The sequence below is a fragment of the Mesorhizobium sp. B2-7-3 genome (assembly GCF_006440715.1).
Lineage (GTDB): Bacteria > Pseudomonadota > Alphaproteobacteria > Rhizobiales > Rhizobiaceae > Mesorhizobium > Mesorhizobium australicum.
Genome location: NZ_VFTY01000002.1, coordinates 165,385 through 276,682, shown reverse-complemented (window position 1 = coordinate 276,682; position 111,298 = coordinate 165,385). Strand labels below are relative to the sequence as shown.

Here is a 111,298-nt window from a genome sequence, read left to right as displayed (position 1 = left end):
AGCCGAACAGGTGGCGCTTGAGCGGGAACTGGAAAAACGCTGGGGCCTCAACGCCGCCGTCGTCATCCCGACACCTTCGGTTCACGACCATCTGGAGAAGGCCATCGGCCACGCCGTGGCGGCCTATCTCGGCGAGCAGATGCAGGATAGCATGACGCTGGCGATCGGCGGTGGCGCCACGCTGCACGCCAGCCTGGGTTTCCTCGCCCGCCGGCACTTGAAGCGCGCCTCGGTGGTGGCGCTTGTCGGCAGCCTGCCGCATTCGCAATGGATCAACCCGTCGATCGTGGCCGCCAAGGTCGCCGATGTGTTCGAGGTGGACAGCTATCAGATCACGGCGCCGGTGATGGTGGACGACCCCTCGCTGCGCGATCTCCTGTGGGCGCAGCCGACGCTGCAGGATGTGCGCCGGCGCGCCGCGGCGGCCGACATCGCATTGCTCACCGTCGGCGACATGTCGCCCGATGCCACCATCTTCCGGCATGGCATCGTGCCGTCATCGCTGATTACACCCTTGAAGGCAAAAGGCGCGGTCGCCAACATGCTATGCTATTTCGTCGATGCCGCCGGCAGGCTCGTCGATCACGAAGTCAACCGGCGCGTCATGGCGATCGACCTCGATGTTGTCGCCCATGTGCCGAATGTCGTGCTGGCCGCCGGCGGAAAGCGCAAGGTGGCGGCAATCCTCGCCGCGCTCAAGGCTGTCAGCACCAATGTGCTGATCACCGACAGCGACACCGCTATGGCGCTGCTGGCCAAGGCCGGCTGAGATGCCTGGGTTTAAATCAACCCGCGCTCGCGCAAAAAATCCTCGACGCCGACATGGGTCATGGATTCGAATTCGGCGATCGCTTCGGCCACGCGTCTGCGCTGCCCCGCCAGCAGGGTGAACACCTGCTTCATCTCGCCCGAAACGCCAAAACGGCTCCAGCGCTCGGCGATATGCGCGGGCAGGCCGATATCACTGCAGAACGCATCGAGGCTGTCATAGCCGAGGCTGACGACAAGCTGCCTTGTCTCTTCCGCCGACATGCGTGGCTCGAAAGCATGATCGTGCAGGCGCTGCGCCACCAGCTTGATGTCGGAAGGCGACGCGCCCATGACCCTGCCGAACAAGGTTTTGACGTCAGACGGGTCGAATGCAGGCATGTTGGCCTCCCTTGGTCGCGATCACCAGAGAACATGGGTCAAGGTTCGGTGCCTGACAAGTCGTTTCATCATAAGCCGGCGCATCATTGGCGCCGGCTTACGGCAGGAGACTAGACCAGCATGCCCATCGGATTCTCGATCAGCTTCTTGAAGGCGACCAGCAGTTCGGCCCCCAGCGCGCCATCAACCGCACGATGGTCGGTCGACAGCGTCACCGACATCACGGTGGCGATCTTGATCTCACCATTCTTGACCACCGCCCGCTCCTCGCCCGCGCCGACCGCCAGGATCGTCGCATGCGGCGGGTTGATGACGGCGGCAAAGTCCTTGATGCCGAACATGCCGAGATTGGAGACGGCGGTCGTGCCGCCTTGATATTCCTCCGGCTTCAACTTGCGGCTGCGGGCGCGGCTGGCCAGGTCCTTCATCTCGTTGGAGATGACCGACAGCGTCTTTTCATCGGCATGCCGGATGATCGGCGTGATCAGGCCACCGGGAATGGACACAGCGACGCCGACATCGGCATGCCTGTGCTTGACCATGGCGCTCTCGGTCCATGACGCATTGGCATCCGGCACGGCCTTCAGCGCCATCGCCATCGCCTTGATGACCATGTCGTTGACCGACAGCTTGTAGACGGGCGCCTCACCCTTGTCGGTCTTTTTCACCGGTGCCGCGGCATTGAGCTGAGTGCGTAAAGCCAGCAGCGCGTCGAGTTCACAGTCGAGCGTCAGATAGAAATGCGGGATGGTGGTTTTTGCTTCGACCAGGCGCCGCGCGATGGTCTTGCGCATATTGTCGTGCGGGACGAGGTCATAAGAGCCTTCCTCGAACAGTTTCAGCACGTCCCCTTCTCCCTTGAGGGGAGGGTGGCCGGCCGAAGGCCGGTCGGGTGGGGTCGCTTCGACGGGGCTCGGCGCAAAAGCGGTGCCTCCTGAGGCGACCCCCTCCGTCCGCTTCGCGGACACCTCCCTCTCGGAGAGGGAGGAGAGTACCGCATCGATATCCGCCTTTACGACGCGGCCATGTGGGCCTGTCCCTGATATGCCGGAGAGATTCAGTCCTGCTTCACGAGCCAATCGACGCGCCAAGGGTGTAGCGCGGGTTTTCCCCTCCCCCTCGAGGGGAGGGTGGTCGGCCAAACGCCGGTCGGGTGGGGTCGGTTCGACCGGACTCAGCGCGAGGGCGGTGCCTTCTGAGGCAACCCCCTCTGTCGACTTCGTCGACATCTCCCCCTCAAGGGGTGAGATTGGCGCCTTGTCCTTATAAGCCTCGCCGTCAGCATAAATCCAAGCCACCGCCGATCCGACCGCGATATCGACTCCTTCCTTGCCGGTCACGTCGCGCAACACACCGCTGGCCGGAGCGTCGATCTCCATCGCGGCCTTGTCGGTCTCGATCTCGAACAGCACGTCGCCCTTCTTGACCGTGGCGCCTTCCTCGGCGAACCAGCGCGAAATCTGTCCGGTCGCCATATCCATGTCGACCTTGGGAAGAATGACTTCGGTCGGCATGGATCAGCGAACCCCTTTGACGAGGTCGCGCGCGGCGGTGACGATGTCGGGAACCTGCGGCACCGTCGCTTTTTCCAGCTCCGGATTGTAGGGGATCGGCGTTTCCGCACCGCCCAGCCGCACGATCGGCGCATCGAGATAGTCGAACGCCTCGCTTTCGGCGATCATGGCGCTGACCTCGGCGCCGATGCCCAGCGTCTTGACCGCTTCATAGACGCATATCAGCCGCGAGGTCTTCTTGACGCTGTCGATAACGGTCTGCTTGTCCATCGGCCGGATGGTCCGGAGGTCCACGACTTCGACGTCGATGCCTTCGGCCTCCAGCGCGGCAGCGGCGTCGAGCGCCTTCTGCACCATGATCGAGGTGGCGACGATGGTGAGATCACGGCCCTCGCGGCGGATATCTGCCTTGCCGATCGGCACGGTGTAATAGCCTTCGGGCACCGGGCCCTTCATCTTGTAGAGCAGCTTGTGCTCGAAGATCATCACCGGATCGGGATCGGCGACCGCAGCCAGAAGCATGCCCTTGGCATCATGGGGCGTCGCCGGCTGGATAACCTTCAGGCCCGGCACGTGGCCAAGCCAAGCTTCCAGGCTCTGGCTGTGCTGCGCGGCGGCACCGGTACCGGAGCCGGCGGGAAAGCGCATCACGACGGGCACCGAAACCTCGCCGCCCAGCATGAAGCGCATCTTGGCAGCCTGGTTGACGATCTGCTCCATCGCCAGCGTGGCGAAATCGGAGAACTGGAATTCGAAGATCGGCCGCATGCCGGTCAGCGCGGCGCCGACAGCGACCCCCGCACCGCCCAGTTCGGAAATCGGCGTGTCCAGCACCCGGTCCGCGCCGTAACGATCGACGAGGTCGCCGGTCACCTGGAAGGCACCGCCATAGACGCCGATGTCCTCGCCCATCAGGAAGACGCGCTCGTCCATGTCCATGGCGATCGCCATGGCTTCCTGGATCGCCTGGGCGTAGCTCAGTTCACGCACCATCGCGTCCATCACGCCTGCTCCGTATACACGTAATTGCCGGTCTCGCTGACGTCAGGCGACGGGCTCGCCTTGGCGAACTCGATGCCGTCGGCGATCTCCCGCGCCACCACCTCGCGGATGGCTTCGATGCCCTTGTCGTCGATGAATCCGAATTCCCGCAATTCGTTCTCGAACAGCGTGATCGGATCGCGGTTCGACATCCAGTCCTCTATTTCTTCCTTGGTCCGGTAGCGGTTGCGGTCGCTCTTGGAATGGCCGCGATGGCGATAGGTCTTGGACTCGATCAGCGTCGGCCCCTCACCCGCCCGTGCCCGCTCGACCGCCTTGTACGAAGCCTCGGCGACCTCGGAGAAGATGTTGCCGTTGACGATGACGCCCGGCATCGAATAGGCGGCGGCGCGGTCGGCGATGTTCTTGACCGCGGTGGACCGGGCAGTCGACGTCGACATGCCGTAGCCATTGTTCTCGCAGACGAAAATAACGGGCAGTTTCCAGACCGCCGCCATGTTGAGCGCCTCGTGGAAGGCGCCTTCATTGTTGGCTCCGTCGCCGAAGAAGGAGACGACAACCTTGCCGGTCTTCATCATCTTGGCGGAGAGCGCGGCGCCGACGGCGATCGGAATGCCGCCGCCGACGATGCCATTGGCGCCGAGATTTCCCTTGGCGACATCGGCGATGTGCATCGAACCGCCGCGGCCCTTGCAATAGCCGGTGGTCTTGCCGAAGAATTCCGCGAACATGCGCTTCACCTCGGCGCCCTTGGCGATGCAGTGGCCGTGGCCGCGATGGGTCGAGGTGATCTGGTCGTCCTCGCCAAGCGGCATGCAGATGCCCATGGCGCTGGCCTCCTGGCCGATCGACAGATGCATGGTGCCGTGGATGAGGCCGCGCGTGTAGCTTTCCTCCGCGCCTTCCTCGAAGCGGCGGATGAGGTACATCTTGTAGAGCACCTGCTTCAGCTGCTCGGCGCTGTACTGGCGATAGACGAAGGGCAGGTTGGCGCGGCTGTCCGCGACGGCTTTGCTGGCTCCGGCCATGGTTACGCCTCCACGGTTCCGTAGACGAGCTTGTCCTGGCGGGCGCGCAGTTCGGCGATCTTGGAGCCCGCTGCCGGGGCGGCATTGGCGTAGGTGATGAGCTCACCCTTCTTGATCGGCGCCGTCACCGACCCGCCCTGCAGCAAGCCGCATGGAATGGCCCTCGCGGCATGCGCTTCCGGTGCAGTCATGATCCAGGCGCGGTAGCAATATTCGCCGATCGCATCGAGCTTCTCGCCGGGCTGCATGTCCTTCTTGGCCACGGCGGCCACTTCGGCTACCGGCTTGGCCAGCGGCACCATGTCGGCCTTGCCGTAGAGCACGACGCGGGCGCAGGTCAGCGGCACTTCGAGCGAGGTCAGGTGATAGGGGCGATGGAAGGTGAAGTACGGACCCTTGCCCATCTTCAAATCTTCCATGCGCTCCGAGATACGCGGATGCGACATGTCGGCGACGACGAAGACACCGGGTGCGACACCCTTGCCGATCGAATAGTCGACGACACCGACCCTCGACAGCACGCCGCCATCCTTCTGCGGCACCAGCACCTTGTTCAATTCGCCGAGCGTCGCGGCCGGGCCGTGCATGCCGGCCTTGTCGGGCACCAGCCCGGTGGCGTTGGCGATCGCCGCCATCTCGACCATGGTCTTGGAGCCGTCGACGAACTCGACCAGCATGCGCACATTCATGTGCCGGCGCTTGGCTTCCTCTTCGTAGTCGGGCGGCGTGGCGTCGATGTTGAGCGGATTGTTCTTGCCCTTGCCGGCTGCGACGATCGGATGGCCCATCGCCGAGACGAACTCGATCAGCTCCATGCAGGAGGACGGCTCGTCGCCGGCGCCCAGCGAATAGGTGACGCCGAGCCGGTCGGCCTCGCTCTTCAGATAGGCGCCGATGGTGACGTCGGCCTCGACATTCATCATCACAAGGTGCTTGCCATGCTCCATGGCGCGCAAGCCGATTTCGGCGCCGACGGCGGGAACGCCGGTGGCATCGATGACGACGTCGATGAGATCGTTGTTGATAACCAGGCTGGCGTCGTTGGTCACCGCCACCTTGCCGGCTTCCATGGCGGCCGTCATCGCCGAGGCGTTCGATACCTCGCGCGCATGGCCGGTTTCCTGGAAGGCGATATCCACCGCCTTGCTGGCGGCGGGCAGGTTCAGCTCGGAGATCGCGCCGATCTCTATGCCCGACATATGGGCGACGCGGGTGACGATGTCGGTTCCCATTTCGCCCGAGCCGATCAGCCCGATGCGGATCGGCTTGCCCGATTTGCCGCGTTCCTCGAGATCGCGGGCAAGGCCCGTCAACGAAACATTGGACGCCATACCGCTCATTCCTCCCATAATGCAGGCTTGTTCAATTGCCTGACGGGTATTGAACATCTGTATTTCTGTCAAGACTAATGTCCAAATCTGCGTGCTTTTGCAACACTTACACAACTGGACAAAAGGCCGTTGCGGAGCCGGCAAATCGCGACTTTCCGCGTTGCCGTGGCGAGACAAGCACGCCAGCGGCGGCTCGACGCGCGGCGCACAGGACACTTGTTAGGGGCTCTCACCCTGCGTAAAAGCGTTAGCAGTGAACATCCGTCGGTTAGGGGCTTTTCCGATGAACGTCCAACAACGGGTTAGACCTGTGCCACCGCCGGGCGATGGACCGGCCCATGCGATTGCCGGCATCTTCGCCGCGGAATTGAAGGTGCCGGCCGTCGGCTTCGACGACAATTTCTTCGATCTCGGCGGCGATTCGCTGATGGCGGAGACTCTAGTGCTTGCCGTGCAGAAGCGGTTCGGCGTGAGATTGCAGACTTCCATCCTGCTCGAAGCGCAGACACCGCGGGAATTCGGCCGGTTGATCGCATCGCTGGTGCCGGAGCATCCGGCCCGTGAGCTGATCGTGCCGGTGTCCGGCAGCGTCGGCCAGGAGCCGATCGCGATGATCCATGGCATCACCGGCTCGGCCTTGTTCGCCAATCGCTTCAGCAGGCGTCTGAAAGAGAAATACGCGATCATGGCGGTGCGCGGCATGGGCACGGAACCCGGCGAGACGCCCTATTCCACCATGGCCGAAATTGGCACCAACTATTTTGAAGCCTTCACCTCGGTAACAGGCAGGCACCCCGAAGTCATCGGCGGCATATGCGTGGGTGGCCTGCTCGCGATCGAGGTCGGCCGGCTGAGCCATGAGGCGACGGGCAAGCGGCCGGCGATCGTGCTCATCGATCCGCCGTCGCCAGGTTCGGCCTGGCTGAAGCCGATGCCCGACGATCGCCTCACGGAGAGGAGGCGGCGCGATATCGTGCGCAAGGTGGTTTACTGGCGCCTGTTGCGGGACACGCTGAAGGCGGTCGGTCTCGGACAGACACGCCTGGGGCGCCATCTGCGCAAGAAGGCATACAAGAGCGCGCTGCTGCAGGCCGCAGCCGGTTTTGTGCCCTCGTCCTACCCCTGCGACATCCTCATCCTCGCCAGTTCCGAATGGGGAGCCACTACCGTGAAGGACTACAAGGGCTGGGCGTCTAACGAGGCCAGCGTGAAAACGGTCGTCATGCCGGGTACGCACAACAAATTCCGCAAGGCCAACATGGACGCGATCGACGCGGAGATCTTGACGTTCCTCTCCGCCCGAAGCGAGGCCCCACGCGAAAACCCGCATCGTCAATGAGTTTTGGTTGGCAGATACTGGAGGCCTTCGCTGCCCATGGCGACAAGGTCGCGATGGTCAGCGGCCGGTCTGATATCACCTATTCCCAGGCCCTGACGCAGAGCGGACATCTTGCAGCCAATTTCGGCGCATCGGGCATCCGACCGGGCGACCGCGTCGGCCTCGCCATGCTCGACAACATCGACGTGATCCTTTCGATCCTCGCCTGCTGGAAAATCGGCGCGACCCCTGTTGTCGTCGACTTTCGAACGCCCAGGAGTCAGCGAGCCAGGCAGGCCCGCGACTTCGATCTGAGAATGGTTTTTGAAAGCCGCGCCATGCCGGGCGATGAGGTCTATCCGAACGCCCTTTTCGAGGCTGGCTGGAAATCGGCTTCGGCGCCGGGATCCGACGTCCGCCCCCCGGCGAGCGATGCCGTCCCGGCCTTTTTGATCTTTTCGTCCGGCACGACGGGCGATCCAAAGGCCTACACCCAGTCGCATGAGGCACTCGCCAGGCGCATCGCGGCGCGCCGCGGCGTGGTGGAGGGAACCGCCAAACGATTCCTGACGCCGATGGCCCTGTCATACTCGGCAATGCGTCACCAGGTCTTCGGCTATCTGCTTTACGGGGGAATCGTTCGGTTCTTTCCTCCCTTGTTCACCCCCTCGGAGCTCATCGAGGCGCTGCTCTCGTTCCAGGCAAGCGGCACGGCGCTGGCGCCATCAGTCATTGCCCGGATGGTCAAGGAGGTGGGCGAACGCGCAACCCACCTGCTTCCCCAACTTTCCGTTCTCTACAGCGTAGGCGGACCGGCCAGAGGCGAAGACAAGATCGCTGCCTACCGCTATCTCTCCTCTGGATACCGGATAAGCTACTCATCGAGCCTTACCGGCATCATATCCTCGCTATGGGGTGAGGATATTCTGGGAAAGCCCGAAAGCGCAGGCCGTCCGGTCGCCGGCGCACAGGTCGAAATCCTCGGTGCCGATGGCCGCGTGTTGCCGCAAGGTGAGCGCGGGCTGATCAAGGCATGGACGCCGACCATGGCATCCGCGGTCCTGATGCCCGGCAACCGCCTGTTCGTCGATCCGCAGATCATGAGCTCCGACTGGGGCATCCCCGGTGATATCGGATTTCTGGACGCCGACGGATTTATCACGATCGTCGATCGGGAGGCCGATATGATCGTTCGCGGCGGCGTCAGTGTCGCGCCGCAGGAGCTTGAAAAACTGATCCGCACCCATGCCAAGGTGCAGGACGTCGCCGTGGCCGGCTTTCCAGATGAGACCATGGGGCAGGAAATCGCCGCCTTCATCGTCTCCGATCGCGGAACCGTCGAGGAATTCCAGGCTTTCATGCGCACCAACATCGCGCCCGACCGGCGGCCGCGCGAGATCAGGCTGGTCGCCTCGTTGCCTTACAGCGGCAACGGCAAGCTGCTACGCCGCCAACTGGTCGAAACGCTGGCGCCGCATAAGGGTTCTTAGAAAATTCCGCTAATGCCTGTGAGCCACGGAGTCGGCCAGGGCTGGGATGCCAGCATGTCGAAGACCGAATAGACGAAGGCCGTCGCGGCGGCAGCGATCACCAGGGATGACCGCCTCGACTTCGTCCCAAGCACCATGATGCTGCCGGCAACGAAGATGAAGGTCGCTGCCAGGTGACCGACCAACAGGATGGGAAAGGCGAGGGCCAGACAAAGGCCGATGATTGCGAGATTGCCTTTCATGGTGGGTTCCGAAACCGGAGACCATTCGCCTGGTATCGCGGCAGGCACGGATAGGACAGGCGTGGCCCGCCTGCGCCATCGCAGCGACGCCTGCACTGTGGTCACCAGCGAAAACACCAACAGGAATCCAGCCGTGATGACCGGGAAAATGGCGGCCTCGAAGGGAAAGCCGGTCACGGCCGTCCCCAACGCCGCGAACGCCAGCAATGTCATGGTGGCGCCTGCGACAATGTCGGGCAGCGCGGGGGGCAGCGGCCCGCCGGGATTTCTGGCCCTGATCCACGACAGCGTCTGCCTGACGAGACCGACCACGGCCAGTCCAAGCAGGATGAGCACCAGCGGCTGGGCAAGCCACGACCAGCCGGAAATCTGATAGGCGAGAAAGAAATAGTTCTCGAGGCTCGGGCCGAGCACGAATCCCAATGAAAAGGCCGAGCGCGGCCAGTTGAGTTCCTTCATCGCCATGCCGACGGCGCCGACGCCGATGACCAGCGCGAAATCGAAGGCGCTCATATTGGTCTGGTATGCACCAACCACGATGAAGGTGACCACCAGCGGCACCAGGATGGCGGCCGGAACCTGCGCGACGCGCGCCAGAGGCCGGGTCAGCACAAGGCAGGTCACCGCGCCTACGATATTTGCCACGGCGATGCTGAACACCATCGACATGGTGAGCGCGGCATTCTTGCCCAGCATTTCGGGGCCGGGAACGAGCCCATGGACGACAAAGGCGCCGAGCAGGATGCTCATCGAGGCCGAACCCGGCACGCCGAAGGCGATGGTCGGGATGAGCGAGCCGCCTTCCTTGGCATTGTTGGCGCTCTCGGGCGCGATGACGCCCCTGACATTGCCTTCGCCGAATTTCGGTCCCTCGCCAGGCCGCCGTGACGCATGGCCATAGGCGATCCAGTCCAGCACCGCGATGCCGACACCGGGAACTGCGCCCAGCAGCGAACCGATGCTGCTGCATCGCAGCACCAGCGGCCACTCCCGCAGCGTGTCCCTGATGCCTTGCCACATGCCCGCATAAGTCGGTCGCTCCGCATTGCCCTGGATGGAACCTCGCAACAGGAGCGAAGCCAGCTCCGGTAGGCCGAACAGGCCGAGAAACACCAGGGCCACCGGCAGACCGTCCCAGAGATAGATTTCACCAAAGGTCCACCGGTCGATGCCGGCGATCTTATCGATGCCGACAAACGAGGCGAGCATGCCGAACATGGCCGCGGCCAGCCCCTTCAGCGGCTGGCTCCCGGCCAGCATCGCGACGATGGAGAGCCCGAAGGCGCAGATGGCGAAGAAGTCCGGCGTCTTTAGATAGAGGACAAGCGGTCGCATGATGGGAATAGCCGCGGCAAGCACCAGAGCGCCAAACACGCCGCCAATCATCGACGCCGAATAGGAGGCGCCGAAGGCGCGCGCGGCTTCGCCTTTCTTGGCCATGGCATGGCCGTCGAGCACCGTCGCCGCCGCTCCGACCGAGCCCGGAACCCCAAACAGGATGGCCGGGATCGTATCGGAGGTGGTATTGACCGATCCCATACCGAGCAGGAGCGCGAAGGCGGCATAGGCGTCCATGTTGTAGGTCATCGGGATGAGCAGGGCCGTCGCGAACAGCCCGCCAATGCCCGGGACAACGCCGACGACGAGGCCGACGAAAACGCCGGTCACCAGCATCAGCATGCGAAACGGCTGGGCCATCTCGACGACGGCGGTGAGGATCAGATCCACCGTTGAGCCTCGCCGGGAATCTACTTCACCAGATTTCTGGCGGTCTCGAACACATCCGGATCCACCTTCAACTGCTCCGAGACAAGCCGGCTTATGTCTTCGCCGCTGGTGGCGTTGACGGTCATTTCGCTAAGCTTGCCGATGTCGGCCAGGAACGCCTTATCCCTGACCATCTCCATATATCCCTTGCGCAGCGTTTCGACCGTCTCCTTGGGCGTGCCCGGCGGGACAACCAACGGATGATGGAACTGCAAAGCCGTCTCGATCAGCGCGGCCGCTTCCCGGACCTTCGGGTCGTCGATCCTAGCAGTGAACTTCTCCTGGCCTGCAACGATGCCTTGGCCGAAGGTACCAATGAGGTTGAGCGCGTCGCGGTTTTCGGAGATGTTGTAACTGGAGACTCCGCACATTCCGGCGATCTCGCCTCGCTGCATCGCCAGTTCGATATCGGCTGTGCCTTCAAAGCCGGTGACGACCTTGAACTTTGCCTTCAAGCCGTTCTTGACCAGCGCCGCGAAAATGTAGGTCACGCTGCTCTTGCCGGTCGCCCCAATCAGGAAATCGGACTGCAGGAACTTGTCCATCGTGTCGATGCCGGAACTCTTGGCCGTCAGGCAATAGGCCGGCTCGTTGACGAGCGAGCCAATCCATTGCAGGGCAAGCGGATCGAAATTGGCGTTCTGGGGATCGAGCACCGGCGCATATGACATGGCTTCGCTGACGGAAGCGATGACGCTGCCGTCGGCCGGCTCGCTGCGCAACACCATCTTGGTGAGCTTCAGGCTGCCGCCCCCGGGCACATTCTGGACGACTATATCCGGATTGCCGGGAAGGAACCGGCCGAAGTGGCGGGCGATCAGCCGCGATGTCTGGTCATAGCCCCCGCCGGGGCCATAGCCGACCTTGATCGTGATTGTCTTGAATTCGACCGCTTGCGCCCGGGCGCCCGTGGCAAAGACAATGCTGGCGGCAACGAACGGAATGGCGCGCAATGCGCGGAAGATCGCAACCAACATATCAACCCCGTGCAGAACCCGGATGGCGTTTTAGCGCTACGATGTCGCGATTGATAGCGCCCGCGACCAGATCAGGTTGAAATACAGCATGCGTGTACGACAAGCCGGTGGTCGCAAAAATTCTCGCGGCTCCAGGCCGGGGTTGTGGGAAGATGAGCTTCGCCTTATGGGAGCATGCATCCGATTTGGAGCAATGGCGAAGTTTGTAATGAGCTGGAAGCCGGCCAAGGGCCTTGTTGATCTGCTGAACCACAACTGGCCTGTCAGAAAGGCCAAGGCTTTTCGCAACGCCTTGATTGAGCGTGATTTTCGCGGGCGCGGCGTTCCCGAAGGCCTGAAATTCACCGAGGAGCTGCTGCAAACCGGTTCCCGGCGCTTCTGCTTTGTCATTGCCTTCAACACGCCCTGGGTCATCGATGCGCTCACCCGAGCCTGGCAATTGTATTCCTCTGGGATGACGCTGGTGGTCATAGACAATTCATCCGATCGATCGGCAAGGGTGCGTATCGCGGACATCTGCCGGGCGCGAAAAACCGCTTATTTCGGTTTGCCCCGGAACCGGGAAAGCCATCCCAACCGGTCGCACGGGATATCCATGAACTGGATCTTCCACAACATCGTTCGGCCTTTGCGGCCGGAGCTTTTCGGATTTCTGGATCACGACTGCTTTCCGACCGTCCCCGTGGACATCGCCGCGACGATGGAGGGAAAAATCGTCCACGGCTCAAAGCGCCCAGCGCAAGCGGACCCCGAGGCCTGGTTCATGTGGGCTGGGTTCTGCTTCTTCCGCTTCAGCGCCGTGCAAGGACTGGACCTGGACTTCACACCGCGTTTTGTCAGCGGAATGGACACCGGCGGCGGAAACTGGAGCCTGCTGTATCGCGGACTTGGCGAGAACGATGTTTCCGATGCGCAAAAGACGGCAGCCGATCTCGATGTTGATGGGATGGAAGCGGACCATCGGATGCTGGGCGGCGCCTTTTTCCACGTCGGCGGCGCCTCGCACAGAAAATTGGTCATGACCCCACAGTATCGGCGGCTGATCTCCGATTACGTATGGGAGACCCATCTTGGCGGCGGCGAAAGCCGCCTCGTCAAGGATCCTTGACCGGCTCGGGCCGGCCCGTCTCAAAATCGTGGAAATGGACGACCACTCCATCCGCATCGATGAAGATGACGGCATAGGCAGGCGGCTCGTGGCCCAGCCGCCAGCTGTCCGAAAAATCGAGGGCGCTCTGATGATTGGTGCTGCGCAGCGTGCTGACCGGTATGCCGCGCCAGCTGCCGGCGATCAGCCTGTGGACATGGCCGGCAAAGATGTGGCCGACATTGCCGTGGCGCCGGAGAATGTCATGGAAGGCATCGGCGTCGGCGAGCCTGACCTCGTCGAGCACCGGCATGTGAATGCGGAACGGCGGGTGGTGCATGAAGAGGAAGACCGGCCTGTCGCGCGCTTCGTGCAGCTTCTCGTCCAGCCAGTCGAGACGGGCCGCGCACAGCCTGCCCTCGACATGTCCGCTGTCCAGCGTGTCGAGCAGGATCAGGCGGCCATCGCCGCCATCGAAAACGCTCTGGACAAACCCGCGCTCGGCCGGCGCTTCCGGGAACATTTCGAGAAAAAGCGCCCTGTCGTCGTGGTTGCCGAGCATCAGCCGGCAAGGCGGCACGAACCGCGCCAGCGCCCCTCGCAACGCCGCATAGGCCGCGCGCTCGCCATCATTGCTCAGGTCGCCTGATATCACCACCAGGTCGGCATCGGCATGGTTCCTGCCGATATCCGCCAGGCAGGCTTCCAGCCGCGCGAGCGGATCGGAACCGTAGAGAAGGCCACCCGGCGCCATCAGATGCGGATCGGAGAGCTGGATTATTTTCATTGGCCGCGCACTGCCTTCCTGCCGGCGCCCTGGCGTTGGCCTGAAGGCGGCATGTTTCGACCAATTTACTGTGCCGTCCAGCCGCCATCCATCGGTAACGTCGTGCCGGTGATCTGCCTGGCCGCATCCGAGCACAGGAACAATGCCAGTGCCGCAAGCTCTTCGACAGTAACGAATTCCTTGGTCGGCTGCGCCGCCAGCAGCACGTCGTGCTTGACCTGTTCCTCGGTCATGCCGCGCGCCTTCATCGTGTCGGGGATCTGCTTTTCGACCAGCGGCGTCCAGACATAGCCAGGCGCGATCGCGTTCACGGTGATGCCGTCCTGCGCGACTTCCAGCGCCACCGTCTTGGTCAGGCCTGCTATGCCGTGCTTGGCCGAGACATAGGCCGACTTGAACGGCGAGGCGACCAGCGCGTGCGCGGAAGCCGTGTTGATGATGCGGCCCCATTTGCGTGCCTTCATGCCGGGCACCACCGCCTTGATGGCGTAGAAGGCGGCCAAAAGGTTGATGCGGATGATGGCTTCCCATTTGTCGTCGGGAAACTCCTCGATCGGCGCCACATGCTGGATGCCCGCATTGTTGACCAGTATGTCGAGGCTGCCGAGCGCCTCTTCCGCGTCATGGATCATGGCGGTGACCGCGGCGCCATCCATCATGTTGGCATCGGAATAGCGGCACTTGACGCCGAAATCCTTCTCGATGCCGGCGCGCTCCCGCTCGATGGCGGCAGCATCGCCAAGACCGTTGATGGTAACGTTGGCGCCCTCGGCGGCAAAGGCGCGGGCGATTGCCAGGCCGATACCGCTGGTCGAGCCGGTGACGAGGGCATTCTTCGAAGACAGGGAACCCATGGGAAATCTCGCGCGAGGTGGGAGGGAACATGACGATATAATTGTGCGTCGCAGCATGACAATGGCAGAGCCATGTGTCGATGCGATTACAGCCAGACGACAACGCCTGCTTGTCCTCGCCCGGTTCGGAAACCATGGTCGTTAGGCTGACACGGCACTGTCATGGTGCCGTGCAACATAACCGTTGCGCATTCGCGCGGTCCTTCCTGAATGAATTCGTCCGACAGAACCTTGGGGCACCAGCATGGAAATCGCCGATGTCGTGAAGCGCGCCTATGCGATGCCGCTCACCAATCCCTCATTCCCGCCGGGTCCCTATCGCTTCTTCGACCGCGAATACATCATCATCACCTATCGCACGACACGCGAGGCGCTCGAGGCCGTCGTGCCGGCGCCGCTTGAAATCGACGAGCCGCTGGTCAAGTACGAATTCATCCGCATGCCGGACTCCACCGGCTTCGGCGACTACACCGAGACCGGCCAGGTCATCCCGGTGCGCTACAAGGGCCAGCATGGCGGCTACGTCCATTCGATGTATCTCGACGATGACGCGCCGATCGCCGGCGGCCGCGAGTTGTGGGGGTTTCCAAAGAAGCTCGCCAATCCCAAGATCGTCCATGAAGGCGAGGTAATCGTCGGCACGCTGCACTATGGCAGCGTTCTGTGCGCCACCGGCACGATGGGCTACAAGCATCGTGAGGCCGATCATGACCAGGTACTCGCCTCGCTCGCCGCCCCCAATTTCCTCATCAAGATCATCCCCCATGTCGACGGCACGCCGCGCATCTGCGAGCTGGTCCGCTACTACCTCACCGATATCACGCTGAAGGAAGCCTGGACGGCGCCCGCCGCGCTCGACCTGCGGCCCCATGTCATGGCCGACGTGGCGAAGCTGCCCGTGCTCGACATCGTGTCGGCGGTTCACTTCAAGGCCGATCTGACGCTCGGCCTGGGCGAAGTCGTGCATGATTACCTCGCTGACCACAGCCGATCCGCTGCCAGCGCAACCCAGCTGGAGAAAGTCAGTGCTTGATCGTAACCGCAACAAGGCAGCCGTCGCCACCATCGAGGAAATCACGGCGCAGTATGACCGTATCGCGCTGGTCTTTCAGGGCGGCGGCGCGCTCGGCGCCTATCAGGCCGGGGTCTATCAGGCGCTGGCCGATGCCGGCTGCGAGCCGACCTGGCTATCCGGCGTCTCCATCGGCGCCATCAATGCCGCGATCATCGCAGGCAACGAGCCGAGCCGCCGGCTGCAGCGGCTGGAACAGTTCTGGCAGACGATTTCCGGCCGCAAGATCTGGTCCTATACGCCCGAAGGCGACATCTACCGCGATATCCGCAACCAGACCTCGTCGTTGATGACGATGACGATGGGCCAGCCCGGCTTCTTCAAGCCGCGCAATCCCAATCCCTGGTTCCAGCTGTCGGGCGCCGAAGGCGCCACCAGCTTCTACGACACCGCCGAATTGAAGGACACGCTGGAGAGCCTGATCGACTTCGACGTGCTGAACGACGGCAAGAAGCGGCTGAGCGTCGGCGCGGTCAATGTCAGGACCGGTAACTTCGTCTATTTCGACACCGAGAAGGTGCGTATCGAGCCGGAGCACATCATGGCCAGCGGCGCGCTGCCGCCGGCCTTTCCTTCGATCCGTATCGAGGGCGAGTACTATTGGGATGGTGGCATCGTCTCCAACACGCCGCTGCAATACCTGCTCGACCAGGAAGAGGACCGTTCCTCGCTGGTCTTCCAGGTCGATCTGTTCAGCGCCCGCGGCGTGCTGCCGCGCGGCATGGCCGACGTGCTGTCGCGCCACAAGGACATCATGTATTCGAGCCGCACGCGGCAGAACACCGACAATTTCGAGCGCATCCATGCGCTGAAGATGAAGCTGCTCGATGCGCTGAAGCGCGTGCCGTCGGAGCAGCTAAGGGAAGGCGAGCAGGAGTTGATCGCCGACTATTCCAACGCCGGCGTCGTCAACATCGTCCACCTGATCTACCAGCACAAAGGCTATGAGGGCCACGCCAAGGACTATGAGTTTTCGGGCACCTCGATGCGCGAGCATTGGGAGATGGGCCTCGAGGACACCGAGCGCACGCTGCGTCACAAGAAATGGCTGATGCTGCCGACCAATGCCGACGGCGTCACCATCCACGACCTGCATCGCGAAGATCCGACCTGAGCGACCCAAGAGCGGTTCTCCGTTTCCTCGGAACGCAGAGCCGCTCTAGCTGTCTATTTTGGCTCAGAACCTAAGATTGGCGCCGGCTCTCAGCAGGAGCCAGTAGAACAGGCCGGTCGCGCCCCCCGCGATCAACAGCGCCAGTTCGAATCCGCCCGGCGTTTGCGTAAGCGGCAGCCCGGCGGTGTTCATGCCGAACATGCCGACAATCAGCGAGCCCGGCAGAAGCAGCGCGCTCATCACAGCCAGCGCCTTAAGGCTGCGGTTGGATTCGTCCGCGAGCTCGGCGGCGACCTCCTCCTGCAACAGCCGTGCACGGTCGTTGACCATGACGACTTCGCGGTCGAGCCTTTCCAGTCGCGTGGTAAGCCGGCGCAGGATCTCGTGCGCCCCCGCCGACAGCTTCCAGTCCGAGCGGTCCTCGTCCTGGAAAAGTGCCGCCAGCGCCGAGATCGGGCGGTGCAGGGAGACCGCCAGACGGCGAACATCTTTCAGCCGCCGCCTTTCGTCGGCAAGCCGCTCGGTCACCAAATGATCTTCCACTTCGTCGAGCCGCTTGGTGGCGGCAGCGAGCCGCAGGCTGGTGCTGCTGCAGAACGCCAGCACGATCGCCTCGAAAAGTTCGAAGGCGGTGGCGGGCCGCAGCCCCGCGGCCAGTGCCTTGTGCACCTCCTCGACCGCTGCCAGCGAATGGCGGCGGCCGGTCACCAGCAGCCGCTCCGAAACCGCGAAGCGCAACCTGCCTATGGTCGTCGACTGACGCGCGATTTCGCTGTGCAGGTCGGCGGAAATGCCATGGACGACACCATCGTCATGAGCCAGCGCAGGGCTGTCCTCATGGCCTTCGAGGATTGCATGGGCAGAGGCCGGCAAGGCGCAGGCGTGGCTGACCCAGGAATGGGCGCGCTGATCGACGAGATCGACATGCAGCCAGACCCAGCCAGGCATCGCCAGTGCCGCGCCGATATCGCGCGGAGCAAGCGCCACCGGGGTTTTGCCTGGCAAGCGGTGATAAGCCCAGACCAGGCCAGGCGCCGGATGCTGGTCGTCGACGGCAAGCAAGGCCAGATGCGATGCGTCGTTCATGACTGCCGCCCGAAATGGTCGCGAACCTGTCGCCGGAAAACGAGACGGCGCCATTGTGGCGCCGTCGGTAGTGTTGTCGCTTCGCCCGCTCAGAACACCTGGCGGAAGATGATGAACAGCACGAAGGCCAGCGTGATCGAGCACGGCAGGGTCAGCACCCAGGCGAGCAGCAGGTTGCGCACCGTCGACCATTGCAGGCCCGAGCCGTTGGCCGCCATGGTTCCGGCGACGCCGGACGACAGCACATGGGTCGTCGACACCGGCAGACCCAGACGGTCGGCCATGCCGATGGTGACCATCGCCACGAGTTCGGCGGCAGCGCCCTGGCCATAGGTCAGGTGGCTCTTGCCGATCTTCTCGCCGACCGTGACGACGATGCGTTTCCAGCCGACCATGGTGCCCAGGCCAAGCGCCAGGGCCACCGCGACCTTCACCCAGATCGGGATGAACTTCGTCGCGTTGTCGACGGCCTTGTGATAGTCGGTGACCGCCTTGAGATCGGCGGCCTCCATCGGCAGCAACTGCTTCTTGTCGATCAGTTTCAGCGCCTCGCCGATCAGATAGATGTCGTTGCGGGCGTTGCTGACCAGATCGGTCGGCACGGTGTCGACCGAAGCGTAAGGCTGCAGCTCGGCCGTCGTGTTGTGGATGTAGCTCTGCAGAGCGACGGTCGTCTTGTCGCTCCAGCTCCGGGTGCGCACGGCATCCTGCACGGCAGCCTTGGCATCCTTCGCATCGGCGACGGTGACACCGGGCTTCACATATTTGCCCAGCGCGGTCTCCACGCTGACCGAGGCCGACTTGTAGGCTTCGAGATAGTTGATGTCGGGCGTGCGGTTGAGCGCGTAGGCCGTCGGCACCACGCCGATCAGGATCAGCATGATCAGGCCCATGCCCTTCTGGCCGTCATTGGAGCCATGCGCAAAGCTGACGCCGGTACAGGTGAAGATCAGCAGCGCGCGGATCCACCAGGGCGGCGGGGCATTGCCTTTGGGCGCCTCGTAGAGCGCCGGATTGCGGACGAGAAGCTTCATCGCGTAGAGCAGGATCGCCGCGGCGAAGAAGCCGATGATCGGAGACACCAGCAGGGTTACGCCGACATTGGTCGCCTGCGACCAGTCGACGCCGCTGGTGGCGCTGCCGGCAGGTGCCATGAACTGGTTGGCGAGGCCGACGCCTATGATCGAACCGACCATCGTGTGCGAGCTCGACGCCGGCAGGCCGAGGAACCAGGTGCCGAGGTTCCACAGGATGGCGGCTACGAGCAGTGCGAACACCATGGCAAAGCCGGAGGAAGAACCGACCTGCAGGATCAGCTCGACCGGCAGCAGCGACAGGATGCCGAAGGCGACCGCGCCGCTGGAAGTGAGAACCCCGAGGAAATTGAAGGCGCCCGACCACATGACGGCGAACTCCGCCGGCAGCGAGCGTGTGTAGATGACGGTCGCCACCGCATTGGCGGTGTCATGGAACCCGTTGACGAATTCGAAGCCGAGCGCGATCAGCAAGGCGATGCCGAGCAGGATCCACGGCACCGTCTTGGCCACCGCCAGGTCCTGGCTAAGCGCGTAGCCGACATAGGCCACGCCGACCAGCACCAGCACACCGAAGACCGGCAGGAACCACTTCGCGCCACCCGAACTATCCAGCGGATGATCCGGCCTTGGAATGCCCGCCTCACTAGAAACTATGTCCACCATGTCCCACTCCTATTGCATTGCAGCAAAGAACTGGAAAAGACGCTATGTCCGGACGATGAACCCTGTGTGACGCCGGGAGAGGCTTGGCCTTACGCGCGGTCGCCTTCAGGCGGGACCGGAGCGTGTCTTCAGGATCGCCGAGAACAGCGGATCGAAGGCGCGGCTGATCGGCGCCGCCGCGGCTCCCAGCGCGATCGACCAGGGATCGGTGGTGCCGAGCTGCAGGCGTGGCAAGGGCCGGCCTGGCCGGTCGGCGATCGACGAAAGCAGCGGATGCATGGCCTCGACGAGCCGGCGCGCCAGCGCTTCCGGCGCGCCGCTGGTCAGGATTACTGTCTGCGGGTCGAAGATGGTTTCGATGAGATGCACGCTCCAGCGCAGATCATGGGCCGCGCCCTCGATCCAGCGCATGATCTTCACATCACCCGCCGCGGCCAGCGCGCCGATCTTTCCGTAGAGGTCCTCGTCGGCGGGATCGAGGCCAAGATGCTGGTAGAGCGAGGCGAGCGACGCGCGATGTTCGAGCGGTGTCGAGCCGGGACCGGCCGGCGACAGCAAGGCCATGCCGATTTCGCCGGCATTGCCATGGCCGCCGCTGTACAGTTCGCCGTTGAGGATCAGTCCGGCGCCAATGCCATAGCCGACATAAAGACACACTGCGTGGTCGACGCCGTGCGCGGCGCCGACGATGCGCTCGGCCGTCGCACAGGCGGCGGCATCGTTCTGCAGGCCGACATTCAGTCCCGTGCCCTTGGCCAGCATGTCCAGCAGCGGAAACTTCTGCCAGGCCGGCATCATCCATTTGTCATCCGAATTTTTCAGGCCGAACGGTCCGGGCATGGCGACACCCAGACCGACGAGGCGTTTTTCCGACTGCGACGAGATACCGGCCAGTTCGCGCCGGACGCCATCGATCAGGCCGAGGATCACCTCGACGCCCCTGGAGGGCTCATCGAAAGGCAGGTTCGCCTCGGCCCGCGCCAGCACGCGGCCCATCAGGTCGACCGCGACCGCCCGCGTCAGGTGACGGTCGATCTGAAGGCCGATGGCGAAAGCGCCTTCAGGCACCAGCCTGTAGGGGGTCGACGGTTGCCCCCTGCCCTTGCGCACCGCATCGAGCGCAACGACCAGGCCGTCGCGTTCCAGGTCCTCGATGATGTTGGAAACCGCCTGCTTGGTGAGCTGCGTCGCCCGCGCCAGATCGGCCCGCGACAGCGCGCCGTTGAGACGCAGCGCCTCGACCATGACACGGCGGTTATGCGCGCTCGTGCCTTCCTGGTTGGTGCCGCTCTTGGCACGAATTGGGCTGATGTCGTCCACCGGCGTTTCCCCTCTTGACACCATTAGAATATTGATCGACTAATTAAGTCAAGCGACTTGACTTAATGTGAACCGACCACCGCAAAACAAGATGGCCAAGGCTTCCGCCTGCCGCCACTGGTCAGCCGGCACCATCAGGTCACGCGACATGGATCCGGGAAGACGATGCCAAACATCTGGCAGCGCCGGCCCGTCAACGCTGCAATGGGAGAAGAAAATGCTTAAGACGATCCCCAAGACACTGGTCGGCGCGGTTTTTGCCGGAGGACTGTTCGTCCCCCAAGCTTTCGCCGAGACGACGCTCAACGCGCTTTTCATGGCGCAGGCCGCCTACAGCGAGGCTGACGTGCGTGCGATGACGGACGCCTTCACCAAGGCCAATCCGGACGTCAAGGTCAATCTCGAATTCGTCCCCTATGAGGGCCTGCACGACAAGACCGTGCTCGCCCAGGGGTCGGGCGGAGGCTATGACGTCGTCCTCTTCGACGTCATCTGGCCGGCCGAATACGCCACCAACAAGGTTCTGGTCGATGTGTCTTCCAAGATCACCGACGACATGAAGAAGGGCGTGTTGCCCGGCGCCTGGACCACGGTACAGTATGACGGCAAGTCCTATGGCATGCCGTGGATTCTCGACACCAAATACCTGTTTTACAACAAGGATATCCTGGAAAAGGCCGGCATCAAGGCCCCGCCGAAGACCTGGGAAGAACTCGGCGCACAGGCCAAGATCATCCAGGACAAGGGCCTGCTGAAGACGCCGATCGCGTGGAGCTGGTCGCAGGCGGAAGCGGCCATCTGCGACTATACCACGCTGGTCAGCGCCTATGGCGGCGACTTCCTCAAGGACGGCAAGCCGGACTTCCAGAATGGCGGCGGCCTGCTGGCCCTGAAATACATAGTCGACAGCTACAAGTCGGGTCTCACCAATCCCAATTCCAAGGAATTCCTCGAAGAGGACGTGCGCAAGGTTTTCGAAAACGGCGATGCCGCCTTCGCGCTGAACTGGACCTACATGTACAACATGGCCAACGACCCGAAGGACTCGAAGGTGGCCGGCAAGGTCGGCGTCGTGCCGGCGCCGGGCGTTGCCGGCACCAGCGAGGTGTCGGCCGTCAACGGTTCGATGGGTCTCGGCGTCACCGCGGTCTCGAAGCATCCCGACGAAGCCTGGAAGTACATCACCTTCATGACCTCGCAGGCGACGCAGAACCAGTACGCCAAGCTCTCGCTGCCGATCTGGGCCTCGTCCTATGACGACCCTACGGTCACCAAGGGCCAGGAAGAACTGATCGCCGCCGCCAAGCTCGGCCTGGCCGCCATGTATCCGCGTCCGACCACGCCGAAATACCAGGAGCTGTCGACCGCGCTGCAGCAGGCAATCCAGGAATCGCTGCTTGGTACGTCTTCTCCGGAAGACGCTCTGAAGACCGCCGCGCAGAACAGCGGCCTCTGAGACAAGCCAGTCGTTCGATACGGGCGGCACTACAGCGTTGCGTCCCTTATGACGCGCAAAAAACGCTGTAGCACTTTCTATCTTGCGCATGATCCTTTCCGGAAATCGGCCTCCGATTTCCGGGGTCATGCACGAGTGCCGCCCGTGCTATGTCCAGATCACAGATGAGAAAAGAGAGGCTGCTCTGATGTCGAGCACCTGGATGACGACCCGCGCATGGCTTTTGATGCTGCCTTTGCTCGTGGTCATGGTCGCCGTCATCGGCTGGCCGCTGGTCGATACGGTCGGGCTCTCCTTCACCGATGCCAAGCTGGTCGGCACGGCTGGCAATTTTGTCGGCTTCGACAATTATTCCAACATGCTGTCGAGCACCAACTTCTCGCGCACACTGATCACCACGACCCTGTTCGCGATCATTTCGGTTGCCGCCGAAATGGTGATCGGCGTCCTCGCCGCCCTGCTGCTCAACCAGGAGTTTCGCGGCCGCGCAATCCTGCGCGCCCTGATGATCCTGCCCTGGGCATTGCCCACGGTGGTCAACGCCACGCTGTGGCGGCTGATCTACAATCCCGAATATGGCGCGCTGAATGCCGCCTTGACGCAGTTGCACCTCATCGACGCCTATCGGTCCTGGCTCGGTGAGCCGGGAACGGCGCTGGCTGCCCTCATCGTTGCGGACTGCTGGAAGAACTTTCCGCTGGTGGCGCTGATCGCGCTCGCCGCCCTCCAAGCGGTGCCGCGTGACATCACCGCCGCCTCGCTGGTTGATGGAGCAGGACCGTTCAACCGTTTCCGCTTCGTCATCCTGCCCTATCTTGCCGGCCCGCTGATGGTGGCGCTGGTGCTGCGCACCATCGAGGCCTTCAAGGTCTTCGATATCATTTGGGTGATGACACGCGGCGGTCCTGCAAACACCACGCGAACACTCTCGATCCTCGTCTACCAGGAAGCGTTCTCCTTCCAGCGCGCCGGTTCGGGCGCGTCGCTGGCGCTGATCGTCACCTTGCTCGTCACGCTGCTCGCCGTCGCCTACGCCGCCCTGGTGCGAAAGACCGCCGGGAGCGCCGCCTGATGGAGCGCAAGAGCCTCGCCTTCACCGTCTTCATTTATGCCTGCGCGCTGCTGCTTGCCGCGATCATCCTGGCGCCTATCGCCTGGCTGTTCATCATGAGCATTTCGCCGGCCGCCGATCTCGCCGCCAAGCCGCTGCGCTGGTGGCCGCAGGCAGCCGACTTCTCCCGCTACCAGCAATTGCTGTCGACGGCCGAAAACAGCGCCGGCGCCGCCTTCACCTCGTCGCTGCGCAACAGTCTTGAGATCGCCGCCATGGCGACGCTGGCGGCACTCGCCTTGGCCATCCCCGCCGGCTGGGCGGTTTCGCGCACACCGTCGATCGGCTGGTCGCTGTCGATGGTCATCGCCACCTACATGCTGCCGCCGGTGGCGCTCGCCGTGCCGCTCTATATGGGCCTGTCGCATCTTGGCCTGCTCAACAATGTCTTCGGCCTGACGCTTGTGTATCTCACCATACTGGCGCCCTTCACCACCTGGCTGATGAAATCCGGCTTCGATTCCATCCCGCGCGAGATCGAGGCGGCGGCGATGATCGACGGCGCCGGCCTATTCCAGACACTGCGCATCATCACATTGCCGCTGGCCGCGCCCGTGATGGCGACATCGGCGTTGTTCGCCGTGCTGCTGGCCTGGGACGAATTCTTCTACGCGCTGCTGTTTACCTCCGACCAGCGCGCCAAGACGCTCACCGTCGCCATCGCCGATTTGGCCGGCGGCCGTGTTTCCGACTATGGATTGATCGCCACGGCCGGCGTGCTGGCCGCCTTGCCGCCGGTGCTGATCGGTCTCGTCATGCAGCGGGCACTGATCTCGGGCCTGACCAGCGGCGGTGTGAAAGGATGACCATGACTGTAACAGGAACTCGGCCGGCCGGACTGACCGCCATCGACCGCGAAATGGCGCGCCAGCACGCCGATGCGCGTGCTTCGTTCGAGAACAACGCTGCCATGGCGGCAGACGTCGCCGCTTCGATCAGGAAGAGCGGCCGCCTGCTTCTGCTTGGCATGGGCGGCTCGCACGCCGTCGGCCGTGCCGTCGAGCCGCTCTATCGTGCACTCGGCATCGATGCGCTGGCGCTGCCACTGTCCGAGCAGCTCGGCCAGCCATTGCCGCTGGCGGACCGGACGGTGCTTGTGACTTCGCAATCCGGCGAGAGCGCCGAAGTCGTCAGATGGTTTGCGCAGGCCGGCGGCAGCTCGGACGTTTTCGGCCTGACGCTCGAAGGCGGTTCATTTCTCGCCCGCACCGCGCCTTGCCTGGTCGGCGCCGGCGGCACGGAGCTGGCTTTCGCCGCGACCCGCAGCCTGACCGTGACCCTGGCCCTGCACCTGGCCATCCTCGCGGCTCTGGGCGAGGATCCGGCTCCTGCCCTTGCCATGCTCGAGGCTCCGCAGGATTGCGATATCGCCCAAGCACTCGTCGCGCTTGGCAAGGTGGCCACGATCGTCACCTCCGGCCGCCGCCTGCAGGGCGTGGCCGAAGCCCTGGCGCTTGGCTTGACCGAACTGTCGCGGCTGCCCTGCTTTTCGCTCGAGGGCGGCCAGTTGCGGCACGGGCCGATGGAGATGCTTGGCCCGCAGATCGGTGTTGTCCTGTTTCGCGGCGCCGACCCGACTTCGGAGCTGGTGACCGCGATGGCACTTTCGGTGGTCGAAACCGGCGCGCCGCTGGTCATCTTCGACGCGTCCGGACAAGCGCCGGTCGCCGGGGCCGTCACGCTCACGTTCAAACCAGCCGCGGGGATGGCCGCTATCCTCGCAATGCTGCCGGTGGCACAGCGCCTGATGATCGCCTTCGCGGACGGTCGCGTCGACAATGCGGGCACGCCGGTGCGCACCACCAAGATCACCAGGAGCGAGTGATGCGCCCGCTGGCGGTGATCGGCAACGTCAATGTCGACCTGATCGTCGGCCCGGTCGCGCCATGGCCGAAGGCGGGAACCGAGACCGTCGTCGACCATGACGAATTGCGCGTCGGCGGCCAGGCCGGCAACACCGGGCTCGCCTGGCAAGCGCTGGGCGTCGACTTTGCGATTGCCGCCAATGTCGGTGACGACCAGTTCGGCCGCTGGCTTGGTGAGGCTTTTGGCGTCCGCGCCGCGAAATGGGCTATCCGGCCCGAAGGCACGACATTGTCGGTCGGGATGACCCACCCCGATGGCGAACGGACCTTCTTCACCACACGCGGGCACTTGCCACGCTTCGGCCTCGCCGATGTCTTGTCGGTTCTCGACGGCCCCGTACTCTCCGGTGGCTACGCCCTGCTCTGCGGCTCCTTCCTGACGGAAGACCTCACGCGCGACTACAATGCTTTTTTCGACTGGGCCGACAGCCACGGCGTTGCCGTGGCACTCGATACAGGCTGGCCGATCGATGGCTGGACCGCGGCCAATTGCGCCGCGACGAGGACGTGGCTGTCGCGCTGCGCGCTGGCGCTGTTCAACGAGGTTGAGACGGTGACCCTGGCGGGGTTGCCAAGTCCGGCGGAAGCGGCGCGTGAAATCCGATCCAGCATGAGGCAAGGCGCGACCTTCGTCGTCAAGCGCGGGCCACGCGGCGCCATCGCCATCGGCCCGGACGGCACTCTCGTCGAAGCCGCCGCGCCCGACGTCAGGGTGGTCGACACGATCGGTGCCGGCGACGTCTTCAATGCCGCCTTCCTGGCCGCATTGGCACAGGAACGGCCGCTGTCCGCTTGCCTCCGCGCCGCTACGCACGTCGCCTCGCGCGCCATTTCCACCTTGCCCCGCAACTATGGCGGGCCGATGCAGTTTGAGGGTCCCATGCATGAGCGCGCTTGAAATCCATGGCATCCGCAAGAGCTACGGCAGCGTCGAGACGCTGAAAGGCATCGACATCGCGCTGCAGAGCGGTGAATTCCTGGTGCTGCTCGGCTCGTCGGGCTGCGGAAAATCGACGCTGCTCAACATCATCGCCGGCCTTGCCGAGGCGACCAGCGGCGACGTCCTGATCGGTGGCCGCTCGATCCTCGGCGTGCACCCCAAGAACCGCGATATCGCCATGGTCTTCCAGTCTTACGCGCTCTATCCGAACCTGACCGTGCGCCGCAACATCGGCTTTGGACTGGAGATGCGCGGCGTCGCGGCCGACGAGCGCGACAGGGCGGTGAACGAAGCGGCAAGGCTGCTGCAGATCGAGGCTCTGCTCGATCGCAAGCCGAGTCAGCTTTCCGGCGGCCAGCGCCAGCGCGTCGCCATCGGCAGGGCCCTGGTGCGCAAGCCGCAGGTCTTCCTGTTCGACGAGCCGCTGTCCAATCTCGACGCCAAACTGCGCCTGGAAATGCGCACGGAATTGAAGCGCCTGCACCAAATGCTGCGGACGACCGTCGTCTACGTCACCCATGACCAGATCGAGGCGATGACGCTGGCCAGCCGCATCGCCGTCATGCGCGACGGCCGGATCGAGCAGCTCGGCACCCCCGAGGAGATCTACAACGACCCGGCGACACTGTACGTCGCCGGCTTTGTCGGCGCGCCGTCGATGAACATGCTGCAGGCCACCGTCACCGACGGCAAGCTGGCCATTGCCGGATCCGATGTACGGATCCCAGTGCCGGCACGCTATGCGAATGCGGCACGCGAGGGCGCACAAATGGTCGTCGGCATCAGGCCGGAAGCGCTGCGTGCGGCGACCGGAGCCGCCGCGGAGCCGTCACTGCCCGTGGAGATCGAGGTCGTCGAACTGACCGGGCCCGAGCTGGTCACCACGGCGCGGATCGGCACGCAACGGCTGACGGCTAGCCTGCCGCCGCGGGCCCAATTCGCCAAGGGCGAACAGCGCAACCTCGCCTTCGACGAGGCCGCGCTTCGCTTGTTCGATCCTTCGACGGGCAAGGCCCTGTAAGCGCCGTCGATTGAACGATCGCGGCAGCGTCGTCCTCCTCGCGCGCAGGCAAGCCTATTTGGCGATATCGAGAAGTGACGATACCAGCAGGTCCCGTTCGTCCTTTGACAGCACGTCGGAATCGAACAGGTTCATGCTGCGCAGTCCTTCAATGGCGAGATAGCAGACCAGAAGGGATTTGAGGTCCGGCGCCTCGCCCTTCAGGCGCTCGAAAAGCTGCCGCTTGAATGTCTTGATCGGCATCATGAAATCGGGATCCTCGGCGATCGCCGAGAATATCCAGGACGCCGATGGCTGCTTCTCCTCGCAATCCTCGGCTGACAGCTTGATATAGACGGCGAGGGGATTTTTGCCCTTGTCGTTGCTGTTGGCGGATTCCAGCGCTTGCTCGAAATCGCGCAGATAGCCTTCGACCAGGCCTTGCATCAATTTCGCCTTGGTGGGGAAGTTGTAGAGCAGCCCGCCCTTCGACACGCCGGCGCGGTTGGCGACGGCATCGAGCGACAGGCTGCCGGGCCCGGATTCCCGGGCAACATCAGCCGCCGCGGCGAGAATCTTCTCGCGCGAGTTCGGTCGTTGGGCTCTCATGGCGCCTCCCATCGCAAGCTTAGGCCCAATTGACAAGACCGTCCAGACGGTACAGTAAGACCGCCACTATTTGAAATCGGGACCCGCAGTCGATATGTGTCCCGATGTCCGCGCTTCGCGCCGGATTTTCGACTGAGGGGACTTCCTTGTTCAAGCGCATACTCCGTGTCTTTATCGTTATTGTGGTCCTTGCCGTGCTCGTCATCGTGGTCGGCGGGATCGTCGGTTTCAACTTCCTGCGCGACAACGGCATCAAGCAGTATTTCGCCACCATGAAGCCGCCGGCGGCGACCGTGTCGACAACCATCGCCAAGCCGTCGAACTGGACACCGGGCGTCGAGGCCATCGGTACGGTGCGGGCCGTGCGCGGTGTCGACCTGACGGTCGAGACCGCCGGCATCGTCAAGGAAATCCCCTTCCATGCCAACCAGAAGGTGGCGGCCAACGCGGTGCTGCTGCAACTCGACGACGCCGTCGAGCGCGCCGATCTCGATGCGCAGAAGGCGCAGGCGGCACTCGATCAGACCACGCTGACCCGCGCCGTCGAACTGACAAGGCGTGGCGTCGGCTCCGACTCGACGCTGGACACGGCGCGTGCGGCGGCGTCCGCTTCGGCGTCCCAGGTCACTAGGCTGCAGGCCGTGCTCGACCAGAAGCAGCTTACCGCACCTTTCGCCGGCACGGTCGGCATTCCGAGGATCGACCTCGGCCAGTATCTGGCACCCGGCACCGCGGTGGTGACGCTGCAGGACCTCGACACGATGCGGGTCGACTTCTCGGTTCCCGAACAGCAGCTGCCGCTGCTCAAGATTGGCCAGACGGTCCGCCTGGGCCTTGGCGGCAGCGACGACATGCCCTTTGCCGGCGCCATTCGCGGCATCGACCCCAAGATCGACCCCTCCAGCCGGCTGGTGAACATCCGGGCGGAAGTTGCCAATCCCGAAGGCAAATTGACCCCAGGTCAGTTCGTGCAGGTGCGTGTCGAACTGCCCGAGGAGCAGAACGTGCTGTCACTGCCGCAGACGGCACTGACCACCAGCCTCTATGGCGACTACATATTCGTGGTGCAGCCGGCGAAGCCCGCCGGGGCAGCCCCGGCGCAGCCAGCCAAGCCGGACGAAAAGCCGGCGGCGGCCACCGACAAGCCCGCGGATGCCAAGGCGGCAGACGCCAAGCCGGCAGACGCCATGAAACCCGCCGCCGATGCCATGAAGCCGGCCGCTGACGCAGCCAAGCCAGCGGACAAGGCCGCTGCCGATGCCGCCAAGCCAGCGGCGGCCGATCCGGCCAAGCCGGCGGCGGAAGGCGACAAACCGGCGCTTGTGCTGTCACAGGTCTTCGTCAAGCCCGGCCGCCGCAATCAAGGCATGGTCGAGATCGTCGAAGGGCTGAAGGCCGGCGACGAGGTCGTCACCGCGGGCCAGAACCGCCTCTTCAACGGCATGACCGTCAACGTCGACAACACGATCGACCCGACCAAATCGGCGAACAAGCAGGCCGACCAGCAATGAGCTTTTCCGATCTCTTCATCCGCCGGCCCGTCCTTTCGACGGTTCTTGCCTGCATGATCCTGCTGCTCGGTTTCCAGGGCATCTTCAACCTGTCGATCCGGCAGTATCCGAAGGTCGACGAGACCGCGATCACAATCACGACAGCCTATCCGGGCGCCAGCGCCGACCTGATCCAGGGCTTCATTTCCGCCCCGATCGCGCGCGCCGTCGCCTCGACCGAGAACATCGACTACGTAACCTCGTCCAGCCGTCCCTCCTCCAGCACCGTGACGGTGCAGATGAAGCTCGGTTCCAACCCAGACGTCGCGTTGACCGAAGTGCTGTCCAAGGTCCAGGGCGTGCGCGGCACCTTGCCGGACGCCTCCAAGGACCCGGTCATCGTCAAGGGTACGGGTCAGCAGTTCGCGATGATGTACATCTCGATGCAGAATCCGAACATGACCAAGGAGCAGCTGACCGAGTATATCGAGCGCGTCATCAGGCCCCGCATGTCAACGGTCGAAGGCGTCGCCGACGTGCAGATCTTCGGCGCCCAGGAATACTCGATGCGCGTCTGGATCGACCCGGTCAGGCTTGCCGCGCGCGGCGTGACGGCGGCCGAAGTACTGACAGCGATCAACAATTCCAACTTCCTGTCGGCGCCCGGCAACACCCAGAACGAATATGTCGTCTCGTCGATCACCGTGCGCTCGACGCTGCAGACACCGGAAGCCTTCGCCGCGCTGCCATTGCGCTCGACCGACGGCAATGTCGTGCGCCTGCGCGACGTGGCCCGCGTCGAACTGGCCGCCGCGAACACCGACACCAGGGTTTCCTTCAACGGCAAGCCCGGCACCTTCCTCGCCATCTTCCCGACCCCGGCAGCCAATCCGCTGACCACGGCGGCGGCACTCACCAAGCTCGTCCCGCAGATTCAGGAGACGCTGCCGAAGGGCATGACGATCGAAGTCGTCTACGACGCGACCGGACAGATCAGCGCCTCGATCGACGAGGTGTTCAAGACCATCGGCGAGGCGGTCGCCATCGTCGTCGTCGTCATCCTCCTCTTCCTCGGTTCGTTCCGCTCGGTGCTGATGCCGATCATCACCATCCCGCTGTCGCTGATCGGCGTCTGCTTCCTTTTGTTCGCGGTAGGCTATTCGATCAACCTTCTGTCGCTGCTGGCCATGGTGCTGGCGATCGGCCTTGTGGTCGACGACGCCATCGTGGTGGTGGAAAATATCCACCGTCACATGGAAGAGGATCACATGCCGCCCATGCAGGCAGCCTTCAGCGGCATGCGCGAGATCGCGTCGGCCATCGTCGCCATGACCATGACGCTGGCCGCCGTGTTCGCGCCGCTGGCCTTCACCGGCGGCCTGACCGGCGCCCTGTTCCGCGAATTCGCGGTGACGCTCGCCGGATCGGTGGTGCTGTCTGGCATCATTGCTATCACCATCACGCCGATGATGTCGGCGCGCCTCCTGAAGCCCGGCAATGCCGGCCGTTTCCAGCGCATCGTCGACGGCACCTTCGCGCGCGTCGAGCATGTCTACGAGCGCGCCGTCACCGGATCTCTTAACTATCGCCCGCTGACGCTGCTCATCGTGCTGGCGCTTGTCGGTGTGACCGGCTTCATGTTCACCAAGACCTCGACGGAACTGGCGCCGGAAGAGGATCAGGGCTTCCTGCTCTCGCTGGTGACGGGGCCGCGCTATGCGACCTCCGATTATACCGAGACGTACGTCAATCAGATCCTGGGCCTGGTGAAGGACATTCCCGAAACGCGGGCGCAATTCTCGGCCGTCGCCTTCGGTGGTACGACCAACAGCGCCTTCGTCGGTTTTGCCTTCAAGGATTGGGCGGAGCGGAAGCGCAATTCGAAGGAGCTGCAGGCCGACATTACGGCTCGTATCGCCAAGGTGGCGGGTGTCCAGGCCTTCGTCTTCGCGCCGCCGACTCTGCCGGGCTCTGGCGGCGGCTTGCCGATTTCCATGGTGGTGCGCTCGACCGGCGATTCCGCTCAGGTCTACGAGGAAGCCGAGAAAATCAAGAACAAGGCGCAGGCCTCGGGCCGCTTCATCGTCGTGCAGAATTCGATGGCCTATGACGCACCGCAGGTGACGGTGACCATCGATCGCGACCGCGCCGCCGCCCTCAACCTGCCGATCGCCGATATCGGCCGGACGCTGACGCTGCTGGTCGGCGGTGCCGAAGTGGCGCAATTCGACCGCGACTCCAACTCCTATGACATCATCCCGCAGGTGCCGCAGGAATTCCGCGACAACCCTGAAAAGCTCGGCGAATACTTCGTGCGCAGCGTGACGGGAGAGATGGTGCCGTTGTCGGCCGTGGTGACGATTTCGAACAATGCGTCGCCGGCGGCGATCGAGCAGTTCAACCAGCTGAATTCGTCGACGATCTCGGCGCTGCCGCTGCCCGGCGTCACCACGGGCGACGGTTTGAAAGTGCTCGAGGACATCGCCAGGGAGAGCCTGCCCGACACTTTCTTCATCGATTATTCCGGCCAGTCCCGGCAGGAGAAGGAACAGGGCAACACGATCCTGATCGCTTTCGGCGCGGCCGTCATCGTCATCTACCTGGTGCTGGCGGCGCAGTTCGAAAGCTTCCGCGATCCGCTGATCATCATGATGGCGGTGCCACTGTCGATCTTCGGCGCGATCGTGCCGCTCAATCTGGGCCTCGGCACGCTCAACATCTATACCCAGGTCGGACTGATCACGCTGATCGGCCTGATCACCAAGCACGGCATCCTGCTGGTCGAATTCGCCAACCAGCAGCGAGAACTGCATGGCATGCGGCGGCGTGACGCCATCATCGCCTCGGCCAAGGTGCGCCTGCGGCCGATCCTGATGACGACGGCGGCGATGGCGCTGGGCGTGGTGCCGCTGATCGTTTCCAGCGGCGCCGGTGCCGCGGCCCGCTATTCGATGGGCCTGGTCATCTTCACCGGCATCCTGGTCGGCACCATGTTCACACTGTTCGTCGTACCGATGTTCTATACCTTCATCGCCAGCAAGGACCTGCCGCATCTGGCGGAAAAGCCGGATCCCAAGCTGATGCCGGCGCTGCCGAGCTGAGGCACGGGGCGCAAGACACAAAAAGAGGCCGGGATTTCTCCGGCCTTTTTTTGGCGATCGCTCCAGCAACTCCGGCATAATGGCCGAATGCGGCAACCTGCCTGCTACTTGACGATGACGATGCTGGTGTTGGCCGCTCCGAACGTCTCGACGAGCTGGTAGAAATCGGCGGCGTTGTCCGGGTGCAGCCGTACGCAGCCATGCGATGCGGGCTGGCCGAGGCGCTTGATGGCATAGGTGGCGTGGACCGCGTAGCCGCCGCTGAAAAACACCGAATGTGGCATCGGCGCGTTGTCGTATTTCTTCGAGTACCACATCTCATGCATGCGCGTCGGCTTGAACGAGCCGGTCGGCGTCACGTGCGCCCTGTCGCCAGTGGAAACCTTCCAGGCGAAAGTCGGCCGGCCGTCGACCGAGACTTCCATGACCTGCTGCGACAGCGAAACGCGGGCAACGATGCTGTTGGCGGCATGGGCGGCGTTGGCGCCGAACAGAAGTGCACTGCCCATGAGCGTGGCGGCGGTGATGTTGATCAACTTTGCGGAAATGGTGGTGTGCATGATGTCCCCTCTCTCTGCCGGCCCGGCCGGCTCCAATTTGATGACGCGGCTTATCCCAGCGGCATGTTTCGAAAGGACTTCGCTAAATGCTCGTTTGTGTTTCGAATCTGTTTCCGCTGATTAACAGGACAATCACCCTGTTTGATGGCGCTCCATTCCGGACACGGGGCCAAGGATGAAGGAGTCAGGCATTCACTCTGAAACGAAAGTTCGAGTTGTCTCCTACATGAAAGAGTTTGTCTCAATCCGAAACCAATCTGCAACAAAGTGCGGTTTTGGGCGGCATGATCCGGATACCGACCGGATGCAAAAGTTGACGCAACGAAAGCAGACGGCAACGACCAAGGGAACGAAAACGAACATACGCTCCTGGCTCTTCAGGATCAGCATCACGGCGGCGGCTGTCGGCGGCGGCACCATTGCCGGCGGCCCCGTGCGCGGCTGGCGGCGATGAGTTCGAGCGGCATTTCGACCCTGCACGTCGCCCTGTTTGCGCCACGGTCTGGATCGTTTCCAGCCTGCGCATCGCCCAGTTGAAGGCCCTCTGGCGGGTTGGCCTTCGGCTGCTGGCATTGCGCGGCCCCTCCGGCAACTTGCTGCCGAGAGGACCGAAGGCCCGCGCCGCGACGGGGGGCTCCGTGGGCGGCGCGGGCACTTCGGGAGTTCCTGAAGCGACCCGCTACACAGTCATCTTTTTGGGGAATTCAGATCATGAAGACAAAATTCGCGGCTTCCGTGCTTTCCGCACTGCTCTATGCGCAGGGCCTGCTCGGCTTTGCCGCACTCGCCAGCGTGCTGCTCAAGGAACGCGCTCACGCAAGCGAGTTCGCCGTCGGCGGCGAAATGGCCTCGGGCCCGTCATTGCTGGTAGTGCGCTGAACCTCGCGGGCATCGGCGCGGGAAAATGGAAAGTCCGATGCTCATCCGGCGAACCAGCAGGAAAACACAGCCGTCAGTCGGCGAATTGCCGTGGCGGATCGAACCTGTAGCCGGCGCCGCGTATGGTGGTGATGGTCTCGGTGTCGAGCTTGCGGCGCAGTCGCACGATGCGCGAGTCGATCGAGCGATCGAAGGCGTCGGCATTCTCGGCCGGCGCGGCTGCGATAATGTCGTCCCGCGTCAGTACCTTGCGCGGGCTCGCCAGGAACAGCCTGAGGAGCGCCACCTGGCCGGGCGAGAGCTGCTCCTGCGTACCGGAGCGATGCATGACCATCGCCGATCTCAGGTCGACGGTTGCGTTCTCCAGCACGATCAGCTCCTGGGTACCCCTGCCGCGCCGCGAAAGCAGGCCACCGACACGCGCGGCGAGTTCCCTGACATTGAGCGGACTTTCGACGACGTCGGCGGCGCCGAGCTCGAGCGCCAACACCTTGTCGAGGAGATCGGCCGGCCGGCATATCAGGATGAAATCCGGTCCATGCTCCCCACCCCCAGCTTGGCCGCCAAAACGCCTGAGCAGATCCCGCCCTTCCGCCTGGCTGAGACTGTCCCCGACAACGACAACGTCGATGCCGCCGCCCGACAGCAGCGATTCCGCCTCCCAGGGCTGCCGCGCCCGGCGCACGTCGTGGCCCCGCCGCTCGAGATGGTCGGCAAGCTCGCTCGCGACGACCTCGGCGACGGAAACAAGCGCGATGACGGCTCGTGCGGCCATGTTTTCCAACCGTTCCCTGGCAACCGGATATGAGTGCTGGACATCATGTTTATACCCAATCTACTTTCCACTGAAAGTGGGAGCGAGAGCATCGTGCGGGCAAGAATTGTCATCGTCGAGGATGAGCCCGACCTCAGGGACGCGGTCGCCGAATATCTCGGCGCCGCCGGCTATGATGTTTCGACCGCTGAAACCGCGGCCGCCGCGCGCGGCCTGATCGAGACGCAGTCCTTCCATCTGGCTATCCTCGACATCGCCATGCCGGGCGAGGATGGCTTGTCGCTCGGCCGCTGGCTGCGCTCGAAAATGCCGATCGGCATCATCTATGCGACCGCTGCCGGCACCGCGCTCGACCGCATCGTCGGACTGGAACTCGGCGCCGACGACTATATCGTCAAGCCGTATGAACTGCGCGAGGTGCTGGCCAGGGTGCGCAGCGTGCTGCGCCGTGTTCCCCAGCCGACGGAGCCGCAGGACAGGAAGGCCAGCACGGATCGCCGCTCCGTCGCTTTCGGCCCCTTCCAGGCCGATCTCGACGGCAGGATGGTCACCGGCGCCAACGGCACGGTGATCGACATGGCCAAGAGCGAATTCGACGTGCTGGAGGTTTTCCTGACCCGCGCCAACCGGCTGCTGACCAGGGCCGCGATCTCCGAGGCGATCGGCTTCACCGAGGATCCGGAATCGTCGCGCGCCGTCGATATCCGCATCATGCGCCTGCGCAAGAAGATCGAGACGGACCCGGCCAACCCGAAATTCCTGCGCACGGTGCGTGGCGAAGGCTATATTTTCTCGCTGCCGGCCGGCGACGGCAGCTGAGCGTCAGACCGAGGAAGTCCGCTCCGCAGCCGTTGCCAGCCGATCGATTGGCGTGACTCTGGACTAATGGCTGACAATGATGGGCGACACGGCAAGCACGGACATGCAGGGTTTCAGGCAGGGCGCGGCGATGGCCGCCGTGCGTGTCGTGCGCCGGCTGCGCGAGGCCGGCGACTGGCAGCGCGAAATGGACGGCATACTGGAGACGCTGTGCCACGCCATGGAGTGCCAGCGCGGCATCCTGTTCCGCCTGCGCGAATTGCCCGGCCAGGGTTTCGCCCAGTCGGTCGCTGCCTACTGGATCGATCCTGACTTCGGCGGCGAACTGGCCTCACCGACCGTCATCATGCAGTCGATCGTCAATTCGGATCCGCTGCTTGAGCGGCTGGCCGAGGATGAGCGGCAGGGCAAGATTTTCGCTGGCCATACGCGCGATCTCGAAGGATTCCTGAGGGCCGATTTCGAGAAGCAGAACATCAAGTCGTTCCTGTCGGTCTCGGTCTTCGCGCACGGCCATCTGTGGGGCACGCTGGCCGTCAATGACTGCGTCGAAGAGCGGGAATGGACCGACGAGGAGGAGGCGACGCTGCACATCGTCGCCCTCGCCATCGGCGACGCTATCGAACACTCGCCCTCGGACGCCCATGCCAGCGAAGTGATCCGCCGCACCATGCTGCAGGCCTCGCTCGACGCCATTATCGTCATCGACGAGGCCGGGTCGATCATCGAATTCAATCCGGCCGCCGAGAAGATGTTCGGCTTCCTGCGCAGCGATATCCTCGGCAAGGACCTGCTCGACACGGTCGTTCCTGAATATTACCGCAAGGGCTATGCCTCGGGGGCCGACTACATGTCCGGCCGCGGCGCCCCGATGGTCGGCCAGCGGCTCGAGACCGTGACGCAGAATGCCGCCGGCGAGGTGTTTCCGATCGAACTGACGGCGACCGAGATGCGGGTCGCCGACCGCCGCCTAATCTTTGGCTCGATCCGCGACCTGCGCGACAGGCTGCGCGCCGAGGAAGAGATCAACCGGCAGCGCGAGAAGTTGCACCAGAACGAGAAGATGGCGGCGATGGGCTCGCTGCTTGCCGGCGTCTCGCACGAACTCAACAATCCGCTGGCCGTCGTCGTGGCCCAGTCGACGCTGCTGCATGAATTCGCCTCGGATCCGCAGACCAAGGTCCGGGCCGAAAAGGTTCGTGCCGCCGCCGAGCGCTGCGGGCGCATCGTCAAAAGCTTCCTGTCGATGGTCCGCCTCCATCCGGCGGCACAGGCCGAGACCGATCTCAACCAGGTGATCCGCGCCGCTCTCGAAGTGACCGCCTACGGCGCGCGCTCGAGCGGCATCGTCATCGATACCGATTTCGCGCCAGGTCCGCTGCTCGCCATGGCCGATGCCGACCACGTGACACAGGTGGCGGCCAATTTCCTCATCAACAGCCAGCATGCCCTAGCCGGCGTCGCCGGCGACCGCCTGATCAAGGTGCGGAGCTTCCGCAGCGATCGGGGCAATCCCGGTTTCTCGGTCGAGGACAACGGGCCCGGCATTCCCGAAGCCATCCGTTCGCGCATTTTCGAATCCTATTTCACCACCAAGCCGGTCGGCGTCGGCACCGGCATTGGCCTGTCGATCTCGAAATCGATCATCGAACGGCACAACGGCAATGTCTGGTTCGAGGAGGTGTTGCCGAGAGGCGCGCGTTTCGTCGTCCAGTTGCCGGCGATCTCTGCGGGCATCGCCGCCGGCGGCGAAAGCCAGCCACGATCGAGCGGCCTGCGCCATGCGCTGATCATCGATGACGAGCCTGACGTCGCCGGTTCCCTGTCCGATATTCTCGAACTGATGGGCATCAAGTCGCGGATCGCGCCGCTCTGGGAATCGGGCGCCGCCACCTTGGGTGGCCACATGCCCCCCGATATCGTCTTTTCGGATCTGCGCATGCCCGGCATATCAGGCATTTCGATCTACCGCGAACTGCTCGCCGAACGGCCCGACCTGGCGCGGCGTTTCGTGCTCGTCACCGGCGACCTGATCGGCGCGAAGGCGGAAGTCGAAGCCTTGCCGTCGCAGCAGCGGCCACAGATCCTCGAAAAACCGTTCAGCACGCTGGATGTACGCAGTGTGCTTTCGACCATCGCCGAGCAGGCCGCGTTGAAAGCATAAAAAAGGCTCCCGGCCGACATCGCGGCGGGAGCCGAAGCGAGCGCGAGAAGCGCTCGGGGAGGTAGGGCATGATCCCCAAACGGGAACCGGTTTCGGGATCATGCCCCGGCAGAAACGCAGAGGCAGAAATCAGAAGATGTTGGGCGTGCTGGTCAGCGGCGCGGCGTTGGCGATCATGCGGATCGCGCGGGTCTTGTGCGTTCCGGACTCCTCGGCAATGGCGCGCAGGCAATCCACGCTCTCGGCGCCCCAGGCCTGCCCCCTGCAGGCGAAATCGATTGTCGGCATAGGCAGGCGGGCGGTCGTGGTCGTGGTCGGCGCGCCTTCGATGACGTTGGCGGGCGGGTTCAACGAAGCGAAGGCTGGGCCGACCGTCGGCGTGAACGCCATGCCGGCGAAGGCGCAAGCAGCCAGCGCCATGAACATTCCCATCGGGTGGTCGCTGGCGCGCTGGCGAAGGGCCAGCTTCGGGCGGCGGCCAGCGCGCTCTGGAGCTTGAAAGCGGTTGCCGCTGGTGATCTGGACTTTCGCATGCATCATCATCCCCTTCGTTGATTTTCTTTTTGCGATTAAACGAATTTAATCGCGCCTTGTAACGGTGCAAAGGTGACGAGAGCTTGGCAATGTAACCGGATTGAAACATCGATACGGGCAAAACCGGGCAGGGTCGGTCATTGGCTGTTTTGGCCCGGGGGGTGGCGGTTGCAAGACGTGCACGACCGGTAGCCGCGTGAACGATTGGCGGCGCGAGCCAGCGATCGGGGGCAGTTACGGAACTCTGGCTAAGATCCGGATTTTCCGGGGTTTTCGAAGCCCGCAACGGCGCGGGATTCCCATGGAACCAGCGCCGACATTTTCGCTGCGGAACAGTCACATTTCCACAAGCCATTGCATTTCAATGCAAAATATGATTATATTGAATGCATATTCAATAAAAGAAGAGACGTTTTATGAACCCGCACCTCCGTGACGTGGCAATCCCGAACGATTGGGACCGGCGGGGACTGCCGGGCTGGAGCTACCATTCCGACGCCCTTCTCGAACTGGAGAAAGAGCATGTGTTCCGCAATCATTGGCAGATCGTCGGGCATGTCTGCGACATCCCGGACGCCGGCGACTACCTCACCATGGATGTCATTGGCGAACGCGCCCTGATCGTGCGCGGCAAGGACGGCGTGGTGCGCGGTTTCAACAACATGTGCCGCCACCGCGGCAGCCGCGTCGTGGCCGACAGCCAGGGCAATTGCAAGAACGCGCTGGTCTGTCCGTTCCACGGCTGGGTCTACAATCTCGACGGCACGCTGCGCGGTGCCGCCCGCCCGCGCTCCTTCCCCGACCTCGACAAGACCGAGTTCGGCCTGATGCCGCTCGACCTCGAAATCTGGATGGGCTTCATCTTCATCCGCTTCCGCAATGGCGGGCCACAACCCTCCGTCGCCGAGCTGCTGAGGCCGATCGAACCCGAATTCGCGCATTACAAGGCCGCCGACATGGTGCCTTCCTGGGGCATCTGGACCCAGAAGACGCCGGTCAACTGGAAGTCGGTGCGCGACGTCGACAATGAAGGCTATCATGTCGCCATGGCGCATCCGGCCTTGCAGGATCTCTACGGCGCCACCTATTTCGACGAGCCCTTCGTCAATGGCGTGTCGCGCTCCTTCGCCACCTACAACCCGCATGCCGGCCGCCGCTGGAGCGTGAAGAACTACGTCAAGATCGCGCCGGAGCCGACGCATCTGCCTGACCATCTCAGGAAGGCCTGGGTCTATTACGGCATCTTCCCCAACGCCGTTCTGTCGGTGATGCCGGAATCAGTGCAGTTCTATCAGGAGTTCCCGCTGTCGACGGGTGAGACGCTGCTGCGCGGCGCCATCTATCGCTACCGCGACGAGAGCCGAGAGCAGGCCGCCGCCCGCTACCTCTCCTTCCGCATCGATCGCGACACCATGTCGGAAGATGTGCAGCTCTCGGTCTGGTCGAACGAATCCATGCTGTCCGAGGCTTTCGATGGCTTTTATCTCTCCGACCTCGAATATGGCGTGCGCACCCACCACGACCACCTGCGCAAGCAGGTTCCGGTGCTCGGCCTGGAAACAGCGCCGGAAGAAAAGGACATGTGGAATTTGAACGACGCGCTGCGGAGCCGGGCGTAACAACCCTGCTGATTGGCGAAGCCGCCGATGACAGCGCCCCTCTCCCCATCAGCGCTGCTCCTCATCCGCCTTCGAGCACCTTCTCCCCGTAAAAACGGGGAGAAGGAAGAAACTCACCCCTGCCACACACCCTCTTTCCTGAGATCTTCCATCGTGCGTGAAATACCCTCGCGCAGGATGCCGACCATGTCGTCGATCTGCTCGCGCGTAATGACGAGCGGCGGCGACATAACGCACATGTTGATCAGCGGCCGCACCAGCAGGCCAAGCTCGTGGCAGTGGGCGTCGATGCGTTTGCCGACATCCTTGTCGAGCTGCAGCGGATCCTTGCTTTCGCGATCGGCGACGCATTCGACACAGCCCATCAGCCCGACGCCGCGCACTTCGCCGACCAGCGGCAGCTCTTCCAGCGTCTTCAATTGCGCCTGGAAATAGGGCGCGACCGCCTGCGTGTGAGCAAGCACGCTCTCTTCCAGCAGGTCGAGATTCTTCAAGGCCACGGCACAGCCGACCGGATGGCTGGTGTAGGTCAGGCCATGGCCGAACATCGCGTCGGGATGGTTGGAACGGCGTAATTCCTCCAGCAACCGCTCCGAGATGATGACGCCGCCAAGCGGGAAATAACCCGAGGTGACGCCCTTTGCGAAAGTGATCATGTCGGGGTCGATGCCGAACACGTCGCCCGAGGCAAAGACATGGCCCAGACGTCCGAAGCCCGTCACCACCTCGTCGGAGATATAAAGAATATCCTTGGCGCGGCAGATCTCGCGGATGCGCCTGAGGTAGCCGTCCGGCGGAATGATGACGCCACCGGACGCCTGTATGGGTTCGCCGACGAACGCGCCTATTCTGTCGGCACCGACACGCGCGACCGTATCGCGGAACTGGTCGACAAGGAAATCGGTGAAAGCGGCGATGCTCATGCCTTTCGGCCGGCGGAACGGGTCGGGGGAGGCGAGCTTGACCACCAGATCGTCGGCGCCATCCATCCAGTCGCGGTCGCGCGGGCGGCCGTTGAGCGAGGCCGAGAGATAGGTTGAGCCATGATAGGCGCCGCCACGGCTTAGGATCAGCTTCTTTTCCGGCCGGCCGCGCACATTGTTGTAAAACTGCATGAAGCGCAGCGCCGTCTCGACCGCCGAGGAACCGCCCGTGGTGTAGAAGACGTGGCTGAGGTCGCCTGGGGCATGGCCGGCGATGCGCTTGGCAAGCTCCGCCGACGGCGCGTTCATCGTGTACCAGGGCGTGTTGTAGGACAGCGCCATCGCCTGGTCGTACATCACCTTGGCGAGTTCCTCGCGACGATGCCCGACATTGACGCACCACATGCCGGCCGGGCCGTCGATCAGCCGCTTGCCGGTGCTGTCGGTAATGTAGATGCCATCGCCCTCGCCGATCAGCGCGCGCGCCTCCGAACCGACGGAGCCGGCGTAGGGCCAGGGCTGGATGAGATGACGCCTGGCCAGCTCGACCGCATCGTCGCCGCCAGAACCAGCCGTTTCGCGTGCCTTCAGATCCCTCACAGCCGCCATTATCGCCTCCACATCATCCCCGAATTTTCCGGGCATCAATCCGGTTCGCCACGGCCGAAATCGCCGCCCCGCTCGCATGATTTTGAATGTCCGTTCAATCAATATTGCAGAATTAGCGCTTGATTTCAATCCGCGGATGCGCGCATGATGAAAGAAAGCCGGCAAGGGGAACAATAGCCGGCGCCAGCCCAATGGGATGCCGTATGGCGGGACAGTCCAGGCCAGCAATCGAGATCACACCCGGAGCCCGTCCCCCCGGAGTCTGGCAATGACGGTGGCTGCGGAAGGGTCGCCCCCGTTGGGCCTGACGCGGGCCAGACGAAATGCCCTTCTGCAATCCGAGCCTGTACAAGGCTTTGCCCTGATCAGCCCGACCTTTCTCTACGCTCTCATCCTTCTGGTCCTGCCGATCCTGGTGGTCATCGCCCATTCCTTCTGGACGCAGCACTACCTGACCATCGACCGCACCTTCACGCTGGAAAACTATCGCGTCGCACTGACCGAGCCGATCTACCGCGATCTGTTGTGGCGCTCGCTCTACATCTCGCTGACGGTCAGCCTGTTCACCGTCGTCCTCGCCTACCCGATCGCCTATTTCATTTCCTTCCATGGCGGCCGTCACAAGAGCCTGTGGCTGTTCCTCATAACCATCCCGTTCTGGACCAGCTATCTCTTGCGCGTGATGTCGTGGAAGGTCATCCTGGGCTATAACGGCGTCTTGAATTCCGGCCTGATGGGTCTGGGCATCATCGACGAACCGTCGACCGCCCTGCTCTACAATTCGAGCGCCGTCATCATCACGCTCACCCATGCCTGGGCGGCCTTCGCCATCCTGCCGATTTTCGTGTCCCTGGAGAAGGTCGACCGCACGCTGGTCGAAGCGGCCACCGACCTTGGCGATGGACCCTTCCGGTCGTTCCTGCGCGTGACCTTGCCGCTGTCGGCGCCAGGCATCATTTCCGCGGCGCTGATCGTCATGATCCCGACTGTCGGCGACTATGTCACGCCAAAGCTCGTCGGCGGCAAGGATGGCGTCATGATCGCCAATGCCATCCAAGCGCAGTTCGGCAAAGCCGCCAACTGGCCGCTCGGTGCCGCACTTTCCGTCACCACCATGCTGATCGTCTCTCTGATGGCCGGCGGCACGGTGCTGATCATCCGCGGCTTGCAAAGGATGGCGCGATGAAGGCGCGGCGCTTCCTGCCGGGCGGCTGGCTGTCGGCCTATGCGTTCCTCTATATCGTCTTCCTCTATCTGCCCGTCATCTTCCTGCCGATCTTCTCGGTCAACACGGCGGCGACGCCGAAATTCCCGCTGACCGGCTTCACCCTGCAATGGTACGAAGACCTGCCGCGCACGCCGGCGCTGCTCGATGCCGCCTGGAACAGCCTGATCGTCGGCGTCTCGGCAGCCATCCTCTCCACCGTACTCGGCATCCTCGCCGCCCGCTCGATCACCCGCTACCGCTATCCCGGCCGCCGCGCCATCAACGGTCTGATCATGGCCCCGCTTGTGCTGCCCGAAGTGATCGTCGCCATCTCGATGCTGCTGGTGATGCTGCAGTTGGGCCTCGGTCTTTCGCTGTTCACTGTCGTGCTCGGCCACGTCCTGGTCTGCATTCCCTATTCGATGACGGTGCTGACTTCCGGCTTCGAGGGTTTCGACCGCAGCCTCGAGGAAGCCTCCGCCGATCTCGGCGAAAGCGCCTTCGGCACTTTCCGGCGTGTAACGCTGCCGATGGTGGCGCCGGCGATCATTTCCAGCCTTCTGGTCTGCTTCACCATCTCGCTGGACGAATTCATCATCGCCTTCTTCCTCACCGGCACCGAGGCGACGCTGCCGATCTACATCTGGGGCCAGTTGCGTTTCGCCTCGAAACTGCCCGGCGTGCTGGCGCTGGGCACGCTGCTTTTGGTTGCCTCTTTCCTGTTGATGACAATTGCTGAAATCCTGCGTCGCCGCGCGGCCAGACGCACCCAGAACGAGGGAGGCCTCTATGCCTGAGCAGCCGCGGATCGAGCGCCCTCACGCGGACAGGATCCAATCCGAAAGATCGATGATCGAGATCCGCAATGTCACCCGCAGCTATGGGGCGTTCAAGGCGCTGGACGACGCCTCCCTGACCATCAGGGAAGGCGAGTTCTTCTCGCTGCTCGGCCCGTCGGGCTGCGGCAAGACCACGCTTTTGCGCATGATCGCCGGCTTCGACAATCCGACCAGCGGTTCGATCGCGGTTGGCGGCCAGCCCATGGAAGGCATACCGGCTAACCGCCGGCCGACCAACATGGTGTTCCAGAGCTACGCGATCTTCCCGCACCTCAATGTCGAGCAGAACGTCGCCTACGGGCTGAAGCGGTTGAAGCTGCAGGGTGACGAAGAGAAGCGCCGGGTCGAGGAGGCGCTGGCGCAGGTCTCGCTCACCGGCCTCGGCAAGCGGCTTGCCACGGAGCTTTCCGGCGGCCAGCGGCAGCGCGTCGCGCTCGCCCGCGCCCTGGTGATGCGACCTAAGGTGCTTTTGCTCGACGAGCCGCTGTCGGCGCTCGACAAGAAGCTGCGCGAGCAGATGCAGGTCGAACTGCGCCGCCTGCAGCAGGCCGTCGGCATTACCTTCGTCCTGGTCACCCACGATCAGTATGAAGCGCTCGCAATGTCCGATCGCATCGCCGTGATGTTCGGCGGCAAGATCGCGCAGGTCGCCTCCCCGAAGGAAATCTACCAGCGCCCGGTAAACCGCCAGGTCGCCGACTTCCTTGGCGGCATGAATTTCGTCAAGGCCGAGATCGTCGAGGAGAACGGCGCCTCGCTGATCGTCGACACGCTGGGTTTCGGCCGTATCAAGACCGACAAGCCGAAGGCTTTCGTGCGCAATGGCGGCGGCGCGACGCTCGGCATCCGACCGGAGCGCCTGCGCGTGCTGTGGGACAACGCGACAGCCAAGTTCGAGGTCGCCGGCAAGGTGGTGGAACGCCACTATTTCGGCGAGATCACCCATCTGATCGTCGAAATCCCTGGCCTGGAGAAGCCGCTCTCGGTGACCGAGACCAACGATTTCGGCGCCGATGACATTCCAGTCGGCACCTCGATCCGCCTCGCCTATGATCCGGAAGCGCTGGTCGCGATGGCCGACTGAACTCCGGCGATGGTCCTGCGCGCCGCGATACGCCCGGCCACGATCGCGCCCTCGACATAGCCCGGGAATGACGGCGACAATTCCGACGACGCGAAATGCATCGGCGGTGCGCCGGCAAGGATGGCGCGCTCGGCATCCCTCGCCGACACATCGACGATCAGGTCGCTATAGGCACCGCCGCTCCAGCGATCATGCGTCCAGTCACGGCGGTTGAAATCGAGAACATCCGCCGCCTCCGGACCGAGCGCCTCCACAAGCTCCGTCGTCACCTGCGTCCGCAGATCCGACTCGCCGAGTTCGTGCCAGCGCAGCGCCAGCGGTCCGCCAACGAAGACGACAAGCGCCGCATGATCGGGATCCCTGCTGGCGTCGCAGGCAAACAGCCCCGGCAGATCGCGCCACATCACCATCCCGCTCAAATCCCGCTCGCGCCAGAACGGCTTGGGATAGCGCACCAGGACCTTGATCACCGCGCCGCTTTCCCAGGCGCCGAGCGCCGCTTCCAGGGCTGCCGGCAAGGCGGGCGTAAAATCGAGCTTCGCGGCTGTCGCCGGCGGCACGGCGACCAGAACTTCTCGCGCTTCGATCACGCTATTGCTCGAGACGACACGAACCCCTGGCGGACCGTATTCGATGCGGGTGACAGGTTCACCGAGCCTCACCCGGTCGCCGAGGTCCTCCGCCAGATCATCGGCCAACGACTGCATGGTCTCGCGCAGGGAATATTGCAGCTCCGGCACCTCATTGGTGATACGCCGGTCATTGTCGATCAGATACCAGAGCGGCACCTTCTCCAATGCCAGGCACCACAGGCCCTCGATCATCGACCGGAAGGCCGCCTTGGCCTCGCCCACGTCATCCTGCTGCTCCAGCCACTCGGCAACGGTCAATCCCGCAATGGCGGGATAGTTGGGCTCGATGCTGTTCATGCGTTCGCGGATAGCCATCGAGGCGTGATAGGTCCGCTCGGCCCGACCGACCGACATTGATGGGCAAGTGATGAAATCGCCCTCAACATAAGTCTCGACGAAGGTCTTGCCGCGAGCCTGGGCCAGTTCCATCAGCTGCGGCATGTCCTCGCACAGGAACTGGCCGCCGCTATCGATGCGCTCGCCAAGCCCGTTCCACATGGCCTCGACCCGCCCGCCGACGCGGTCGCGTGCCTCGAGCAGCAGGAAGCCGACGCCGGCCCTCTTCAGCTCGAGCGCCGCCGACAGCCCGGTGAAGCCGGCGCCGACGATGACGACGTCGGTTCTTTCTGTCTTGTCGTTCAATAGCCAGCCTTGATCTTCTCGAACTCGGCGATCATCTTGAGCTTGAGATCTGACGGGAGCGGCTGCTGGAACAGCGTCTTGTCGACGAATTTCTGCACGTCGTCATAGCCCTTTTCCTTCAGGATGGCCTGATCGACGCCGGCCATGCCCTTGGCGTTGGCCTGGCCGTAGCCCCAGTCCTTGACCAGCACCTTGGCGGTCTCCGGATCGTTGACCGCGTTGAGATAGTCATAAGCCTTGTTGGTATTGCCGGGCGCATCCTTGAACAGCACGTAGCCGCACACCCAGGTCGAGATGCCTTCCGCCGTGTCCTTCTTAGACTTGATCGGCACGCCGGCAGCGACCGACTGCACGGTCGCATCGTTCCAGGCCCAGGCGAGATCGACCTCGCCGCCGCTCAGAAGCTGGACGACGTCGGTGGTATCGGTCCAGTAGGAGCGCACGTTCTTGTGCACCTGGCGCAGGAAGTCGGAGGCCTGCTTGAACTGGTCGTCGGTCATCTTGGTCCAGTCCTTCAGGCCGATGGCGAGGCTCGCCAGCGCATAGGCATCGTCGACATTGTCGCCGATCGAAACCCGGCCCTTGAACTTCGGATCGGCGAACGCCTTCAGCGACTGCACGTCCTTCTCGTCGATCTTGGAGGAGTTGTAGGTGAGCTGCGTGTTGCCCCAGTCCCAAGGCATGAACCAGGCTTTCCCGTCCTCGGTCGTGGCGAGATTTTTCATCGCCATAATGCCGGGATTGAGGTCCTTCCAGCCCGTGATCTTCGAGGTATCGAGCGGTTGCAGCAGGCCCGCCTCGCGCCACTTCGTCACGCTCTGCGAGCAGGGATGGCCAAGGTCGGCTTTGAAGCCGGAACGGACCTTTTCGAACGCCTCGTCCTCATCGCCGAAGAAGGCAAAGGTCGGCGAATCGCCGTTTTTCTCGACATATTTCGGGTGGAAGCTCGGATCCTCATAGCCTGACCAGTCGAACACGATCAGATCCTTGTCGGCCGCGATCGCCAGCGCCGCGGCCGAAGCCGCCAGTGTTCCCGCCAGCGCGAGCGTCAGCGTCAGGCGCCTTGTCAGTGTCTTCATTGCTGTTCCATCCTCTGCGGTTTCTTATGGTTTCGTCTCTTCTTATGATCTCGTTGGGCTGGCGGCCTTCAGCGGGTAGTGTTTCGGAAAAGCCGCCGACAGGAATTCATTGGCCGCCTGCAAGGAGGTCTCCCGCGTGGTGTCCTCGGTTCCCATCATCAACCGCAGCCACAAGCCTTCCAGCATGGCGCTGAGCGCCAGCGCCATGACCTGCGGCTCATAGGCGTAGCCGCCGCTCTGTTTCAGAGCCGCGCACAGGTCGATGAATATATTCTGGTAAACGGCATCCCGCGCGCTGCTCAGCGCCTGGTAGGTCGGCCGCGACTTGGCCTCTCCCCAGAAGGCGCACCATGCGGCAAGCTTGCGCTTGTTGCAGATGGAGCGGTCGAAATCGGCCGCGACGAGAACCTGGAGTTGACGCGCGGGATCGTCTCCTGCCTTTTGCAAGGCATTGCGCCAGTGCGCGGAATACTCGTCGTACATATATTGCAGCGTCGCGACGAGCAGCTTTTCCTTGCTCTCGAAATGGAAATTGACAATGCCGCGCGACAGGCCGGCGCCGTCGGCGACATCGGCCATCGTCGTTTCCGAATAGCCGCGCTTGGCGAGCGAATCGATCGTCGCCTCGATGAGCTGAAGCTGCCTGACCTCCTTCGAGGCCTTGCGCCCGCGCTTCTCGGATTCGGCTTTCCGCGCCGGTTCAAGAAGCGCGTCCCTGGCGTCTGCCGTTTTCATGCGTGTGATGGTCTCCAGCATCGCCGGCTATCCCTTTGCATCCGGCTTCCACCCGCGAAGATGAGTGGGACGGTGCTCGCACTGTCAAGCACCTTCTGCATGGCCTCCCAGCTCATGATGGCGGCCTCGTCATATTCCGGGGTGGCGTCTGCCATTCAAATCATCAGCCTCGGTTCCCAATAGACGGATTACTGGGTTCGAACGTCGGCAAAGCGTAACTCATGTCCGGAAAAACGCAACATCATTTGTTGAACATTCATTCAGAATGGCTGGACACAATGGCTGGTGCCGTGCCAAATTCCACGCATTAGGGGACAGATCACGCAGAAAATGAAGAGCGGGACGCAGATGAGCACTGGGCCACAATGAAAGCTTGGGATGCGATCATCATCGGCGGCGGACACAATGGCCTGGTCAACGCCTGTTACCTGCAGCGCGCCGGCCTCGACGTGCTGGTTGCGGAGAAGAACGACTGGGTCGGAGGCGCCGCCACAAGCAGGGAACTGACGCCGGGCTTCCTCTACTCCAACTGCTCCTACGTCTGCTCGCTGTTCCGACCCGAGATCATGCGCGATCTGGAGCTCCCCCGCTTCGGCCTGCAAGTCATCTCCTATGAGGGCGGCGCGGTGTTCACCCGGGATGGCGACTATCTCGCCAATTATCGCGACCACGACGCGCACCGGCGGGAATTCGCTCGTTTCTCCAAAAGGGATGCCGAGGCCTATGACCGCTACGCCCGCGACGTGACGCGGCAGTGCCGCTTCATCCAGCCGCTGTTGATGCGCACCGCGCCGGATCCGACCAGTCTGCGCCCGCGCGACCTCGGCGAACTGCTCTATCTCGGCAAGAAATTCGCGGGTCTCTCCGCCGAGGAAATGGCACTGACGCTGCGCTTCTGGACCATGTCTATCTCTGAGTTCCTCGACGAATATTTTGAGACCGACGTCATCAAGGCGAACTTCGCCCTGTCTGGCATCATCGGCACGGCACTCGGGCCGATGTCGCCCGGCACCGCTTACGTGCTGCTGCACCACTATATGGGCGAGGTCGACGGATCGGTCGGCGCCTGGGGCTATGCGCGCGGCGGCATGGGCGCCGTGACCAAGGCGCTGGCCGCCTCGTTCAAGGCCTCGGGTGGAACCATACGCACCGGCGCCGAGGTCGACCATGTGCTGGTGAGCCGTGGCAAGGCCAGGGGCGTCGTGCTGGCCGGCGGCGAGGAGGTTTACGGCAAGCTGGTCGTCTCCAATGCCGACGTGAAGCGCACCTTCCTGAAGCTGGTCGAGGAGAAGGAACTGCCCGACATCTTCCTGCGCCGGGTGAAGAACTTCAAGATTCGCGGATCCTCCGGAAAGGTCAACATAGCACTCGATTCGCTGCCGGAATTCCCGGCGCTGCCGAAGGATTCGCCGGTCTATCGCGGCGACATGCATTTCACCGACTCGATGGAGCGCATGGAGCGCGCATATGACGACTGGAAGGCCGGCCGCTGGTCCGCCGATCCGTTCCTCGACATGGTCATCCCGACGACGCTCGACCCGACCATGGCGCCGCCAGGGAAGCATTTCATGAGCTGCTTCGTTCAGTACGCTCCGCCCAAGATCGCTGGTCGCGAGTGGACGGACGCCGATCGTGACGGTTTTGCTGAAAGCGTGATTGCGCAGATATCGGATTATTCACCCGGGTTCCGCGACCGCATCGTCCATATGGAGGTGCGCACGCCACGCGAGATCGAGGCCGAGGTCGGCCTCACCGAAGGCAACATCTTTCAGGGCGAGCTGACCTTCGACCAGTTGCTGTTCAACCGTCCGGTGCCCGGTTATGCACAATATCGGTCGCCGGTCGGCGGCCTCTATATGTGCGGCTCCTCGACCCATCCCGGCGGCGGCGTCATGGGTGCGCCCGGCCGCAACGCAGCCGCCGAAATCCTGCGCGATCTCGCAAAATCCACCTCGCATATGAGCCCGGCCCATGACGTCATCTGATGCCATCGTCATCGGCGGCGGCCACAACGGGCTTGTCGCTGCCGCCACGCTGGCGAAGGCCGGCCGCAAGGTGCTGGTGCTGGAAGCAGGAGCCGAACCCGGCGGCGCCGCGCGGACCGAGGAATTTGCGCCCGGTTTTCGCGCTTCGTCCATCGCGCATGTGTTGAACCGGCTGCATCCCGATGTGGTGAAAACGCTGGAGCTGGAAAAGCACGGGCTGCAGATCGCTCGCGCCGACTTCCTGCCGTCGGTCGCACTATCGGTAGATGGACCGCCGCTTGTCCTGCATGGCGCTTATGGCGAGGTGCTGACCGGCGCCAGTTCGTCGGAACAGTCCGCCTGGAAGGAATTGCGCGCACAACTGCTGCGCTATGCCGGCATCCTGAAACCCTTCCTGTCGCACCGACCGCCCGATCTCGGCGGCATGTCGCTGCTGGAGGCCGCTTCGCTCGGCCATACCGCAGTGGCGTTGAAGAAACTTGGCAAGGAAGACATGCGCGACTTTCTGCGCGTGCTTTTGATGAATGTTGCCGACCTGCTTGACGAACAGCTCGCCGATATCAGGCTGAAGGGGCTGCTCGCCTTCGACGCCACGCTCGGCAGCCATCTCGGCCCGCGCTCGCCGACCTCGCTGCTCGGCCTCTATTATCGTCTGAGCGGAGAGAGCGGCGGTGTTGCCGGAGCGCAATGGCTGCCAAAGGGCGGCATGGGCGCGGTGGTCGCCGCCATCCGCACGGCTGCCGAAAAGGCTGGCGTCATGATCCGCGCATCGATGCCCGTCGCCAGGATCATTGTCGAGAAAGGCCGCGCCGTCGGCGTTGCCCTCGACAATGGCGAGGAGCTTCGCGCCCGAACGATCGTCTCGGCCATCAATCCGACGACCACCTTCCTCGATCTCGTCGGACCGCGCGAGATCGACACCGGCTTCGTGCGCAAAGTGAAAAACATCCGCATGAGGGGCGATGCCGCCAAGCTCCATCTGGCGCTCGACCGGCCGCCGCGGTTTGCCGGTGTCGACGCCGCCGGCCATAAGGGCCGACTGGTGATCGCGTCCTCTCCCGACCACGTCGAACGTGCCTTCAATCCATCCAAATATGGCGAGTTCTCGCCCGAGCCGGTGATGGAAATCACGCTGCCCAGTCTCGCCGATCCGTCGCTCGCGCCCGACGGCGCCTGCGTGCTGTCCGCCGTAGTGCAATACGCGCCCTATCGGTTGAAAGAGAGCTGGGATGCCGGCAAGCCGAAATTCCTCGAGGCAATCATGGCCCAGTTGGAAGCCTATGCGCCTGGCATCGGCAAGACGGTGATTCATGCCGAACTGCTCACCCCTGCGGACATCGAGAAGCGCTACCGCATGCCGGGTGGCCACTGGCACCACGGTGAATTGCAGGCCGATCAGATGCTGATCTCGCGTCCCGTGTCCGGCTGGTCGGGCTACGACACGCCGCTCGACGGGCTGTTCCTGGCCGGCGCGGGTTCGCATCCTGGTGGTGGTGTTTCGGGTACGCCAGGATTGAATGCCGCGCGGCGCATCATTGCGATGAAGGGGTGACTTGATGTCTCAACTGGCCGACGCTGCACTCCATGGCGCCATCATGACCCATCAAGCCTCCATTCCGTTGACAGCCCGCGTCGCAGCCCAATCTCACTTCCGCACGCTGCGCCTCGGCACGCCGTTCCAGCCGCGCCTCGATGCGCTGGCCAAGACCCAGGACTGGTACAATTGGGCCGGCTACCGCGCGCCGCATTCGCTTTGGGACGAGGAGCTCGAATACTTCGCCATCCGCAGCCAGGCAGCACTCTTCGACATCTCGCCGATGACCAAATACCGGATCGAAGGACCGGATGCCCAGGCCTTCCTCGACCGCGTCACCTTGCGCGATGTCACCAAGCTCAGGACCGACCGCGTTCATTACACCGCTTGGTGTGACGACGAGGGTTTTGTGCTGGACGACGGGACGCTGTTCCGACTTTCGCCGACCCGCTTCCGGCTGTGTTCGCAGGAGCGGCATCTGCCGTGGCTGCTGGACAGCGCCCTTGGTTTCGACGTCATCGTCGAGGAAGAGACCGAGGCCGTCGCCGGGCTCGCCTTGCAGGGGCCTACATCCTTCGCTGTGCTGCGCGACGCCGGTTTTGCCGGTGTCGAGAGGCTGAAAATATTCGACCTTGCCGAATTTCCGCACGACGGCGGCACGGCCATAATTTCACGCACCGGCTTTACCGGCGATCTCGGTTACGAACTGTTCGTTCCGGCCGAAAAGGCGCTGAGCCTGTGGGACCGGCTGATGACAGCTGGGGAACTGCGCGGCATCAGGGCGATCGGCTACACCGCCCTCAACCGTGCCCGTCTCGAGGCTGGGCTGATCGTCGCCAATGCCGATTTCACCACAGCCGAACATGCCATCCGCGCCGACCGCTCGCGCATGCCCGACGAGATCGGGCTCGGCTTCATGGTCGATCTGGAGAAGGGCCATTTCAATGGCCGCCGCGCCATCCTCGAGGCTCGCGCCAAACGCAAGCTTCGGCATGTCCTCGTCGGACTGGAGATCGAAGGCAACATCCCGGCCGAACACGCGATCGTCTATCACAGGAAGAGCCAGGAGGTCGGCCTGGTCAGCGCCGCCATGTGGTCGCCGATGGCCAAGCGCAACATCGCCATCGCCTCGCTGGCGCGGCCCTATGGCGATACCGTCGTGGAAGACCTCTGGGTCGAGATCTACGCCATGCGCGAGCTGCAGTACCAGAAGCTGATGAAACGGGCCAAGGTGGTGGCGCGACCCTTCATCAAGCTCGATCGCCGTACCGCCAATCCGCCGGCGGATTTCTGACCATGACCGAGGAAGCGGGCAAGCAACAGGAAGAAGGTGAAGCCGCCGAACAGTGGGAGCTGGTCAACACGCCGCTCGGCGAGAAATGGTCTGGCCGCACGCGCTATGCCGCCGCCATGTTCTTCTATAAGCGTGGCGAGATGAGCGCCGAGACGCTGGAGGTCTATCGCATTTGCGCTCGGATCGATGCGGAAAACCCGCTGCCGATCATTCGCGATCGCGGCGTCGGCAAGGACTGGCTGAAGCGCATGGGCTTCGAATAAGGCGCCCTAACCTATCGTTCTTTCCAGCATGCTTAGCCAGTTGCGGTAGGCAATCTTTTCGATCAGCGCGCGGCCAAAACCGCGCGCCGCCAGCGCATCGATGAGTTTCGGCAGGCCGGCAACGTCGCCGATGACCGCCGGGATCATGGCGCCGTCGAAATCCGAACCGAGACCGACGCCATCCTCACCCAAAGCCTGCAGCAGGGAATCGATATGACGCACCATGATGTCGAGGCTGGTGTCGGCATTCATGCGGCCGTCCTCGCGCAGGAAGCCGGTGGCGAAGTTCAACCCGACCATGCCGCCGGAGTCGCGGATCGCGCCGAGCTGCCAGTCGGTGAGGTTGCGCGAATGGCCGCAGATCGCATGCACGTTGGAATGGGTGGCGACCAGCGGCGCATCGCTAAGCGCCGCGACGTCGCGAAAACCCTTCTCGTTGAGATGCGAGAGATCGATCATGATCCTCAGTTCATTGCAGGCCTTGACCAGCGCCTTGCCGGCATCGGTCAGGCCCGGACCGGTGTCCGGCGAGGACGGAAAGCGAAACGGCACGCCGTGACCGAACGCATTGGGCCGGCTCCAGACGATGCCGAGCGAGCGCAGGCCCGCGGCATGCAGCACGTCGAGCATGGTGAGTTCGGGATCGATGGCCTCGACGCCTTCGATGTGGAACACCGCGGCAATCGTGCCTTGCGCCATGGCATTGCGCACATCGCCGGCGCTGCGGCAGATCGCCAATGCACCGGCACGCTCCAGCCGGAACAGGATGGACGCCATCGCGATCGTCGAGTTGAGCGCATCGGCGCGCGGCACCTCGGGCGGCAGCGGTTCGCTGTCGCTCGGCGCCGAAGGCACGGCGCTGCGCCGCGCTTTCTCGACCGGCGGCGGGAAGATGGCGAACATGCCGCCGGCGAATCCGCCGGCCCTGGCGCGCGGCAAGTCGATATGGCCGCCCGATTTCCCTTCGATGAACAGCTTTTCGACGTCCGCGTCTTTCGCCTGGTGCAAACGCAGCAGCGTGTCGTTGTGGCCGTCAAAGACGGGGACGAGGTCTGTTTCGGTCATATGGGGGATCATTCGGTCTGTTTGTCGGCAGGGCGATATATCATATCTAGGCAAGATGTGCCGCCGGGGCAAATTACAAAGCCAACGGGACGGCAATGACCGCCCGTTTAGCTCTGTTCCTGCACATCCGCTTTGTGCTTGCGGACCCTACTGCTTCAGCACATCCGCCCATTCCGGGTGACGGCTGAACTGGGCGTTGGCGAACGGGCAGAGCGGGATGATCTTCTTGCCTGCCGCCCGTGCGTCCTCGACGGCACGGGTGACGAGCCGAAGCCCGGCGCCCTGGCCGCGAAAGGCGTCCGGCACTTCGGTGTGATCGATGATCAGCTGGTGCTCGCCGATCTTGGTGAAGGTCATCTCCGCCTCGGCACCGCCGGCGCCGCGCAGGACGTAGCGACCCTTGGAGCCGCGATCTTCAAGTTCGATCTCTGGCAATTGATCGGGCATCTCTACACTCCTTGGGCGATGGTGGCGAAAAGCCGCCGCGCCGCTTCGATTTCGTTTGGCCGCACCTCGTGCCCGCCTTCGTGCCACTCCACTGTGACATCGGCTCCGTCGGCGCGCAAATAGGCTTCGAGCCGCGCCGTCAGGTTCGGCGGGCAGATCGGATCGCGCCTGCCGGCGGTCACCAGGATGTGACGACCGGCAAGGCTGCCCTTCACCTGCGGCTCGAACGGGATCAGCGGATGCATCAGCACCGTGGCGTCGAACAGGTCAGGGGTTTCGAACACCAGCGAAGCCAGGACGTTGGCGCCATTGGAATAGCCGAGGCCCAGCACGGCCGATGGCTTCGCCGCCTCGACATGGGCCTGGACGAAGCCCGCCATCTTGGCCGTGGCCCGCGCCAGGTCGTCCATGTCATAGACGCCCTCGCCGGTGCGGCGGAAGAAGCGCGCGGCACCTTGCTCCGACACATCGCCCCGCGGCGAGACAATGGTGGCCTGGGGCGCGAGATCGCGCCCCAGCGAGACAAGCTGGCTCTCGTCGCCGCCAGTGCCATGGAAAACGAAAAGCAGCGGACCACCCGGCGAACCAGGCAGCACCTTGTGGGCGTAAGCGTCCTTGCTCATCGTCTCAACCCTCCAGCTTCTGCAGATGCTGTTCGAGATACGGCCGCAGATGCTGATGCTGCGTCGGCAGCTTCAGCGCCTCGCCGAGATGGGCGGTGTCCTCGTCCTTGTCGAAACCCGGCTCATTGGTGGCGACTTCGAACAGCACGCCGCCCGGCGTGCGGAAATAGATCGCCCAGAAATAATCGCGGTCGATCACCGGCGTCACCCCATAGCCCGTATCCATCAGCGCCTTGCGCACTTCGAGCTGCTTGGCGCGATTCTCGACGGCGAAGGCGACATGATGAACGGAGCCGGCGCCGAGATCGGCGAAGGGTGCGGTCGGCAGCGTTTCGATATCGACGAAATCGGCGCCATTGCCGTTCTTGACGGCGAGCCGCCTGACATTGCCTGACTTGTCGACCTCCTCGTAACCCATGAACTTCAACAGCTCCTCGGTGGCGCCGCCATCCTTCAGCCTCAGCGAAACCGAGTGAAAGCCGCGGATCGCCTCGTCCGCGGCAATACCGCCCTTCACCCAGGGCGCTCTGCCGTCGGCCTTGTCCTCGACCAGTGCAAAGCCATCGCCGTCCGGGCCGGCAAATGCGAGCCGCTTCTCGCCAAAGCTTTCCTCGCGGGCGACATTGGTTACGCCTTCGTCGGTGAAGCGTTTTTCCCAAGAGGCGAGCGTGCCTTCCGGCACGGAATAGACCGTGGTGCCGACTTCGCCGACACCAGGACGGCCCTTGCCGATGTTGGGAAACGGGAAATAGGTCATCACCGAACCGGGTGTGCCGGCCTCGTCGCCATAATAGAGATGGTAGACGTCGGGCGCGTCGAAATTGACGGTCTTCTTGACCCGGCGCAGGCCGAGCTTGTGGGTGAAGAAATCATTGTTCTGCCGTGCATCCCTGGCCATCGAGGTGACGTGATGCAGGCCCTTGATCTGGTCGAGCATGGTCTCTGCTCCTTCCCTTGGTGTTTGTGCGGCCCTCGCCGCTCTCCACGCCAATATGAGGATACGAGCGAGTATGGCAAAGGCGGCAAACACAGGATGGACTGTGCCTTAAAAGTGAACAATCGAAAGATCCTTGTTCACCGTTTAGCAAACAGCCCTGGTCTTGCGCGGTGGATGGAATCGGTTCCATGTGCGCATTCGACGTGCTGGAGAGGGGTAAGCGCAAGTGACTGGAAAAGGCAGGCGGCCAAATGTCCTTCTCATCACTTGCGACCAGTGGCGCGGCGATTGCCTGTCGGCTGTCGGCCATCCCCAGGTGAAGACGCCGAATGCCGATGCGCTGGCCGCCGACGGCGTGCTGTTCAAGCGCCATTACGGCGGCGCGGCGCCTTGCTCACCGGCCCGTGCCTGCCTCTACACCGGCCTCTATCAGATGAACAATCGTGTCTGCCGCAACGGCACGCCGCTCGACGCCCGCCATGGCAATATTGCGCTCGCCGCGCGCAGCGTCGGTTACGATCCGACCTTGTTCGGCTATACCGATGTGTCGCTCGATCCGCGCCAGCTTGCACCGGCCGATCCGCGGTTGCACAGCTATGAGGGTGTTCTGCCCGGCTTCACGGCGCGCCAATTGCTGCCCGAACATCAGAAGCAGTGGCTGTCCTGGCTGAAGCAGCAAGGCATCGATGCCGGCGCTGGAAGTCCTGACATTCATCGTCCGGTGGGCGAGGTCGACGGTGCGGTGACCGAAGCGCCACCCGTCTACTCCAGGGACCAGACGCCGACGGCCTTCCTTGCCGGCGAGTTCATCCGCTGGCTGGGCGAGCAGGACGAGGCCACGCCGTGGTTTGCGCATCTTTCCTTTATCAGCCCGCATCCGCCCTTCATCGTACCGGAACCGTACAACACTCAATACGATCCCGCGGACGGCCCCGCTTTTCACCGCGCGGAAAGTTGGCGTGCCGAATCTCAGGGCCACCCCTACGTCGCCTATGATCTCGATCGCCAAAAACGAGCGAAGTTCCGCCCCGGCGCCACGGGGAAAGTGCACGACTGGAGCGAGGATGATTTCCGCCGCATCCGAGCGATCTATTACGGCATGATCTCGGAGGTGGACGCGCAGCTCGGCCGCCTGTGGCAAGCGCTGAAGACCGAAGCCGCGTGGGACAACACCATCATCGTGCTCACCTCCGACCATGCCGAAATGATGGGCGACCACTTCATGCTGGGCAAGGGCGGCTATTTCGACGGCAGCTACCATATCCCGCTGATCATCCGCGATCCACGCCACCGCAAGGCTGCCGGCAGCGCTGTCGATCGCTTCACCGAAGCGGTGGATATTTTGCCTACGCTCATCGACCTGCTCGGCGTGGCTCCCGAACCGCACCTTGACGGATGCTCGCTGAAACCCTTCCTGAGCGGTGGAACGCCCGCCATTTGGCGCGACGCCGCGCACTGGGAGTTCGACTTTCGCTCGATCGCGGGCGGTGAAGCCGAACGGCACTTCGGCATCACCTCGCGCCAGTGCAACCTCGCTGTCATCCGCGCGAAGAAATTCAAATACGTGCATTTTGGCGGCGGCCTGCCGCCGCTGCTTTTCGATATGGAGGAAGACCCCGGCGAATTGAAGAACCTCGCCGGCAGCCCGGTACATCGGTCGACCCGGCTGGAATTCGCCGAAAGGCTGCTCGCCTGGCGGGCCGAACACCTCGACCAGTCGCTTGCCCTCTTGGAACTGACGGAAAACGGAGTGGCTGGATATTCCAGGTCGCAAACAGGGCGGTAGGGATTACCCTACCGCCCTGTATCCTTGCCTATCGGAGTATCCTTCCCTATCGAAGTATCCTTGCCTACCGAACGATCAGACGCTGCTCGTCGCGCTTCTGGGCGTAGGAGCCTTTATCGTAAGCCGCTTGCTTCTCGAGCTGCTCCTTGGTGAAGGTCGTATAAAGGTACTTCTTGCCGTCCTTGTCGGTCATGAACTTCAAATTATCCATGCCGACCGCGACCTCCTTCTCGCCAATGCCGAGGAAGCCGCCGACATCGACGATCACGGCGTCGGGTTTCTTGTCGGGGGTCAGCACCACATCGCCGATCTCACCGACCTTGGCGTCATTGGCGCCATAGACCGTCGTGCCCTTCAGGTCGTCGCCCCTGATCTCTCCAACCGGCATCTCGGTAAGCTTGGACTTGTCGATGGCCGCGGTCTGTGTCTGGTCAGGAGCCGTGGCGTCAGCCGGCGCAGCCGCGGTCTTGTCCGCCGGAGCGGCGGCGGGAGCTGTCGCGGCGGGCGCGGTTGGCGCCGGTTCATTGGATGCCGTCGTTGCCGGTGCCGGATCATAGGCCTTGCGGTTGAAATCCGGCTGCGCCTGCAGCTCTTCCTTGGTGGTCTGCGCCACCAGCCAGCGGTCGCCGTTCTTCTGTGCCCACTGCGCCTTGGCGAAATCATAAGCCACGTTCTTTTCGCCCATGCCCAGGAACCCGCCGACGCCGATAATCAGCGACTGCGCCTTGCCTTCCTTGGTCAGCACGATGTCGTTCACATCGCCGATCTTCTGGGCGTCATCGCCGGTGCCGTTGTAGACATTTTCACCGATGATGTTTGTGGCCAGGTTGCCATCAGCCTGTTTGACCGGCTCGGCGTTCGTGGACTGCTGTGCGGTGTCGGTCGATGTGGCCGGCGCCTGTGCGGTCGTCGCTGGGGCCGGGGCCGGCGCGTAAGCCTTACTGTCGAACTCCGGATGCGCCTTCAGTTCGTCCTTGGTGGTCTGCGCCACCAGCCAGCGATCGCCGTTCTTCTCGGCCCATTGCAGCTTGTCGTAGTCGAAGGCGACATTCTTGGTTCCCACGCCAAGGAAACCGCCGACGCCGATGACGACGGATTTCGCCATGCCGTCCTTGTCGAAGACCACGTCAGTGACCTTGCCGATATTCTCGGCATTGTCGCCAGTGCCATTGTAGACGGTTTCGCCGATGATGTTGGTGACGATGCTGCCTTCAGCGCGCGGCACCGGCGCCGTCGCGGCCGGCTCCTGGGCGGCGGGCTGGTTCGCTGGGGCTGGGGTTGCAGCGCTCTGCGCGAAGGCGCCGGTTGCAACCATTGTCGCAAGGGCGGTCGTCGCTAAAAGGGTGCGGATCATGATGGTCTCTCCTCGTGCCTGATTTCGTACATGCCGCGCCCGGTTGAACCCCTCGCTGGGGATCGGACGCGACATCTCTGCAGGTTCACAACGTCGTGACCATGCCGTTGTTCCGACAAAAACCGCGATGGCCGAAGCCAAAACCCAAGAAGCGGATCTGACTGCCCATTGCCGAAAACCTGGGTCTGGCCGGAGTTTCCGCCCTGCCGGAACTATTCCTGGTTTGACGCGTTTCAGCCGCTGGCTGGGGTACCCCGGTCGGGTTTGAAGTGATCAGCGGAGCGGGGCATGAAATTCGCGGCGGTGCTGAACCGGGACGGCGGCACCTTGCGCACCACCGATCTCGCCGCCTTTTCGGACCGGATGCGTCAGACGCTGGAATCGGCGGGCCACTCTCTCAGCATCGACATCGTTGCCGGCAAGGACGTCGTGGACACTCTCGACAGCGCTGCGTCGCGCCACACCGTCGACGTCGTGCTCGCCGGAGGCGGTGACGGCACCATCTCGGCCGCGGCCGCCAGGCTGATGGGCAGGAAAAAGGCGCTCGCCATATTGCCGGCCGGCACCATGAACCTGTTCGCGCGCGGCCTTGGTATTCCGCAGTCGCTCGATGCGGCGCTGAAATCCTTCGCCGACGGCGAAATCATCGCAGTCGACATGGCTACGGCCAATGGCCAGCCTTTCGTTCATCAGTTCTCGATCGGCATGCATGCCAAGATGGTGCAGCTGCGCCAGGGCATGGAATTCGGCTCACGCCTGGGCAAGATCGGCGCTTCCGCCAAGGCAGCCTGGGCAACGATCAAGAACCCGCCGGCAATGAAGGTCACGCTCGGCATCGGTGAAGCGGAGATGACTGCCCGCATATCCGGCCTCGGCGTGACCAACAATCTCTTCGGCGAAGGTCACCTGCCCTATGCCGACAATCCGGCCGGTGGCGTGCTCGGCATTTACGTCACGGTAGCGCAGCAGCGCGCCGAACTGGTCAAGTTTTTGTTCAACGTGGCGCGCGGCAAGTGGCGTGACAACGAACATGTCGAAATCCACCAGGCCGACAGGGTGACCCTCAAAATCCATTCCGGCGGCAGGAAATTCCGCGCCGTCATGGACGGCGAACTGGTCAGGCTCGATCGTGAGACGACGATCGAAATCAAACCTGCAGCGCTCAATGTGCTGGTGCCGGCCAGCGTCGCCCAGGTGAAGGCCGCCTGATGCTGTATGAAGCCATCAGGGTGCTGACTTCAGCCGGAGGGCGCCGGACCGGTGCTCGGCGGCGTGGGGACATGTTGCTCGTCGCTGTTCGGCGCCTTGATCAACACGCCGTAGATCTCGGCGACGCCCCAGGCGACGAGCACCAGGAGCAGTCCGGCGATCAGGATTCGGAACCCATGCCAGCCCCACCGCCCCTGACGCGCTTTGTTTTCGGGAATGTTCCTGGCCATGGCGGGTCCTCGTCTGGTTTCGCGTCGGCTGACGCGATCGGCAAATCACGCTCGGGTAACGGTCCCTCGCAAGGATGGTTCCGGCTGCAGGGCTGTCCCGGGCCGGCGACGGCAAGGACATCAAGACAAGTCACGGGAACTTGGTTTGAATAGCAGGGTGGAAACAGCAGCCGGTCTGCCGGCCGAGGTTGCGCGCGCCGTGCAGGACGAGCACCGGCTGGCCGTGTTGCACTGGCTTGAGATGCTTGATACGGCGCCCGACCCGGATTTCGACCGCATCGGCGGCTTTGCCGCCGCCGTGATGCGCGCGCCGATCGCGCTGGTCACACTTGTCGACCTCGATCGGCAATGGTTCAAATCCTGTTCTGGCATGGAAGAAACACAGATTACGACAGCCATCTCCTTCTGTGCGCACGCCATCGCCGCTGGCGATGAGCCGATGGTGGTGACGGATGCAGCAGCCGACCAGCGTTTCCATGCCAATCCGCTGGTGACCGGCAAGCATCATGTGCGCTTCTATGCCGGCGTCCCGATCATTGTCGCGGGAGCGCGGATCGGAACCCTTTGCGTCATGCACCGCAAGCCGGGTGCCCACCCGTCCCGCTCCAGGCTCGACCAGTTGAAAACGCTCGCCGGCCTCGCCGGCAGCCTGTTCACCCTGAAGCACGCGACCCGCACCGGCGCTGTCGCCGAAGCCGCGCTCGCGCGCGAGGAAAAGCGGCGCGCCGTCGCCCTCGATGCTGCTTCGCTGGCAAGTTGGGCCTGGGACGTCCGCACCGACGTCATCGACTGCGACGTCCGATTGCCGGAATTGTTCAACCTGCCGCGCTCGACAAGGTTGCGGGCCCGCGATGTTCTGACAGCCATCGATCCACGCGACGTCCACCAGACCGAAACCAGCTTTCGTGATGCCTTGACCGGCAGTGACGACTATTTTGGCGAATACCGGGTGAATGGCTTCCATCCACCGCGATGGGTGGCCACGCGCGGCCGTGTCATCGAGCGCGATGGCGAAGGCAAGCCGACGCTGATTTTCGGCGTCAACTACGACATTTCGGAACGCAAGCTCGGTGACGAACGGCAACGGCTCCTGCTGCGTGAACTCAACCACCGGGTCAAGAACACGCTGGCGACGGTCCAGGCGCTGGCGACGCAGACCGTGCGCCATGCCCGCCAGCCAAGCGAATTCCTCAAAGCCTTCAGCGCGCGGCTTCAAGCCCTGGGTATCGCCCATGGCCTGCTGTCCGACCGCGAGTGGCGCGGTATCGGCATCCGCGAACTCGTCCAGATCGAGATCAGGCCTTTCGACAACGCCGCCCAGCCGCGGCTGGCAATCTCGGGCGCCGATCTGCTGCTGTCGCCCGATCAGGCCGTCGGCCTCGGGCTGATTTTGCACGAACTGGCCAGCAACGCGCTGCAGTAGCAGTATGGGTCACTGTCGGTTGCGTCAGGCAAGGTTGATCTCGACTGGAAAGCGCAAGGCAAGAATGGTGACAGGCGCCTGGTGTTCACCTGGCGCGAAAGCGGCGGTCCTGAAGTAGCGCCGCCCGAGCGGCAAGGCTTCGGCTCGATCCTCATCCGGCGCAGCCTGGCCAAGGTCATTTCGAGCGAAGTAACCCATGAATTCCGGCGCGATGGGGTCTTCGCCGAAATATCGATGCCGCTGGAAGATCTGTCGAGATGACGTGAGCATGGCCGCCGGCGCGACTATCCCTCGCCGGCATCCGGGTGGTGGTCGGTGTCGGACTTCACATTCTCGCGGTAGATGGCATAGGCCGCGAGTGCCACGGCCGGACCAAGAATAATCCCGAGCCCACCTTTTCCCTTGAGCCCACCTTTGAGCCCACCTTTGAGCAATGCCGGCAGCACAGCGAGCGCGGCCGTAATGCCGATCGCTTTCATGTCGGTCTTGCGCCGCCTAGCCTCGCGGCGCATCCGCGTGCCCGACATCAGCCGATGGGTCAAAAGAACAAGGCCTGCGATGACCAGAAAGCCGACACCGAAACTAAGCGCCGCGGCCAGCGATCCATAGCGGGCCGATGCCCAGATATAGGCCGCGCCGACCAGGAAGCCGATACCGCAAAACACCGCCAGCGCGGCAAGCATATAGACGATGGCCGCCGTCCGTGCTCGACGTATGGCGGCCACGGTTTCGCCCGAGGCGAAACCCGAGAGCAACGATGCCAGCAGTCCCATCTCGGCGGAACTAACGACGCGTGAGCAGCGCGAACAGGAAGCCGACGCCGGCGGCGATAGCCAGCGACGTCACCGGCTTTTCGCGTACGCTTGCCACCATCTGCGCCTCGATATCCCTGGCATTACCGCGCAAGCTGTCGAAGGCGGCCTCCCCTTGGGCGCGCAACTGTTCGACGCCTTCGGCCGCCGCGCGCCGCGCAGTGCCGTAGCCGTGTTCACCGGTCTTGGCCAATTGCTTGGTGAGCTTGTCGATATCGGCCTTCAACTGCCTGATGTCGGCTTCCAGATCCGGATTCGTCCGCGCTTCGTTGGCTGTCTTCCCTGCGACGGTGGCCATTGCTTAACTCCTTGTGATTGCTCGATTTCAAACGCGCCTTGCGTCTCAAGGTTCCGATGTCGGGACAAACTACCCGAAAACCCCCGTCACGCGCACCCGATCCGCCCCGGCAAGGTGTCGGTCAGATCAGCGGCCGGCGGCCCTCGGCCAGCCCCTCCCAGCCGGCGAGCTGTTTCAGACCTTCAATATTGACGACGCCGCAACCGCCGTCGCGCCAGACGATCAGCTGACGGTCCATCAGCTTGCGGATCGTCTTGTTGGTGTGAACCAACGACAGGCCAAGCGTATCGGCGATGTGCTGCTGCGTGATCGGTATCTGGATGGACTGCGTGCCGTTCAGGCCCACGACCTTGGCGCGGCTGGCGATGAAGGCGACAAGATAGGCGGCGCGTTCGATTGCGCTGCGGCGGCCGACACTGAGCAGGTTCTCGTCCAGCATCCGCTCTTCACGCGAAGCGATCCAGGTGATGTCGTAGGCGAGGCCCGGATGGTTGCGGTAGATCTCGAGCAGATTGTCGCGTTCGAACACGCAAAGCAGCATTGGCGACAGCGCCTCGACGGAATGCTGCATTTCCCCCATGACGCTGCCTTGCAGACCGATGAGATCGCCGGGCATGAGGTAATTGAGGATCTGCCGGCGGCCGTCCTGCAGCAGCTTGTAGCGGAACGCCCAGCCGGACAGCACCGTGTAGAGATGCGCGCTGTGGCTTCCTTCCACGAGGACCGTGGCACCCTTGTCGACCGCGAGTTCTCCCTTCTTGAACTTGCTGATGAAGGCAAGCTCCGGCTTCTCGAACTCCCGGAACACCGGCAGGGCCCGCAACGGGCGTTGCTCGCAGGGGTATTGACGGCTTGAGGAAGAGCGCCCGGTCTGGCTCGGCATTTCGACCCCTTGCGAATGCCTGCCGTGAGCAGGTCTGTTTTTGCGCGTTGCCGAGATCGGCCTGTCGGCGGATGTCTTTTTTAAATGACAACACACCAAATTACGATCATGACTCCCGGCGTTTCAAGGAGCAATTGCCTGTGCCCCAATTACTTGATGGATTGCGCATTCTTGTCCTGGAGGATGAATTCCTCATCGCCATGGATGTCGAGCAACTCTGCCGTGACCACGGTGCAGGCGAGGTGGTGGTTGCCCGCGATTTGGCCGAAGTCGATGGCCGGAAGGTCGCGAAGGATTTCGACGCGGCCATTGTCGACCTGATGCTGGGTGGCGCCTCGACGCTCGAATTTGCCGCGGGCCTTCGTGAGACCGGCGTCCCGTTCGTGTTTGCGTCCGGTTATTCGGATGCGGATGAGATCAAGGCGTCCTTCCCGGGGGTGAGGCTGGTCACCAAGCCCTATTCGGGCGAAGACCTCGTCGAGGCCGTGGCGCTGGCCTATGGTCGCGGCTCCCCTGGCTGAGACTGACGCGACAACGTCCGAATCGCCGTTATGCGGCCCCGCATTTCAATGCGCGGCCGTCCCCGTGACCTGAGCCGAGATCGCGTCGGGGCCATACTCGTCCTCACCTGAGATTTTCAGGATTTCCTGCAGGCGCGTGCGGGCCCTGCTGACGCGGCTTTTGATCGTACCGACCGCGCAACCGCAGATTTCGGCGGCCTCCTCGTAGGAGAAGCCCGATGCACCGATCAGGATGATGGCTTCGCGCTGGTCCTCCGGCAATTGCTCGAGTGCACCCCGAAAATCCTTGAGGTCGAGCTGGCCGTGCTGGGCCGGGTGCACTGCAAGCCGGGCCGTCATGATGCCGTCGCTGTCCTGCACCTCGCGGCCGCGCTTGCGCATTTGCGAATAGAATTCATTGCGCAGGATCGTGAAAAGCCATGCCTTGAGGTTGGTGCCGGGCTGGAAGCTTTCATGTTTATCCCAGGCCTTGACCAACGTCTCCTGAACGAGGTCATCGGCCTTGTCGGCATTCTGCGTCAGCGACACGGCAAAGGCCCGCAAGCTCGGGATTGCCCCAAGCAGATCGGTCTTGAAGCCTTGGGAGACCGCTGCCATGTCCTAGTCCTTCTTCTGTGCGGGTTCGGCCTGTTCCAGTTGGCTGAGCAACTGGGCGAAGCGATCCGGCACATTGTCGGAGACCAGCTCGTCGTAATATTGTTTGAGTTTGCGTCCGATTTCGGAATTCGGCCCTAACGGATCGCCGTCGCCGTTCCGGCGCCTGCCCGTGACGCCAGCCAGAATATCTTTGGTCATGTCCTTCATTTCGCCCTTTATTTCCCAGAACTCAAGCCGCTCACAACACAACACAAGGCAAGCGGCACCCTCGTCTGGTTGCCCATCCCGGCACTAAAACGCCATTGCCGGTGATTCGTTCCATATCGGCGGAACTTTTTCAGAAAAGCGGCGTTGTTTCCCACGGGGCTTGCAATCGGCATAGCCTGGAATCCGTTCAACGCGTCATCTGAGGGAGACGTCTATTATGAGCTTGTCCGCCACCATCGCTCCGCATCTGCCGTTCCTGCGGCGCTTTTCGCGTGCCGTCTCGGGATCGCAGGAGAGCGGCGACGCGCTGGTCGCCGCGATGCTTGAGGCGATCATTGCCGATGTCGACATCTTCCCCGAGGCGTCGAGTGACCGGATCGCACTATACAAGGTTTTCGCCAAGCTCTTCACATCGGTTGCCATCCGCGTTCCGCAAGAGCAGACACAGGCGGGCTGGGAACAGCGCGCGGCCGCCAATCTCAATGCGATCGCGCCGCTTCCCCGCCAGGCCTTCCTGCTGGTTGCCGTCGAAGGTTTCAGCGAGGACGAGGCGGCCGAGATCCTCGATGTCGGCGACCAGCAGTTCTCCGAGCTGCTTGCCCAGGCAAGCAACGAGATTTCCCGTCAGGTGGCGACCGACGTGCTGATCATCGAGGATGAGCCGCTCATTGCCATGGATATAGAGGAGATGGTCGAGAGCCTCGGCCATCGGGTGGTGGGCACGGCGCGCACCCATGCCGAAGCGGTGACGATGTTCGGCAAGACCCGACCGAAGATGGTGCTGGCCGACATCCAGCTCGCCGACGGCAGCTCGGGCATCGAGGCGGTGAACGAAATCCTCTCGTCGACATCGGTGCCGGTAATCTTCATCACCGCTTTTCCCGAGCGTCTGCTGACCGGAGAGCGTCCGGAGCCTGCTTTCCTCGTGACCAAGCCGTTCAATCCCGACATGGTGAAGGCGCTGATCAGCCAGGCGCTCTTCTTCGACCGGCAGGCCAAGGCCGCTGCATAAATCGCGGCCTCCGCGAGCCGGACAAGGACATAAAAGGCCACTGGCTGCGACGCATTCGGTGGCCTTCTTGACAAGCCGGATCGGCCGCCAGCGAATTTCCAGCCCGCGCTGCCTGGAACGGTTTGCAAGCATCGGCTTTTTCGGCGAATGGTGGAACAAACCGCATTTACCCACGTTTTCACCGTATCATTGGAAGGAGATGAACCATGCTTTACTGGGCGCTCGTATTTCTCGTCGTGGCGATTATTGCCGGCGCGCTTGGTTTCGGCGGCATCGCCGGCACATCCGCCGGTATCGCGCAGATATTGTTCTTCATCTTCCTCGCATTCCTGGTCATTTCGCTTTTGGCCGGCCTTTTCAGACGGGCGTGAGCCTGGCGACTGAATAGAGGAACACTGGAAGCCGCACCCCTCAAACGGTTTCCAGCCACCGCCGGGCGGCGTCCTTTACTGGACGCCGTCCGGCGGACCGCTTTAGGAAGGGTGGTTATCCCGATTCATTTGGAACCGATGTGGCAGGTGAGCGGTTCAGTCTGAGTTGGGGTGGACAGGTTGACCGATGCGCTCGAGGACTTCAGATAGAGAGGAAGGCGCACGGGGCGATGAAGTGATCGCCTTGCATCCCGCGGAGAGCGGCATGCAGCTTGGCCGGGCTCTTCTCCACGCGCTCCACAATGCCGGCATTTCCGTCCTCTATCAGGATCGCGAGATGAAGACCGTGTGGGCCCGCAACATGCGCGCCCCGTGGGCCTCCGACGATGTCGATGGCAACGGCATTTTGCCGACGGCGCAGACCGACCGCATCGGCGCCGCCAAGCGCGATGTGATCGCGACCGGCAATCCCCAGCGCCTTGAAATCAGTGTCCCGGTCGAGAATGGCGTTCGCTGGTTTCAGATTTGGGTCGACGCGGACCGAGGCGACGATGGCGATGTACAGGGCGTCGTCACCACCATGGTCGAGACGACCGAGCAAAAGCGGCGTGAACAGACGTTGACGACGCTGCTGCGGGAAGTCAGCCATCGCTCGAAGAACCTCCTGGCGATCATCCAGAGCATCGCGACCCAGACCGGTCGCTATTCCGACGGCATCGGCGATTTCCTGACGCGCTTCCGCGGCCGGCTGCAGTCGCTGGCCTCCTCCCAGGATCTGGTGACATCCTCCAATTGGCGAGGGGCAGCCCTTCATGAACTGGTGGCGGGCCAGGTCGGCCGCTATGGCGCGAACCCGTCGCACAGCCTCCGTTTTCGTGGCGCCAATCCTTACCTCAATCCCAACGCCGCACTGCATATCGGGCTGGCGATGCATGAACTTGCCGTCAACTCGTTGAGCTACGGCGCCCTGTCCCGGCCGGATGGCTTCGTCGAGGTCACCGCCCAACTCGACGCTGCTGCCACGGGGGAGGTTGCGCTGTCGCTGACATGGGCCGAAACGATAGAAGTCAATCGCGGTGGTGGCGGTCAACGGCGATTCGGCAGCGTCGCGTTGGAGCGGGTGGTGCCGGCATCCCTGAACGGAACCGCGAACCTGGATATCGGCGAGGGCCACCTCGAATATCGCCTTGTCGTGCCGCACAGCAATTTCGAGACGCAGTGAGAGCCTGGCAAACAACAATCCTTAACCGGCTGTTCACCATAAGCGCGGATGCTGTTTTTCCCAGATACCGTCGGAACCTGCCCCGCCTTCGGAGATTGTTGGCAGGCTCGAAGCACGGTACGGGAGGAATGTCTTGACGATTGCCGACATGAACAGATTGGAACAAGCCGCCCGTATTTCGATGGGCGAATTTCTGGAATCCGAACCCTCCATGGAGGCACTCCCTGAAGCAGGTAGGGGGTTGATGAAGGGGATCGTTCTTGCCGCGGCCGCGATCATGGTGCTGGCCATTTTCTGGCAGTTGACCTGACTAAATCTGCTCTCCTCTCCGTCGCGCCAATTGAAGTCGCCGGGCAGGCCAACGCCGCGGCGTGAGGAGCCGCGGTTTTCTCCGAACTATTCGCGTAACGCTGTTGGAATGACAGGAACTTTTTGACGATGCCGGCCGTTAATGCGGCCAGAGGAACATCTGTCATGGAACACATAGCCGCGTTGCTGCTGGTGATCGGTTGCTCGAACACGATGGCCGAATGTCGGGAATTGCAGGTCCCTGTCAGTGTTTTTGCGACTGCTGACGAATGCACCGCTGAGCGCCCCTTCGCGATGGGCGACGTGCAGGGGCAGGCGCAGCATGTCGTCGCCAAATGCCTCGCGGTCGATCCCGCCCTGGAGGACGACTACGATCAGATTGTCTGGAAGGTGCGGCCAGATGGTAGTCTTGACGCTTCGTTGGCCGTATCCAACGTCGTCATGGCATCGAACACGAACCGCCCAGAAAAAGACGACCTTAGCCAACAATAAATTGCAGCAGCAAAGGCCGTCGTTTCGTGCTAAATGGCGGTTGGAGCTTACCAAAGTGTGGACACAAGTGAGGAGTGACTCTATGCGGAAAATACTTATTGCCATGGTTGCGGTGGTTGCCGTCAGCGGCTGTACCTCGACCGAGCAGGACGTCGTCGGCGGCGGCTTGATCGGCGCGGGCGTGGGTGGGTTGGTCGGCGGCGGCAAGGGTGCCCTGATCGGCGCGGCCGTCGGTGCCGGCTCCGGCCTGCTGGTTCGCAACCTGCGCAACGGCTACTGCCAGTATCGCGACCATCGCGGCCGGATCTACACGGCCCGCTGCAACTGATTCAGCGATAACAAGTCAAAATCCGGAGGCCCAGGGGCCTCCGGATTTTCGTGGCTGGGAGTCGGCCGCTAGGGCCGCTGACGGGTGGGTTTCAGCCGGCCAGTGGAATTTTGATTTCCACCTTGAGGCCATCGGCCTGAAAATCGCGTCTGATCGTGCCGCGCAGCTCGCGCGTGACATTGAGATCGATCAGCTTGGTGCCGAATCCCGTCCGCGATGGCGCCTCTACCCTCTTCTTCCCCGCCTCCCGCCAGTTCAGCGCCAGCGTCCGCTCGCGCCCCCGCCCTTCCAGCGACCAGTTCACCTTGAGAGCGCCAACGAAATTGCCGGCTTCGCCGTATTTCAGCGCGTTGGTGGCGAGTTCATGAAAGGTCAGCCCAAGCGCCTGCGTCGTTGTTTCATCGAGCAGCACCTCCGGGCCTGACAGGAGCCCGTCCGGCAGTTCCTTGCCGAACACCTGGCCAAGCTCGATGCGCAGCAGATCGGCAAGGTCGGCTTTCTGCCAGCGCGAGCGCGTCAACATGTCCTGCGAGGCGGCCATCGCCTGCAGCCTGGCCGAGAAGGAAGCGGAAAACTCATTGACGTCGGTTGCCCGCGAAGCCGTCTGCCGCGCGATCGCCAGCACCCTGGTGATGGAGTTCTTGATGCGATGCTTCATCTCCTGCAGCATCAGGTCCTTTTCGAGCAGGCTTTTTTCCGTCGTCTCGTGCAAGGCCGACACTGCGTCATAGGCTCGCTCCTGATAGCGCGCCACCAGCGCGATGGCGCCTGCCAGGAGCAGGCCGAACAGCCCCAGCATCACGGGGATGGCGCGCGAAGAGGGTTGCGAGAAGGCGCTGGTTGGCCTGAACAATACCGTCCAAGGGCGTCCCGCCACGGTCATCTTGCGGGTGACCAGCAGCCGGTCTCCCAGGGATGAGGCCGGTGGCGTCTCCGAGCGGAACAACAGGTTGTCGCCGTTCACCGCTCCATCATAGATCTCGGTGTTGACCGGCAGCAGCGGCGCACGGCTGAGCGCGATCTGGAACAGGTCCCGGGCCCGAAAGGCCGCATAGAGAAAGCCGGCGGTCGAGGACCGCGATGCGTTGATGACCTCCGGTGCGGTTTCCACATTGAGCCGCACATAGACCAGGAAGCCCGTGAAAGTCTGCGCCACGCCCGTGCCCTGGCCGAGTTGCACCAGCCCGCTCGCATGCTGCTGGTCGTCGGCCATGGCTTTTTCGATCGCCGCACGCCGCACCGGCTCGCTGAACATGTCGTAGCCGATGATGGTCTGGTTGGACGGATCGAGCGGCTCGAAAAGCGCGATCGGCGTGCGCCAGGCCTGCGTCGTATCCGGATAGACCGGATGACTGGCGCCGAAATCGTGGAGGGTGTCGCGTTCCACCGCTGCCTCGTCGCCCGTCCTGACCAGCCGCAGGAAGCCGATGCCTCGCAGGCCGGCGAAATTGTTGTCGACATCCAGCGCCTTGAAGAATGCCTTGAACTCGTTCTGGGAAATATCGCCGTTGCGTGCGTCGAACAGGGCCTGTGTCGAGCGCAGCAGCGACAGGTGCAGGTCGATGCGGCTCTCGATCCGGTTGAGGGCGTCATCGGCCGCCCCTTCGAACTTGATGCGGGCGGCTTCCTGCGTCGCGAAATAAGCGAACCCCGCCATGGTCATGCTGATCAGTGCAACGGCAATGAACGCGACGATTGGAAAAAGCTTCTTCAACGGATGATGCGGTCCATGAGCAAAACAGGACCTTTTATGGGCAAGTCGCCGGGCCAACACAATGGTCAGGCCACACCATCGTGATCACTGGCATATCACGTGACCGGCAACGGGGCGTGCCCGAAGCGGCCTGACCGGCCTCAGGCGGCGATCTTCAGCGCGCCCGGCCCCGGTATGGCACCTGGAGGACATTTGCCCAGGATGATCATCCCAAGCACCTCGTCCTGCGTGACGTCAGTCGTGCGGGCGGTACCGACCACCTGGCCATTCTTCATCACGCAGACACGGTCGGCCAGCTCGAACACGTCGTGGATGTCGTGGCTGATCAGGAAGATGCCGATGCCATCGGATTTGAGCTGCCTGACCAACTCGCCGACCTGGGCGGTTTCCTGGGGCCCAAGTGCCGCCGTCGGCTCGTCCATGATCAGGATGCGGGCATTGAACAGGATCGCGCGGGCGATCGCCACCGATTGCCGCTGACCGCCCGATAGCTTGATCACCGGCTCCTTGAAGCGCTGGAAGCGGGGATTGAGCCGCCCCATCACCTTGCGCGCCTCGGCCTCCATGGCGACGTCGTCGAGCGTGCCCCAGGCGGTCATCAGTTCGCGGCCGAGGAACAGGTTGGCGGCGGCATCGACATTGTCGGCCAGCGCCAGCGTCTGGTAGATCGTCTCGATACCGTATTTCTTGGCGTCGCGCGGGTTGGAAATCGCTGCCTCCTCGCCATTGACGAAGATCTGGCCCGCATCGCGTTTGTAGGCGCCGGACAGGATCTTGATCAGCGTCGACTTGCCGGCGCCGTTGTGGCCGAGCAGTGCCACGACCTCGCCGGGGAAAAGATCGATCGAGGCGTCGTCGACGGCGCGGATGCCGCCGAAGGCGATCGAGATGTTGCGCATGTCGACCAGCGGCGTGCCAGTGGGCGCAGTTGTGAGGGCCCTTACGGGAGCGGTTTTGTCAGCCATGGTCGTATCCCTAAACCCGCTTGCGATAGACGGTGTCGAGCCAGACGGCGATGACCAGCACGGCGCCGACGACGATGCTCTGCAACGGCGAATCGACACCGAGCAGCACCATGCCCGACTGCAGCGACTGCATCAGCAATGCACCGAGCATGGCGCCGATGATGGTTCCCGAGCCGCCGGCAAGCGAGGTGCCGCCGATGACGGCCGCGGCAATGACCAGCAGCTCATCCAATGTTCCCAGCACATTGGTGGACGAGTTCTGCCGGGCCGACGAAATGGCGGCGGCGATCGTGGCCAGCACGCCCATGATCATGAACACCTTCATGGTGATCCAGCGCGTGTTGATGCCGGCGAGATTGGCCGCTTCCGGATTGCCGCCGATAGCAAAGACATAACGGCCGAAACGGGTGCGGTTGGTGATGAAGGTCATGACCAGACCGACGGCGACCGCCATCAGCACCGGTATGGCGATGCCGTGGGCGATGAACAGCCCGCCCTCCGGCACGGTGATGTTGTTGGCGGCCGCGTACCGGTTCACGATCCCGATCGGCCATGGATAGGAGTTGGCTAGCCAGACCGCGCCCATGATGACGGCGCAGGTGACGACGCCGAGCAGCGTCTCGGCCCAGATCGGCCGCAGGGGGAAGCGGAAGCGCTTGCGCTGGACCCGCCCGTTGAACAGCGCGAACACGACGGCCAGGCAGGCGACGATGCCGACGACCCAGCTCCAGGTGGCGCCGATCGATCCGGCCGGTCCGCCGCCCATAAGCTGGAACGTGGCGTCGAGCGGTGCCACCGTCTGGCCTGACGTGACCCACCAGGCGGCGCCGCGCCAGACCAGCAGGCCACCCAGCGTGACGATGAAGGCCGGCACTTCGAGATAGGCGATGACGAAGCCCTGGAAGGCGCCGATCAAAAGCCCGAGCGCCAGACCGATGACCAGTGCCAGGACCCAGATCCATGGGTTGCCGAGTTCAAGTCCTACGAACCGAACCAGGAAATGTACCTGCGCAAAGCCCATGACCATGCCGATCAAGCCCTCGGCGGAACCGACGGACAGGTCGATGTTGCGCATGACGATGACCAGCACCATGCCGCAGGCCATGATGGCGACCGCGGACGTCTGCACCGACAGGTTCCACAGATTGCGTGGCGTGAGGAACGTGCGGCTGTCGAAATCGAGCGGATTGACACCAAGACGCAGGCTCGAAATCACATGCAGCGCGACCCAGATCAGCAGCAGCGCGCCGATCATGCCGAGCATGCGGGTATCGATCTCGGTCGCCTTCAGGAAACGCGCGACCGCGCCGAGTTCCGACGCACGCGCCGTATCGGCCTGCGAGGTTGAGGTCGTGTCGGTCATGATGTCCTCCCAGCGGCTTGCCGTCTGACGCGGAGCCGGACCAGAGCCCAGAAGTTAGCCGCCAGCGGCGGAAACACAAATCTTGTCGGGAAAACGCCGCGGCTTGGAAGCAATTCCAGGAAAAGTGCGTAAGGGTTTTTGTCCGGAATTGCGAAGACAAGGAAATTGGAACGGCCAGTGTTCAGAACACTGACCGTTCCACGCCGCGGCGTTTCCGACTTTTCAGGCGATCAAGCTCAGTTGCAGGCCGCGACGCTGCCCGCGGCAACGCCCGTGCAGACTTCGTCCTTCTTGATCCAGCCGGCGTCGATGACGAGGTTGAGATTGTCCTTGGTGATGGCCACCGGGGTCAGGAACAGCGACTTGACGGTGTTGCCGCCAGGCGTCGTGAAGTCCTTCACGCCGGCGATGTCGGTCATCTTCTTGCCGTCGGCGAGTTGCGAGGCGATCTCGGCGGCGTTCTTGCCGAGTTCGCGCGCGTCCTTCCACACCGACACGGTCTGGGTGCCGAGCGCGATGCGGTTGAGCGCGGCGTGGTCGCCGTCCTGGCCGGAGACCGGCACGGTGCCGGCGAGCCCCTGCGCCGTCAGCGCCGCGACGACGCCGCCGGCGGTGCCGTCATTGGCGGCGACCACGGCGTCGACCTTGTTGTCGTTGGCGGTGAGGAACTGTTCCATGTTCTTCTGGGCGTTGGCGGGCAGCCAGCCGTCCGTATAGGCTTCGCCGACATTCTTGATCTTGCCGCTGTCTATGGCCGCCTTCAGCACTTCCATCGAGCCCGAGAACAGGAAGTCGGCATTCGGATCGGCGCCGGAGCCCTTGATGAAGACGTAATTGCCCTCAGGCTTCACCTTGAACACTTCGCGGGCCTGCATGCGGCCAACTTCCTTGTTGTCGAAGGTCAGGTAGAAGACGTCCTTGTTCTCGATCAGGCGGTCATAGCCGACGACCGGAATGCCCTCGTCGAGCGCCTTCTGTACCGCCGGGCCGATGGCCGACGCGTCCTGCGCCAGGATGATCAGCGAATTGGCACCCTGCGAAATCAGGCTCTCGACATCGGTCAGCTGCTTGCCAGGATTGGACTGCGCATCGGCGGAAATGTACTTGTCGCCCGCGGCCTCGATCGCCTTCTTCATGGCGGCCTCGTCGGTCTTCCAGCGCTCCTCCTGGAAGTTGGACCACGACACGCCGATAACCTTGCCCTTCGCCTGCGCGACCGACGCCAGCGTCAGCGACATGGCGACACCCGCCAGAATGGCGACTGTGAATCTCTTCATGATATCCTCCCTGCGCCGCGTGTGGCGCGACCAAACTGGCCCTAAGGCCGGCACAAAGGCCCTAATTTTTTCGAGCCTCGAAAAAACACTGGTCCATCGCCGGAACACTGTCAACATCGATTCTGACGGATTTTGAGGTGCCGGAAGCCTTTTTTCGAGCCCCGCAATAAATAAATGACAGCCCCAGCCGCTTCTGCCAGTATTCGACCCGTTGCCGGAGGTGTTCGAGGGGGCGTCAAGAACCGCGGCGACGGGGAGGGAAATCATGTCGGTCGGAATCCGCCACGACGATCTGCGCCGGCGCAACCGCGCAATGGTGATTGGAGCCGTGCGCCGGGGTGGCCAGCCCTCGCGCACTGAGATCGCCGCCACCACCGCCCTGAGCCACTCGACCATATCGGCGATATCAGCCGACCTGATCGGCGAAGGTATCCTGAGCGAAGGCAAGCCGAACGAGGCCGGCTCACTGAAACGCGGCCGGCCGCAGGTGGGCCTTTGTCTCAACCCCGAGGCCGCGGCGGTCATGACCGTGGTGCTGTCGCTGAATTTCCTCTCCGTCGCCGTCATCGACTACGCCGGCCAGGTGATATCGGAGGAGCAGCGCCGGCTGGACACGCTGACCATGTCGCGCGAGGCGCTGATCGGCGAATGCGTGGCCATCGTCCGGCGCCGCCTCGAGGATCCCGACCTCGATGTCGCCAGCATTGCCCGCATCGCGCTGGCGATCCAGGGCATCACCGACACCGAGGCGCGCGCCATGCTGTGGTCGCCGATCACGCCGCAGACGGACATTGCCTTCGCCGATATACTCGAAGCCGAATTCGGCATCCCCGCCACCATGGAGAACGACTGCAACATGATGGCTGTGGCGCTGCGCTGGCGCGACCCCGAGCGCTACCGCGACGACTTCATCGCCATCCTGCTCTCGCACGGCATCGGCATGGGCCTGGTGCTGAAGGGCGAGCTGTTCACCGGCACCCATTCCTCGGGCGGCGAGTTCGGCCACATGATCCATCGCCCCGGCGGCGCGCTCTGCCGCTGCGGGCGGCGCGGCTGCGTCGAGGCCTATGCCGGCAACTATGCCATCTGGCGTAATGCAGGACAGATGGGTGAGGACGCCAAACCGGTCGACGTCAGCGACGCCGACATGCGCGCATTGGCGGCCACGGCGCGCGAAAGAGACGGACCGGAGCGCGAGGCCTATCGCAAGGCCGGCGAGGCGCTGGGCTATGGCCTTGGCAGCTTGTTCGCGCTGATCGATCCGGCGCCGGTTGCGATGGTCGGCGTCAGCGCCGCCGCCTTCGATCTGATCGAGCCGGCCTTGCGTGAGGCCATCGCCCAGACCGCCGGCGGCCAGCATTCGACGTCGATTTCCTTCGATACAGAGCCGAACGAATTGCCGCTGATCCGCGAGGGCTGCGCCATGCGCGCGCTCACCTTCGTCGACCAGGAGATCTTCGCGCCGGGCGTGCAGGTGAGATCCGGCAAGAACGTGGCCTGATCTCAATCCTCGCGGATTGCGTAGCCCGCGCCACGGATGGTGCGTATCACATCGGGCATGCGGCCATTGTTGACCGCCTTGCGCAGGCGGCCGACATGCACATCCACGGTGCGCTCGTCGATGTAGATCGTCTCGCCCCAGACATTGTCGAGCAACTGGCTGCGCGAGAACACGCGGCCGGGATGGCGCATCATGAATTCGAGCAGCCTGAACTCGGTCGGTCCGAGCCGGATCTCGCTCTTCTTGCGATAGACCCGGTGCGATTCGCGGTCGAGCACGATGTCGCCGACCTTGAGCACGCTGGACAGCACTTCCGGTTTGGCGCGGCGCAGCAGCGCCTTGACCCGGGCCATGAATTCCGGCGTCGAGAACGGCTTGACCAGATAGTCGTCGGCGCCGGTCGAGAGGCCGCGCACGCGATCGCTCTCCTCGCCGCGCGCCGTCAGCATGATGATCGGCAATCGCTCCGTCTCGGGCCGCATGCGCAGGCGCCGACAGAGTTCGATGCCGGAAACCGCCGGCACCATCCAGTCGAGCACCAGCAGGTCGGGCACGTTTTCCTGGAGGCGTATCTCGGCTTCGTCGCCGCGTGTCACCACCTCGACCTGGTAACCCTCGGACTCCAGGTTGTAGCGGAGGAGCACGCCCAGCGGCTCCTCGTCCTCCACCACCATGATGCGTGGCGCGATCATCGATCGATCATCCCTGCCGTCAAGCCGCCGGCACCGACATCGCCGTCTCGTCCTGCTTCGGACGGTTGGCGGGCAGTTGCGTGCCGGTCAGCACATAATACGCATTCTCGGCGATGTTGGTCACATGGTCGCCGATGCGTTCGAGATTCTTGGCGCAGAACAAAAGATGCGTGCAAGCCGTGATGTTGCGGGGATCCTCCATCATGTAAGTCAGGAGTTCGCGGAAGACCGAAGTGTATTTGACGTCGATGCGTTCGTCGTCATTCCTGAGCTTGGCGAGGGCGGCGGCATCGCCGGCCGCATATTCCTCGACGACGCCCTGCACCTGGATCAGCACCAGCTGCGCCATGGAGTCGATGGAATGCGACAAGTCGCGCGGCGTGGCGGTGAGGCCGACCGAGCCGACGCGCTTGGCGATGTTCTTGGCAAGGTCGCCGATGCGTTCGAGATCGCCCGCCATGCGGATCGAGCCGACGACATGACGCAGATCGTCGGCCATCGGCTGGCGCTTGGCGATTAGGGTGATGGCGCGATCATCGAGTTCGCGCTGGCGCGCGTCCATGATGGCGTCGTCGGAGACGACGCGCTGTGCCAGCGCATTGTCGGAATTCAGCAGCGCCTTGGTGGCGCCGCCGACCATCGTGCCGGCGAGATCGCCCATGTCGCTGATCAGCCTGCTGATCTGCCCGAGATCCTCGTCGAAGGCTGCGACTGTGTGTTCGGCCATGATCCTGGTCCTCGTATGCGTGAGATCAGCCGAAGCGGCCGGTGATATAGTCCTGCGTGCGCTTCTCGCGAGGCGACGTGAAGATCTTCTCGGTCTTGTCGAATTCGACCAGCTCGCCCAGATACATGAAAGCCGTCTGCTTCGAGACGCGCGCGGCCTGCTGCATGTTGTGGGTGACGATGACGATCGTGTAGTCGGCCTGCAACTCGTCGATCAATTCCTCGATCTTGGCGGTCGACAATGGGTCGAGCGCCGAGGCCGGCTCGTCGAGCAGGATGACCTCCGGCTTGACCGCCACGGTGCGGGCGATGCAAAGCCGCTGCTGCTGGCCGCCCGACAGGCTGAGGCCGCTGGCGTTGAGCTTGTCCTTGACCTCGTTCCACAGCGCGGCGCGTTTCAACGCCTGCTCGACACGGCCGTCCATCTCGGCCTTGCCGATCTTCTCATAGAGCCTGACGCCGAAGGCGATATTCTCATAGATCGACATCGGGAACGGCGTCGGCTTCTGGAACACCATGCCGATCTTGGTGCGCAACAGGTTGAGGTCCTGCGAGCGGTCGAGAACGTTCTGGCCGTCGAGCAGCACCTGACCCTCGGCGGTCTGCTTGGGGTAGAGCTCGTAGATGCGGTTGAAGACGCGCAGCAGCGTCGACTTTCCGCAACCCGACGGTCCGATGAAGGCCGTCACGCTGCGCTCGGGCAGCGACAAGGTGATGTCTTTCAGCGCCTTCGACTGGCCGTAGTAGAAATTGAGGTTCTTGACCTCGATCTTCGCCTTGGCGGCTGCCTCTGTCGCAATCGTCATGTCTGGAGACAACATCTGGCTCATTTGTCCTCTCTGCGTCCGGTCAGGCTGCGCGCAAAGATGCTGAGCGCGAGAACCGTCAATGTGATTATGAGTGCGCCGGTCCACGCCAGTTGCTGCCACTCCTCGTAAGGGCTGAGAGCGAACTGGAAGATGGTCACCGGCAGGCTGGCCATCGGCGCATTGAGATTGCTCGACCAGAACTGGTTGTTGAGCGCTGTGAAGAGTAGCGGCGCCGTCTCGCCGGAAATGCGGGCAATGGCCAACAATATGCCGGTGACGATGCCGGACATCGCCGCGCGGTAGGCCACCGAACGGATCACCACCCAGCGCGGCGCGCCAATCGCCGTGCCGGCCTCGCGCAAAGCGTTCGGCACAAGGTTGAGCATGTCCTCGGTGGTACGCACCACGACGGGAATGACCAGGATGGCCAGTGCCACGGCACCGGCGATGGCCGAGAAATGCCCCATCGGCCGTACCATCAATTCGTAGACGAACAGGCCGATGATGATTGAGGGCGCCGACAGCAGGATGTCGTTGATAAAGCGCACCACGGTGGTGAGCTTCGAAAAGCGGCCATATTCGGCCATGTAGGTGCCGGCCAGCACGCCGATCGGCGTGCCGACGACGATGCCGATAATGGTCATCACGATGCTGCCGTAGATGGCGTTGAGCAGGCCACCGGCATCACCGGGCGGCGGGGTCATTTCCGTGAACACTGAGAGCGAAACGCCCGACAGGCCCTTATAGAGCAGCGCGCCGAGGATCAGCGCCAGCCAGGCAAGGCCGATGCCGGCGGCGATGACGCAGAGCGTCATCATCACGCCGTTCTTGCGCTTGCGGCTCTGGTGAAGCGATGCGGCTGTCGACATCGGTCAGACTCCGGTACGGGCATCGATGCGCATCAGCATGTAGCGGGCGATGGCAAGGATGAGGAAGGTGATGACGAACAGGATCAGACCGAGCGCCACCAACGAGGAGGTGTAGAGATCGCCGACGGCTTCGGTGAATTCGTTGGCGATGGTTGCCGAGATCGTCGTTGCCGGCGCGAACAGCGAGGCGCTGATCCGGTGGGCGTTGCCGATGACGAAGGTGACCGCCATGGTTTCACCGAGTGCACGGCCGAGCGCAAGCATGACGCCGCCCATGATGCCGATGCGGGTGTAGGGGACGACGACCCGGCGTGTTACCTCCCAGGTCGTGCAGCCAATGCCGTAGGCGGACTCCTTCAGCACCGGCGGCACCGTATCGAACACATCCTTGGTGATCGAGGTGATGAAAGGCAGGATCATGATGGCCAGGATCATCGCCGAGGTCAGCAGGCCGATGCCATAAGGAGGCCCGGCAAACAGGCTGTTAAGGCCGGGAATGCCGTGGAACACGTTGATGATGAAAGGTTGCACTGTCGTCTGCAGGAACGGTGCCAGCACGAACAGGCCCCAGATGCCGTAGATGATCGAGGGGATGCCGGCCAGCAGTTCCACGGCCATGCCGATCGGGCGCCGGAGCGGACGCGGGCAAAGCTCGGTGAGAAAAATGGCGATGCCGATACCGAGCGGCACAGCGATCAGAATGGCGATGGCCGAAGTGATGATGGTGCCATAGATCGGCGCCAGGGCGCCGAATTTCTCGGTGACGGGATTCCAGCTCTCGGTGGTCAGAAAGGAGAAGCCGAAGGTCGACAGTGCCTGCCAGGAACCGGCGAACAGCGAGATGGCGACGCCGCCGAGCAGCACCAGCACGAGAATGGCGGCGGCGCGGGTCAGCCCATGGAAGATCGAATCGGTCAACGCGAACCGTCTGACGGTGGCGTCGCGTGAACCTCGAATGGCTGGCAAGGCTTCGTGGGCAGCGCTCATGTCAAGCTCGGCTCTTTGTGTTGATTGAAAAGGAGCGCCGCGGGGCGGCGCTCCTCCAGAAAGATATTACTCGCCGGCGTAGACGGGCTTGCCGTCGGCCTTGATGTCGGCCTTCCACGAAGCCTTGATCAGGTCGACGACGCTATCGGGGATCGACACATAGTCGAGCGCCTTGGCGGTTTCCTTGCCGTCCTTGTAGGCCCAGGCAAAGAACTTGAGCGCTTCGCCGGTGGCCGCGGCATCGTCCGGGGTCTTGTGGATCAGCACCCAGGTCGAGGCAGCGATCGGCCAGGTGGCGTCGCCCCGCTCGTTGGTGATGATGACGTTGAAGTTCTTGGCGCCCTTGAAGTCGGCGTTCGAAGCAGCCGCGCCGAAGGATTCGAGCGACGGCTCGACGACCTTGCCGGCGGCGTTCAGCATCTTGGAGTAGGAGAGATTGTTCTGCTTGGCATAGGCATATTCGACATAGCCGATGCCGCCGTCGGTCTGCTTGACGGTGTTGGCAACGCCTTCGCTGCCCTTGGCGCCGACGCCGGTCGGCCATTCGACGGCCGTATCCGAGCCGACCTTGTCCTTCCAGTCGGGCGAGAGCTTCACGAGGTAGTCAGTGAAGTTGAAGGTCGTGCCCGAGCCGTCCGAACGATGAACGACGGCGATAGCGGTCGACGGCAGCTTAAGGTCCGGGTTCAGGGCCTTGATCGCGGCATCGTCCCAGGTGGTGATCGCGCCGAGATAGATCTGGGCCAGCGTCTTGCCGTCGAGGACGAGTTCGCCCGGCTTGATGCCCGTGAGGTTGACGATCGGCACGATGCCGCCCATCACCATCGGGAACTGCACGAGGCCGTTCTTTTCCAGATCGGCGTCGGACATCGGCTTGTCGGTGGCGCCGAAGGTCACGGTCTTGGCGATGACCTGCTTGATGCCGCCGCCCGAGCCGATCGACTGATAGTTGAGGCCGATGCCAGTATCCTTCTTGTAGGTGTCGGCCCATTTGGCGAACACCGGATAGATGAAGGTCGAGCCGGCGCCGGAAAGGTCAGCTGCCATTGCTGCGGAAAGGGTGAGGGTGGACGCCGCAGCCATTGCAATCGCAACGGCCGCCGAGCGGATGAAATGTCTCATGTGGCCTGCTCCTGTTCGGAAGATGGTCTCTCGGCGCCACTTCTTGCCGGCGCCGCTGAGGCCAATAGCCTTCGATTATAACAGTCGCATGACAGTTTCATGTCAGCCCGGTAACGCGTTGCCGGCAACGCGAAAGACGCTGATCTCGGGCGCTCGCGGCGCGGTCCGAGTTTGCCGCCGGAATCAGGGGCTTGAGCCGTCCGACGGCTGGAATCACCACGGACTCGACCAGGCTTTTCCCAAATGAAGAAAATCCGGACGGGAGCGCGTTGCTCGCAGCCAGAGCGTGTCATGGCCGGGCCATCGCCAAAAACAGGTCCGTTGGGGTAGAGTGACACTGTTTCTTGCAGGCGGTCGCTGCTCCCGCCCGTAACTGAGAAGAGCGGAATTCGATTTCGCTATTGTTCCGGCTGGACGCCGCCTTTGATATGGCGCGATCGCACCATAGTCATTGCACGCAGCGGCAGCAGCGAATCTCCCGCTGATTCCTTGATTGCCTCGCCGGATCCCGCAATTCAGGCGACGCGGGCTCTATCCCGCGTTGCGGTGGACCTGACGGCCGGCGCCGACCCAGCGCTCTACCTTCTCGAGCAGGGCCCTGGGACTGATCGGCTTGGGCAGATAGTCGTCCATGCCCGCCTCCAGGCAGCGCTCGCGGTCGCCCTTGAGCGCGTGCGCGGTGACGCCGACGATCGGCACATGCGTGCCGGTCTCCTGCTCCAGCAGGCGGATCGCGGCCGTCGCTTCGAGACCGCTCATCTCCGGCATCGAGACGTCCATCAGGATCATGCACGGATTGAGCGTGCCGAAGGCGTCGAGCGCCTTGCGGCCATTGCCGACGATCTCGAAACCATAGCCGGTCTCGCCGAGGATTTGCGTGAACACCATCTGGTTCACCTCATTGTCCTCGGCCACCAGTATATCCAGCCTGTGCCCGCCGGCCGTCGCGGGCAGCCTGGGGCGAACCTGTGGCGGCTGCAATTGTGCGCGCTGCTCGGATGGTGCCAGGGGCGGCGGCCGGGACGCCTCGGGCGCCTCGCCCGCGAGCGGTTGAACGGCGTGGCCGCTGGTGGCGTGGCGATGGCGCTGGATGGTCGCGACTAGCGTTTCCAGGAGCACCGAGGAGCGCGCCGGCTTGATCAGCTGGGCGTCGATGCCAAGATCGCGGTAGCTGGTGTTGGCAAGCGACTGGTCGACCGATGTCAGCATGATGATCGGCGTGTCCGCGAGGCCCTCGGTGTTGCGCACGATACGCGCCATTTCGGCGCCGCTCATTTCAGGCATCTGGTAGTCGAGCACGACGCAGTCGACCGCCACGCCATAAGCTGCCGCGGCGATCAGCACCTTGAGACCTTCGGCGCCGCTTTCGGCCGCGCAGGAATCGAACGTCCACGAGGTCATCTGCTCGGTCAGGATGGCGCGGTTGACGGCGTTGTCGTCGACGATCAGCACGCGTGCGCCCGTCACGTCCACCGGCGTGATGCGCTGCCCGCTCTGCTGCCCGGCCCCTGGCAGCGTCACCGTGAACCAGAAGGTCGACCCCTTGCCTTCGGCGCTCTCGACGCCAATGTCGCCGCCCATCAGGTCGACCAGCCGCGAGGTAATGGCTAGGCCAAGCCCGGTGCCCTCGTGGCGCCTTGTCGAGGACGTATCGACCTGGCTGAATTTCTCGAACACCAGTTTCAGTTTTTCCTCGGGGATGCCTATGCCGGTATCGGTGACCGAGATCGTCAGCCTGGTTCCCGTCGGAACCCGTTCGCCGGTCACGTCGACCAGCACGTGGCCTTCATCGGTGAACTTCACCGCATTGCCGAGCAGGTTGGTGACGATTTGCCGGATGCGGCCGACATCGCCGATGAACAGGCTTTCGAGCCGCGGCTCGATGCGCACGATGAGCTCGAGATCCTTTTCCTTGGCCCGTGTCGACACCAGCGTCGCCACGTCCTCGATCGCCTCGGCGAGATTGAAGGGCGCCGGGTCGAGCACCAGCTGGCCGGCATCGATCTTGGAGAAATCCAGGATGTCGTTGATGATGGTCAAGAGCGCGTTGCCCGATTTGACGATGATGTCGGTGAATGTCTTCTGCTTCGGATCGAGATTGGATTTGGCCAGGAGTTCAGCCATGCCCAGTACGCCGTTCATCGGCGTGCGGATCTCGTGGCTCATATTGGCGAGGAACTCCGACTTGGCGCGGTCGGCGAGCACGGCGCGCCTGCGCGCCTCGCTGAGCTCCGCCTCGCGCTGCTTGAGTTCCGTGATATCGGTGGTCGAACCGATCAGGTAGAGCGAACCGTCGGAGGCGATCATTGCGCCCTTGCGGGCGAACTGATGCCTGACGCTGCCGTCTGGAAGGCGCACTGTCTCCTCGATCTCCTGGGTTTCGCCTGTACGCAGCACGGCGAGATCGCTGGCCACGAAGGCCTCGCCGTCCGGTCCGAAGATCTCGACGTCGGTCTTGCCGATCGCCTCCTGCTTGCTGAAGCCGGTGAGATCGCACCAGCCCTTGTTGACATAGAATTGCCTGAGATCGGAGCGCTTGGCGTAGATCGACACCGGCACGTTGTCGATCAGGCTGCGGAACACCTCGTTCTCGCGCATGCTCTCTTCCAGAGCTTGCTCGCGCGCCTTGACGTCGGTGATGTCGGTGCTGGAGCCGACCAGATGCACCGATCCGTCCGTGGCCACCAGGCGGCTCTTGCGCGTCATCAACTGCCGCACCGTTCCGTCACGATGGGTGACGGGCTCCTCGACCTCGCGCACATTGCCGTTCGTCACGACATCGGTATCGTCCTGGCTGAAGCCCTCCGCTTCCTCGCCGTTGAACAGCTGACGGTCGGTCCGGCCGATGACGTCGTCCTTGGCGAGACCCGTCAGCGCGCACCAGGCCTTGTTGACGAATTCGATGCTCAGGTCCTGCGCCTTGATGAAGGCGGCTACCGGCAACTCGTCCATGACATGGCGGAAGAGATCGATCTGGCGCATCGAATCATGAAGCGCCGCCTCGCGGCTCTTGAGGTCGGTGATGTCGACGCGCACCCCGATGAACGTGCCGTCGCCTGTGCGCATGTCGTAGACCTGGTACCAGCGGCCATCGGCATTGAGGCGCTCATAGGAGGAATTCGGCAGACGGTAACGCGCCAGGATGCCGTCAAGCCAGCGTTCGGAATCGCCTTCGTACAGGCTGTCGATCCCAGGATCGCCACTCGAACGGAAATAACCCACCGAATGCCCGAACTCCAGCGCTTCGCGGAAGGTGCGGCCGGGCTGCCAGAAGGGCTTCAGCGCCGGCAACGTATCCTGCAGCCTATGGTTGGCGAAGACGAACTTGTCGTCGCGGTCGTAGATGATGACCCCCGCCGGCAGCGATTCCAGCACGCTGGCGAGATGCTTGCGCGCATCTTCGGCTTCGGTCTCGCGCCGCTTCATGTCGGAGATGTCGAACAGAAAGCCGGCGACATAGTCGCGGCCGCTTGCCATGCGGACGCGGTTCTTCCTGACGATACGCGAACGGCTGGCACCGCCGGCTTCGAAGCTTTCTTCCACTTCGTATTGCTGTCCGCCGGCCAGCACCTCGCGTTCGCTGCTTTCGAACAGCGCGACCTCGTCCGGCCCGAGGAAATCGCTTCCCGGCCTGCCAAGCATGGCCTGCGGCGCCTGCTTGAACAGCGCCGCGAAGGCCTCGTTGACGAAGACGAAGCGCAGATTGTCGTCCTTGACGAAGATCGGATCCTTGACCCCGTTGATTACTGCTTCCGCCAGCCGCGCCTTTTCCAGCGCTTCGGCAAGTTCGGCCTCGCGATCCTTCATGTCGGTGACATCGACATAGGAAATGAACCGCTTGCCGCCGGCCAGCGGCGCCATCGACGAGATCAGCGTCCTGCCGTCATTGCGCGGGAACTGCCTCGCTCCAGCTGTGCCGGCTCTGATTTCAGCCTCGCGTTCGGCGACATGCCGGTGCCATGTCGCGTCGTCCGAACCATACGGGTCGATGTCGCGGCTGGCTTCCATCAGATCGAGGAAGCTGCAGCCGGTCTCGGCGCGCCGGGCGTCGATCTGCCAGAAATCGTAAAAGGCGCGGTTGATGACCTCGGCACGCATGTCGGCATCGAGGACAAGAACACCGATCGGCATCTGATCGACCATGGTGCGGAGATTGGCGAAAGTCTCGGCTATCTTGGCGTTGGCATTCTCGATTTCGGCGTCCCGCCGCTTGACCTCGGTGACCTCATAGTAGGTCAGCAGGCGTTTGCCTCCCGACAGAGCCGTGACGGAGAACATCATGGTGCGCCCGTCGGTGTGGGCAAACTCCCGAGGTGCGACGGTGCCGGCCTTGATCTCTTCGATGCGCGTGGCGAGGTAGCGCTGCCATTGCTCTTCGTCGATGTCGCCATAGATGCCGTTGCGGCGATTGAGTTCCATCAGCAGGCTGAACGGCGCGCCTACCGTCACGGCCCCGTCCGGAATCCTGGAGAGATCGCGGTAGGCCTTGTTGACGATGAGCGTATCGAGCCTGGCGTCCAGAAGCACGACGCCCATATGCATGGCATCCATCGTCCGCTCGAGATCGGCGAGATGCTGGACGGCATCGCCGCCAGCCGCCGGCTGCATGGCCTCGAAGGCGCTGGCCAGCGCGGTGACGTTGCGGCCCAGGCCGCGATAGCCGACGAATTTTCCTTCGCTGTCGAAACGCGGGAAGCCTGACGTCAGCACCCAGCGGCAGTCGGGGCGGCCCCCCTTCAGTTCGTAGACGAAGTCGCGGAACGGCCGGTGCGCCTGCAAATCCTCCAGATGCGCCGCCGCACCGCGGTTGCCCTTCAGGACCTGGTTGAGAAAATCGAAGCGGAACCGGCCAAGCACCATTGCCGGATCGATACCGGTTGCCGCCTGGTAATCTTGGGAAAGCCAGGAAAAGCGCAATTCCGCGTCGGTTTCCCAAATCCAGTCCGAGCCCGCTTCGACGAGTTGGCGCAGCGCGTCGGCGCAATCCATGTCGACGCCGGATGGCCCATCGCCGCCATGCGCGGCTGCCTTGCCGGGCTTGCGCTTGCCGCGCACGCCGATTGCTTCGTCCGATTCCGCCATGCTGTCCCCACCCCGAAAATCAAGGCCGAACCCTCCCTCCGCGGTCCGTCGGCGGAATGTGCCGCAGAAGCATTAACGATCCGCTAACCTTAACGGCGCAACCGGCCTGTTCCTGCTGCGTTATTCCGTCCGGTTGTGGCGCGGAGCAAGGCCGCGCTATAAGCATGCACAGGGGTGTTGCTAATGTACGGACGGATAGGGCCTTTCTTGCTGGGCGTGGCGCTGCTTTTCGGCGGCGGCTGCTCTCGCAGCTATGACGGCACGGTGGTTATTCCGCGGCCGCTCGACGCCAGGCGGATCTGGGACCGGCCGCCGCCCAATGTCGACTACCAGCCGCAGGTCGACAACAGCGCCTTTCCGGGTCCACCCCAGCCTCCCGGGCGGTTTTACGAGGGCAGGGTCGTTAAGCCTGCGCCTCACAGACGGTCTCAGACCAGGGCGTCACCGCCCTCTCCTCCGTCATCGGGCCCCGAAAAACAATTGGCATGCAGGAACGTAAGCGCTCCCGGCCAAAGAGTTCGCATGGTTTGCGACTAAGCATAAAAACAAAGACCTAAAGCGCGGCGCCTGAATCCGCTTCGACGCGACGTGCTTTGGAACGGTTCGGCTCTATAGCGTTGCCGCGCCCTTCCTCGGTTCCTTGGCGCCGAGCTTGTCGAGAGCAAGCCGAACCTGGCGCAGATCGTCCTGCCAGCCGTCATCGTCGCCCATCGGGCTCTCCGACGCCGCCCGTTGCAGCCCGCGCGCCTCGGATTCGATCTTGCGCAATTCGCCGATCTTCTGGTCGGTAGTCAGGGAGCCGTCTTCGACGATCTCCAGTACCCGCATTTCCCTGAACGTGGCCATGGCGCTCCTCCCTGCCTGATATCGACCACAACGCCGGGAAGCGGGCCCCTGTTCCGAAGACGGCCGTTCCCGCGAGAACACTCGTGGGTCATTCAGCCGGGAAAAAGGCGGGGCCGACCACACGCACCGTCCACTGGCCGGCCTCGATCGACTGGAGCTGGGCGGCCGTCGGCAGGCCGATGCGTCGAGCCTGCGATCAATCAGGCGTTACCGGTGTCCGGCACTGAAACCTTTGCCCGTACTGCTGCGTTGAGGCGCAAAGGAGAACGCGCGATGTCGATGCATTTCACCGTATCGGAGCTGACAAGAAGCCTTTTTTACTCCCTCGGGCTGGATCACGGGCGTGCCCCACGGCCGCTCAACCCCGAGCAAAACCTGTTGCTGGAGTGCTATCTGGCCGGGCAGATTCCGGAATCGGCCTGGAGCGACTACGTCTTCGAGACCCCGGATCTGGCACGGCATGCCGAAGCACGGCGCCTGAGCCATTGATCTGCGGCGATCGGGGGAAACGACACCCGACCCGGTTCTCCGGTTCGACGAACACCCGTGCCGATGCCCGCTCCATGGCAGGCGTTCTTTGGGCGCTACCGCTATTGCTTGGGCGAAACGAATTGCTGCGTGAACACGTTGCCGGCAATCCCTTGCGACAGCGCCGGCGATAAACTCAGCGGCGTGCAATTCTTCACCGCCGCTATTGCCGCATCGATGAACGCCTTACGTGCCTTGTCGTCGCCAGCCACCTTGGCGGCGGTTGGTCGCGGCGGCCCTATCAGAGTGCCGTCGCGCTTGAAACTGAAACTCAGGGTTACAGTCGAATCTCCGGCACCGGCAGGCGGTGTCCAGCAGGACTGGATCGCGGTCCCGACATCGTCCATACTGTTGAGCGTTGCGGCCGATGCATATACGACACCTGCCGACATCACACCCGCAATCGCCAGTTTTGCAGCACGTTTCATCGCAAGCCCTCATCGTCACGACGATCCGGCAACCCGCCGGACTGCTGTGATCGATGGTAGAGCCGACATGGGCAATGACAATATCCCTTGCCAAAAAGTTGTTCGAAGAAAGCCGACTGCGAAGCCGCCCTGGCGCCTGGCCGATGCGAGCCATGTAGCCCGAAAAAGCAAAAAGGCCGGCACGGAGCCGACCTTTCCTTTCCGCCTCGACAACTGCGCCAGTACATCCGTGGTCGCAGGCTGAAAGCGAATTGTCCCCAGTAGACAGGCTATTGGTAAACCAAACCTTAACCTGCCTGCCGTCCCCACCCGCAAGGCTAGGAATAGATGGCCGCGAACTCCATGATTGTCGCGATATGACGGCCTACGCGACGGCCCTGAACTCGGTTTCTGGTATCGTTCCAAGCCCGGCACACTGCGCATATCATGGTCTTTCCCGGGCAACCGCTTTGATGTGTCCCGTGCGGGCAGCAATACCCTTTTGAGGTACGCCATCTCGAGCAGTCGAAAACCTTTCCACCGCCATGGCAGTGCGTGCATGTCGTCCCAACAGAGGCCATTCCAAACTCTACCCGACCCGAAACCCGCGTTGCCGCGAAAGCTATTCCCGCACCGCAAGTATCAGGGATCGCAGTGCTTTCAAGCGTCGCGGCTTGACTTAAATTGGGTGGATTCGGGGTATGGGAAGCCCGGGCTCTCGCAGGCTTTGCGTGCTCTTTCGATGTATGCGGAGCCCATGCGGGACGGGTCCGAAACTGCAGGATTGTCTGGAGGTCAACGACAGGACCGTTGCCTGGTACGCCCAAGGGGAATCGAACCCCTGTTCCCGCCGTGAGAGGGCGGTGTCCTGACCGCTAGACGATGGGCGCGCTCAAGAAGGGGCGATATAGGCTGACGGCCGGGAAAAAGCAACTGGGGTTCGGCGGCTTTGCCGCATCGAATGAAAAGCCGCCCCGCGTTACCGTTTCGGCTGGATCAGGTCCCACAGATTGCCATGCAGATCGGCGAAAACCGCCACCGTGCCATAGGCTTCGTGACGCGGCGCCTCGCGGAATTCGACGCCCTTGTCCAGCATCGCTGCATGGTCGCCGGCAAAATCGTCGGTTTCGAGGAAGAGAAAAACCCGGCCGCCGGTCTGGTTGCCGATGCTTTTCCTCTGCGTCTCGTCGGACGCCTCGGCCAGCAACAGCCTGGCGCCCTGCCCGTCGGCCGGCGCGACCGTGACCCAGCGTTTGCCGCCGCCGAGATCGACATCCTCCGTCAGCGTAAAACCCAGCCGCTCGACATACCAGGCGATCGCCTCGTCATAGCTGGCGACGACCAGCGCCACGGTCGCGACACGACGGTGTTCGGCAAACCCGGTCATGTCGGTGGCAAATGTGTTTGCCGCATTGGCGCCGGCCTATTTGTTGCGGATCGCAAAACGGCCGATCAGGCGGCGCTCGGCGATATCGTAGACGAAGATCGCACGGCTGCCGTCGGCAAGCTCGGCGTCGATCGAAAGGCGGCTGCCCGACAGTGACTGACCGACCACCCTGGCGCCAACCGGCAGAACGATGTCCCCGCTGAGCGGTTCGCCAGCGGGCACCTGGACGTCGCCGGCCAGCGGCGGGCTCACCGGCGTTGCCTTGCGTGATTTGTAGACAATCGCCGCGATCACCACCATAAGAGCCAGAAAGAGCAGGCCGAGATTGATGGCCATGAAGCGGATGAGCTTGCCGCGCAGCTTGTCGACTTCGGGGGCGAGCGGTTTTTCCTGCTCTTCATCGGCATCGGGCCGGGCCATGGCAAACATTCCGGAATGGTTTTTCGATGAGCGCTCATAGCGAAGAGGCCCCCGAATTGATAGAGGACCTGTTGATAGAGGCCGCGCCCACCTTGCTGGTCGCCGGCGCGGATGCGGCCGGCCAACGGCTCGATCAGTGGCTGGCGGCAGCCCTTGGCCCGGACATGTCACGCAGTCGCGTGCAGATGCTGATCAGGCAAGGCGCCGTCGTCATCGACGGCAAGCCGGTCGACGAAACCAAGCGCAAGATGCGCGCGGGCGAAAATGTGTCCGTAGCCATGCCGGAACCGGAGCCGGCGCAGCCGCAGGGCGAGAACATTGCGCTCGACGTGCTCTACGAAGACGACGAGTTGATCGTCATCAACAAGCCGGCGGGGCTCGTCGTGCACCCCGGCGCCGGCAACTGGACCGGCACGCTGGTCAATGCGCTGATTCATCATTGCGGCGACAGCCTGTCAGGCATTGGCGGGGTGCGCCGCCCGGGCATCGTCCATCGCCTCGACAAGGAGACCAGCGGCGTCATGGTGGTCGCCAAGACCGACCGTGCCCACAAGGCTCTGTCGGAGGCGTTCGCCGACCACGGCCTGACCGGCGATCTCGAGCGCGCCTACCTGGCGCTGGTCTGGGGCATACCGCAGAGGCCGACCGGCACGATCGATGCACCGCTTGGCCGCGCCTCCGACCGGGTTCGCCGCGCCGTGGTGCCGGAAGGCCGCGACGACGCACGCCACGCCGTCACCCGTTTTGCCGTGCAGGAGCGTTTCGGCGAGGGCCAGCGGGAATTCGCTGCCGCTAGCCTCGTCGAATGCCGGCTGGAAACCGGTCGCACCCACCAGATCCGCGTCCACATGGCCCATATCGGCCATCCCGTGATTGGCGACCCGGACTACGGGCTAGCCTTCCGCACCAAGGCCAATCGGCTGCCCGAACCGCTGAAACGCCAGGTCGAGGCATTTTCCCGGCAAGCTTTGCATGCATGGCTCCTTGCATTTCGGCACCCGACTACCCATCTAACGATGAGGTTCGAGGCGCCGTTACCGGGGGACATGGAGGAACTCGTCGGCGGCTTTCGCAAGCTCTGAACCTGCCATCAAAAAACCTGAGTGGCATTGTTCACTTCAGCGTGACACACTGTTTCGTGTTGAACAAATGCCTGTCTTTTCTGGTTTTGTTCCTGTATAAGATCTGTTGTCGCGAGCGAGCCTTTTGGTGTTCGCGTCACATGCCTGCCGCGTTTCGGGGGCATCACTCCAATAGAGAGGGGGCGCTATCATGGCCCAGTCATTACCCAGTATCGTTTCCGGTGAAGGCGGCCTCAGCCGCTATCTGGAAGAAATCCGCCGCTTTCCCATGCTTCAGCCGCAGGAAGAATACATGCTCGCCAAGCGTTACGCCGAGCATGAAGACACCACGGCCGCGCACAAGCTCGTCACCAGCCATTTGAGGCTCGTCGCCAAGATCGCCATGGGCTATCGCGGCTATGGCCTGCCGATCGGCGAAGTGATCTCGGAAGGCAATGTCGGCCTCATGCAGGCCGTCAAGAAATTCGAACCCGAGCGCGGTTTCCGCCTCGCCACCTACGCCATGTGGTGGATCAAGGCCTCGATCCAGGAATACATCCTGCGCTCGTGGAGCTTGGTCAAGATGGGCACGACCGCCAACCAGAAGCGTCTGTTCTTCAATCTCCGCAAGGTGAAGGGCAAGATCCAGGCGCTGGACGATGGCGACCTCAAGCCCGACCAGATCGCCGAGATCGCCACGCGGCTGAACGTCTCCGAGGCCGAAGTGGTGTCGATGAACCGCCGTCTGTCCGGCGACGCGTCACTCAACGCGCCGATCCGGGCGACGGAAGGCGAGTCCGGCGAATGGCAGGACTGGCTGGTCGACGACCACGAAAGCCAGGAAGAGATGCTGATCGAGCAGGACGAGCTGGAAAACCGGCGCGGCATGCTGTCGGGCGCTCTCGCCGTGCTCAACGATCGCGAGCGGCGCATCTTCGAGGCACGCCGCCTCGCCGAGGAGCCGCTGACGCTCGAGGAACTGTCGGCTGAGTTCGACATCAGCCGTGAGCGCGTGCGGCAGATCGAGGTGCGCGCCTTCGAGAAGGTGCAGGATGCGGTCAAGGCCGCCGCCAAGCGCCAGATGCAGGCGCTACGCACCATCGAGGCACAGCCGGCGGCTTAAAGCCGGCTTCGGCCTAGAAATAGCAGGGCGGCGTCAGGAAACTGGCGCCGCTTTTTTGTACGCCGCAGCAGGAGCCACGGTTGCCTCAAAGCGAATCCAGCGGAAATTTGAGGTAGCGCCGGCCATTGGCTTCCGGCTCCGGCAGCCGCCCCCCATTGATGTTGACCTGCAGCGCATGCAGGATCAGCCGCGGCATCGGCAATGTGCGATCGCGCGCCTCGCGTAGCGCGACGAACTCGGCCTCTGTACGCGCGGCGACAAGATGGATGTTGGTCGCCTTCTGCGCCGCGACCGTGCTTTCCCACATCGGTTCGCGCCCGCCGGCCTGGTAATCATGGCCGACGAACAGCCGGGTTTCCTCCGGCAAGGCCAGGATGCCCTGGATCGAGCGCCACAACCGCGCGGCGCTTCCACCGGGAAAATCCGTCCTTGCCGTGCCGCTGTCGGGCATGAACAGGGTGTCGTGGATGAAGGCGCCGTCGCCGATCACATAGGTGATCGATGCCAATGTATGTCCAGGCGAGAACAGCACCCCGACCGGAAGGGTTCCGATCCGGAAGGTCTCGCCCTCGGCGAACAGCCTGTCCCACTGTGAGCCGTCAGCCCGAAAGTCCGGCCAGTTATAGATCACCTTCCACAGTGCCTGGACGTCGACGACCCTGTCGCCGATGGCCATCGGCGCTCCGGTCCTCTGTTTCAGGTAATGCGCCGCCGAGAAATGGTCGGCGTGGGGATGGGTATCGAGGATCCACTCGAGCTCCAGCCCGTTTTCCCCAATGAAATCGAGCAAGCCATCCGCGCTCTTCGTACTCGTCGCGCCGGATTTCTCATCGAAGTCGAGGATCGGATCGATAATGGCGCATCGCTTCGTCGCCGGGTCTGCGACGACATACTGGATGGCCCCGGTCGGCTTGTCATAAAAACCGCTGACCAGCGGCTTCGCCAAAGTTATCTGCACGTCCGGCTTCCCCAGACCTAGCCGGCAGGAACGATTTTCTCCGCCGGAACCCACCGTGAGCATGGTTGTCCGCCCCGACGAACCAGTCAAGCATGACTTGGGTCGCAGGAGCGGAAAACGCCGGAAACCATTCCGGCGTTCTGGCTCAGGCGGAGGGCTGCTTGGTCTTCCGGAGATAGGGCAGGATGGTCTCGTAGGCGCCGAAGCGCTTGATCGCATCCTCGTTGGAAACGGCGGCGGTGATGATGACGTCCTCACCTTGCTTCCAGTTCGCCGGCGTCGCCACCTGATGCTTGGCGGTGAGCTGCATGGAATCGACCGCCCGCAGGATCTCGTCGAAGTTGCGCCCCGTGGTCATCGGGTAGGTCAGCACAAGCTTGATCTTCTTGTCCGGCCCGATGACGTAGACCGAGCGCACGGTGGCGTTGTCGGCGGGTGTGCGGCCTTCCGAAGTTTCGCCGGCGCCGCCTGGCAGCATGTCATAAAGCTTGGCGACCTTGAGGTCCTTGTCGCCGATCAGCGGGTAATGCACCGAATGGCCGGTCGCCGTCTTGATGTCGTCCTGCCATTTGCCGTGGCTTTCGACCGGGTCGACCGAAATGCCGATGATCTTGACGTTGCGCTTCTTGAACTCGCCCTCGAGCCCCGCCATCGTGCCAAGCTCGGTCGTGCAGACCGGCGTGAAATTCTTCGGATGGCTGAACAGGATCGCCCAGCCGTCGCCGATCCAGTCATGGAATTTGATGGCTCCCTGCGTGGTCTCGGCGGTGAAGTCCGGCGCGATATCGTTGATACGAAGACTCATGACCTATCCCTACCCCTTGTGAATGTGGCCGGTATCTTCGCCGCCCGGCGCCCGGCACCTGATCGTAGCACCGCAGCGCGATTGATTAAACGCTGGAGATGACGGCCATTCACTCGATGGGCAAAAATTTTTCCCCACGCGCGGGATCAGGCCAAAAATACGTCGTGGTATCGGGCATGAGACAAGCGGCAGGAATCGGCAAAGACGCCTCAGGCCTTGTTGATTGCCAGCGTCGCCGACAAATCTTCCATGCGCTGCGCCAGGGCGCCGAGCGCGCTGGTCAGCACGCTGTCGCTCTTGTCGGCCTTGGTCAACGCCTCGTCGCGCGTCTTGCGCAAGGTCAGCACTTCGCTTTCCATGCCCTTGACGCGCTTCTGCAGCTCGGAAAGCTCGTCCATCACCATGATGCCGGCCATGACGGTCAGCCGCTGGTCGCCGATCTCGCCGAAGGAATCCTTCAGGTGCGAGACATAGCGGTCGAAACGCTCGGCGAGATCGATCAGATGCTCTTCCTGACCCTCGTCGCAGGCCATGCGGTACTGCTTGCCGTCGATTGAAACCGTGACCTGTGCCATCGGGCCAGCTCCTATCTGTCCAACACGGCGCGGATGGTTTCCATCGCGGTCACCAGCCGTCGCGACACTTCCTTGTTGGCGTCTTCCAGCCGTTCGGCGCGCGCTTCGGAATTGTCGAGTTCCTGCGCCAACCGCGAGCGGTCGGCATTCATCCGCTGTACTTCGGCCTCGGCTTCCGAATAGTCGCGTTCATGCTCGAGCTTGGCCGCGACGGCGTTTTCCAGCCCTTCGATGGCCTTGCTCAGCCTGGCGATCACTTCCTTGAGCGTGGTTTCCCCGGTCATGGCTTCGTCCTGTGCCCTGCCCATCACCGAATCGTTCGCGTTCAGAACGCGTTATCCCGGAAACATTAGGCACCGGGTGAAGGCAACGTCAATAAAGCTCTCGCGACTGTCCCCCGCTAACGCTAAAGTAGGTCCACCGCCGACATCACAAGACCGGCAAATCTGCACCCGATTTGTTGACTAAAAGCCCGCGCCTGCTATGTGTCGCGCACCCTTTTCAAGGGCTCTCCCAAGCCCCCAAACCCCCACCCTGGAGGTACCATGACGTCGCGTGAACAACATGACCGGATGGCCAATGCGATCCGTTTTCTCTCCATGGATGCCGTCGAGAAGGCGAATTCCGGCCATCCCGGCCTGCCCATGGGCTGCGCCGACATTGCCACGGTGCTGTTCACCCGCTTCCTGAAATACGATCCCAAGGCCCCGCATTGGGCCGACCGTGACCGCTTCATCCTGTCGGCGGGCCATGGTTCGATGCTGCTCTATTCGTTGCTGCACCTGACCGGCTACGAAGACATGACCATCGACCAGATCAAGCACTTCCGCCAGTTGGGCTCGAAAACCGCCGGCCATCCCGAATATGGCCACGCCACCGGCATCGAGACCACGACCGGCCCGCTCGGCCAGGGCCTCGCCAATTCGGTCGGCTTCGCGCTCGGCGAGCGCATCATGAACGCCGCCTTCGGCAACGACCTTGTCGACCACTACACCTATGTGCTGGCCGGCGACGGCTGCCTGATGGAAGGTGTTTCCCAGGAAGCCATCGCCCTTGCCGGTCACCTCAAGCTCAACAAGCTGATTGTCTTCTGGGACAACAACAACATCTCGATCGACGGTCCGGTGTCGCTCGCCGACAACACCGACCAGGTCGCGCGCTTCCAGGCCTCCGGCTGGAACGCCAGCCACATCGACGGCACCGATCCGGAAGCGATCGCCTATGCCATCGAGGCCGCCCGCCATTCCGACAAGCCGACGATGATCGCCTGCAAGACGACCATCGGCTTCGGTGCCCCGACCAAGGCCGGCACCAACAAGGCGCACGGCTCGCCGCTCGGCCCAGATGAGATCGCTGGCGCGCGCAAGTTCTTCAACTGGGACTCGCCGCCCTTCGAGATCCCGGCCGACATTCTCGATGCCTGGCGCTCCGCCGGCAAGGCCGGCGTCAAGGCGCGCACGGACTGGGAAGGCCGCCTGGCCAAGGCCGATCCAAAGCTGAAGGCCGAGTTCGAGCGCCGCACCAGTGGCAAGCTGCCGGCGAATTTCGACGCCGTCATCGCCGACTACAAGAAGAAGCTTTCAGCCGACAAGCCGAAGGTCGCGACCCGCAAATCGTCGGAAATGGCGCTGGAAGTCATCAATGGCGCGGTGCCGGAAACCATCGGCGGCTCGGCCGACCTGACCGGCTCCAATAACACCAAGACCAGCCAGACCAAGAACATCACGCCGGACGATTACGGCCAGCGCTATGTCCATTACGGCATCCGCGAACACGGCATGGCTGCCGCGATCAACGGCCTGACGCTGCATGGCGGCCTTATCGCCTATGGCGGCACCTTCCTGTGCTTCTCCGACTACGCCCGCCCCTCGATGCGGCTTGCCTCGCTGATGGGCATCCGCTCGATCTTCGTCATGACCCATGATTCCATCGGTCTGGGCGAAGACGGGCCGACCCACCAGCCGGTCGAGCACATGGCGGCCCTGCGCGCCATTCCCAACCAAAATGTGTTCCGTCCGGCCGACGCGGTGGAAACCGCCGAATGCTGGCAGATCGCGCTCGAATCCGAAAAGACGCCGTCGACCCTGGCGCTGACCCGCCAGAACCTGCCGACGGTGCGCACCGAGTTCACCGAAAAGAACCTGAGCAGCCAGGGGGCCTATGAACTCGCCGCCGCCAGCGGCCAAGCCGCGGTGACGATCTTCGCCACCGGTTCCGAGGTCGAGATCGCGCTTGGCGCACGCGACCTTCTGGAAAAACATGGCCATCCGACCCGTGTCGTCTCGGTGCCTTGCTTCGAACTGTTCGACAAGCAGACCGACGCCTATCGCAAGAAGACGATCGGCGACGCACCGATCAAGATGGCGATCGAGGCCGGCATCCGCCAGGGCTGGGATCATCTCATCGGCTCGGACGGCATCTTCATCGGCATGACCGGCTTCGGTGCGAGCGGTACGATCGAACAGCTTTATCCGCATTTCGGCATCACCGCCGAGGCGGCCGCCAAGGCGGCGGAAGCCCGCCTGCACGGCGGATGAGGCCCGGGCATGTCGCCCAAAAGTGTGTCGCGGTCTTGAGATAACGACATGCACGAAACAAAATACCCGGCGAGATCGCGTGAAATGCGGTTTTGCCAGGCTGGCCCAACCTAATCGATTTAAATCCAGCCCGCTGCGGCTGGATTCTTTGCCCGTCCGCCGCTATGAAGCTGCGGATCAATCGTCTGCCCTCCAGCTCCCCGGGAGAGAAAAATGACTGTCAGAGTTGCCATCAACGGATTTGGCCGCATCGGCCGCAACATCCTGCGCGCCATCCATGAGTCCGGCCGCAAGGATATCGATGTCGTCGCCGTCAACGATCTCGGTCCGGTCGAGACCAACGCCCACCTGCTGCGCTTTGACAGCGTGCACGGCCGCTTTCCGCATGAAGTGTCGGTCGACGGCGACCAGATCAGCGTCGGCAAGGAGAAGTTCAAGGTCACCGCGATCAAGGATCCGACGCAGCTGCCGTGGAAGGAACTCGGCATCGACATTGCGCTCGAATGCACCGGCATCTTCACCGCCCGCGACAAGGCCGCCGCGCACCTGACCGCCGGCGCCAAGCGCGTGCTGGTCTCGGCGCCCGCCGACGGCGCTGACTTGACCGTCGTCTACGGCATCAACCACGACAAGCTGACCAAGGACCACATCGTCATCTCGAATGCGTCCTGCACCACCAACTGCCTGGCGCCGCTGGCGGCCGTCCTGCATGAGACGGTCGGCATCGAAAAGGGAATGATGACGACGATCCATTCCTACACGGGCGACCAGCCGACGCTGGACACCATGCACAAGGATCTCTACCGCGCCCGCGCCGCCGCCCTGTCGCAGATCCCGACCTCGACCGGTGCCGCCAAGGCGATCGGCCTCGTCCTGCCCGACCTCAAGGGCAAGCTCGACGGCATCTCGATCCGCGTGCCGACGCCGAACGTCTCGGTCGTCGACTTCAAGTTCATCGCCAAGCGCTCGACGACGGTGCAGGAAATCAACGAGGCGGTCATCGCCGCCTCCAACGGCAAGCTGAAGGGCATCCTCGGCGTCACCCATCACCCGAACGTGTCGATCGACTTCAACCACGATCCGCGCTCCTCGATCATGGCGCTCGACCAGACCAAGGTGATGGACGGCAACTTCGTTTCGGTGCTGTCCTGGTACGACAATGAATGGGGCTTTTCCAACCGCATGGGCGACACCGCGGTCGCTTTCGGCAAGACCATCGCCTGATCGAAGATCGATCTTCCCGACACTCGAAACGCCCGGCCTCGTCCGGGCGTTTTCATTTGCCGGAGCAGCAACGCGAAAATCGGCGGCGCCGGGCAAAAAACCACCCTCCCGCCTTGCACTGGTCACGCCTTCGCCCCACTCTGCCGTGAAGCCAGGAGGCAGAGGAATTCGAGGGGCAAATCACGGATGGAGCATGCGATCTATCTCGTTACGCTGGTCGGCACGGCGCTTGTTGTCGCCGCGGCGTTTTCGAGCCTGATCGCCTTTCGCTTCGGCGCTCCGCTCCTGCTCCTGTTTCTGTGCATCGGGCTCGCCACCGGAACCGACGGGCTCGGCATTCAGTTTGACAATGCCCGCATCGCTTATCTTGCCGGCTCACTGGCGCTCGCCGTCATCCTGTTCGATTCCGGTTTCGGCACGCCGCTCAACGCCCTGCGGCAGGCGGCAGGACCAGCCCTGTCGCTGGCGACCTTCGGCGTCCTTCTCACCACCGGCCTGTTCGGCGCCGCCGCCTACTACCTGCTCGACCTCAGCTGGCTGGAATCCTTCCTGCTCGGCGCAGCCGTCGCCTCGACCGACGCGGCGGCGGTGTTCTTCCTGCTGCGCGCCGGCGAGATCAATCTGCGCGAGCGCGTGCGCTCCACGCTCGAGGTGGAATCGGGCACCAATGATCCGATCGCCATCTTCCTGACCATCACGCTGGTCGAGATCATCGCCGCCCACGCCAACCCCGAAGCCAATGTCCTGGTCACCAATCTGATCCTCGGCTTCCTCATCAACATGGGGCTTGGCGCTATCGTCGGCGTGCTCGGCGGCCTCGCCATCGTGCGCCTTGTCGACCGGCTCAACCTCGACCATGGCCTGCTGCCGATCTTCGTGCTGACGCTGTCCTTGATGGTCTTTGCCGCCGCCGGTGCCATCGGCGGCTCCGGCTTCCTGGCGGTCTATATCGCCGGGCTCATCGCCGGCAATTCCGACATCCGCGCTGTCACCATCCTGAAGCGCTTCCAGGACGGCATGTCGTGGCTGGCTCAGATCATCATGTTCCTCATCCTCGGCCTGTTCGCGACGCCCTCGCAGTTCCCGGCGATCATGGTGCCTGCGATGGCGCTTGGCCTGTTCCTGATGTTCGTCGCCCGTCCTGTCGCGGTCTGGCTCTGCCTGGTCCCGTTCCGCCTGCCGCGCCCCGAAGTCGCCTTCGTCTCCTGGGTCGGCCTGCGCGGCGCCGTGTCCATCCTGCTCGCCATCACACCGCTGCTCGGCGGGCTGGAAAACGGCCGCACCATCTTCAACGCCGCCTTCATCATCGTTCTGGTGTCCCTGGTCATCCAGGGCTGGACCGTCGGCCCGCTGGCGCGGCGCCTCGGCCTGATCGTGCCGGCCCGGCTCGGACCGCTGGACAAGGTCGAACTGGAACTGCCCGGCTCCGCGCATCACGAACTCCTTGCCTATCGTGTGGCGCCGGGCAGTCCGGTGGCGCGCGGCGAACGCATCCCGCGATGGGCGCGGCCCTCGCTGGTGCTGCGTGACGGCCGCTCGATGCGTTTCCAGGACATGGGCCGGCTCGCCGCCGGCGATCAAGTCTACATCTTCGTGCCCGATCGCTATCCCCGCCTGCTCGACAAGCTGTTCGCCAGCCGCGCCGTCGTCGACCCGGAGGATGCCGATTTCTTCGGCGCCTTCGCCGTCGATCCGGCACGGTCCGCCGCCGAACTGGAAGCAGCCTATGCGCCCGGTCTCAGCGAGGCCGAGCAGAAACAGACCGTCGGTGCGCTGGTCACGGCGCGGCTCGGCGGCCATGCCGAATATGCGGACCGCGTGCTGCTTGGTCCGATCGAGCTGATTGTGCGCGACGTCGACGACAAGGGCAAAATCACCGGGCTCGGCCTGTCCTTCGAGCCGACCGCGCCGGTGGCGCGCGTACCTGTCTTCCTGAGCGCCGGCGAGATCGGCGACCGTCTCGCCGCCTTTATCCGCAGCTGGCGCAAGCCGGCTGAGGCGCGGGGGGCCACACAGGCGGATGACACCCCTGAGCCCCCGGTCGAGAAAGCGTCGGCCGAAAGCTGACGCGGGCGACCGTTCGCCCCCTGACATAGGCCGGGCGGTCTTCACGGACTATGTCCCCGTCCGCCTCAAAATTTCGCACCCGGCCCCAGCCAAGCCTTGCATCGTCATTGATGCGAGGTATGGTCCCGGCGATTTCAGACGAAAGGGAACCGGCATGGCTGTCTTCAAGACACTGGACGATATCGGCAACATCAGCGGCAAGCGCGTGCTGGTGCGCGTCGACCTCAACGTTCCCGTCGCTGAGGGCAAGGTCACCGACGCCACCCGCATTGAACGCATCGCGCCGACCATCGCCGAATTGTCCGGCAAGGGCGCCAAGGTCATCCTGCTCGCCCATTTCGGTCGGCCCAAGGATGGTCCCTCGCCTGAATTCTCGCTGGAGCCGATCGCCAGGGCGACGGCTGAGGTGCTCGGCCGTCCCGTTGGATTCGCCTCCGACTGCATCGGCGACACGGCAGGCAGCGCTGTCGCCGCAATGGACAAGGGCGACGTGCTGCTCCTGGAAAACACCCGCTTCTACAAGGCCGAAGAGAAGAACGATCCCGCTTTTACCGAACGGCTCGCCGCCAATGGCGACATCTTCGTCAACGATGCCTTTTCCGCCGCCCACCGCGCCCATTCGTCGACTGAAGGGCTGGCGCACCTCTTGCCCTCCTTCGCCGGCCGCACCATGCAGGCCGAACTCGAGGCGCTGGAGAAGGGCCTGGGCAACCCGGTCCGTCCGGTCGTTGCCATCGTCGGCGGCGCCAAGGTCTCGACGAAGATCGACCTGTTGATGAACCTGGTGAAGAAGGTCGATGCTCTCGTCATCGGCGGCGGCATGGCCAACACCTTCCTCGCCGCGCGCGGCACCGACGTCGGCAAGTCGCTGTGCGAGCACGACCTGGCTCCGACCGCCAAGCAGATCATGATCGAAGCGGCGGAGGCCGGCTGCGCCATCATCCTGCCGGTCGACGGCGTCGTGGCCAAGGAATTCAAGGCGGGTGCGGCCTGCGAGACCATCGCCATCGCCGACGTGCCGGCCGATGGCATGATCCTCGATGTCGGCGCCAAGACCGTGACGACGATCGGCGAGTGGATCGACCGCGCCGCGACGCTGGTCTGGAACGGGCCGCTCGGCGCCTTCGAGATCGAGCCGTTCGATCACGCCACGGTGGCGGCGGCCAAGCATGCGGCGGCGCGCACAAAGGCGGGTAAGCTGGTTTCGGTCGCCGGCGGCGGCGATACCGTGGCTGCATTGAACCACGCCGGTGTCGCCGACGACTTCACCTATGTCTCGACCGCCGGCGGCGCCTTCCTGGAATGGATGGAAGGCAAGCCATTGCCCGGCGTGGACGTGCTGAAGCGCTGAGGGCACGACGGCTCACCGGCAATTCGATCAACTCGAAGGGAGCCGGCGGCAGCGCCGGCCACTTTCGCTCGATTCGAGCTTTCCGGCGTCATTCCTTTGGCGGTAGTGTCCTGCTGGCCGATACCAACCGGTTAGGAGAAGCATGATGAGCGAACGTCTCGAAGACATTGCCGCCGCGATTGTGGCCAACGGCAAGGGCCTGCTGGCCGCCGATGAAAGCTCCGGCACGATCAAGAAGCGCTTCGACGTCATCGGCGTCGAATCTACCCCCGACAGCCGCCGCGACTACCGCGAGATGATGTTCCGCGCCAAGGACGCGATGGCCAAATACATTTCCGGCGTCATCCTCTATGACGAGACCATTCGCCAGAAGGCCGCCGACGGCACGCCGCTGGTCGATATCATCAAGGCGGCGGGCGCCATTCCAGGCATCAAGGTCGATGCCGGCGCCAAGCCGCTGGCCGGCTTTCCCGGCGACACCATTACCGAAGGCCTCGACGGCCTGCGCGAGCGGCTTGCCGACTATTACAAGCTCGGCGCCCGTTTTGCCAAATGGCGCGCGGTGATCGACATCGACACCGGCAAGGGCGTGCCTTCGGTCACTTCGATCAACTCGAACACCCATGCGCTTGCCCGCTATGCCGCACTTTGCCAGGAGGCCGGCATCGTGCCGATCGTCGAGCCCGAAGTGCTGATGGACGGCGCTCACGACATCGACACTTGTTTTGAGGTCTCCAAGGCGACGCTGATAAAACTCTATGACGAGCTCCACGCTGCCGGTGTTGTCCTCGAAGGCACGATCCTGAAGCCCAACATGGTGCTTTCTGGCAAGAAGTCGGGCACGGTGGACAGTCCTGAGCAAGTCGCGGAGAAAACGATAAAGCTGTTCCGCGAGACGGTGCCGGCCGCGGTGCCGGGCATTGCCTTCCTCTCCGGCGGTCAGGAGGACGAGGAGGCGACCGCCAACCTCAATGCCATCAACGCCATCGGCCCGCATCCGTGGAAGCTGACCTTCTCCTATGGCCGCGCGCTGCAGGCCGCCCCGCAGAAGGCATGGAGCGGCAAGGCCTCGAACGTCGCCGCCGGCCAGGCCGCCTTCACCCACCGCGCCCACATGAACCACCTGGCGGCACTTGGGAAATGGAAGGCGAGCCTGGAACAGGCTGCCTGAAGCCCCTGCTATCCTTCCCTTCGAACCCGGGCCGACATGCCCGGGTTTTGTTTTGGCGCACCGGCCTTGGGTCAAGGCATTCGAATTCTTATTTTCTCTGGGCATCCCTGACAGCGGCGATGTCGGGGCGAGCCCATCCCGTACGTCCTTGGGGTGCAGACAGGGAGAAGTTCATGCATCGCAACAAGGTCGTTTCGCGCGAAGAATGGTTCGAGGCTCATAAGGCACATCTGGCCCGCGAGAAGGAACTGACGCGGCTTCGCGAGCGCGTCGCGGCCGAGCGGCGCGAACTCCCCTGGTTGAAAATTCGCAAGGACTACGTCTTCGAGACCGAACGGGGGCCGAAGAAACTTGCCGATCTGTTTGGCGCCAACAGCCAGCTGATCGTCTACCATTTCATGTTCGGGCCGGGCTGCGTCAATCATTGCGAAGGCTGCTCCTTTCTTGCCGATCATATCGACGGTGCCAACCAGCACCTCATGCACCACGACGTATCGCTGGTAGTGATCTCGCGCGCGCCGCTGGACGAGCTTGTAGCCTACAGGCAGCGCATGGGCTGGAAGTTCGACTGGGTGTCGTCCTATGCGTCGGATTTCAACTTCGACATGCAGGTCTCCTTCACCGACAGGCAGATCGCGGCTGGCGACACCACCTACAATTTCGAGACCCGACCCCGGACATCGAAGGAGCTTCCGGGCGCCAGCGTTTTCTACAGGGACGAGAACGGCGATATCTTCCTGACCTTCGTTTCGCGTGCCCGTGGCGGCGAACAACTGATCGGCGCCTACCACTATCTGGACCTGACGCCGAAGGGCCGGGGTGAGACCGGCCTCTACCGCAATCTGATGGATTGGGTGCGGCTGCATGACGAATATGCAGGCGAGCCGCAAGCGGAGCACGATTGCCACGATGGCTGACCAGCAAAAGTGCGGAGCGCCTTCGGAATTGCGTAAAACAAAGGGGTAGAGCGTTCGAGGCGATCCTGTTTTCGCCGGAAATGCTCGTTCACCTCTCTCGCGACATGCGTTAGATGCTGGTCGCAAACCAGTTCAATGGACCAGCGATGCGATGCTTTCCGACCTTCCTCACCTGGCTCGCCTTCCCGATCTATGTCTGGCAGGGCTTGGGTGTCCGCCGCCGCACCTCGCGCATGCTGCCGGCGCGGGGACCGGTCATGCACGAGATCTCGGGCCAGGCTCCGGCGATCTCGCTGTTGGTGCTGGGCGATTCCTCCGCCGCCTCGGTCGGCATCGGCAATTCCGAAAACGGGCTTGCCGCGCAGCTTGCCGTCATGATTGCACAGCGCACCGGCGGCGCTGTGCGCTGGCGTGCCGCCGGCTTCAATTCGGCGACATCTGGTCAGATCCGCGACCATGTCCTGCCCAATCTGTCGGCTGATCCGTGGACGCATATCGTGCTCGCCATCGGCACCAACGACACCAAGAATTTTCATTCCGTGCCGCGCTTCAAGAAGGAGTTCGGCGGCCTCCTCTACGCGCTGCGCGCCAAATGGCCGGAGGCGCGCGTGGTATGGTCGCCGGTGCTGGAGTTCACGCGTGCACCGGCCATGCCATCGCTGCTCGGCAAGATCCTCGAGATCCGCGCCACCGCGATGAACCGGATGGGCGAGCGCCTCTGCCTGGAGCGCGGCGCGGTGCCGGCGCCGCGCCTGCCGATCACCAACCCCGAGGCCGGTTTTGCTTCCGACGGGTTTCATGCCTCGGAGGCCGGCTACCGGGCCTGGGCGGAACATCTCGTCGGCCCAGTGCTTGCCGGCTGAAGAGCGACCGCAGCTGTCGCCAGGCCTTATGTCAGGTGCCCGAGCACGGCCGCCAGTGAGATCGCCGCCATGGCGAGCAATGCCAATTTCCAGAAATCGCCGCGGCGCCTGAGCCCCGGCCAGCCGAGCGGCTTGATGAGCTGGATGACCATGAACCCGACGATGACAAGGGCGAGGAGTTTCGTCATGCTGCCTTTGACCAGCAACGCTTGCGCCTGTCAAAGCGGTTCGTTCGGTCTCCGGGGAAGAAAAGGCGCCGCGAACCCGAAGCGGAACGCGACGCACGCCTTGACCGCGCAGCAATCTACTTCAGCGGCTTGAGGCCAGCCTCGATCGATGCGCGTTTTGCCTCCAGGAACGGGGGCAGGGCAAGGCTTTCGCCCAGCGTCTCCAGCGGCTCGTCGGCTGTGAACCCTGGCCCGTCGGTGGCAATCTCGAACAGGATGCCGTTCGGCTCACGGAAATAGAGCGAGCGGAAGTAGTAGCGCTCGACCTCGCCGCTTGACGGCAGCCGGAATTCGGCCAGGCGCGCCGTCCACTGATGCAGCGTCTCCTCGTCCGGCGCCCTGAAGGCGACATGGTGAACCGCACCGGCGCCTTGCCTCGCGGGTGCCAGCCCGGGCTGCACGGCCACATGAAGCTCCGCCGCCGGCCCGCCCGCGCCCATTTCGAAGACGTGGACCTGGCCCTCGCCGTCAGGCGAGGCATAGTCGCGGACCTTGCGCATGTTCATCACCCCGGCCAGCACCGCCTCGGTGTTGGTGATGTCGGGAACACTGATAACGATCGGCCCCAGTCCGCGGATCTGATGCTCGGCCGGCACCGGGCTTTGCGCCCAGGGATGGCTGCCGCCCTTGCCGCCATCGCTGACGAGCCGCAGGCGCTGGCCTTCGGGGTCCTCGAAATCCAGTGACTTGTAGCCGCCGACATCGGCAATCTCTCCTGTCACGATGCCCTCGCTGGCGAGGTGCTGCTTCCACCAGCCAAGGCTCTCCTGGCTGCCGACCCTGAGGCTAGTCCGCGCGATGCTGTGTGTGCCGCGCCGTTCGCGGCCGATCGGCCAGTCGAAGAAGGTGAGGTCGGTACCCGGCGTTGCCTCGCCGTCGGCATAAAAGAGGTGGTAGGCCGAGGTATCGTCCTGGTTCACTGTCTTCTTGACCAGCCGCAGCCCCAGCACCTTCGTGTAGAAGTGAAGATTGCCGGGCGCATTGGCGGTGATGGCGGTCAGGTGGTGAATTCCTGTCAGTTGCAAGCTCATGGTGGTCTCCCTGTTTTTGGGGAAGAATTTTCTCCTTTCATATCAGAACTCCGGTCACTTCGCTGAAGGCCGCCTATCCCGACAGTTCGTCGCCAAGCTATGAACAATACTGCCTCGATTAACCCTTCCTTAGTGAACAATCCGCGCTCGCGCGACCCGTCACGACAAGAACGGAACAGTCGCCACACGACCTGCCATCCTCCTGACAGACTGCTGTCAGGAGGGGTGTGCGATAGTGTCTCCGGTTAGAGAGAGGAGATTGGTCATGAACGGCTTTACCATTCTGCGCGGCATGCAGCATTATGTCGGCAAGATCCGCACGATGCGCAACGAGATCCGGACCCAGCGGTTCATGAACGCGCTGCCCGCAGACATTCGCAAGGATATCGGCTGGCCGGACATGTATGCCGAGCGTCGACATCACGGCAATTGAGACGAAAATTTTCAACGCAGCGGTTGGATGCTCACGCGTCAGCACCCAGATATCAAGTCCGGCGCGCGAGGGATGGAGCGAGCTCATGTCCGATCAGAAGACAATCGGCTTTCTGTTCATCGAAGGTTTTGCCGACTGGGAATATGGGCTGCTGGCGGCCTCGGCGGTCGAATGGTTCGGCGCTCGCGCCGTGTCGCTGACGCCCGACGGCAAGCCGGTGACCGGAATCAGCGGTTTTAAGCTGACGCCAGACCGCTCGGCCAGCATCAATGAGAATACCGATCTCGATGCCGTGGCCGTCATCGGTTCCGACCACTGGGCGGGCAAGACGCCGCCGGATGCTGCCGAACTGCTGATGGCTGTCGCATCGCGCGGCGGTGTCGTTGGTGGCATCTGTGCGGGAACGCTGGCGCTGGCCCGAGCCGGCATGTTCGAGAACGCCAGACATACCAGCAATGGCCGTGACTGGATCAGCCGTCACGAGTCCGGCTATGCAGGCGACGGCAATTATCAGGATGTGCCACATGCCGTGGCCGACGGCAAAATCGTGTCCGCGCCAGGTTCGGCGCCCGGCACTTTCGCCCTTGCCTTCCTGCAGACGCTCTACCCGGAAAAAGGCAGCGAACTCGCGCAGATGCGGACGCTGTTCGCCAAGGAGTATGCTGAAGCCTCCTGACAGCATGCTGTCAGGAGGTGCGTGCGATGGTGGAATAATGCGTATGGCCGGCCGAGGACGATCGATGCAAAACTGGAACGACAGGCTGAACGCGCCTGGCATCAACGGTGTGAATCCAACGCCGCGCACGGTAGGGGACGTTATCGAAGGCCAGCCCATGCTGGTGCCGACCGCGCGCCAGGTCGACGATTTCATCCGCTCCATCCCCGAAGGCGTCGATATGGACGTTCGCGCGCTGCGCACGGCCCTTGCCATCGAGCATGGCGCCGAAGTGACATGCCCGGTCACCATGGGCTATCATCTGCGTACGGTCGCCGAGGCTGCCAAGGAGTATCTCGAGCGCGGCATGACGCTCAGCGACGTCGCTCCCTTCTGGCGCGTTCTCGATGCGAAGACGCCGACAACGAGGAAACTGTCCTTCGGCGCGGAATTCGTCGCCGCGCAGCGCAAGCGCGAAGGGCTGAAGCCGTAATGCATGTCATGTGGAAGTGGATCCGGTCAGGGAGCCACGGCATGCATGGGAAAAACACTGGGGAAGCAAACGATGCGCCGCGCCGACAGGCTCTTTCAGATCGTGCAGCATCTGCGTGGTGGCCGCCTTGTCACCGCCCAGAAGCTCGGCACATGGCTCGAGGTTTCCGAGCGAACCATTTACCGCGACATAGCCGACCTGCAGTCGACTGGGGTGCCGATCGACGGCGAGGCTGGCGTTGGCTACATGATGAGGGAGGGTTTCGACCTTCCGCCGCTGATGTTCACGCGTGACGAGATCGTGGCGCTGGTGGCCGGCGCCCGCATGGTGCGCGCCTTTGGCGGCGCCGCCATGGCGCGGGCCGCCGACGAGGCACTGGTCAAGATCGGTGCCGTGCTGCCCGATGCCGAGAAGGACCGCATCGCCCGCACCGAGATCCACACGCCGATGTGGGTGGTCAGCGATGCCGCCCGCGAGGCGATCGACCTGATCGAGCGCGCGGTCGAAAAGCGCCAGGTGCTGACCATCGACTACTCGGACGAAGCCGGCCGCGGCACCGCGCGCGATATCAGGCCGCTAGGCCTGTGGTTCTGGGGCAAGGTATGGACACTGGTCGCCTGGTGCGAGATGCGCGATGATTTCCGCGCCTTCCGCATCGACCGCATTGCCTCCGTGGTCATCGCCGGCCGAATCTTCAAGCCGGAGCGCGGCAAGCAGCTTGCCGATTTCTACCGGGCGGTGGAGCGCAGCGAGGACTACGGCATGGCGCCCGACCGCGCGGCGCGAAGCTGAGACTGGCCGAGCCGCACAAAATAGCCCGCTCGAAGCGGGCTATTTTGTTGCGTTGGCGAAAAGTCTATTCCTCGTCGTCCGTATCGGTGTCCTTCGACTTCAGCGCCGACAGCTTGGCGAAGACGGCGTTTGCATCGAGCTCCGCGTCCTCATCCTTCGGCTTCTCCGGTGCAGGCACCAACCGCTCGGTCAATGCCGCCGGCAGCAGCGTGTCGCCGACCGGCTGCGCCTGCTCGCGGCCCCGCGAGGCGCGGTTGACTTCCATGTCGAGGTCGATCTGCGAGGCGAGACCCAGCGTCACCGGGTCCATCGGCTGCAGATTGGCGGAATTCCAGTGCTTGCGTTCGCGGATCTGCTCGATCGTCGACTTGGTGGTGCCGACGAGGCGCGAAATCTGCGCGTCCTTCAGTTCGGGATGATTGCGCACCAGCCACAGGATGGCGTTCGGCCGGTCCTGACGTTTCGACAGCGGCGTATAGCGCGGACCCTTGCGCTTGGATTCGGGTACCCGCACCTTGGGGTCGGAAAGCTTCAGGCGCTGGTTCGGATCCTTCTCGGCGCGCGCGATCTCGTCGCGGGTCAGCTGGCCGGTCATGATCGGATCCATGCCCTTGATGCCTTGCGCTGATTCTCCGTCGGCGATCGCCTTGACCTCGAGCGGATGCAGCCCGCAGAACTGCGCGATCTGCTCAAAGGAAAGCGCGGTGTTGTCGACCAGCCAGACGGCGGTCGCCTTGGGCATAAGCAGCGTATTGGCCATGTGCAAATCCTTCTCGTTCGCCCGCGTTCCCGCGCGGGCGGTGGTTTAGAGCCACCAAAATGGGAAATTCGCGGCCTGTATAACTGCTCTCAGGTCGTTTCGCAACGTTTTTGGAAGAGCTGGGAACGACGTGGCCAACCAAGGCACGCGGTGACGGCTAACGTTTGCCACGGCGGTCCAAACCCTGCCGCCGCATTTGCCGCGGATCGCCATGGCATATCACGCCGAAGCCGAGATGAATCCAATCCCCCCAAAAGACAAAACCCGCCGGACAGGGTCCAGCGGGTTTGGAACCGGCGACGACAAGCGTCTGCGGCGGCTCTGCATTGCAACCCTGCCTTGCGGCGGGTCGCGCTTGCAATCAGATCGCCTGACGGGCGATCCGCTCGATGTCGCCGCGGTTGATGCCGAGGTCGCTGAGCTGACGGGCGTTGAGGCGGTTCAGTTCGCGAACGGTCTCGTTATACATGCGCCAGTTACGGAAAGCACGGATCGGGTTCATGGTAGTCCTCCTGAATTGGGTTCGTTTCGATGATGCTCAAATAGTGATCATCGGGCGGGACTTGAACAGCCGATTTTGCATAGCAATGATGCAAATGCTGCATTGCACCATTAAGCTTCTGTTCATCTTGTAGGCAGGGGCGAAGGACGCTGGCCAGACCGTGTCGAGATCCGGTCGGGCCGAGCCGAAAATGCTGGCGTCCTAGCCGACGTCGAGCACGATCTTGCCGATATGCTCCCCCTCCTCCATCCGCTCATGCGCGCGCCATGCGTCGGTAAGCGGGTAGATCATGTCCATCACCGGTGCCACCTTGCGCGTGCCCAGCAGAGGCCACACCTGTGCCTCCAGCGCCGCCGCGATCGCCGCCTTGAATTCGACTGTGCGCGGCCTGAGCGTCGAGCCCGTATGGGTCAGCCGCTTGACCATGACCTTGGAAAAATCGGCACTGGCGACAGCGCCTGCCTGAACCGCGATCTGCACGATCCGGCCCTCGACAGCGGCGGCCTCGTAGTTTCGCTGGACATAGTCGCCGCCGACCATGTCGAGGATGACGTTGGCGCCTCGGCCTTCGGTCACCTCCTTGACCGCGGTGACGAAATCCTGCTCGCGGTAATTGATCGCACGGTCGGCTCCGATCTTCAGGCAGGCGTCGCATTTCTCCTGGGATCCGGCGGTGGTGATCACATAAGCGCCGAAGGCCGAGGCGAGCTGGATCGCCGTGGTGCCGATGCCGGACGAGCCGCCATGGACGAGCAGTGTCTCACCCTTCTTCAGGCCGCCGCGTTCGAACACATTGTGCCAGACGGTGAAATAGTTTTCCGGCACCGCCGCCGCTTCCGTGTGGGTGAAGCCCGCCGGCAGTGGCAGAACGCTGCCTGCATGAACCCTGACATATTCGGCATAGCCGCCGCCGGGCGTGAGCGCGCAGACCCTGTCCCCGATGCGCCAGCGCGATATCTGGTCGCCAAGAGCGGCCACTTCTCCCGACACCTCGAGGCCCGGCAGGTCCGATGCACCGGGCGGAGGCGGGTAGGCCCCCTTGCGCTGCTGCACGTCCGGCCGGTTGACGCCGGCGGCATGCACCTTGATCAGGATTTCGCCGGGGCCGGGCTGCGGTACGTCGCGCGTTTCCGGTTTCAGCACCCGTGGGCCACCCGGCTCCGAGATAACGATCGCCGTCATCCGTGCCGGAATTTTCTGTCCGCTCGCCATGAAGTTTTCCGTCTTTCCTCGCCGCACTCTTACCGGCTGTTTGCATCGACGCCCTTGCCCTATGTATGCTCATTGCCAAATCAGGCAAATGGCCAATCTGGTCTGGCGGAGGAGGAGCAGCCATGGCGATCTTCGACGACGAACCCAAGAAGAAGGCACGTCCGCACGAGATCGGGCAAGACCTGTCGCTGCTTTCCGTCGGTGAACTGTCAGAGCGCATCGGTATCCTGCGCGACGAGATCGCCCGGCTGGAGGCCGAACTCAAGACCAAGGACACCACCAAATCGGCTGCCGAGGCGCTGTTCCGCCGCGGATAAATCGCTGGGGCAATCGCCCGCCGCCGAAAAGCCCGAATGCGACTGTCTTCAAACCCGCGTCCCCGCCCAGTCCCCCAGTCGGATCAAAAAATGCTCGCAGCCTACAGACCGATCCTTTCCCTGCTTCGCGGCACCGCCTTTCTTCTGGCGGCATCGGGATTGCACGGGCTGCTGCTGCCCTTGCGCGGCCAGGTGGAAGGGTTCTCGACCGCTTCGCTCGGTCTGATGGGCACGGCTTGGGCCGGCGGCTTCGTCACCGGCTGTTTCTTTGCGCCGCGCATCGTGCGCCGCGCCGGACATGTGCGCGCCTTCGGCGCCTTTGCCGCGTCCGGCGCGATCGTGGCACTGCTCACCGGTCTGATCATCGACGAGTATGTCTGGATCCTGCTGCGTGCCTTTACCGGCTTCACCATGGCCGGCGCCTTCATGGTCATCGAAAGCTGGCTGAACGAGAAAGCCACCAACGAGAACCGCGGCACCGTCTTCGGCCTTTACATGATGGTCACCTATGCCTCGATCATGGGCGGCCAGATGATCGTCGCCGGCGGCGACGTGAAATCGGCGTCGTTGTTCATGATCACCGGCATCCTGTTTTGCCTGTCACTGATCCCGACGGCCGTGTCGACCGCCTCGCATCCCAAGCCGCTGCAGGACGTCAAGCTCGACGTCAAGGGACTCTACGCCAACTCGCCGGTCTCGGCGATCGCTTGCCTTTTGATCGGCATCGCCAACGGCGCCTGGGGCACGCTCGGCGCCGTCTACGGCGCCCGCATCGGAATCTCCACCGCCGAGATCGCCTTGATGATGAGCCTGGTGG

107 protein-coding genes, 1 tRNA gene and 1 pseudogene (2 of these 109 running past the window's edge) are annotated in these 111,298 nt (G+C 63.3%); 53 read left to right on the top strand and 56 right to left on the bottom strand.

The features are described from left to right. Nucleotides 1-769, top strand: partial view of a sugar-binding domain-containing protein gene (locus FJW04_RS05365; RefSeq protein ID WP_140712783.1) — the 3' portion only. 203 nt of this gene lie to the left of the window's left edge; the window shows 769 of its 972 coding nt (coding positions 204-972); its start codon lies off the left edge, out of view; its stop codon occupies nucleotides 767-769. An 11-nt stretch (nucleotides 770-780) separates the two neighbouring features. Here the strand turns inward: FJW04_RS05365 and FJW04_RS05360 are convergent, their stop codons facing one another. From FJW04_RS05360 to FJW04_RS05340, 5 genes are all read right to left on the bottom strand, one after another. Next, a complete protein-coding gene (locus tag FJW04_RS05360) occupies nucleotides 781-1,149 on the bottom strand; it encodes a hypothetical protein (RefSeq protein WP_015315457.1) in 369 nt (122 codons plus the stop codon). A 110-nt stretch (nucleotides 1,150-1,259) separates the two neighbouring features. Further along, nucleotides 1,260-2,663, bottom strand: a complete 1,404-nt coding sequence (locus FJW04_RS05355) for a pyruvate dehydrogenase complex dihydrolipoamide acetyltransferase (RefSeq protein ID WP_140712781.1) — start codon at nucleotides 2,661-2,663, stop codon at nucleotides 1,260-1,262. A 3-nt stretch (nucleotides 2,664-2,666) separates the two neighbouring features. After that, nucleotides 2,667-3,665: an alpha-ketoacid dehydrogenase subunit beta gene (locus FJW04_RS05350; protein WP_015315455.1), complete on the bottom strand. Its 999-nt coding sequence runs from the start codon at nucleotides 3,663-3,665 to the stop codon at nucleotides 2,667-2,669. After that, nucleotides 3,665-4,693: a thiamine pyrophosphate-dependent dehydrogenase E1 component subunit alpha gene (locus tag FJW04_RS05345; RefSeq protein ID WP_140616772.1), complete on the bottom strand. Its 1,029-nt coding sequence runs from the start codon at nucleotides 4,691-4,693 to the stop codon at nucleotides 3,665-3,667. The genes FJW04_RS05350 and FJW04_RS05345 overlap by 1 nt, the downstream gene beginning before the upstream one ends. A gap of 2 nt (nucleotides 4,694-4,695) precedes the next feature. Next, entirely contained in the window at nucleotides 4,696-6,024 is a 1,329-nt protein-coding gene (locus tag FJW04_RS05340) for an NAD(P)H-dependent oxidoreductase (protein ID WP_140712779.1), read from the bottom strand. A gap of 283 nt (nucleotides 6,025-6,307) precedes the next feature. Here FJW04_RS05340 and FJW04_RS05335 point away from each other — a divergent pair, with 283 nt between their 5' ends. Beyond that, nucleotides 6,308-7,363, top strand: a complete 1,056-nt coding sequence (locus FJW04_RS05335; RefSeq protein ID WP_140712777.1) for an acyl carrier protein — start codon at nucleotides 6,308-6,310, stop codon at nucleotides 7,361-7,363. Beyond that, nucleotides 7,360-8,832, top strand: a complete 1,473-nt coding sequence (locus tag FJW04_RS05330; protein ID WP_140712775.1) for a class I adenylate-forming enzyme family protein — start codon at nucleotides 7,360-7,362, stop codon at nucleotides 8,830-8,832. Before FJW04_RS05335 ends, FJW04_RS05330 begins: the two co-directional genes overlap by 4 nt. Here FJW04_RS05330 and FJW04_RS05325 read toward each other — a convergent pair. Further along, nucleotides 8,829-10,802 carry a tripartite tricarboxylate transporter permease gene (locus tag FJW04_RS05325; RefSeq protein WP_140712773.1) on the bottom strand — a complete coding sequence of 658 codons (1,974 nt, stop codon included), beginning with the start codon at nucleotides 10,800-10,802 and terminating at the stop codon, nucleotides 8,829-8,831. The genes FJW04_RS05330 and FJW04_RS05325 overlap by 4 nt on opposite strands. A gap of 20 nt (nucleotides 10,803-10,822) precedes the next feature. Further along, nucleotides 10,823-11,818, bottom strand: coding sequence for a hypothetical protein (locus FJW04_RS05320; RefSeq protein WP_140712771.1), 996 nt, complete (start codon nucleotides 11,816-11,818; stop codon nucleotides 10,823-10,825). Nucleotides 11,819-12,026: 208 nt separating this feature from the next. Here FJW04_RS05320 and FJW04_RS05315 point away from each other — a divergent pair, with 208 nt between their 5' ends. Further along, nucleotides 12,027-12,926: a hypothetical protein gene (locus FJW04_RS05315; RefSeq protein ID WP_041163309.1), complete on the top strand. Its 900-nt coding sequence runs from the start codon at nucleotides 12,027-12,029 to the stop codon at nucleotides 12,924-12,926. Here FJW04_RS05315 and FJW04_RS05310 read toward each other — a convergent pair. Continuing rightward, nucleotides 12,913-13,692, bottom strand: coding sequence for a phosphodiesterase (locus FJW04_RS05310; RefSeq protein WP_140712769.1), 780 nt, complete (start codon nucleotides 13,690-13,692; stop codon nucleotides 12,913-12,915). The genes FJW04_RS05315 and FJW04_RS05310 overlap by 14 nt on opposite strands. A gap of 65 nt (nucleotides 13,693-13,757) precedes the next feature. Continuing rightward, a complete protein-coding gene (locus FJW04_RS05305) occupies nucleotides 13,758-14,546 on the bottom strand; it encodes a 3-hydroxybutyrate dehydrogenase (RefSeq protein WP_140616766.1) in 789 nt (262 codons plus the stop codon). 244 nt (nucleotides 14,547-14,790) lie between these two features. Between FJW04_RS05305 and FJW04_RS05300 the strand changes: the two genes are divergently transcribed. Next, nucleotides 14,791-15,579 carry an acetoacetate decarboxylase gene (locus FJW04_RS05300; protein ID WP_140616765.1) on the top strand — a complete coding sequence of 263 codons (789 nt, stop codon included), beginning with the start codon at nucleotides 14,791-14,793 and terminating at the stop codon, nucleotides 15,577-15,579. Beyond that, entirely contained in the window at nucleotides 15,572-16,732 is a 1,161-nt protein-coding gene (locus FJW04_RS05295; protein WP_015315444.1) for a patatin-like phospholipase family protein, read from the top strand. The genes FJW04_RS05300 and FJW04_RS05295 overlap by 8 nt, the downstream gene beginning before the upstream one ends. 63 nt (nucleotides 16,733-16,795) lie before the next feature. Here FJW04_RS05295 and FJW04_RS05290 read toward each other — a convergent pair whose 3' ends face one another. From FJW04_RS05290 to FJW04_RS05280, 3 genes are all read right to left on the bottom strand, one after another. Next, nucleotides 16,796-17,818 (bottom strand): transporter, encoded by a 1,023-nt coding sequence (locus tag FJW04_RS05290; protein ID WP_181166298.1) that lies wholly within the window; start codon nucleotides 17,816-17,818, stop codon nucleotides 16,796-16,798. A gap of 89 nt (nucleotides 17,819-17,907) precedes the next feature. Continuing rightward, complete coding sequence (locus FJW04_RS05285; protein WP_140712765.1) at nucleotides 17,908-19,518, bottom strand: inorganic phosphate transporter; 1,611 nt, start codon at nucleotides 19,516-19,518, stop codon at nucleotides 17,908-17,910. A gap of 105 nt (nucleotides 19,519-19,623) precedes the next feature. Further along, on the bottom strand, nucleotides 19,624-20,838 hold the full coding sequence (locus FJW04_RS05280) for an ROK family transcriptional regulator (protein WP_140712763.1): 1,215 nt from the start codon (nucleotides 20,836-20,838) through the stop codon (nucleotides 19,624-19,626). A 217-nt stretch (nucleotides 20,839-21,055) separates the two neighbouring features. Here FJW04_RS05280 and FJW04_RS05275 point away from each other — a divergent pair, with 217 nt between their 5' ends. The 6 genes from FJW04_RS05275 to ugpC all read left to right on the top strand — a co-directional run bounded on the left by FJW04_RS05275 (nucleotide 21,056) and on the right by ugpC (nucleotide 27,231). Beyond that, the gene (locus FJW04_RS05275) at nucleotides 21,056-22,294 is read left to right on the top strand and encodes an extracellular solute-binding protein (protein ID WP_140712761.1); all 1,239 of its coding nucleotides are present in this window, start codon (nucleotides 21,056-21,058) and stop codon (nucleotides 22,292-22,294) included. A gap of 187 nt (nucleotides 22,295-22,481) precedes the next feature. After that, the gene (locus FJW04_RS05270) at nucleotides 22,482-23,366 is read left to right on the top strand and encodes a sugar ABC transporter permease (protein WP_140712759.1); all 885 of its coding nucleotides are present in this window, start codon (nucleotides 22,482-22,484) and stop codon (nucleotides 23,364-23,366) included. Further along, nucleotides 23,366-24,211 carry a carbohydrate ABC transporter permease gene (locus tag FJW04_RS05265; protein ID WP_140662936.1) on the top strand — a complete coding sequence of 282 codons (846 nt, stop codon included), beginning with the start codon at nucleotides 23,366-23,368 and terminating at the stop codon, nucleotides 24,209-24,211. Before FJW04_RS05270 ends, FJW04_RS05265 begins: the two co-directional genes overlap by 1 nt. A gap of 2 nt (nucleotides 24,212-24,213) precedes the next feature. Then, nucleotides 24,214-25,230, top strand: coding sequence for an SIS domain-containing protein (locus tag FJW04_RS05260; RefSeq protein ID WP_140712757.1), 1,017 nt, complete (start codon nucleotides 24,214-24,216; stop codon nucleotides 25,228-25,230). Continuing rightward, nucleotides 25,230-26,168: a PfkB family carbohydrate kinase gene (locus FJW04_RS05255; RefSeq protein ID WP_140712755.1), complete on the top strand. Its 939-nt coding sequence runs from the start codon at nucleotides 25,230-25,232 to the stop codon at nucleotides 26,166-26,168. The genes FJW04_RS05260 and FJW04_RS05255 overlap by 1 nt, the downstream gene beginning before the upstream one ends. Then, nucleotides 26,155-27,231: a sn-glycerol-3-phosphate ABC transporter ATP-binding protein UgpC gene (gene ugpC / locus FJW04_RS05250; RefSeq protein WP_140712753.1), complete on the top strand. Its 1,077-nt coding sequence runs from the start codon at nucleotides 26,155-26,157 to the stop codon at nucleotides 27,229-27,231. The genes FJW04_RS05255 and ugpC overlap by 14 nt, the downstream gene beginning before the upstream one ends. Nucleotides 27,232-27,285: 54 nt before the next feature. Here the strand turns inward: ugpC and FJW04_RS05245 are convergent, their stop codons facing one another. Continuing rightward, nucleotides 27,286-27,819 carry a TetR/AcrR family transcriptional regulator gene (locus FJW04_RS05245; protein WP_140712751.1) on the bottom strand — a complete coding sequence of 178 codons (534 nt, stop codon included), beginning with the start codon at nucleotides 27,817-27,819 and terminating at the stop codon, nucleotides 27,286-27,288. Between the two features lie 146 nt (nucleotides 27,820-27,965). On the opposite strand from FJW04_RS05245, the gene FJW04_RS05240 reads away from it, so the two are divergent. Together FJW04_RS05240 and FJW04_RS05235 are read left to right on the top strand one after the other, a co-directional pair. Continuing rightward, the gene (locus tag FJW04_RS05240) at nucleotides 27,966-29,330 is read left to right on the top strand and encodes an efflux RND transporter periplasmic adaptor subunit (protein WP_140712749.1); all 1,365 of its coding nucleotides are present in this window, start codon (nucleotides 27,966-27,968) and stop codon (nucleotides 29,328-29,330) included. Next, the gene (locus FJW04_RS05235; protein ID WP_140712747.1) at nucleotides 29,327-32,410 is read left to right on the top strand and encodes an efflux RND transporter permease subunit; all 3,084 of its coding nucleotides are present in this window, start codon (nucleotides 29,327-29,329) and stop codon (nucleotides 32,408-32,410) included. Before FJW04_RS05240 ends, FJW04_RS05235 begins: the two co-directional genes overlap by 4 nt. 104 nt (nucleotides 32,411-32,514) lie before the next feature. Here FJW04_RS05235 and FJW04_RS05230 read toward each other — a convergent pair whose 3' ends face one another. Continuing rightward, nucleotides 32,515-32,970 carry a L,D-transpeptidase gene (locus FJW04_RS05230; RefSeq protein ID WP_140712745.1) on the bottom strand — a complete coding sequence of 152 codons (456 nt, stop codon included), beginning with the start codon at nucleotides 32,968-32,970 and terminating at the stop codon, nucleotides 32,515-32,517. A 175-nt stretch (nucleotides 32,971-33,145) separates the two neighbouring features. Here FJW04_RS05230 and FJW04_RS30210 point away from each other — a divergent pair, with 175 nt between their 5' ends. Further along, nucleotides 33,146-33,424 (top strand): hypothetical protein, encoded by a 279-nt coding sequence (locus FJW04_RS30210; RefSeq protein ID WP_246673719.1) that lies wholly within the window; start codon nucleotides 33,146-33,148, stop codon nucleotides 33,422-33,424. A 257-nt stretch (nucleotides 33,425-33,681) separates the two neighbouring features. After that, entirely contained in the window at nucleotides 33,682-33,849 is a 168-nt protein-coding gene (locus FJW04_RS05220) for a hypothetical protein (RefSeq protein WP_015315429.1), read from the top strand. Between the two features lie 73 nt (nucleotides 33,850-33,922). Here FJW04_RS05220 and FJW04_RS05215 read toward each other — a convergent pair whose 3' ends face one another. Beyond that, the gene (locus FJW04_RS05215) at nucleotides 33,923-34,624 is read right to left on the bottom strand and encodes a response regulator transcription factor (protein ID WP_015315428.1); all 702 of its coding nucleotides are present in this window, start codon (nucleotides 34,622-34,624) and stop codon (nucleotides 33,923-33,925) included. A 45-nt stretch (nucleotides 34,625-34,669) separates the two neighbouring features. Between FJW04_RS05215 and FJW04_RS05210 the strand changes: the two genes are divergently transcribed. Together FJW04_RS05210 and FJW04_RS05205 are read left to right on the top strand one after the other, a co-directional pair. Beyond that, nucleotides 34,670-35,443 carry a response regulator transcription factor gene (locus tag FJW04_RS05210; RefSeq protein WP_181166299.1) on the top strand — a complete coding sequence of 258 codons (774 nt, stop codon included), beginning with the start codon at nucleotides 34,670-34,672 and terminating at the stop codon, nucleotides 35,441-35,443. 76 nt (nucleotides 35,444-35,519) lie between these two features. After that, entirely contained in the window at nucleotides 35,520-37,607 is a 2,088-nt protein-coding gene (locus FJW04_RS05205; RefSeq protein WP_181166300.1) for a PAS domain S-box protein, read from the top strand. A 129-nt stretch (nucleotides 37,608-37,736) separates the two neighbouring features. On the opposite strand, the gene FJW04_RS05200 is transcribed toward FJW04_RS05205, so the two are convergent. After that, a complete protein-coding gene (locus FJW04_RS05200) occupies nucleotides 37,737-38,144 on the bottom strand; it encodes a hypothetical protein (protein ID WP_140712743.1) in 408 nt (135 codons plus the stop codon). A 413-nt stretch (nucleotides 38,145-38,557) separates the two neighbouring features. Between FJW04_RS05200 and FJW04_RS05195 the strand changes: the two genes are divergently transcribed. Continuing rightward, nucleotides 38,558-39,760 (top strand): aromatic ring-hydroxylating dioxygenase subunit alpha, encoded by a 1,203-nt coding sequence (locus FJW04_RS05195; protein ID WP_140712741.1) that lies wholly within the window; start codon nucleotides 38,558-38,560, stop codon nucleotides 39,758-39,760. A 113-nt stretch (nucleotides 39,761-39,873) separates the two neighbouring features. On the opposite strand, the gene FJW04_RS05190 is transcribed toward FJW04_RS05195, so the two are convergent. Further along, the gene (locus FJW04_RS05190; RefSeq protein ID WP_140712739.1) at nucleotides 39,874-41,292 is read right to left on the bottom strand and encodes an aminotransferase; all 1,419 of its coding nucleotides are present in this window, start codon (nucleotides 41,290-41,292) and stop codon (nucleotides 39,874-39,876) included. Between the two features lie 268 nt (nucleotides 41,293-41,560). Here FJW04_RS05190 and FJW04_RS05185 point away from each other — a divergent pair, with 268 nt between their 5' ends. The 3 genes from FJW04_RS05185 to FJW04_RS05175 are packed head-to-tail and all read left to right on the top strand — an operon-like array spanning nucleotide 41,561 to nucleotide 44,422. Next, a complete protein-coding gene (locus FJW04_RS05185; RefSeq protein WP_140712737.1) occupies nucleotides 41,561-42,478 on the top strand; it encodes an ABC transporter permease in 918 nt (305 codons plus the stop codon). After that, nucleotides 42,475-43,296, top strand: a complete 822-nt coding sequence (locus FJW04_RS05180) for an ABC transporter permease (protein ID WP_140616749.1) — start codon at nucleotides 42,475-42,477, stop codon at nucleotides 43,294-43,296. Before FJW04_RS05185 ends, FJW04_RS05180 begins: the two co-directional genes overlap by 4 nt. Before the next feature lie 52 nt (nucleotides 43,297-43,348). Further along, the gene (locus tag FJW04_RS05175) at nucleotides 43,349-44,422 is read left to right on the top strand and encodes an ABC transporter ATP-binding protein (protein WP_041163306.1); all 1,074 of its coding nucleotides are present in this window, start codon (nucleotides 43,349-43,351) and stop codon (nucleotides 44,420-44,422) included. Here the strand turns inward: FJW04_RS05175 and FJW04_RS05170 are convergent. The 3 genes from FJW04_RS05170 to betI are packed head-to-tail and all read right to left on the bottom strand — an operon-like array spanning nucleotide 44,386 to nucleotide 47,531. After that, a complete protein-coding gene (locus FJW04_RS05170; protein WP_140712735.1) occupies nucleotides 44,386-45,696 on the bottom strand; it encodes a flavin monoamine oxidase family protein in 1,311 nt (436 codons plus the stop codon). The genes FJW04_RS05175 and FJW04_RS05170 overlap by 37 nt on opposite strands. Further along, entirely contained in the window at nucleotides 45,693-46,775 is a 1,083-nt protein-coding gene (locus FJW04_RS05165) for an ABC transporter substrate-binding protein (protein ID WP_140712733.1), read from the bottom strand. The genes FJW04_RS05170 and FJW04_RS05165 overlap by 4 nt, the downstream gene beginning before the upstream one ends. Nucleotides 46,776-46,817: 42 nt before the next feature. After that, a complete protein-coding gene (betI, locus tag FJW04_RS05160) occupies nucleotides 46,818-47,531 on the bottom strand; it encodes a transcriptional regulator BetI (protein ID WP_140662953.1) in 714 nt (237 codons plus the stop codon). Nucleotides 47,532-47,875: 344 nt separating this feature from the next. On the opposite strand from betI, the gene FJW04_RS05155 reads away from it, so the two are divergent. The 4 genes from FJW04_RS05155 to FJW04_RS05140 are packed head-to-tail and all read left to right on the top strand — an operon-like array spanning nucleotide 47,876 to nucleotide 52,586. Then, the gene (locus FJW04_RS05155) at nucleotides 47,876-49,495 is read left to right on the top strand and encodes an NAD(P)/FAD-dependent oxidoreductase (protein WP_140712731.1); all 1,620 of its coding nucleotides are present in this window, start codon (nucleotides 47,876-47,878) and stop codon (nucleotides 49,493-49,495) included. Further along, nucleotides 49,482-51,047, top strand: coding sequence for an NAD(P)/FAD-dependent oxidoreductase (locus FJW04_RS05150; protein WP_140712729.1), 1,566 nt, complete (start codon nucleotides 49,482-49,484; stop codon nucleotides 51,045-51,047). Before FJW04_RS05155 ends, FJW04_RS05150 begins: the two co-directional genes overlap by 14 nt. A 43-nt stretch (nucleotides 51,048-51,090) precedes the next feature. Continuing rightward, the gene (locus tag FJW04_RS05145) at nucleotides 51,091-52,323 is read left to right on the top strand and encodes an aminomethyltransferase family protein (RefSeq protein WP_140713269.1); all 1,233 of its coding nucleotides are present in this window, start codon (nucleotides 51,091-51,093) and stop codon (nucleotides 52,321-52,323) included. A gap of 2 nt (nucleotides 52,324-52,325) precedes the next feature. Then, nucleotides 52,326-52,586 (top strand): hypothetical protein, encoded by a 261-nt coding sequence (locus tag FJW04_RS05140; protein ID WP_140712727.1) that lies wholly within the window; start codon nucleotides 52,326-52,328, stop codon nucleotides 52,584-52,586. Nucleotides 52,587-52,592: 6 nt separating this feature from the next. Here the strand turns inward: FJW04_RS05140 and FJW04_RS05135 are convergent, their stop codons facing one another. The 4 genes from FJW04_RS05135 to FJW04_RS05120 form a co-directional block, all read right to left on the bottom strand. After that, nucleotides 52,593-53,651 (bottom strand): dipeptidase, encoded by a 1,059-nt coding sequence (locus tag FJW04_RS05135; protein WP_140616741.1) that lies wholly within the window; start codon nucleotides 53,649-53,651, stop codon nucleotides 52,593-52,595. A 147-nt stretch (nucleotides 53,652-53,798) separates the two neighbouring features. Then, the gene (locus tag FJW04_RS05130) at nucleotides 53,799-54,098 is read right to left on the bottom strand and encodes a GNAT family N-acetyltransferase (protein ID WP_140712725.1); all 300 of its coding nucleotides are present in this window, start codon (nucleotides 54,096-54,098) and stop codon (nucleotides 53,799-53,801) included. A 2-nt stretch (nucleotides 54,099-54,100) separates the two neighbouring features. Then, nucleotides 54,101-54,721, bottom strand: a complete 621-nt coding sequence (locus FJW04_RS05125; RefSeq protein ID WP_140662959.1) for an alpha/beta hydrolase — start codon at nucleotides 54,719-54,721, stop codon at nucleotides 54,101-54,103. Between the two features lie 4 nt (nucleotides 54,722-54,725). Continuing rightward, nucleotides 54,726-55,658, bottom strand: coding sequence for a VOC family protein (locus tag FJW04_RS05120; protein WP_140712723.1), 933 nt, complete (start codon nucleotides 55,656-55,658; stop codon nucleotides 54,726-54,728). 226 nt (nucleotides 55,659-55,884) lie between these two features. Between FJW04_RS05120 and FJW04_RS05115 the strand changes: the two genes are divergently transcribed. Continuing rightward, a complete protein-coding gene (locus FJW04_RS05115) occupies nucleotides 55,885-57,444 on the top strand; it encodes an alkaline phosphatase family protein (protein WP_140712721.1) in 1,560 nt (519 codons plus the stop codon). 64 nt (nucleotides 57,445-57,508) lie between these two features. Here FJW04_RS05115 and FJW04_RS05110 read toward each other — a convergent pair whose 3' ends face one another. After that, entirely contained in the window at nucleotides 57,509-58,798 is a 1,290-nt protein-coding gene (locus FJW04_RS05110; RefSeq protein WP_140712719.1) for a PRC-barrel domain-containing protein, read from the bottom strand. Nucleotides 58,799-59,086: 288 nt separating this feature from the next. Between FJW04_RS05110 and FJW04_RS05105 the strand changes: the two genes are divergently transcribed. Further along, the gene (locus FJW04_RS05105) at nucleotides 59,087-60,007 is read left to right on the top strand and encodes a diacylglycerol kinase family protein (protein WP_140712717.1); all 921 of its coding nucleotides are present in this window, start codon (nucleotides 59,087-59,089) and stop codon (nucleotides 60,005-60,007) included. Between the two features lie 29 nt (nucleotides 60,008-60,036). Here the strand turns inward: FJW04_RS05105 and FJW04_RS05100 are convergent, their stop codons facing one another. Beyond that, on the bottom strand, nucleotides 60,037-60,237 hold the full coding sequence (locus FJW04_RS05100) for a hypothetical protein (RefSeq protein ID WP_015315404.1): 201 nt from the start codon (nucleotides 60,235-60,237) through the stop codon (nucleotides 60,037-60,039). Nucleotides 60,238-60,382: 145 nt separating this feature from the next. Between FJW04_RS05100 and FJW04_RS05095 the strand changes: the two are divergent. Beyond that, nucleotides 60,383-61,921: pseudogene (locus FJW04_RS05095) on the top strand (HWE histidine kinase domain-containing protein). A 23-nt stretch (nucleotides 61,922-61,944) separates the two neighbouring features. Here the strand turns inward: FJW04_RS05095 and FJW04_RS05090 are convergent. The 3 genes from FJW04_RS05090 to FJW04_RS05080 all read right to left on the bottom strand — a co-directional run bounded on the left by FJW04_RS05090 (nucleotide 61,945) and on the right by FJW04_RS05080 (nucleotide 63,653). After that, nucleotides 61,945-62,433 carry a hypothetical protein gene (locus FJW04_RS05090; protein WP_140712715.1) on the bottom strand — a complete coding sequence of 163 codons (489 nt, stop codon included), beginning with the start codon at nucleotides 62,431-62,433 and terminating at the stop codon, nucleotides 61,945-61,947. Nucleotides 62,434-62,443: 10 nt separating this feature from the next. Then, a complete protein-coding gene (locus FJW04_RS05085; protein ID WP_015315401.1) occupies nucleotides 62,444-62,770 on the bottom strand; it encodes a DUF883 family protein in 327 nt (108 codons plus the stop codon). 121 nt (nucleotides 62,771-62,891) lie between these two features. Next, nucleotides 62,892-63,653, bottom strand: coding sequence for a Crp/Fnr family transcriptional regulator (locus FJW04_RS05080; RefSeq protein WP_140712713.1), 762 nt, complete (start codon nucleotides 63,651-63,653; stop codon nucleotides 62,892-62,894). A 140-nt stretch (nucleotides 63,654-63,793) separates the two neighbouring features. Between FJW04_RS05080 and FJW04_RS05075 the strand changes: the two genes are divergently transcribed. Next, a complete protein-coding gene (locus FJW04_RS05075) occupies nucleotides 63,794-64,174 on the top strand; it encodes a response regulator (protein WP_167331110.1) in 381 nt (126 codons plus the stop codon). A gap of 45 nt (nucleotides 64,175-64,219) precedes the next feature. Here the strand turns inward: FJW04_RS05075 and FJW04_RS05070 are convergent, their stop codons facing one another. Beyond that, the gene (locus tag FJW04_RS05070; protein WP_010911883.1) at nucleotides 64,220-64,771 is read right to left on the bottom strand and encodes an RNA polymerase sigma factor; all 552 of its coding nucleotides are present in this window, start codon (nucleotides 64,769-64,771) and stop codon (nucleotides 64,220-64,222) included. A gap of 3 nt (nucleotides 64,772-64,774) precedes the next feature. Then, nucleotides 64,775-64,978: a NepR family anti-sigma factor gene (locus FJW04_RS05065; RefSeq protein ID WP_140616734.1), complete on the bottom strand. Its 204-nt coding sequence runs from the start codon at nucleotides 64,976-64,978 to the stop codon at nucleotides 64,775-64,777. A 217-nt stretch (nucleotides 64,979-65,195) separates the two neighbouring features. On the opposite strand from FJW04_RS05065, the gene FJW04_RS05060 reads away from it, so the two are divergent. The 6 genes from FJW04_RS05060 (at nucleotide 65,196) to FJW04_RS05040 (ending at nucleotide 68,712) form a co-directional block, all read left to right on the top strand. Further along, nucleotides 65,196-65,990, top strand: a complete 795-nt coding sequence (locus FJW04_RS05060; protein ID WP_015315397.1) for a response regulator — start codon at nucleotides 65,196-65,198, stop codon at nucleotides 65,988-65,990. A gap of 206 nt (nucleotides 65,991-66,196) precedes the next feature. Continuing rightward, nucleotides 66,197-66,361 (top strand): DUF1328 domain-containing protein, encoded by a 165-nt coding sequence (locus tag FJW04_RS05055; protein WP_010911886.1) that lies wholly within the window; start codon nucleotides 66,197-66,199, stop codon nucleotides 66,359-66,361. Between the two features lie 187 nt (nucleotides 66,362-66,548). Next, nucleotides 66,549-67,583, top strand: a complete 1,035-nt coding sequence (locus FJW04_RS05050) for a sensor histidine kinase (RefSeq protein WP_140712711.1) — start codon at nucleotides 66,549-66,551, stop codon at nucleotides 67,581-67,583. A gap of 133 nt (nucleotides 67,584-67,716) precedes the next feature. Next, nucleotides 67,717-67,893, top strand: a complete 177-nt coding sequence (locus FJW04_RS29880) for a hypothetical protein (protein ID WP_015315395.1) — start codon at nucleotides 67,717-67,719, stop codon at nucleotides 67,891-67,893. 164 nt (nucleotides 67,894-68,057) lie between these two features. Beyond that, complete coding sequence (locus FJW04_RS05045) at nucleotides 68,058-68,384, top strand: hypothetical protein (protein WP_015315394.1); 327 nt, start codon at nucleotides 68,058-68,060, stop codon at nucleotides 68,382-68,384. Between the two features lie 82 nt (nucleotides 68,385-68,466). Beyond that, nucleotides 68,467-68,712, top strand: a complete 246-nt coding sequence (locus FJW04_RS05040) for a YMGG-like glycine zipper-containing protein (RefSeq protein ID WP_015315393.1) — start codon at nucleotides 68,467-68,469, stop codon at nucleotides 68,710-68,712. Between the two features lie 91 nt (nucleotides 68,713-68,803). Here FJW04_RS05040 and FJW04_RS05035 read toward each other — a convergent pair whose 3' ends face one another. The 4 genes from FJW04_RS05035 to xylF all read right to left on the bottom strand — a co-directional run bounded on the left by FJW04_RS05035 (nucleotide 68,804) and on the right by xylF (nucleotide 74,031). Continuing rightward, nucleotides 68,804-70,426: a CHASE domain-containing protein gene (locus FJW04_RS05035; protein WP_140662975.1), complete on the bottom strand. Its 1,623-nt coding sequence runs from the start codon at nucleotides 70,424-70,426 to the stop codon at nucleotides 68,804-68,806. A gap of 140 nt (nucleotides 70,427-70,566) precedes the next feature. Continuing rightward, nucleotides 70,567-71,391: an ATP-binding cassette domain-containing protein gene (locus FJW04_RS05030; RefSeq protein ID WP_015315391.1), complete on the bottom strand. Its 825-nt coding sequence runs from the start codon at nucleotides 71,389-71,391 to the stop codon at nucleotides 70,567-70,569. A gap of 10 nt (nucleotides 71,392-71,401) precedes the next feature. Then, nucleotides 71,402-72,754 carry a sugar ABC transporter permease gene (locus FJW04_RS05025; RefSeq protein WP_015315390.1) on the bottom strand — a complete coding sequence of 451 codons (1,353 nt, stop codon included), beginning with the start codon at nucleotides 72,752-72,754 and terminating at the stop codon, nucleotides 71,402-71,404. 236 nt (nucleotides 72,755-72,990) lie between these two features. Then, the gene (xylF, locus tag FJW04_RS05020; RefSeq protein WP_015315389.1) at nucleotides 72,991-74,031 is read right to left on the bottom strand and encodes a D-xylose ABC transporter substrate-binding protein; all 1,041 of its coding nucleotides are present in this window, start codon (nucleotides 74,029-74,031) and stop codon (nucleotides 72,991-72,993) included. Between the two features lie 265 nt (nucleotides 74,032-74,296). On the opposite strand from xylF, the gene FJW04_RS05015 reads away from it, so the two are divergent. Then, a complete protein-coding gene (locus FJW04_RS05015; protein WP_140662981.1) occupies nucleotides 74,297-75,532 on the top strand; it encodes an ROK family protein in 1,236 nt (411 codons plus the stop codon). Between the two features lie 2 nt (nucleotides 75,533-75,534). Here FJW04_RS05015 and phoB read toward each other — a convergent pair whose 3' ends face one another. The 8 genes from phoB to FJW04_RS04970 form a co-directional block, all read right to left on the bottom strand. Beyond that, nucleotides 75,535-76,224 (bottom strand): phosphate regulon transcriptional regulator PhoB, encoded by a 690-nt coding sequence (gene phoB, locus FJW04_RS05010; protein ID WP_010911896.1) that lies wholly within the window; start codon nucleotides 76,222-76,224, stop codon nucleotides 75,535-75,537. 19 nt (nucleotides 76,225-76,243) lie between these two features. Continuing rightward, nucleotides 76,244-76,951: a phosphate signaling complex protein PhoU gene (gene phoU / locus FJW04_RS05005; RefSeq protein ID WP_015315387.1), complete on the bottom strand. Its 708-nt coding sequence runs from the start codon at nucleotides 76,949-76,951 to the stop codon at nucleotides 76,244-76,246. A 25-nt stretch (nucleotides 76,952-76,976) separates the two neighbouring features. Then, nucleotides 76,977-77,780, bottom strand: a complete 804-nt coding sequence (gene pstB, locus FJW04_RS05000; protein WP_140509733.1) for a phosphate ABC transporter ATP-binding protein PstB — start codon at nucleotides 77,778-77,780, stop codon at nucleotides 76,977-76,979. Next, the gene (gene pstA / locus FJW04_RS04995; RefSeq protein ID WP_015315385.1) at nucleotides 77,777-78,628 is read right to left on the bottom strand and encodes a phosphate ABC transporter permease PstA; all 852 of its coding nucleotides are present in this window, start codon (nucleotides 78,626-78,628) and stop codon (nucleotides 77,777-77,779) included. Before pstA ends, pstB begins: the two co-directional genes overlap by 4 nt. A gap of 3 nt (nucleotides 78,629-78,631) precedes the next feature. Beyond that, the gene (gene pstC, locus FJW04_RS04990) at nucleotides 78,632-79,615 is read right to left on the bottom strand and encodes a phosphate ABC transporter permease subunit PstC (RefSeq protein WP_140712709.1); all 984 of its coding nucleotides are present in this window, start codon (nucleotides 79,613-79,615) and stop codon (nucleotides 78,632-78,634) included. A 66-nt stretch (nucleotides 79,616-79,681) separates the two neighbouring features. Continuing rightward, nucleotides 79,682-80,737 (bottom strand): phosphate ABC transporter substrate-binding protein PstS, encoded by a 1,056-nt coding sequence (gene pstS / locus FJW04_RS04985; protein WP_140712707.1) that lies wholly within the window; start codon nucleotides 80,735-80,737, stop codon nucleotides 79,682-79,684. 531 nt (nucleotides 80,738-81,268) lie between these two features. Further along, entirely contained in the window at nucleotides 81,269-85,819 is a 4,551-nt protein-coding gene (locus tag FJW04_RS04980) for a PAS domain-containing protein (RefSeq protein ID WP_181172883.1), read from the bottom strand. Between the two features lie 609 nt (nucleotides 85,820-86,428). After that, nucleotides 86,429-86,665 (bottom strand): hypothetical protein, encoded by a 237-nt coding sequence (locus tag FJW04_RS04970; RefSeq protein ID WP_140712703.1) that lies wholly within the window; start codon nucleotides 86,663-86,665, stop codon nucleotides 86,429-86,431. A gap of 273 nt (nucleotides 86,666-86,938) precedes the next feature. Between FJW04_RS04970 and FJW04_RS04965 the strand changes: the two genes are divergently transcribed. Next, nucleotides 86,939-87,154 carry a hypothetical protein gene (locus FJW04_RS04965; protein WP_140712701.1) on the top strand — a complete coding sequence of 72 codons (216 nt, stop codon included), beginning with the start codon at nucleotides 86,939-86,941 and terminating at the stop codon, nucleotides 87,152-87,154. A 101-nt stretch (nucleotides 87,155-87,255) separates the two neighbouring features. On the opposite strand, the gene FJW04_RS04960 is transcribed toward FJW04_RS04965, so the two are convergent. From FJW04_RS04960 to FJW04_RS04945, 4 genes are all read right to left on the bottom strand, one after another. Further along, entirely contained in the window at nucleotides 87,256-87,621 is a 366-nt protein-coding gene (locus FJW04_RS04960) for a hypothetical protein (RefSeq protein ID WP_140712699.1), read from the bottom strand. Between the two features lie 794 nt (nucleotides 87,622-88,415). Then, nucleotides 88,416-88,490 (bottom strand) — tRNA-Glu (locus tag FJW04_RS04955). Between the two features lie 89 nt (nucleotides 88,491-88,579). Beyond that, entirely contained in the window at nucleotides 88,580-88,987 is a 408-nt protein-coding gene (locus FJW04_RS04950) for a VOC family protein (protein WP_140712697.1), read from the bottom strand. 36 nt (nucleotides 88,988-89,023) lie between these two features. Then, on the bottom strand, nucleotides 89,024-89,407 hold the full coding sequence (locus FJW04_RS04945) for a fimbrial protein (protein WP_140616707.1): 384 nt from the start codon (nucleotides 89,405-89,407) through the stop codon (nucleotides 89,024-89,026). A 26-nt stretch (nucleotides 89,408-89,433) separates the two neighbouring features. On the opposite strand from FJW04_RS04945, the gene FJW04_RS04940 reads away from it, so the two are divergent. Beyond that, entirely contained in the window at nucleotides 89,434-90,489 is a 1,056-nt protein-coding gene (locus FJW04_RS04940; RefSeq protein ID WP_140616706.1) for an RluA family pseudouridine synthase, read from the top strand. Between the two features lie 190 nt (nucleotides 90,490-90,679). Then, the gene (gene rpoH, locus FJW04_RS04935; RefSeq protein ID WP_015315375.1) at nucleotides 90,680-91,591 is read left to right on the top strand and encodes an RNA polymerase sigma factor RpoH; all 912 of its coding nucleotides are present in this window, start codon (nucleotides 90,680-90,682) and stop codon (nucleotides 91,589-91,591) included. An 85-nt stretch (nucleotides 91,592-91,676) separates the two neighbouring features. Here rpoH and FJW04_RS04930 read toward each other — a convergent pair whose 3' ends face one another. The 4 genes from FJW04_RS04930 to FJW04_RS04915 all read right to left on the bottom strand — a co-directional run bounded on the left by FJW04_RS04930 (nucleotide 91,677) and on the right by FJW04_RS04915 (nucleotide 94,213). Then, nucleotides 91,677-92,549, bottom strand: coding sequence for an MBL fold metallo-hydrolase (locus tag FJW04_RS04930; RefSeq protein ID WP_140712695.1), 873 nt, complete (start codon nucleotides 92,547-92,549; stop codon nucleotides 91,677-91,679). Nucleotides 92,550-92,694: 145 nt separating this feature from the next. After that, nucleotides 92,695-93,354, bottom strand: a complete 660-nt coding sequence (locus tag FJW04_RS04925) for a peroxiredoxin (RefSeq protein WP_015315373.1) — start codon at nucleotides 93,352-93,354, stop codon at nucleotides 92,695-92,697. Between the two features lie 209 nt (nucleotides 93,355-93,563). Then, nucleotides 93,564-93,929, bottom strand: a complete 366-nt coding sequence (locus FJW04_RS04920) for a cell division protein ZapA (protein WP_015315372.1) — start codon at nucleotides 93,927-93,929, stop codon at nucleotides 93,564-93,566. An 11-nt stretch (nucleotides 93,930-93,940) separates the two neighbouring features. After that, the gene (locus tag FJW04_RS04915) at nucleotides 93,941-94,213 is read right to left on the bottom strand and encodes a DUF4164 domain-containing protein (protein ID WP_015315371.1); all 273 of its coding nucleotides are present in this window, start codon (nucleotides 94,211-94,213) and stop codon (nucleotides 93,941-93,943) included. A gap of 261 nt (nucleotides 94,214-94,474) precedes the next feature. On the opposite strand from FJW04_RS04915, the gene tkt reads away from it, so the two are divergent. From tkt to FJW04_RS04880, 7 genes are all read left to right on the top strand, one after another. Continuing rightward, a complete protein-coding gene (tkt, locus tag FJW04_RS04910; protein ID WP_140712693.1) occupies nucleotides 94,475-96,466 on the top strand; it encodes a transketolase in 1,992 nt (663 codons plus the stop codon). Nucleotides 96,467-96,679: 213 nt separating this feature from the next. Continuing rightward, the gene (gap, locus tag FJW04_RS04905) at nucleotides 96,680-97,690 is read left to right on the top strand and encodes a type I glyceraldehyde-3-phosphate dehydrogenase (RefSeq protein ID WP_015315369.1); all 1,011 of its coding nucleotides are present in this window, start codon (nucleotides 96,680-96,682) and stop codon (nucleotides 97,688-97,690) included. Nucleotides 97,691-97,876: 186 nt separating this feature from the next. Beyond that, nucleotides 97,877-99,757 (top strand): potassium/proton antiporter, encoded by a 1,881-nt coding sequence (locus tag FJW04_RS04900; protein ID WP_140712691.1) that lies wholly within the window; start codon nucleotides 97,877-97,879, stop codon nucleotides 99,755-99,757. 154 nt (nucleotides 99,758-99,911) lie between these two features. Next, complete coding sequence (locus FJW04_RS04895) at nucleotides 99,912-101,108, top strand: phosphoglycerate kinase (protein WP_140712689.1); 1,197 nt, start codon at nucleotides 99,912-99,914, stop codon at nucleotides 101,106-101,108. A 145-nt stretch (nucleotides 101,109-101,253) separates the two neighbouring features. Further along, a complete protein-coding gene (locus FJW04_RS04890) occupies nucleotides 101,254-102,279 on the top strand; it encodes a class I fructose-bisphosphate aldolase (protein WP_140712687.1) in 1,026 nt (341 codons plus the stop codon). 173 nt (nucleotides 102,280-102,452) lie between these two features. Beyond that, the gene (locus FJW04_RS04885; protein WP_015315365.1) at nucleotides 102,453-103,196 is read left to right on the top strand and encodes a thioredoxin family protein; all 744 of its coding nucleotides are present in this window, start codon (nucleotides 102,453-102,455) and stop codon (nucleotides 103,194-103,196) included. A 146-nt stretch (nucleotides 103,197-103,342) separates the two neighbouring features. Further along, nucleotides 103,343-104,059 carry an SGNH/GDSL hydrolase family protein gene (locus tag FJW04_RS04880; RefSeq protein ID WP_140713267.1) on the top strand — a complete coding sequence of 239 codons (717 nt, stop codon included), beginning with the start codon at nucleotides 103,343-103,345 and terminating at the stop codon, nucleotides 104,057-104,059. A gap of 26 nt (nucleotides 104,060-104,085) precedes the next feature. Here FJW04_RS04880 and FJW04_RS04875 read toward each other — a convergent pair whose 3' ends face one another. Then, nucleotides 104,086-104,247, bottom strand: a complete 162-nt coding sequence (locus FJW04_RS04875) for a hypothetical protein (RefSeq protein ID WP_015315363.1) — start codon at nucleotides 104,245-104,247, stop codon at nucleotides 104,086-104,088. A gap of 116 nt (nucleotides 104,248-104,363) precedes the next feature. Next, nucleotides 104,364-105,317 carry a ring-cleaving dioxygenase gene (locus FJW04_RS04870; RefSeq protein ID WP_140712685.1) on the bottom strand — a complete coding sequence of 318 codons (954 nt, stop codon included), beginning with the start codon at nucleotides 105,315-105,317 and terminating at the stop codon, nucleotides 104,364-104,366. Nucleotides 105,318-105,582: 265 nt separating this feature from the next. On the opposite strand from FJW04_RS04870, the gene FJW04_RS04865 reads away from it, so the two are divergent. From FJW04_RS04865 to FJW04_RS04850, 4 genes are all read left to right on the top strand, one after another. Beyond that, the gene (locus FJW04_RS04865) at nucleotides 105,583-105,750 is read left to right on the top strand and encodes a hypothetical protein (protein ID WP_015315361.1); all 168 of its coding nucleotides are present in this window, start codon (nucleotides 105,583-105,585) and stop codon (nucleotides 105,748-105,750) included. Between the two features lie 85 nt (nucleotides 105,751-105,835). After that, nucleotides 105,836-106,426, top strand: coding sequence for a DJ-1/PfpI family protein (locus tag FJW04_RS04860; RefSeq protein WP_015315360.1), 591 nt, complete (start codon nucleotides 105,836-105,838; stop codon nucleotides 106,424-106,426). Between the two features lie 64 nt (nucleotides 106,427-106,490). After that, entirely contained in the window at nucleotides 106,491-106,898 is a 408-nt protein-coding gene (locus tag FJW04_RS04855) for a hypothetical protein (RefSeq protein WP_140712683.1), read from the top strand. Nucleotides 106,899-106,970: 72 nt separating this feature from the next. Continuing rightward, on the top strand, nucleotides 106,971-107,690 hold the full coding sequence (locus FJW04_RS04850) for a YafY family protein (protein WP_013529238.1): 720 nt from the start codon (nucleotides 106,971-106,973) through the stop codon (nucleotides 107,688-107,690). A gap of 64 nt (nucleotides 107,691-107,754) precedes the next feature. Here FJW04_RS04850 and FJW04_RS04845 read toward each other — a convergent pair whose 3' ends face one another. The 3 genes from FJW04_RS04845 to FJW04_RS04835 all read right to left on the bottom strand — a co-directional run bounded on the left by FJW04_RS04845 (nucleotide 107,755) and on the right by FJW04_RS04835 (nucleotide 110,164). Then, on the bottom strand, nucleotides 107,755-108,450 hold the full coding sequence (locus tag FJW04_RS04845; RefSeq protein ID WP_015315358.1) for a DUF1013 domain-containing protein: 696 nt from the start codon (nucleotides 108,448-108,450) through the stop codon (nucleotides 107,755-107,757). Between the two features lie 361 nt (nucleotides 108,451-108,811). Beyond that, nucleotides 108,812-108,952 (bottom strand): DUF1127 domain-containing protein, encoded by a 141-nt coding sequence (locus FJW04_RS04840; protein WP_013892619.1) that lies wholly within the window; start codon nucleotides 108,950-108,952, stop codon nucleotides 108,812-108,814. Between the two features lie 201 nt (nucleotides 108,953-109,153). After that, nucleotides 109,154-110,164, bottom strand: a complete 1,011-nt coding sequence (locus FJW04_RS04835; RefSeq protein WP_140712681.1) for an NAD(P)H-quinone oxidoreductase — start codon at nucleotides 110,162-110,164, stop codon at nucleotides 109,154-109,156. Between the two features lie 122 nt (nucleotides 110,165-110,286). Between FJW04_RS04835 and FJW04_RS04830 the strand changes: the two genes are divergently transcribed. Both FJW04_RS04830 and FJW04_RS04825 read left to right on the top strand, forming a co-directional pair. Then, nucleotides 110,287-110,481: a DUF1192 domain-containing protein gene (locus FJW04_RS04830; protein WP_015315356.1), complete on the top strand. Its 195-nt coding sequence runs from the start codon at nucleotides 110,287-110,289 to the stop codon at nucleotides 110,479-110,481. A gap of 90 nt (nucleotides 110,482-110,571) precedes the next feature. Next, nucleotides 110,572-111,298: the 5' portion of an MFS transporter gene (locus tag FJW04_RS04825; protein ID WP_015315355.1), read on the top strand. 521 nt of this gene lie beyond the right edge of the window; only the first 727 of its 1,248 coding nucleotides appear in the window; its start codon is at nucleotides 110,572-110,574; its stop codon lies off the right edge, out of view.

What these genes read in the sequence shown, in the direction of transcription:
- FJW04_RS05055 (WP_010911886.1), top strand. Translation starts at nt 66,197, where the DNA reads ATGCTTTACTGGGCGCTCGTATTTCTCGTCGTGGCGATTATTGCCGGC.
- FJW04_RS04920 (WP_015315372.1), bottom strand. Translation starts at nt 93,929, where the DNA reads ATGGCACAGGTCACGGTTTCAATCGACGGCAAGCAGTACCGCATGGCC.
- FJW04_RS05340 (WP_140712779.1), bottom strand. Translation starts at nt 6,024, where the DNA reads ATGGCGTCCAATGTTTCGTTGACGGGCCTTGCCCGCGATCTCGAGGAA.
- FJW04_RS05235 (WP_140712747.1), top strand. Translation starts at nt 29,327, where the DNA reads ATGAGCTTTTCCGATCTCTTCATCCGCCGGCCCGTCCTTTCGACGGTT.
- FJW04_RS04845 (WP_015315358.1), bottom strand. Translation starts at nt 108,450, where the DNA reads ATGGCCAATACGCTGCTTATGCCCAAGGCGACCGCCGTCTGGCTGGTC.
- FJW04_RS05065 (WP_140616734.1), bottom strand. Translation starts at nt 64,978, where the DNA reads ATGAAGGACATGACCAAAGATATTCTGGCTGGCGTCACGGGCAGGCGC.
- FJW04_RS05360 (WP_015315457.1), bottom strand. Translation starts at nt 1,149, where the DNA reads ATGCCTGCATTCGACCCGTCTGACGTCAAAACCTTGTTCGGCAGGGTC.
- FJW04_RS05145 (WP_140713269.1), top strand. Translation starts at nt 51,091, where the DNA reads ATGACCCATCAAGCCTCCATTCCGTTGACAGCCCGCGTCGCAGCCCAA.
- FJW04_RS05300 (WP_140616765.1), top strand. Translation starts at nt 14,791, where the DNA reads ATGGAAATCGCCGATGTCGTGAAGCGCGCCTATGCGATGCCGCTCACC.
- gap (WP_015315369.1), top strand. Translation starts at nt 96,680, where the DNA reads ATGACTGTCAGAGTTGCCATCAACGGATTTGGCCGCATCGGCCGCAAC.
- FJW04_RS05335 (WP_140712777.1), top strand. Translation starts at nt 6,308, where the DNA reads ATGAACGTCCAACAACGGGTTAGACCTGTGCCACCGCCGGGCGATGGA.
- FJW04_RS05305 (WP_140616766.1), bottom strand. Translation starts at nt 14,546, where the DNA reads ATGGGTTCCCTGTCTTCGAAGAATGCCCTCGTCACCGGCTCGACCAGC.
- FJW04_RS05015 (WP_140662981.1), top strand. Translation starts at nt 74,297, where the DNA reads ATGTCGGTCGGAATCCGCCACGACGATCTGCGCCGGCGCAACCGCGCA.
- FJW04_RS05150 (WP_140712729.1), top strand. Translation starts at nt 49,482, where the DNA reads ATGACGTCATCTGATGCCATCGTCATCGGCGGCGGCCACAACGGGCTT.
- FJW04_RS05215 (WP_015315428.1), bottom strand. Translation starts at nt 34,624, where the DNA reads ATGGCCGCACGAGCCGTCATCGCGCTTGTTTCCGTCGCCGAGGTCGTC.
- phoU (WP_015315387.1), bottom strand. Translation starts at nt 76,951, where the DNA reads ATGGCCGAACACACAGTCGCAGCCTTCGACGAGGATCTCGGGCAGATC.
- FJW04_RS04890 (WP_140712687.1), top strand. Translation starts at nt 101,254, where the DNA reads ATGAGCGAACGTCTCGAAGACATTGCCGCCGCGATTGTGGCCAACGGC.
- FJW04_RS05030 (WP_015315391.1), bottom strand. Translation starts at nt 71,391, where the DNA reads ATGGCTGACAAAACCGCTCCCGTAAGGGCCCTCACAACTGCGCCCACT.
- pstB (WP_140509733.1), bottom strand. Translation starts at nt 77,780, where the DNA reads ATGAGCCAGATGTTGTCTCCAGACATGACGATTGCGACAGAGGCAGCC.
- FJW04_RS05270 (WP_140712759.1), top strand. Translation starts at nt 22,482, where the DNA reads ATGTCGAGCACCTGGATGACGACCCGCGCATGGCTTTTGATGCTGCCT.
- FJW04_RS05260 (WP_140712757.1), top strand. Translation starts at nt 24,214, where the DNA reads ATGACTGTAACAGGAACTCGGCCGGCCGGACTGACCGCCATCGACCGC.
- FJW04_RS05350 (WP_015315455.1), bottom strand. Translation starts at nt 3,665, where the DNA reads ATGGACGCGATGGTGCGTGAACTGAGCTACGCCCAGGCGATCCAGGAA.
- FJW04_RS05040 (WP_015315393.1), top strand. Translation starts at nt 68,467, where the DNA reads ATGCGGAAAATACTTATTGCCATGGTTGCGGTGGTTGCCGTCAGCGGC.
- FJW04_RS04885 (WP_015315365.1), top strand. Translation starts at nt 102,453, where the DNA reads ATGCATCGCAACAAGGTCGTTTCGCGCGAAGAATGGTTCGAGGCTCAT.
- FJW04_RS05120 (WP_140712723.1), bottom strand. Translation starts at nt 55,658, where the DNA reads ATGCTCGACCAGATCAAGGGCCTGCATCACGTCACCTCGATGGCCAGG.
- FJW04_RS05090 (WP_140712715.1), bottom strand. Translation starts at nt 62,433, where the DNA reads ATGGGACTGCTGGCATCGTTGCTCTCGGGTTTCGCCTCGGGCGAAACC.
- FJW04_RS04870 (WP_140712685.1), bottom strand. Translation starts at nt 105,317, where the DNA reads ATGAGCTTGCAACTGACAGGAATTCACCACCTGACCGCCATCACCGCC.
- FJW04_RS05265 (WP_140662936.1), top strand. Translation starts at nt 23,366, where the DNA reads ATGGAGCGCAAGAGCCTCGCCTTCACCGTCTTCATTTATGCCTGCGCG.
- FJW04_RS04835 (WP_140712681.1), bottom strand. Translation starts at nt 110,164, where the DNA reads ATGGCGAGCGGACAGAAAATTCCGGCACGGATGACGGCGATCGTTATC.
- FJW04_RS05330 (WP_140712775.1), top strand. Translation starts at nt 7,360, where the DNA reads ATGAGTTTTGGTTGGCAGATACTGGAGGCCTTCGCTGCCCATGGCGAC.
- FJW04_RS04960 (WP_140712699.1), bottom strand. Translation starts at nt 87,621, where the DNA reads ATGAAACGTGCTGCAAAACTGGCGATTGCGGGTGTGATGTCGGCAGGT.
- pstC (WP_140712709.1), bottom strand. Translation starts at nt 79,615, where the DNA reads ATGAGCGCTGCCCACGAAGCCTTGCCAGCCATTCGAGGTTCACGCGAC.
- FJW04_RS05210 (WP_181166299.1), top strand. Translation starts at nt 34,670, where the DNA reads ATGTTTATACCCAATCTACTTTCCACTGAAAGTGGGAGCGAGAGCATC.
- xylF (WP_015315389.1), bottom strand. Translation starts at nt 74,031, where the DNA reads ATGAAGAGATTCACAGTCGCCATTCTGGCGGGTGTCGCCATGTCGCTG.
- FJW04_RS05345 (WP_140616772.1), bottom strand. Translation starts at nt 4,693, where the DNA reads ATGGCCGGAGCCAGCAAAGCCGTCGCGGACAGCCGCGCCAACCTGCCC.
- FJW04_RS04940 (WP_140616706.1), top strand. Translation starts at nt 89,434, where the DNA reads ATGAGCGCTCATAGCGAAGAGGCCCCCGAATTGATAGAGGACCTGTTG.
- FJW04_RS04850 (WP_013529238.1), top strand. Translation starts at nt 106,971, where the DNA reads ATGCGCCGCGCCGACAGGCTCTTTCAGATCGTGCAGCATCTGCGTGGT.
- phoB (WP_010911896.1), bottom strand. Translation starts at nt 76,224, where the DNA reads ATGATCGCGCCACGCATCATGGTGGTGGAGGACGAGGAGCCGCTGGGC.
- FJW04_RS30210 (WP_246673719.1), top strand. Translation starts at nt 33,146, where the DNA reads ATGAAGGAGTCAGGCATTCACTCTGAAACGAAAGTTCGAGTTGTCTCC.
- FJW04_RS04925 (WP_015315373.1), bottom strand. Translation starts at nt 93,354, where the DNA reads ATGAGTCTTCGTATCAACGATATCGCGCCGGACTTCACCGCCGAGACC.
- FJW04_RS05100 (WP_015315404.1), bottom strand. Translation starts at nt 60,237, where the DNA reads ATGGCCAGGAACATTCCCGAAAACAAAGCGCGTCAGGGGCGGTGGGGC.
- FJW04_RS04855 (WP_140712683.1), top strand. Translation starts at nt 106,491, where the DNA reads ATGCAAAACTGGAACGACAGGCTGAACGCGCCTGGCATCAACGGTGTG.
- FJW04_RS05140 (WP_140712727.1), top strand. Translation starts at nt 52,326, where the DNA reads ATGACCGAGGAAGCGGGCAAGCAACAGGAAGAAGGTGAAGCCGCCGAA.
- FJW04_RS05105 (WP_140712717.1), top strand. Translation starts at nt 59,087, where the DNA reads ATGAAATTCGCGGCGGTGCTGAACCGGGACGGCGGCACCTTGCGCACC.
- FJW04_RS05045 (WP_015315394.1), top strand. Translation starts at nt 68,058, where the DNA reads ATGGAACACATAGCCGCGTTGCTGCTGGTGATCGGTTGCTCGAACACG.
- FJW04_RS04915 (WP_015315371.1), bottom strand. Translation starts at nt 94,213, where the DNA reads ATGACCGGGGAAACCACGCTCAAGGAAGTGATCGCCAGGCTGAGCAAG.
- FJW04_RS05175 (WP_041163306.1), top strand. Translation starts at nt 43,349, where the DNA reads ATGATCGAGATCCGCAATGTCACCCGCAGCTATGGGGCGTTCAAGGCG.
- FJW04_RS05080 (WP_140712713.1), bottom strand. Translation starts at nt 63,653, where the DNA reads ATGCCGAGCCAGACCGGGCGCTCTTCCTCAAGCCGTCAATACCCCTGC.
- FJW04_RS05355 (WP_140712781.1), bottom strand. Translation starts at nt 2,663, where the DNA reads ATGCCGACCGAAGTCATTCTTCCCAAGGTCGACATGGATATGGCGACC.
- FJW04_RS04980 (WP_181172883.1), bottom strand. Translation starts at nt 85,819, where the DNA reads ATGGCGGAATCGGACGAAGCAATCGGCGTGCGCGGCAAGCGCAAGCCC.
- FJW04_RS04830 (WP_015315356.1), top strand. Translation starts at nt 110,287, where the DNA reads ATGGCGATCTTCGACGACGAACCCAAGAAGAAGGCACGTCCGCACGAG.
- FJW04_RS05275 (WP_140712761.1), top strand. Translation starts at nt 21,056, where the DNA reads ATGCTTAAGACGATCCCCAAGACACTGGTCGGCGCGGTTTTTGCCGGA.
- FJW04_RS04840 (WP_013892619.1), bottom strand. Translation starts at nt 108,952, where the DNA reads ATGAACCCGATCCGTGCTTTCCGTAACTGGCGCATGTATAACGAGACC.
- FJW04_RS05165 (WP_140712733.1), bottom strand. Translation starts at nt 46,775, where the DNA reads ATGAAGACACTGACAAGGCGCCTGACGCTGACGCTCGCGCTGGCGGGA.
- FJW04_RS04865 (WP_015315361.1), top strand. Translation starts at nt 105,583, where the DNA reads ATGAACGGCTTTACCATTCTGCGCGGCATGCAGCATTATGTCGGCAAG.
- FJW04_RS05180 (WP_140616749.1), top strand. Translation starts at nt 42,475, where the DNA reads ATGAAGGCGCGGCGCTTCCTGCCGGGCGGCTGGCTGTCGGCCTATGCG.
- FJW04_RS05200 (WP_140712743.1), bottom strand. Translation starts at nt 38,144, where the DNA reads ATGCATGCGAAAGTCCAGATCACCAGCGGCAACCGCTTTCAAGCTCCA.
- ugpC (WP_140712753.1), top strand. Translation starts at nt 26,155, where the DNA reads ATGAGCGCGCTTGAAATCCATGGCATCCGCAAGAGCTACGGCAGCGTC.
- FJW04_RS05205 (WP_181166300.1), top strand. Translation starts at nt 35,520, where the DNA reads ATGATGGGCGACACGGCAAGCACGGACATGCAGGGTTTCAGGCAGGGC.
- pstA (WP_015315385.1), bottom strand. Translation starts at nt 78,628, where the DNA reads ATGTCGACAGCCGCATCGCTTCACCAGAGCCGCAAGCGCAAGAACGGC.
- FJW04_RS05255 (WP_140712755.1), top strand. Translation starts at nt 25,230, where the DNA reads ATGCGCCCGCTGGCGGTGATCGGCAACGTCAATGTCGACCTGATCGTC.
- FJW04_RS05060 (WP_015315397.1), top strand. Translation starts at nt 65,196, where the DNA reads ATGAGCTTGTCCGCCACCATCGCTCCGCATCTGCCGTTCCTGCGGCGC.
- FJW04_RS04945 (WP_140616707.1), bottom strand. Translation starts at nt 89,407, where the DNA reads ATGGCCCGGCCCGATGCCGATGAAGAGCAGGAAAAACCGCTCGCCCCC.
- pstS (WP_140712707.1), bottom strand. Translation starts at nt 80,737, where the DNA reads ATGAGACATTTCATCCGCTCGGCGGCCGTTGCGATTGCAATGGCTGCG.
- FJW04_RS04965 (WP_140712701.1), top strand. Translation starts at nt 86,939, where the DNA reads ATGTCGATGCATTTCACCGTATCGGAGCTGACAAGAAGCCTTTTTTAC.
- FJW04_RS04950 (WP_140712697.1), bottom strand. Translation starts at nt 88,987, where the DNA reads ATGACCGGGTTTGCCGAACACCGTCGTGTCGCGACCGTGGCGCTGGTC.
- FJW04_RS04875 (WP_015315363.1), bottom strand. Translation starts at nt 104,247, where the DNA reads ATGACGAAACTCCTCGCCCTTGTCATCGTCGGGTTCATGGTCATCCAG.
- FJW04_RS04900 (WP_140712691.1), top strand. Translation starts at nt 97,877, where the DNA reads ATGGAGCATGCGATCTATCTCGTTACGCTGGTCGGCACGGCGCTTGTT.
- rpoH (WP_015315375.1), top strand. Translation starts at nt 90,680, where the DNA reads ATGGCCCAGTCATTACCCAGTATCGTTTCCGGTGAAGGCGGCCTCAGC.
- FJW04_RS05130 (WP_140712725.1), bottom strand. Translation starts at nt 54,098, where the DNA reads ATGCCCGATCAATTGCCAGAGATCGAACTTGAAGATCGCGGCTCCAAG.
- FJW04_RS05070 (WP_010911883.1), bottom strand. Translation starts at nt 64,771, where the DNA reads ATGGCAGCGGTCTCCCAAGGCTTCAAGACCGATCTGCTTGGGGCAATC.
- FJW04_RS05135 (WP_140616741.1), bottom strand. Translation starts at nt 53,651, where the DNA reads ATGACCGAAACAGACCTCGTCCCCGTCTTTGACGGCCACAACGACACG.
- FJW04_RS05085 (WP_015315401.1), bottom strand. Translation starts at nt 62,770, where the DNA reads ATGGCCACCGTCGCAGGGAAGACAGCCAACGAAGCGCGGACGAATCCG.
- FJW04_RS05320 (WP_140712771.1), bottom strand. Translation starts at nt 11,818, where the DNA reads ATGTTGGTTGCGATCTTCCGCGCATTGCGCGCCATTCCGTTCGTTGCC.
- FJW04_RS05025 (WP_015315390.1), bottom strand. Translation starts at nt 72,754, where the DNA reads ATGACCGACACGACCTCAACCTCGCAGGCCGATACGGCGCGTGCGTCG.
- FJW04_RS05220 (WP_015315429.1), top strand. Translation starts at nt 33,682, where the DNA reads ATGAAGACAAAATTCGCGGCTTCCGTGCTTTCCGCACTGCTCTATGCG.
- betI (WP_140662953.1), bottom strand. Translation starts at nt 47,531, where the DNA reads ATGCTGGAGACCATCACACGCATGAAAACGGCAGACGCCAGGGACGCG.
- FJW04_RS05245 (WP_140712751.1), bottom strand. Translation starts at nt 27,819, where the DNA reads ATGAGAGCCCAACGACCGAACTCGCGCGAGAAGATTCTCGCCGCGGCG.
- FJW04_RS05230 (WP_140712745.1), bottom strand. Translation starts at nt 32,970, where the DNA reads ATGCACACCACCATTTCCGCAAAGTTGATCAACATCACCGCCGCCACG.
- FJW04_RS05290 (WP_181166298.1), bottom strand. Translation starts at nt 17,818, where the DNA reads ATGAACGACGCATCGCATCTGGCCTTGCTTGCCGTCGACGACCAGCAT.
- tkt (WP_140712693.1), top strand. Translation starts at nt 94,475, where the DNA reads ATGACGTCGCGTGAACAACATGACCGGATGGCCAATGCGATCCGTTTT.
- FJW04_RS05190 (WP_140712739.1), bottom strand. Translation starts at nt 41,292, where the DNA reads ATGGCGGCTGTGAGGGATCTGAAGGCACGCGAAACGGCTGGTTCTGGC.
- FJW04_RS05125 (WP_140662959.1), bottom strand. Translation starts at nt 54,721, where the DNA reads ATGAGCAAGGACGCTTACGCCCACAAGGTGCTGCCTGGTTCGCCGGGT.
- FJW04_RS05310 (WP_140712769.1), bottom strand. Translation starts at nt 13,692, where the DNA reads ATGAAAATAATCCAGCTCTCCGATCCGCATCTGATGGCGCCGGGTGGC.
- FJW04_RS05050 (WP_140712711.1), top strand. Translation starts at nt 66,549, where the DNA reads ATGCGCTCGAGGACTTCAGATAGAGAGGAAGGCGCACGGGGCGATGAA.
- FJW04_RS04970 (WP_140712703.1), bottom strand. Translation starts at nt 86,665, where the DNA reads ATGGCCACGTTCAGGGAAATGCGGGTACTGGAGATCGTCGAAGACGGC.
- FJW04_RS04880 (WP_140713267.1), top strand. Translation starts at nt 103,343, where the DNA reads ATGCGATGCTTTCCGACCTTCCTCACCTGGCTCGCCTTCCCGATCTAT.
- FJW04_RS04895 (WP_140712689.1), top strand. Translation starts at nt 99,912, where the DNA reads ATGGCTGTCTTCAAGACACTGGACGATATCGGCAACATCAGCGGCAAG.
- FJW04_RS05285 (WP_140712765.1), bottom strand. Translation starts at nt 19,518, where the DNA reads ATGGTGGACATAGTTTCTAGTGAGGCGGGCATTCCAAGGCCGGATCAT.
- FJW04_RS05185 (WP_140712737.1), top strand. Translation starts at nt 41,561, where the DNA reads ATGACGGTGGCTGCGGAAGGGTCGCCCCCGTTGGGCCTGACGCGGGCC.
- FJW04_RS05155 (WP_140712731.1), top strand. Translation starts at nt 47,876, where the DNA reads ATGAAAGCTTGGGATGCGATCATCATCGGCGGCGGACACAATGGCCTG.
- FJW04_RS05110 (WP_140712719.1), bottom strand. Translation starts at nt 58,798, where the DNA reads ATGATCCGCACCCTTTTAGCGACGACCGCCCTTGCGACAATGGTTGCA.
- FJW04_RS05195 (WP_140712741.1), top strand. Translation starts at nt 38,558, where the DNA reads ATGAACCCGCACCTCCGTGACGTGGCAATCCCGAACGATTGGGACCGG.
- FJW04_RS05315 (WP_041163309.1), top strand. Translation starts at nt 12,027, where the DNA reads ATGAGCTGGAAGCCGGCCAAGGGCCTTGTTGATCTGCTGAACCACAAC.
- FJW04_RS04860 (WP_015315360.1), top strand. Translation starts at nt 105,836, where the DNA reads ATGTCCGATCAGAAGACAATCGGCTTTCTGTTCATCGAAGGTTTTGCC.